105 protein-coding genes, 1 other RNA gene and 1 pseudogene (1 of these 107 cut by a window edge) are annotated in these 115,343 nt (G+C 52.1%); 43 read left to right on the forward strand and 64 right to left on the reverse strand.

Going from position 1 to position 115,343, the window contains the following annotated elements; translation table 11 throughout:
- The 9 genes from J1779_RS24410 to bolA form a co-directional block, all read right to left on the reverse strand.
- Positions 1-4, reverse strand: the beginning of a protein-coding gene (locus J1779_RS24410; RefSeq protein WP_217204993.1) for a YbgC/FadM family acyl-CoA thioesterase. 413 nt of this gene lie to the left of the window's left edge; the window shows 4 of its 417 coding nt (coding positions 1-4); its start codon is at positions 2-4; its stop codon lies off the left edge, out of view.
- 117 nt (positions 5-121) lie between these two features.
- A complete protein-coding gene (locus J1779_RS24415; RefSeq protein ID WP_183848806.1) occupies positions 122-505 on the reverse strand; it encodes a ComEA family DNA-binding protein in 384 nt (127 codons plus the stop codon).
- 138 nt (positions 506-643) lie between these two features.
- Entirely contained in the window at positions 644-2,524 is a 1,881-nt protein-coding gene (gene ppiD, locus J1779_RS24420; protein WP_122096010.1) for a peptidylprolyl isomerase, read from the reverse strand.
- Between the two features lie 166 nt (positions 2,525-2,690).
- Positions 2,691-2,966, reverse strand: a complete 276-nt coding sequence (gene hupB / locus J1779_RS24425) for a nucleoid-associated protein HU-beta (RefSeq protein ID WP_056771982.1) — start codon at positions 2,964-2,966, stop codon at positions 2,691-2,693.
- Positions 2,967-3,181: 215 nt separating this feature from the next.
- Positions 3,182-5,536, reverse strand: coding sequence for an endopeptidase La (gene lon / locus J1779_RS24430; protein ID WP_056771086.1), 2,355 nt, complete (start codon positions 5,534-5,536; stop codon positions 3,182-3,184).
- Positions 5,537-5,727: 191 nt separating this feature from the next.
- The gene (gene clpX, locus J1779_RS24435; protein WP_056771083.1) at positions 5,728-7,002 is read right to left on the reverse strand and encodes an ATP-dependent protease ATP-binding subunit ClpX; all 1,275 of its coding nucleotides are present in this window, start codon (positions 7,000-7,002) and stop codon (positions 5,728-5,730) included.
- A gap of 231 nt (positions 7,003-7,233) precedes the next feature.
- Positions 7,234-7,857 carry an ATP-dependent Clp endopeptidase proteolytic subunit ClpP gene (gene clpP, locus J1779_RS24440; protein ID WP_056771081.1) on the reverse strand — a complete coding sequence of 208 codons (624 nt, stop codon included), beginning with the start codon at positions 7,855-7,857 and terminating at the stop codon, positions 7,234-7,236.
- 416 nt (positions 7,858-8,273) lie between these two features.
- Complete coding sequence (gene tig / locus J1779_RS24445; protein WP_217204994.1) at positions 8,274-9,578, reverse strand: trigger factor; 1,305 nt, start codon at positions 9,576-9,578, stop codon at positions 8,274-8,276.
- Positions 9,579-10,014: 436 nt separating this feature from the next.
- Positions 10,015-10,329 (reverse strand): transcriptional regulator BolA, encoded by a 315-nt coding sequence (gene bolA / locus J1779_RS24450; RefSeq protein WP_056771073.1) that lies wholly within the window; start codon positions 10,327-10,329, stop codon positions 10,015-10,017.
- A gap of 342 nt (positions 10,330-10,671) precedes the next feature.
- Here bolA and J1779_RS24455 point away from each other — a divergent pair, with 342 nt between their 5' ends.
- The 9 genes from J1779_RS24455 to J1779_RS24495 all read left to right on the forward strand — a co-directional run bounded on the left by J1779_RS24455 (position 10,672) and on the right by J1779_RS24495 (position 21,112).
- The gene (locus tag J1779_RS24455; RefSeq protein WP_056771066.1) at positions 10,672-11,250 is read left to right on the forward strand and encodes a lipoprotein; all 579 of its coding nucleotides are present in this window, start codon (positions 10,672-10,674) and stop codon (positions 11,248-11,250) included.
- A 149-nt stretch (positions 11,251-11,399) separates the two neighbouring features.
- Positions 11,400-12,878 carry a muropeptide MFS transporter AmpG gene (gene ampG, locus J1779_RS24460; RefSeq protein WP_217204995.1) on the forward strand — a complete coding sequence of 493 codons (1,479 nt, stop codon included), beginning with the start codon at positions 11,400-11,402 and terminating at the stop codon, positions 12,876-12,878.
- 436 nt (positions 12,879-13,314) lie between these two features.
- Entirely contained in the window at positions 13,315-14,274 is a 960-nt protein-coding gene (gene cyoA / locus J1779_RS24465; RefSeq protein ID WP_056771061.1) for a cytochrome o ubiquinol oxidase subunit II, read from the forward strand.
- A gap of 3 nt (positions 14,275-14,277) precedes the next feature.
- A complete protein-coding gene (cyoB, locus tag J1779_RS24470) occupies positions 14,278-16,269 on the forward strand; it encodes a cytochrome o ubiquinol oxidase subunit I (RefSeq protein ID WP_056771058.1) in 1,992 nt (663 codons plus the stop codon).
- Positions 16,259-16,876, forward strand: a complete 618-nt coding sequence (locus J1779_RS24475; protein WP_056771054.1) for a cytochrome o ubiquinol oxidase subunit III — start codon at positions 16,259-16,261, stop codon at positions 16,874-16,876. Before cyoB ends, J1779_RS24475 begins: the two co-directional genes overlap by 11 nt.
- Entirely contained in the window at positions 16,873-17,205 is a 333-nt protein-coding gene (locus tag J1779_RS24480; protein WP_056771051.1) for a cytochrome o ubiquinol oxidase subunit IV, read from the forward strand. The genes J1779_RS24475 and J1779_RS24480 overlap by 4 nt, the downstream gene beginning before the upstream one ends.
- An 18-nt stretch (positions 17,206-17,223) precedes the next feature.
- Complete coding sequence (gene cyoE / locus J1779_RS24485; RefSeq protein WP_056771048.1) at positions 17,224-18,108, forward strand: heme o synthase; 885 nt, start codon at positions 17,224-17,226, stop codon at positions 18,106-18,108.
- A 187-nt stretch (positions 18,109-18,295) separates the two neighbouring features.
- Positions 18,296-19,660 (forward strand): MFS transporter, encoded by a 1,365-nt coding sequence (locus tag J1779_RS24490; protein WP_162997858.1) that lies wholly within the window; start codon positions 18,296-18,298, stop codon positions 19,658-19,660.
- Between the two features lie 153 nt (positions 19,661-19,813).
- A complete protein-coding gene (locus J1779_RS24495; RefSeq protein WP_217204996.1) occupies positions 19,814-21,112 on the forward strand; it encodes a Gfo/Idh/MocA family protein in 1,299 nt (432 codons plus the stop codon).
- Positions 21,113-21,176: 64 nt separating this feature from the next.
- On the opposite strand, the gene J1779_RS24500 is transcribed toward J1779_RS24495, so the two are convergent.
- On the reverse strand, positions 21,177-21,668 hold the full coding sequence (locus tag J1779_RS24500) for a YajQ family cyclic di-GMP-binding protein (protein ID WP_056771041.1): 492 nt from the start codon (positions 21,666-21,668) through the stop codon (positions 21,177-21,179).
- Between the two features lie 241 nt (positions 21,669-21,909).
- Here J1779_RS24500 and panE point away from each other — a divergent pair, with 241 nt between their 5' ends.
- Positions 21,910-22,821: a 2-dehydropantoate 2-reductase gene (gene panE / locus J1779_RS24505; protein ID WP_056771038.1), complete on the forward strand. Its 912-nt coding sequence runs from the start codon at positions 21,910-21,912 to the stop codon at positions 22,819-22,821.
- Positions 22,784-23,392, forward strand: a complete 609-nt coding sequence (gene yajL / locus J1779_RS24510) for a protein deglycase YajL (RefSeq protein ID WP_122096012.1) — start codon at positions 22,784-22,786, stop codon at positions 23,390-23,392. The genes panE and yajL overlap by 38 nt, the downstream gene beginning before the upstream one ends.
- Before the next feature lie 67 nt (positions 23,393-23,459).
- On the opposite strand, the gene thiI is transcribed toward yajL, so the two are convergent.
- Positions 23,460-24,908, reverse strand: coding sequence for a tRNA uracil 4-sulfurtransferase ThiI (gene thiI, locus J1779_RS24515; protein WP_056771033.1), 1,449 nt, complete (start codon positions 24,906-24,908; stop codon positions 23,460-23,462).
- A gap of 290 nt (positions 24,909-25,198) precedes the next feature.
- Between thiI and xseB the strand changes: the two genes are divergently transcribed.
- The 4 genes from xseB to J1779_RS24535 all read left to right on the forward strand — a co-directional run bounded on the left by xseB (position 25,199) and on the right by J1779_RS24535 (position 29,383).
- Positions 25,199-25,441: an exodeoxyribonuclease VII small subunit gene (gene xseB, locus J1779_RS24520; protein ID WP_056771029.1), complete on the forward strand. Its 243-nt coding sequence runs from the start codon at positions 25,199-25,201 to the stop codon at positions 25,439-25,441.
- Positions 25,442-25,447: 6 nt separating this feature from the next.
- Positions 25,448-26,377 carry a (2E,6E)-farnesyl diphosphate synthase gene (gene ispA, locus J1779_RS24525; protein WP_056771026.1) on the forward strand — a complete coding sequence of 310 codons (930 nt, stop codon included), beginning with the start codon at positions 25,448-25,450 and terminating at the stop codon, positions 26,375-26,377.
- 19 nt (positions 26,378-26,396) lie between these two features.
- Positions 26,397-28,259 (forward strand): 1-deoxy-D-xylulose-5-phosphate synthase, encoded by a 1,863-nt coding sequence (dxs, locus tag J1779_RS24530; RefSeq protein WP_217204997.1) that lies wholly within the window; start codon positions 26,397-26,399, stop codon positions 28,257-28,259.
- Between the two features lie 149 nt (positions 28,260-28,408).
- Complete coding sequence (locus tag J1779_RS24535) at positions 28,409-29,383, forward strand: aldo/keto reductase (protein ID WP_122096014.1); 975 nt, start codon at positions 28,409-28,411, stop codon at positions 29,381-29,383.
- Between the two features lie 96 nt (positions 29,384-29,479).
- Here the strand turns inward: J1779_RS24535 and thiL are convergent, their stop codons facing one another.
- The 5 genes from thiL to nrdR all read right to left on the reverse strand — a co-directional run bounded on the left by thiL (position 29,480) and on the right by nrdR (position 33,254).
- Positions 29,480-30,451, reverse strand: a complete 972-nt coding sequence (gene thiL / locus J1779_RS24540; protein ID WP_122096015.1) for a thiamine-phosphate kinase — start codon at positions 30,449-30,451, stop codon at positions 29,480-29,482.
- A 164-nt stretch (positions 30,452-30,615) separates the two neighbouring features.
- A complete protein-coding gene (gene nusB, locus J1779_RS24545; protein ID WP_013576663.1) occupies positions 30,616-31,029 on the reverse strand; it encodes a transcription antitermination factor NusB in 414 nt (137 codons plus the stop codon).
- A gap of 20 nt (positions 31,030-31,049) precedes the next feature.
- Positions 31,050-31,520 (reverse strand): 6,7-dimethyl-8-ribityllumazine synthase, encoded by a 471-nt coding sequence (ribH, locus tag J1779_RS24550; RefSeq protein WP_056771010.1) that lies wholly within the window; start codon positions 31,518-31,520, stop codon positions 31,050-31,052.
- 126 nt (positions 31,521-31,646) lie between these two features.
- Entirely contained in the window at positions 31,647-32,795 is a 1,149-nt protein-coding gene (gene ribD / locus J1779_RS24555) for a bifunctional diaminohydroxyphosphoribosylaminopyrimidine deaminase/5-amino-6-(5-phosphoribosylamino)uracil reductase RibD (RefSeq protein ID WP_217204998.1), read from the reverse strand.
- A 9-nt stretch (positions 32,796-32,804) separates the two neighbouring features.
- Positions 32,805-33,254, reverse strand: a complete 450-nt coding sequence (gene nrdR / locus J1779_RS24560; RefSeq protein ID WP_056771003.1) for a transcriptional regulator NrdR — start codon at positions 33,252-33,254, stop codon at positions 32,805-32,807.
- A gap of 158 nt (positions 33,255-33,412) precedes the next feature.
- On the opposite strand from nrdR, the gene J1779_RS24565 reads away from it, so the two are divergent.
- Positions 33,413-33,979, forward strand: coding sequence for a DUF3251 domain-containing protein (locus J1779_RS24565; protein WP_217204999.1), 567 nt, complete (start codon positions 33,413-33,415; stop codon positions 33,977-33,979).
- Between the two features lie 67 nt (positions 33,980-34,046).
- On the opposite strand, the gene secF is transcribed toward J1779_RS24565, so the two are convergent.
- The 5 genes from secF to queA form a co-directional block, all read right to left on the reverse strand.
- Entirely contained in the window at positions 34,047-35,018 is a 972-nt protein-coding gene (gene secF, locus J1779_RS24570) for a protein translocase subunit SecF (protein ID WP_056770996.1), read from the reverse strand.
- A gap of 10 nt (positions 35,019-35,028) precedes the next feature.
- Positions 35,029-36,876, reverse strand: a complete 1,848-nt coding sequence (gene secD, locus J1779_RS24575) for a protein translocase subunit SecD (RefSeq protein ID WP_072158037.1) — start codon at positions 36,874-36,876, stop codon at positions 35,029-35,031.
- 27 nt (positions 36,877-36,903) lie between these two features.
- Positions 36,904-37,236, reverse strand: coding sequence for a preprotein translocase subunit YajC (gene yajC, locus J1779_RS24580; protein ID WP_056770992.1), 333 nt, complete (start codon positions 37,234-37,236; stop codon positions 36,904-36,906).
- 166 nt (positions 37,237-37,402) lie between these two features.
- Positions 37,403-38,527 (reverse strand): tRNA guanosine(34) transglycosylase Tgt, encoded by a 1,125-nt coding sequence (tgt, locus tag J1779_RS24585; protein WP_056770989.1) that lies wholly within the window; start codon positions 38,525-38,527, stop codon positions 37,403-37,405.
- A 111-nt stretch (positions 38,528-38,638) separates the two neighbouring features.
- The gene (gene queA / locus J1779_RS24590; protein ID WP_056770988.1) at positions 38,639-39,709 is read right to left on the reverse strand and encodes a tRNA preQ1(34) S-adenosylmethionine ribosyltransferase-isomerase QueA; all 1,071 of its coding nucleotides are present in this window, start codon (positions 39,707-39,709) and stop codon (positions 38,639-38,641) included.
- Positions 39,710-39,841: 132 nt separating this feature from the next.
- Between queA and J1779_RS24595 the strand changes: the two genes are divergently transcribed.
- From J1779_RS24595 to ggt, 3 genes are all read left to right on the forward strand, one after another.
- Entirely contained in the window at positions 39,842-40,423 is a 582-nt protein-coding gene (locus J1779_RS24595) for an acyl carrier protein phosphodiesterase (RefSeq protein WP_056770986.1), read from the forward strand.
- Positions 40,424-40,646: 223 nt separating this feature from the next.
- A complete protein-coding gene (locus J1779_RS24600; RefSeq protein ID WP_013576674.1) occupies positions 40,647-41,249 on the forward strand; it encodes a peroxiredoxin C in 603 nt (200 codons plus the stop codon).
- A gap of 266 nt (positions 41,250-41,515) precedes the next feature.
- Positions 41,516-43,267: a gamma-glutamyltransferase gene (gene ggt, locus J1779_RS24605; RefSeq protein WP_056770983.1), complete on the forward strand. Its 1,752-nt coding sequence runs from the start codon at positions 41,516-41,518 to the stop codon at positions 43,265-43,267.
- 70 nt (positions 43,268-43,337) lie between these two features.
- On the opposite strand, the gene proY is transcribed toward ggt, so the two are convergent.
- The 5 genes from proY to phoB all read right to left on the reverse strand — a co-directional run bounded on the left by proY (position 43,338) and on the right by phoB (position 50,051).
- The gene (proY, locus tag J1779_RS24610; protein ID WP_136374656.1) at positions 43,338-44,756 is read right to left on the reverse strand and encodes a proline-specific permease ProY; all 1,419 of its coding nucleotides are present in this window, start codon (positions 44,754-44,756) and stop codon (positions 43,338-43,340) included.
- Between the two features lie 148 nt (positions 44,757-44,904).
- Positions 44,905-46,224, reverse strand: a complete 1,320-nt coding sequence (gene brnQ / locus J1779_RS24615) for a branched-chain amino acid transport system II carrier protein (RefSeq protein ID WP_056770977.1) — start codon at positions 46,222-46,224, stop codon at positions 44,905-44,907.
- 442 nt (positions 46,225-46,666) lie between these two features.
- Positions 46,667-47,770 (reverse strand): cobalamin-independent methionine synthase II family protein, encoded by a 1,104-nt coding sequence (locus J1779_RS24620; protein ID WP_136374655.1) that lies wholly within the window; start codon positions 47,768-47,770, stop codon positions 46,667-46,669.
- Positions 47,771-48,020: 250 nt separating this feature from the next.
- Complete coding sequence (gene phoR / locus J1779_RS24625; protein ID WP_183848784.1) at positions 48,021-49,340, reverse strand: phosphate regulon sensor histidine kinase PhoR; 1,320 nt, start codon at positions 49,338-49,340, stop codon at positions 48,021-48,023.
- A 21-nt stretch (positions 49,341-49,361) separates the two neighbouring features.
- Positions 49,362-50,051: a phosphate response regulator transcription factor PhoB gene (gene phoB, locus J1779_RS24630; RefSeq protein WP_056770970.1), complete on the reverse strand. Its 690-nt coding sequence runs from the start codon at positions 50,049-50,051 to the stop codon at positions 49,362-49,364.
- A 216-nt stretch (positions 50,052-50,267) separates the two neighbouring features.
- Between phoB and sbcD the strand changes: the two genes are divergently transcribed.
- The 5 genes from sbcD (at position 50,268) to J1779_RS24655 (ending at position 57,603) form a co-directional block, all read left to right on the forward strand.
- Complete coding sequence (gene sbcD / locus J1779_RS24635) at positions 50,268-51,506, forward strand: exonuclease subunit SbcD (protein WP_217205000.1); 1,239 nt, start codon at positions 50,268-50,270, stop codon at positions 51,504-51,506.
- The gene (gene sbcC / locus J1779_RS24640) at positions 51,503-54,751 is read left to right on the forward strand and encodes an exonuclease subunit SbcC (RefSeq protein ID WP_217205001.1); all 3,249 of its coding nucleotides are present in this window, start codon (positions 51,503-51,505) and stop codon (positions 54,749-54,751) included. Before sbcD ends, sbcC begins: the two co-directional genes overlap by 4 nt.
- Before the next feature lie 235 nt (positions 54,752-54,986).
- Positions 54,987-56,009, forward strand: a complete 1,023-nt coding sequence (locus J1779_RS24645) for an ABC transporter substrate-binding protein (protein ID WP_056770960.1) — start codon at positions 54,987-54,989, stop codon at positions 56,007-56,009.
- Positions 56,010-56,020: 11 nt separating this feature from the next.
- Positions 56,021-56,785: an ABC transporter permease gene (locus J1779_RS24650; RefSeq protein WP_056770957.1), complete on the forward strand. Its 765-nt coding sequence runs from the start codon at positions 56,021-56,023 to the stop codon at positions 56,783-56,785.
- A complete protein-coding gene (locus J1779_RS24655) occupies positions 56,782-57,603 on the forward strand; it encodes an ABC transporter ATP-binding protein (protein ID WP_056770953.1) in 822 nt (273 codons plus the stop codon). Before J1779_RS24650 ends, J1779_RS24655 begins: the two co-directional genes overlap by 4 nt.
- A 61-nt stretch (positions 57,604-57,664) precedes the next feature.
- Here J1779_RS24655 and mak read toward each other — a convergent pair whose 3' ends face one another.
- A complete protein-coding gene (gene mak / locus J1779_RS24660; RefSeq protein WP_056770951.1) occupies positions 57,665-58,585 on the reverse strand; it encodes a fructokinase in 921 nt (306 codons plus the stop codon).
- Between the two features lie 209 nt (positions 58,586-58,794).
- On the opposite strand from mak, the gene rdgC reads away from it, so the two are divergent.
- A complete protein-coding gene (gene rdgC, locus J1779_RS24665; RefSeq protein WP_056770946.1) occupies positions 58,795-59,709 on the forward strand; it encodes a recombination-associated protein RdgC in 915 nt (304 codons plus the stop codon).
- A 68-nt stretch (positions 59,710-59,777) separates the two neighbouring features.
- On the opposite strand, the gene ppnP is transcribed toward rdgC, so the two are convergent.
- The 6 genes from ppnP to J1779_RS24695 form a co-directional block, all read right to left on the reverse strand.
- Positions 59,778-60,068: a pyrimidine/purine nucleoside phosphorylase gene (ppnP, locus tag J1779_RS24670; RefSeq protein ID WP_056770943.1), complete on the reverse strand. Its 291-nt coding sequence runs from the start codon at positions 60,066-60,068 to the stop codon at positions 59,778-59,780.
- A gap of 191 nt (positions 60,069-60,259) precedes the next feature.
- Positions 60,260-60,937: an AroM family protein gene (locus tag J1779_RS24675; RefSeq protein ID WP_217205002.1), complete on the reverse strand. Its 678-nt coding sequence runs from the start codon at positions 60,935-60,937 to the stop codon at positions 60,260-60,262.
- A gap of 261 nt (positions 60,938-61,198) precedes the next feature.
- Positions 61,199-61,990 (reverse strand): IclR family transcriptional regulator, encoded by a 792-nt coding sequence (locus J1779_RS24680; protein ID WP_056770936.1) that lies wholly within the window; start codon positions 61,988-61,990, stop codon positions 61,199-61,201.
- Between the two features lie 536 nt (positions 61,991-62,526).
- Positions 62,527-63,051 carry a shikimate kinase AroL gene (gene aroL, locus J1779_RS24685; protein WP_056770933.1) on the reverse strand — a complete coding sequence of 175 codons (525 nt, stop codon included), beginning with the start codon at positions 63,049-63,051 and terminating at the stop codon, positions 62,527-62,529.
- 265 nt (positions 63,052-63,316) lie between these two features.
- Entirely contained in the window at positions 63,317-63,895 is a 579-nt protein-coding gene (locus J1779_RS24690) for a class I SAM-dependent methyltransferase (RefSeq protein WP_122096024.1), read from the reverse strand.
- A 213-nt stretch (positions 63,896-64,108) separates the two neighbouring features.
- A complete protein-coding gene (locus tag J1779_RS24695) occupies positions 64,109-64,384 on the reverse strand; it encodes a YdgH/BhsA/McbA family protein (protein ID WP_056770926.1) in 276 nt (91 codons plus the stop codon).
- A gap of 403 nt (positions 64,385-64,787) precedes the next feature.
- Between J1779_RS24695 and J1779_RS24700 the strand changes: the two genes are divergently transcribed.
- Positions 64,788-65,705 carry a DUF808 domain-containing protein gene (locus tag J1779_RS24700; protein ID WP_056770923.1) on the forward strand — a complete coding sequence of 306 codons (918 nt, stop codon included), beginning with the start codon at positions 64,788-64,790 and terminating at the stop codon, positions 65,703-65,705.
- Between the two features lie 104 nt (positions 65,706-65,809).
- Here the strand turns inward: J1779_RS24700 and J1779_RS24705 are convergent, their stop codons facing one another.
- On the reverse strand, positions 65,810-66,358 hold the full coding sequence (locus tag J1779_RS24705; RefSeq protein WP_056770918.1) for a DUF1190 domain-containing protein: 549 nt from the start codon (positions 66,356-66,358) through the stop codon (positions 65,810-65,812).
- A gap of 247 nt (positions 66,359-66,605) precedes the next feature.
- Complete coding sequence (locus J1779_RS24710; protein ID WP_217205003.1) at positions 66,606-67,376, reverse strand: class I SAM-dependent methyltransferase; 771 nt, start codon at positions 67,374-67,376, stop codon at positions 66,606-66,608.
- Positions 67,377-67,515: 139 nt separating this feature from the next.
- Between J1779_RS24710 and J1779_RS24715 the strand changes: the two genes are divergently transcribed.
- The 3 genes from J1779_RS24715 to sseA all read left to right on the forward strand — a co-directional run bounded on the left by J1779_RS24715 (position 67,516) and on the right by sseA (position 69,864).
- Positions 67,516-68,313, forward strand: a complete 798-nt coding sequence (locus J1779_RS24715) for a helix-turn-helix transcriptional regulator (RefSeq protein WP_217205004.1) — start codon at positions 67,516-67,518, stop codon at positions 68,311-68,313.
- A 124-nt stretch (positions 68,314-68,437) separates the two neighbouring features.
- A complete protein-coding gene (locus tag J1779_RS24720; RefSeq protein ID WP_056770909.1) occupies positions 68,438-68,986 on the forward strand; it encodes a GNAT family N-acetyltransferase in 549 nt (182 codons plus the stop codon).
- Positions 68,987-69,018: 32 nt separating this feature from the next.
- Positions 69,019-69,864, forward strand: a complete 846-nt coding sequence (gene sseA / locus J1779_RS24725; protein WP_056770905.1) for a 3-mercaptopyruvate sulfurtransferase — start codon at positions 69,019-69,021, stop codon at positions 69,862-69,864.
- Between the two features lie 48 nt (positions 69,865-69,912).
- Here sseA and J1779_RS24730 read toward each other — a convergent pair whose 3' ends face one another.
- The 6 genes from J1779_RS24730 to purL form a co-directional block, all read right to left on the reverse strand.
- Entirely contained in the window at positions 69,913-70,710 is a 798-nt protein-coding gene (locus J1779_RS24730; protein WP_183848773.1) for a phosphate/phosphite/phosphonate ABC transporter substrate-binding protein, read from the reverse strand.
- 15 nt (positions 70,711-70,725) lie between these two features.
- On the reverse strand, positions 70,726-71,733 hold the full coding sequence (locus J1779_RS24735) for a fatty acid desaturase (protein ID WP_217205005.1): 1,008 nt from the start codon (positions 71,731-71,733) through the stop codon (positions 70,726-70,728).
- A 100-nt stretch (positions 71,734-71,833) separates the two neighbouring features.
- Positions 71,834-73,135 (reverse strand): bifunctional glucose-1-phosphatase/inositol phosphatase, encoded by a 1,302-nt coding sequence (agp, locus tag J1779_RS24740; protein WP_217205006.1) that lies wholly within the window; start codon positions 73,133-73,135, stop codon positions 71,834-71,836.
- 172 nt (positions 73,136-73,307) lie between these two features.
- On the reverse strand, positions 73,308-73,919 hold the full coding sequence (pagP, locus tag J1779_RS24745; RefSeq protein WP_217205007.1) for a lipid IV(A) palmitoyltransferase PagP: 612 nt from the start codon (positions 73,917-73,919) through the stop codon (positions 73,308-73,310).
- A gap of 259 nt (positions 73,920-74,178) precedes the next feature.
- Complete coding sequence (gene pagP, locus J1779_RS24750) at positions 74,179-74,802, reverse strand: lipid IV(A) palmitoyltransferase PagP (RefSeq protein WP_056770890.1); 624 nt, start codon at positions 74,800-74,802, stop codon at positions 74,179-74,181.
- Positions 74,803-75,077: 275 nt separating this feature from the next.
- Entirely contained in the window at positions 75,078-78,968 is a 3,891-nt protein-coding gene (gene purL, locus J1779_RS24755; protein WP_217205008.1) for a phosphoribosylformylglycinamidine synthase, read from the reverse strand.
- A gap of 278 nt (positions 78,969-79,246) precedes the next feature.
- Between purL and mltF the strand changes: the two genes are divergently transcribed.
- On the forward strand, positions 79,247-80,707 hold the full coding sequence (gene mltF, locus J1779_RS24760; RefSeq protein ID WP_217205009.1) for a membrane-bound lytic murein transglycosylase MltF: 1,461 nt from the start codon (positions 79,247-79,249) through the stop codon (positions 80,705-80,707).
- A gap of 21 nt (positions 80,708-80,728) precedes the next feature.
- Here mltF and tadA read toward each other — a convergent pair whose 3' ends face one another.
- Positions 80,729-81,247: a tRNA adenosine(34) deaminase TadA gene (tadA, locus tag J1779_RS24765; RefSeq protein ID WP_217205010.1), complete on the reverse strand. Its 519-nt coding sequence runs from the start codon at positions 81,245-81,247 to the stop codon at positions 80,729-80,731.
- 332 nt (positions 81,248-81,579) lie between these two features.
- Here tadA and yiaY point away from each other — a divergent pair, with 332 nt between their 5' ends.
- Positions 81,580-82,731: an L-threonine dehydrogenase gene (gene yiaY / locus J1779_RS24770; protein ID WP_217205011.1), complete on the forward strand. Its 1,152-nt coding sequence runs from the start codon at positions 81,580-81,582 to the stop codon at positions 82,729-82,731.
- 107 nt (positions 82,732-82,838) lie between these two features.
- Here yiaY and yfhb read toward each other — a convergent pair whose 3' ends face one another.
- Genes yfhb through murQ form a run of 3 tightly spaced genes read right to left on the reverse strand, consistent with a single transcriptional unit; the run spans position 82,839 to position 85,771 of the window.
- The gene (gene yfhb / locus J1779_RS24775) at positions 82,839-83,477 is read right to left on the reverse strand and encodes a phosphatidylglycerophosphatase C (RefSeq protein WP_056770871.1); all 639 of its coding nucleotides are present in this window, start codon (positions 83,475-83,477) and stop codon (positions 82,839-82,841) included.
- A gap of 4 nt (positions 83,478-83,481) precedes the next feature.
- Positions 83,482-84,849, reverse strand: a complete 1,368-nt coding sequence (locus J1779_RS24780; protein WP_122096127.1) for a PTS transporter subunit EIIC — start codon at positions 84,847-84,849, stop codon at positions 83,482-83,484.
- A gap of 28 nt (positions 84,850-84,877) precedes the next feature.
- The gene (gene murQ / locus J1779_RS24785) at positions 84,878-85,771 is read right to left on the reverse strand and encodes an N-acetylmuramic acid 6-phosphate etherase (protein WP_217205063.1); all 894 of its coding nucleotides are present in this window, start codon (positions 85,769-85,771) and stop codon (positions 84,878-84,880) included.
- Positions 85,772-85,925: 154 nt separating this feature from the next.
- On the opposite strand from murQ, the gene J1779_RS24790 reads away from it, so the two are divergent.
- Entirely contained in the window at positions 85,926-86,774 is an 849-nt protein-coding gene (locus J1779_RS24790; protein WP_217205012.1) for a MurR/RpiR family transcriptional regulator, read from the forward strand.
- A 99-nt stretch (positions 86,775-86,873) separates the two neighbouring features.
- Positions 86,874-87,128 carry a YfhL family 4Fe-4S dicluster ferredoxin gene (locus J1779_RS24795; protein WP_056770866.1) on the forward strand — a complete coding sequence of 85 codons (255 nt, stop codon included), beginning with the start codon at positions 86,874-86,876 and terminating at the stop codon, positions 87,126-87,128.
- 1 nt (position 87,129) lies between these two features.
- Here J1779_RS24795 and acpS read toward each other — a convergent pair whose 3' ends face one another.
- From acpS to lepA, 7 genes are all read right to left on the reverse strand, one after another.
- Positions 87,130-87,510 (reverse strand): holo-ACP synthase, encoded by a 381-nt coding sequence (acpS, locus tag J1779_RS24800; RefSeq protein WP_056770863.1) that lies wholly within the window; start codon positions 87,508-87,510, stop codon positions 87,130-87,132.
- Positions 87,510-88,241: a pyridoxine 5'-phosphate synthase gene (gene pdxJ / locus J1779_RS24805; RefSeq protein WP_056770860.1), complete on the reverse strand. Its 732-nt coding sequence runs from the start codon at positions 88,239-88,241 to the stop codon at positions 87,510-87,512. Before pdxJ ends, acpS begins: the two co-directional genes overlap by 1 nt.
- 102 nt (positions 88,242-88,343) lie before the next feature.
- Entirely contained in the window at positions 88,344-89,081 is a 738-nt protein-coding gene (gene recO / locus J1779_RS24810; protein WP_056770858.1) for a DNA repair protein RecO, read from the reverse strand.
- Positions 89,082-89,095: 14 nt separating this feature from the next.
- Complete coding sequence (gene era / locus J1779_RS24815) at positions 89,096-90,001, reverse strand: GTPase Era (protein ID WP_056770854.1); 906 nt, start codon at positions 89,999-90,001, stop codon at positions 89,096-89,098.
- On the reverse strand, positions 89,998-90,678 hold the full coding sequence (gene rnc / locus J1779_RS24820; protein WP_056770851.1) for a ribonuclease III: 681 nt from the start codon (positions 90,676-90,678) through the stop codon (positions 89,998-90,000). The genes era and rnc overlap by 4 nt, the downstream gene beginning before the upstream one ends.
- A 268-nt stretch (positions 90,679-90,946) precedes the next feature.
- Positions 90,947-91,924 (reverse strand): signal peptidase I, encoded by a 978-nt coding sequence (gene lepB, locus J1779_RS24825; protein ID WP_122096038.1) that lies wholly within the window; start codon positions 91,922-91,924, stop codon positions 90,947-90,949.
- 28 nt (positions 91,925-91,952) lie between these two features.
- Positions 91,953-93,755, reverse strand: a complete 1,803-nt coding sequence (lepA, locus tag J1779_RS24830; RefSeq protein WP_056770843.1) for a translation elongation factor 4 — start codon at positions 93,753-93,755, stop codon at positions 91,953-91,955.
- A 421-nt stretch (positions 93,756-94,176) separates the two neighbouring features.
- Here lepA and J1779_RS24835 point away from each other — a divergent pair, with 421 nt between their 5' ends.
- Positions 94,177-94,995, forward strand: a complete 819-nt coding sequence (locus J1779_RS24835; protein ID WP_056770839.1) for a hypothetical protein — start codon at positions 94,177-94,179, stop codon at positions 94,993-94,995.
- A 47-nt stretch (positions 94,996-95,042) separates the two neighbouring features.
- On the opposite strand, the gene rseC is transcribed toward J1779_RS24835, so the two are convergent.
- From rseC to rpoE, 4 genes are read right to left on the reverse strand one after another with little or no spacing between them, the layout of a single operon-like run.
- Positions 95,043-95,525 carry a SoxR-reducing system protein RseC gene (gene rseC, locus J1779_RS24840; protein WP_122096040.1) on the reverse strand — a complete coding sequence of 161 codons (483 nt, stop codon included), beginning with the start codon at positions 95,523-95,525 and terminating at the stop codon, positions 95,043-95,045.
- Positions 95,526-95,557: 32 nt separating this feature from the next.
- Positions 95,558-96,511, reverse strand: a complete 954-nt coding sequence (rseB, locus tag J1779_RS24845; RefSeq protein ID WP_056770832.1) for a sigma-E factor regulatory protein RseB — start codon at positions 96,509-96,511, stop codon at positions 95,558-95,560.
- Positions 96,511-97,158 (reverse strand): anti-sigma-E factor RseA, encoded by a 648-nt coding sequence (gene rseA, locus J1779_RS24850; protein ID WP_056770831.1) that lies wholly within the window; start codon positions 97,156-97,158, stop codon positions 96,511-96,513. Before rseA ends, rseB begins: the two co-directional genes overlap by 1 nt.
- 30 nt (positions 97,159-97,188) lie before the next feature.
- Positions 97,189-97,764, reverse strand: coding sequence for an RNA polymerase sigma factor RpoE (gene rpoE, locus J1779_RS24855; RefSeq protein WP_056771962.1), 576 nt, complete (start codon positions 97,762-97,764; stop codon positions 97,189-97,191).
- 214 nt (positions 97,765-97,978) lie between these two features.
- Here rpoE and nadB point away from each other — a divergent pair, with 214 nt between their 5' ends.
- Positions 97,979-99,580 carry an L-aspartate oxidase gene (gene nadB / locus J1779_RS24860; RefSeq protein ID WP_183848757.1) on the forward strand — a complete coding sequence of 534 codons (1,602 nt, stop codon included), beginning with the start codon at positions 97,979-97,981 and terminating at the stop codon, positions 99,578-99,580.
- Between the two features lie 57 nt (positions 99,581-99,637).
- On the opposite strand, the gene trmN is transcribed toward nadB, so the two are convergent.
- Positions 99,638-100,411, reverse strand: a complete 774-nt coding sequence (gene trmN, locus J1779_RS24865; RefSeq protein WP_217205013.1) for a tRNA(1)(Val) (adenine(37)-N(6))-methyltransferase TrmN — start codon at positions 100,409-100,411, stop codon at positions 99,638-99,640.
- 129 nt (positions 100,412-100,540) lie between these two features.
- Between trmN and srmB the strand changes: the two genes are divergently transcribed.
- On the forward strand, positions 100,541-101,869 hold the full coding sequence (gene srmB, locus J1779_RS24870; protein WP_056770826.1) for an ATP-dependent RNA helicase SrmB: 1,329 nt from the start codon (positions 100,541-100,543) through the stop codon (positions 101,867-101,869).
- Positions 101,870-101,956: 87 nt separating this feature from the next.
- Here the strand turns inward: srmB and grcA are convergent, their stop codons facing one another.
- Complete coding sequence (gene grcA, locus J1779_RS24875) at positions 101,957-102,340, reverse strand: autonomous glycyl radical cofactor GrcA (RefSeq protein WP_056770823.1); 384 nt, start codon at positions 102,338-102,340, stop codon at positions 101,957-101,959.
- A gap of 340 nt (positions 102,341-102,680) precedes the next feature.
- Here grcA and ung point away from each other — a divergent pair, with 340 nt between their 5' ends.
- Complete coding sequence (ung, locus tag J1779_RS24880; protein WP_217205014.1) at positions 102,681-103,367, forward strand: uracil-DNA glycosylase; 687 nt, start codon at positions 102,681-102,683, stop codon at positions 103,365-103,367.
- 56 nt (positions 103,368-103,423) lie between these two features.
- Here the strand turns inward: ung and grpE are convergent, their stop codons facing one another.
- Positions 103,424-104,011, reverse strand: a complete 588-nt coding sequence (grpE, locus tag J1779_RS24885; RefSeq protein WP_056770817.1) for a nucleotide exchange factor GrpE — start codon at positions 104,009-104,011, stop codon at positions 103,424-103,426.
- A gap of 137 nt (positions 104,012-104,148) precedes the next feature.
- Between grpE and nadK the strand changes: the two genes are divergently transcribed.
- From nadK to bamE, 3 genes are all read left to right on the forward strand, one after another.
- Positions 104,149-105,027: an NAD(+) kinase gene (gene nadK, locus J1779_RS24890; protein ID WP_056770813.1), complete on the forward strand. Its 879-nt coding sequence runs from the start codon at positions 104,149-104,151 to the stop codon at positions 105,025-105,027.
- Positions 105,028-105,123: 96 nt separating this feature from the next.
- Positions 105,124-106,785, forward strand: a complete 1,662-nt coding sequence (gene recN / locus J1779_RS24895; RefSeq protein WP_162997860.1) for a DNA repair protein RecN — start codon at positions 105,124-105,126, stop codon at positions 106,783-106,785.
- 112 nt (positions 106,786-106,897) lie between these two features.
- The gene (gene bamE / locus J1779_RS24900) at positions 106,898-107,242 is read left to right on the forward strand and encodes an outer membrane protein assembly factor BamE (protein ID WP_056770807.1); all 345 of its coding nucleotides are present in this window, start codon (positions 106,898-106,900) and stop codon (positions 107,240-107,242) included.
- Between the two features lie 75 nt (positions 107,243-107,317).
- Here the strand turns inward: bamE and J1779_RS24905 are convergent, their stop codons facing one another.
- Both J1779_RS24905 and J1779_RS24910 read right to left on the reverse strand, forming a co-directional pair.
- On the reverse strand, positions 107,318-107,602 hold the full coding sequence (locus J1779_RS24905; protein ID WP_136374701.1) for an RnfH family protein: 285 nt from the start codon (positions 107,600-107,602) through the stop codon (positions 107,318-107,320).
- On the reverse strand, positions 107,595-108,029 hold the full coding sequence (locus J1779_RS24910; RefSeq protein WP_056770801.1) for a type II toxin-antitoxin system RatA family toxin: 435 nt from the start codon (positions 108,027-108,029) through the stop codon (positions 107,595-107,597). Before J1779_RS24910 ends, J1779_RS24905 begins: the two co-directional genes overlap by 8 nt.
- A 154-nt stretch (positions 108,030-108,183) precedes the next feature.
- Here J1779_RS24910 and smpB point away from each other — a divergent pair, with 154 nt between their 5' ends.
- The 3 genes and pseudogenes from smpB (at position 108,184) to J1779_RS24925 (ending at position 110,515) form a co-directional block, all read left to right on the forward strand.
- Positions 108,184-108,666, forward strand: a complete 483-nt coding sequence (gene smpB / locus J1779_RS24915) for an SsrA-binding protein SmpB (protein ID WP_015698410.1) — start codon at positions 108,184-108,186, stop codon at positions 108,664-108,666.
- 49 nt (positions 108,667-108,715) lie between these two features.
- Positions 108,716-109,079: a transfer-messenger RNA gene (gene ssrA, locus J1779_RS24920) on the forward strand.
- Positions 109,080-109,270: 191 nt separating this feature from the next.
- Positions 109,271-110,515, forward strand: a pseudogene (locus J1779_RS24925) (integrase).
- Between the two features lie 435 nt (positions 110,516-110,950).
- Here J1779_RS24925 and J1779_RS24930 read toward each other — a convergent pair.
- The 3 genes from J1779_RS24930 to J1779_RS24940 are packed head-to-tail and all read right to left on the reverse strand — an operon-like array spanning position 110,951 to position 115,276.
- Positions 110,951-112,054, reverse strand: coding sequence for a PDDEXK family nuclease (locus tag J1779_RS24930; RefSeq protein ID WP_217205015.1), 1,104 nt, complete (start codon positions 112,052-112,054; stop codon positions 110,951-110,953).
- A gap of 10 nt (positions 112,055-112,064) precedes the next feature.
- Entirely contained in the window at positions 112,065-113,807 is a 1,743-nt protein-coding gene (locus J1779_RS24935) for a restriction endonuclease subunit S (RefSeq protein ID WP_217205016.1), read from the reverse strand.
- A complete protein-coding gene (locus J1779_RS24940) occupies positions 113,807-115,276 on the reverse strand; it encodes an N-6 DNA methylase (protein WP_217205017.1) in 1,470 nt (489 codons plus the stop codon). Before J1779_RS24940 ends, J1779_RS24935 begins: the two co-directional genes overlap by 1 nt.
- Positions 115,277-115,343 lie beyond the last annotated feature (67 nt).

The raw sequence follows: 115,343 nt of genomic DNA on the forward strand, positions 1-115,343 counted from the left end.
GCATAGTGATTAAAAAACTCCTGCGTCTCGCCTGAGGTACAAACCAAACTGGTCAGATGTCTTAAGAGATTAGCAGAAGAAAACGGCGGCAACCGTTAAGGGTTCGCCGCCGCGACATCCGTCACAATTTCAGACGGTCCTTGTTACGTTCAAACAGTGCAGCGCCAATACCCGGCACTTCGCGAAGCTGTTCAATATCAGTGAATTGCCCGAGCTCTTCACGGTAGCTGATAATGGCCTGCGCCTTCTTCATCCCTACACCGTTCATCGCCCTGGCAAATTCTTCCGCTGTGGCCGTGTTTATGCTGACGGTGGTGTCGTCAGCCACTGCGGCCTGCTCTTTTTTCACCTGCGGACCCGCCACTTTCCCCGCCGTTGTTGCCGGTGCCACAGATGTCGTGGCTACAGTACCGGATGCATTGGGTGCGGCCTGTAGCATCACAGGCAACGTTGAAAGCCCAAGAGCCAGAGCGAGAGAGAGTGATGTAATGCCTAGTTTTTTCATGCTGTATCCTCCATGTGTTTGACAGCACGGAGAGAGTGCATCAGGAATAAAAACCGGACAATGGGCAACTTTCAGATGTGGAAAAGGCCGCGAAAGCGGCCTTTGTTTGTTGCAACGCGTTGCAAAACTTTGCGGCGTTTACTGGTTTTGTGCAGCAGAACCGAACTTGATTTTTGCTTCCTGACGCAGGTTTGTCAGCAGCGCATCAAAGGTCACGTTTGAGGAGGTTTGTTGCATTTCCTGCGCAAAACGTGCGGCATCCGCTTCCGGCACAGCACCCGGGGTAACGGCAGTGAGTTTAATCAACACGCTGTTCCCTTTTGGATCCTGAGACAAGCCGTAAACGGCCTGGTCTTTCTGTGGATGCGGCAATGCGAAGACATTTTCTTCGAAAGCAGAAGGCTGCTGGCTGCGCTGTACTTTCTGCACATCACCAAAGCTCAGACCTGCGGCTTTCATTGCGTCATCGCCTTTACCCTCTTTCAGGGCTGTCAGCAGTTTCTCGCCTTCCATGCGTGCCTGATCTTGTGCTTTCTGGCGTTTAACCAAAGTAGTCACCTGATCTTTCACTTCAGCAAAAGGCTTAACGCCTTCGGCTTTGTGCGCATCGACGCGAATGACAAACGCACGATCGCCATCAACAGTAATGATGTCAGAGTTACTGCCAGGAGCACCGTCCTGACCAATCAGGCCACCTTCAAAAATCGCCTGCACAACAGGTTTGAAATTGATGCCTGCCGGGATTTGATTCTGAGTGAACCAGTCAGTGTGTACCGCTTTCACACCGGCAACTTCTTCAGCCGAAGCCAGAGACTCGTTGTCGTTTGTCGCGGCTTCACTGACTTTCTGCTGCAGCGCATAGTAAGCATCCAGTGATTTCTCTTGTTTGAGCTTATCAGTGATGCTGGCGCGCACTTCAGTCAGAGGCTTAACCTGTTCAGGTTTGATGTCTTCAAGACGCAGGATGAAGAAACCATTGTCGGATTTAATTACACCGGAAACCTGACCTTTGGTGGTCAGATTGGCGCTTTTGAATTCTGGCAATGTGGTTTCAGGTTCCATCCAGCCTAAATCCCCACCCTGCTTCGCACTCAGTGCATCGGTAGATTTAGTTTTCGCCAGTTCTGCGAAATCAGAACCGCTTTTCAGTTGGGTAGCGACCGCATCAGCGTCAGCCTGAGTTTTCAGGACGATTACGCTGTAACGACGACGTTCAGGCTGGCCAAACTCGTTCTTATGCTGGTCGTAGTACGCGCTGATGTCGGCATCAGTCACGTCGGCTTTACCCTGCATGGCCGCGGCATCCATTTCGATGTAGCTGACTTTCACCTGCTCAGGGGACAAGAAGTTATTCTTGTTTTGGTCGTAGAACGCCTGCACTTCTGCATCAGTAACTTGTTGCTTAGCGGCCAGCGTGTCTGTGTCCAGCGTTGCCGTATGCACATCACGGGTTTGCAGGATCAACGCGCCAAGCGTTGTGCTTTCAACAGGCAGAATAAAGTCGGTCTGACCGTAGGCTTGTTCGAGCTGCTGGCTGATCAATTGCTGTTTCATTAACTGAGCAAAATTATCTGCGCTGTAACCCATGCTCTGGATGCTTTGCAGGTATTTGGCGTTGTCGAAACGGCCATTAGTCTGGAATTGTGGGGTCGCAAAAATCGCGTCTTTGATCTGCTGATCGCTGACGGCAATGCCGAGCTTTTTGGAATACTGATCCAGCAAAGTGACGTCAATCAGGTTGTTCAGGGATTCCTGGCGCAACTGCTGCATATAACCATCGCTGCCCGCCAGCGCAGAGAATTGATCTCCAAGCTGTTGCTGCAGTCGGCTACGCTGGTTTTGCACTGCTTGTTCCAGCTGTGCACGACCGATTTCCTGACCATTCACTTTCGCTGCATAGTCGCCTGAACCGCCGACCAGGTAGTTGCCCACCCCTGTCAAAATAAAGGACAGAATAATCAGGGCCAGAATGATTTTGAGCACGACGTTATTGGACGCCGCGCGTAAATTGTCCATCATAGTGAGGCAACACTCCGCTGTAATAAAAAAAGCGCACCGTTTTCGATGCGCCTTGTATCTTACCTTACCAGCCCGGTGACGTCAGGTTATTGTTTAACAACCAGACCTGAGTAAACAGGCATCAGTGATGCGCTTCACACAGATTTGACGTCAGCCCTTCGGGTAATTAGCCGTTAACGGCATCTTTTAGCGCTTTACCTGCACGGAAGCCAGGTACTTTAGCTGCTGCAATGCTGATTTCTTTACCGGTCTGTGGGTTACGGCCGGTACGCGCTGAACGTTCACGCACTGAAAACGTACCAAAACCTACCAGAGCGACTTCTTCCCCAGCTTTCAGGGTATCCGTCACAGATGCAAGAACAGCATCCAAAACACGTCCCGCTGCGGCTTTAGAAATATCAGCACCGGCAGCAATTTTGTCGATCAATTGTGACTTATTCACTCTTTTCATCCCCTCTTAAAATTCTCTCATCACGCCGAATTTCCCTTCGGACGTGACCGCGCTGCTGTTATATCAATCTTGTCAGGGCTATGCAAGCGACTGAAAGCAGCCTGAAACCTTCTGACCGTTGACTAACTTAACGGCACAAAAAAAAGCTGGCAAGTGAGATTTCACCTGCCAGCCTGAGTTTTATTCAACTGTGTAAGTCGACGTCACTATTTTGCCGCTACCGGTAATGCACCGTAAGCTGGATTTTGCAGTGCAAAGTTCAGAACATCATCAATGCGCTTAACCGGATGGATCTCGAGGTCTGCCAATACGTTCGCTGGAATTTCTTCCAGATCGCGTTTGTTATCGTCAGGGATCAGCACCACTTTGATACCACCACGGTGTGCAGCCAGCAGTTTCTCTTTCAGCCCACCGATTGGCAGAACCAGACCGCGCAAGGTGATCTCGCCCGTCATCGCCACGTCGGCGCGAACCGGGTTACCCGTCAGACAAGACACCAGTGCGGTACACATTGCAATACCGGCACTCGGACCGTCTTTCGGCGTCGCCCCTTCAGGTACGTGAACGTGAATATCACGTTTTTCGTAGAAGTCAGGGTTGATGCCCAGTTTGTCAGCGCGTGCACGCACAACCGTCAGCGCGGCCTGAATGGATTCCTGCATCACTTCACCGAGAGAACCGGTATACGTCAGCTTACCTTTGCCCGGTACGCAGGCCGTTTCGATAGTCAGCAGCTCGCCGCCCACTTCGGTCCACGCCAGACCCGTCACCTGGCCTACACGGTTTTCGGTATCAGCACGGCCATAATCGACCTTCTGCACGCCGAGGAAATCTTTCAGATTATCGCCGTTAATTTCAATGTGCTTGATGGCTTTATCCATCAGCAATTGTTTAACCGCTTTACGGCAGAGTTTAGACAACTCACGTTCTAAACTACGCACGCCCGCTTCACGGGTATAGAAACGAATGATGCCGATAATCGCACTGTCATCTACCGTCAGTTCGTTCTTTTTAAGCGCATTACGTTCGATCTGTTTCGGCAACAAATGCTGTTTAGCGATGTTCAGTTTTTCATCTTCGGTATAACCGGAAAGACGGATCACTTCCATACGGTCAAGCAGCGGTGCCGGGATGTTCATTGAGTTCGACGTTGCGACAAACATCACGTCTGACAGGTCATAATCGACTTCCAGATAGTGATCGTTGAACGCGACGTTTTGCTCAGGATCGAGCACTTCAAGCAGGGCTGAAGCCGGATCGCCACGCATGTCAGAAGACATTTTGTCGATTTCATCGAGCAGGAACAGCGGGTTTTTCACCCCAACTTTCGCCATTTTCTGGATCAGTTTGCCCGGCATGGAACCAATGTAAGTACGGCGATGACCGCGGATTTCCGCTTCATCACGCACCCCACCCAGCGCCATACGGACATATTCACGCCCTGTAGCACGCGCGATGGACTGACCCAGTGACGTTTTACCGACACCCGGAGGCCCTACCAGACACAGGATCGGCCCTTTGATTTTGCTGACGCGCGTCTGCACTGCAAGATACTCAAGGATGCGATCTTTAACACGCTCGAGGCCAAAGTGATCGGTATCCAGAACTTCCTGCGCTTTACGCAGATCTTTTTTCACTTTACTGCGGGCATTCCATGGCACCTGAAGCATCCAGTCGATATAACCACGAACAACGGTGGCTTCGGCGGACATCGGCGACATCATTTTCAGCTTTTGCAGTTCAGCTTCTGTTTTTTCACGCGCTTCTTTCGGCATTTTAGCCGCTTCGATTTTGCGTTTCAGCGCCTCATGCTCATCAGGCGTGTCGTCCATTTCGCCAAGTTCTTTCTGAATCGCTTTCATTTGCTCATTCAGATAGTACTCGCGCTGGCTCTTTTCCATCTGCTTTTTGACACGGTTACGGATGCGTTTCTCAACCTGTAACAGATCGATTTCCGATTCCATCATCGCCATCAAATACTCAAGACGCTCGGTGATATCAAACATTTCCAGTACGGACTGTTTGTCAGCGAGTTTCAGGGGCATATGTGCAGCAATGGTGTCAGCCAGACGTGCAGCATCTTCAATGCTGTTGAGTGAAGTCAGCACCTCTGGCGGGATTTTTTTGTTCAGCTTGATGTAGCCTTCAAACTGATTAATCGCTGTGCGTACCAAGACTTCCTGCTCGCGTTCATCCACGGCAGGAGATTCAAGGTATTCTGCCTGGGCAGCAAAATGCTCACCACTGTCAGAAAGCGTGGTAATGCGTGCGCGTTGTAACCCTTCCACCAGCACTTTTACAGTGCCATCCGGCAGCTTCAGCATTTGTAATATTGAGGCAACCGTACCTACGGAGAAGAGATCGTTAACGCCCGGCTCATCGGTAGACGCTTCTTTCTGCGCAACCAGCATGATTTTTTTGTCGTGATCCATCGCGGCTTCAAGGCACCGAATCGATTTTTCCCTGCCAACAAACAACGGGATCACCATGTGCGGATAAACCACCACATCGCGCAGAGGCAATACGGGGATTTCTATGCGTTCAGAACGCTCAGGGTTCATAGAGCTCTCTCTTAGTTTAGCTTCCGCCAGGTTAAGGAAATCTCGTGAAACACGAGTCAGACGGGTTTCAGCAAGTCGTTAACTGAGTATATGGGGATGAATGTCCGACATTCAACGATAAGAATGTGCGAAAAAAAAATGGGGGACTAAATCCCCCATTTTGTGGCTAACTCTCTGGATAGTTTGGCTAATTATTCACCAGACGCTTGCTGCGCCTCGGGTTTGCCATAAATCATCAGAGGTTCTGACTGGCCCGCAATGACGGATTCATCAATCACCACTTTTTCCACATCGTCGAGCGACGGCAGATCATACATAGTATCCAGCAATGCGGCTTCAACGATTGAGCGCAGGCCACGGGCACCGGTTTTACGGTTCATGGCTTTTTTAGCAATCGCAATCAGCGCTTCATCGCGGAATTCCAGTTCAACGCCTTCCAGATTGAATAACGCCTGATATTGCTTAGTCAGGGCATTTTTCGGCTCTTTCAGAATTTGAATCAGTGCTTCTTCATTCAGTTCGCTCAGGGTTGCCACCACAGGCAGACGGCCAATGAACTCAGGGATCAGACCAAATTTGATCAAATCTTCCGGTTCAGCCTGTGCCAGCAACTGACCTTCAGTGGCTTTTTGCTCTTTGCCTTTAACTTCAGCACCAAAACCAATACCGGTACTGGTGTTGATACGTTGACCAATCACTTTATCCAGGCCTGCAAACGCACCACCACAGATAAAGAGGATTTTCGACGTATCAACTTGCAGGAATTCCTGCTGCGGGTGCTTGCGTCCGCCCTGCGGCGGCACAGCGGCAACCGTACCTTCAATCAGTTTCAGCAACGCTTGCTGAACACCTTCACCGGACACGTCACGTGTAATCGATGGGTTGTCAGACTTGCGGGAAATCTTGTCGATTTCGTCAATGTAAACAATACCGCGTTGCGCTTTCTGAACGTCGTAATCACATTTCTGCAGCAGCTTCTGAATGATGTTTTCAACATCTTCCCCCACGTAACCGGCTTCGGTCAGCGTGGTGGCATCGGCCATAGTGAATGGCACATCCAGGAAACGCGCCAGGGTTTCAGCCAGCAGCGTTTTACCGCTACCGGTAGGCCCGATCAGCAGAATGTTACTTTTGCCCAATTCGATACCATTGCTGGTGTCACCATTGCGCAAACGTTTGTAGTGGTTATACACCGCCACGGCCAACACTTTCTTCGCAGGTTCCTGACCGATAACGTAATCGTCAAGGTGCTGACGGATTTCGTGCGGCGTCGGTAAAGCACTGCGTTCGCGGTGTGGCGCGACTTCTTTAATCTCTTCGCGAATAATGTCATTACACAAATCGACACATTCATCGCAGATATACACTGACGGCCCGGCAATCAGCTTACGCACTTCATGCTGGCTTTTGCCGCAAAAAGAGCAGTACAGCAGCTTTCCTGAACCGTCTTTGCGCTTATCTGTCATCAGTAAACCTCTTCTCTAGTATCAGTCCCGCAGCGTTACAATAACACTGCGACACGACCATATTACACAACAGCCGCATGATGGCTGATGTCTGTTCATTCATGTTATGACTCACATCGGGCGGAAAAGTGTCATCAGTGATGTACTCTTTTTCCTTCACGGGAAAATATCCGCCCGGATAACCTCCGTATGAGTATAACTATAGACCATCAGCCCGGCACAATTGAGCCGTCAGGCGCGATGGGTAAATACGGAATCCACTAAACCGTACTGTACAGCCTCATCAGCAGACAGGAAACGGTCACGCTCTGTATCGCGCTCAATTTCTTCCAGTGTCTTGCCGGTATGTTTCGCCATCAGCTCATTCATACGGGATTTCACTTTCAGGATTTCTTTCGCATGGATCTCGATATCCGTCGCCTGCCCCTGGAAACCGCCCAGTGGCTGGTGGATCATCACGCGTGAGTTTGGCAGGCAGAAACGCTTACCTTCCGCACCCGCAGTCAACAGGAACGCACCCATTGAACAAGCCTGACCCATACAAATTGTGCTGACGTCCGGCTTGATGAACTGCATGGTGTCATAAATCGACATCCCGGCAGTGATCACGCCACCCGGCGAGTTGATGTAAAGGTAGATGTCTTTTTCCGGGCTTTCTGCTTCCAGAAACAGCATCTGGGCAACAATCAGGTTAGCCATATGGTCTTCGACCTGGCCGGTCAGGAAGATGATGCGTTCCTTAAGCAGACGGGAGAAGATGTCGTATGAACGCTCGCCCCGTGAAGTTTGCTCAACCACCATGGGTACCAACGCCATGTTTGGTGCAAATTGCTCTCTTTCACCACTGTATGACATAACCGTCTCCTAATAGATTCTGTTTGGCGCTATTTAAAACCGATTCTACTTGAGATAGACACACATGACTATGCTCAAGCGGCCAAGTCGCCATTTACACGCCTGACGGTCGTTATCAGTCAGATTCTGACTACAAATTTACCTAAGTTCGTGTTTATCAATTGGGGGATTTAGGCCCCTTTTTCAAGCCTGCCGTGATAATTCTTTTCTTTCTCCCCCAAATTGCACCGTTCACATCACTGTTGCTGATGACTATCGAACGTTTCTACGTAGGTTGTGCCTTATAGAGCTAAATATAGTGCAAAAACAACAGTCAAAACAAAAATACCTGATTTTTGGCAAATAAAAAGCCCGCAGTGAAAACTGCGGGCTTCAGGAGGTGAATCTGCGGACAGATTCAGCAACGTGCAATAAAATTATGCAGGTTGAGTCTGGTTCATCAGCTCGGTAAAGGTAGTGGCTTTTTCAGTCACTTTCGCTTTAGACAACAGAGTTTCGACCGCTTGTTCTTCCAGCGCGACGTTACGCATGTTGTTCATCAGCTCTTTGTTTTTGCTGTAGAACTCAACAACTTCCTGTGGATCTTCGTACGCAGAAGCCATTTCTTCGATCAGCGCTTTAACGCGATCTTCGTCAGCTTTCAGTTCGTGCTGGCTGATCACTTCGCCCAGCAGCAGACCGACAACAACGCGACGTTTGGCTTGCTCTTCGAACAACTCGCGTGGCAATTCCAGCGCTTGTTTTTCGTTGCCACCAAAACGCTGTGCAGCCTGGCGACGCAGAACGTCAACTTCGCCGTCGATCAGTGCCGCTGGCACGTCGATTTCGTTAGCGCTGACCAGACCGTCGATTGCCTGAGTTTTGATGCGGTTACGAACAGCACCTTTCAGCTCACGTTCCATATTTTTACGCACTTCAGCACGCAGACCGTCAACAGAACCATCAGCCACGCCGAAACGTTTGATGAATTCTGGGGTCAGTTCTGGCAGCTCACGCTCTTCAACTTTCTTCAGGGTAATAAAGAACTTAGCCGCTTTACCTTTCAGATTTTCAGCGTGGTAATCTTCCGGGAAGTTCACGTCAATCGTGAATTCTTCACCGGCTTTATGACCAACCAGACCTTCTTCGAAGCCTGGGATCATGCGGCCCTGGCCCATAGCCAGTACGAAATCAGAGGCTTTGCCGCCTTCGAAATCTTCGCCGTCGATAGAACCGGAGAAATCTACAGTAACGCGGTCTTCTGCGGTGACTGCTGCATCCGTTTCTTTCCAGTCAGCTTGTTGCTTACGCAGAGTTTCCAGCATGGTATCAACATCAGCGTCGTTAACTTCAACAACAGGTTTTTCAACTTCGATGTTTTCCAGATCTTTCAGCTCAACTTCCGGGTACACTTCGAATTCTACGGAGAAGTTGAAGTCTTCACCCTGCTTGTACTCACCCGGGATGTAGTTAGGTGCGCCAGCTGGATTGATTTTTTCTTTGATGATTGCATCAACAAAGTTGCGTTGCATCAGATCACCCAGTACGTCCTGACGTACTGACGCGCCATAACGCTGTTCGATGATGTGGCTTGGTACTTTGCCTTTACGGAAGCCGTCAATACGTACTTTTTTAGAGACGTTGATCAGTTCACTGCTCACTGCTTTTTCAATGCTTTCAGCAGGAACAGTAATCGTTACGCGGCGCCCAAGGCCTTGAGTGGTTTCAACAGAAACTTGCATCTTGTTACCTCAAAAAAAAATCACAGTGCTCGGTCAACTCCAGAAGTCGTTCTCAAGATGAGCGCAAACTTACCTTGAAAACGACTTCTAAGAACCGGGACAGTTCTGTATCAGAACGTAGCCCTGTATTCGAGAGCGTCCGAAACCATTCCGGAAAAATTAGACGCGACATTATAGCGACGCAGACGCATTGAGTCGAGGACGGTGTCTGTTGCACGGGAGGGAAACTCACACGGGAACTCGATCCTTCGAAAAATGCGGTCGATGCAGAGGCGAAAACTGCCCTTATCGTCTGCCGGTCGTAAGAAAAACAAAAACGGCCCGCGGGCCGTTTCATGAAATTCGCATCTACTAATACCGCATCTGACAAGGAAAGTTCCAGTGATACTGCGTCAAACGACGATATTTATGCCTTTTGTGAATCAGATCGCGACGATCAGGCCATTGTTCCGGCACCACGACACGGCGGCGATGCCGGTACCGTGTCCTGTAACCCTTCCCATTCTTTACGGGTGTAGGTGTGTAATGCCAGCGCATGGACGCTGCCTGCGAGTTCTTCGGTTAAGTGACCGTAAATAGCCCGGTGCCGCGCCAGAAAACGCTCTCCCAGGAATTTATCGGACACCATAACGACTTTAAAATGGCTTTCTGAGCCTGCCGGTACATTATGACGATAGCTTTCGTCAGTCACTTCCAGAAACGAGGGCTCGAATGCCTCAGCCAATTTTGCTTCTATTTGCTCACGAATCATCGCTATCTCCTTACACCGCATCAGCAGAGAACTGCGCCCGTCGGGTTCCCTTCAGTAACATTCCTTCACTTTCATTCCCTACCCTTAAAGAATAGGCTGTTTTCCGACGTCCACGTTAATCACATTAAAAAATTTATAAGAATGATTGATAAAAACGGCGCTCAGTCTGTCAAAGAAATCGCGGCTTCGCCACGCATGAAGTTCGTAATCCGCTTTCCTGATGAAAAAAAACGCTAAAAAATCGCTTTTCCAGATTGTTGGGACTTCCACCCGCAAATGGCAATGTTATGATGTCGGCATATTTTTGAGCACTATTCCCTTATAAATATTGAGAAAACACACATGTTAAAGAAAATCATTTTTCCCGTTCTGGCGATGCTGATGCTGGCAGGTTGCGCCACCAGCACCAACACGCTGGACGTGTCGCCGAAAATTGTTCTGCCTTCGCAGGATCCAACGCTTCAGGGCATCACCATCAGCATCAACGGCGCTGACCAGCGTCAGGATCAGGCACTGGCGAAAGTGAACCGTGACGGCCAGCTGATTTCCCTGACACCTTCCCGCGATCTGCGTTTCCTGTTGCAGGAATCTCTGGAAAAACAAATGACTGCCCGTGGTTACATGATCGGTGCTGATGGCGCAGTCGATCTGCAAATCGTGGTGAACAACCTGTATGCAGACGTGCAGGAAGGCAACCTGCGTTACAACATCACCACGAAAGCAGACATCTCCATCATTGCTACCGCGAAAAACGGCAGCAAGCAGGTGAAGAACTACCGCTCGACGTACAATGTTCAGGGAGCACTGTCAGCCACCAACGCGAAGATCACCAACGCGGTGAATACCACGCTGGGCGATGTCATCAGCGACATGGCGTCAGACACCAGCATCAGCGATTTCATCAAAGCTAACGCACGCTAAGCTTCGGTTGATCTCTGTGCAATCCATTCTGCCCGGCGAGTCCGGGCAGAATGCTTTATAAAGTCAGTGAATTTTCTCCCCGATAATCATCCCTTCCTTTATTATGCCCATGCGCCACTCTTTCACCGGTCCGCAGGAACATACTTTTCATGATCAGTCAGTACTTTAAGATTTTCACACAGCGAAATACCCTCATTTTACTTCTGCTGGGCTTTGCCTCCGGTTTGCCGCTGGCGCTGACCTCTGGCACCTTGCAGGCGTGGATGACGGTCGAGAATGTCGACCTGAAAACAATCGGTGTTTTTTCGCTGGTCGGTCAGGCGTACGTGTTCAAATTCCTGTGGTCGCCGATGATGGATCGCTACACGCCCTCTTTTCTCGGGCGTCGGCGCGGCTGGCTGGTACTGACGCAACTGCTGCTGGTGGTGGCCATTTTTGCGATGGGCTTTATGGATCCTTCAAAAGATCTCTTCTGGCTGGCGGCCCTGGCGGTTTTGATTGCTTTTGCCTCGGCATCCCAGGACATCGTCTTCGATGCCTATAAGACGGATTTATTGCCTGCGCAAGAGCGCGGAAACGGTGCGGCGGTGTCGGTGCTGGGCTACAGGCTGGCGATGCTGGTGTCCGGCGGGCTGGCATTATGGCTGGCCGATCGTTATCTCGGCTGGCAGCACATGTACTGGTTGATGGCCGCCCTGATGCTGTGCGGCGTATTGGCTACGCTGATGGCGCCGGAGCCTGAAAATTCACAGCCCGCACCGCGCACCATGGAAATGGCCGTGGTGGCGCCGTTAAAAGACTTTTTTGGCCGTAACAATGCCTGGCTTATTTTACTGCTGATCGTGATGTACAAAATGGGCGATGCGTTTGCAGGCAGCCTGAGTACCACATTTTTGATCCGCGGCGTGGGATTTAACGCCGGAGAGGTCGGGCTTATTAACAAGTCGCTGGGGCTTCTGGCGACAATCATCGGTGCCCTGTTAGGCGGAATGCTGATGCAGCGTCTGAGCCTGTTCCGCGCGCTGATGCTTTTTGGGATTTTACAGGCCGTCTCGAATGCGGGTTACTGGATCCTCGCTGTCACCGATAAGCATCTGTATTCAATGGGCGCGGCGATTTTCTTCGAAAATCTGTGCGGCGGCATGGGCACTGCGGCATTCGTCGCGTTACTGATGACGTTGTGCAACCGCTCCTTCTCCGCCACGCAGTTTGCGCTACTTTCCGCTCTTTCTGCCGTGGGCCGTGTTTATGTCGGTCCGATTGCCGGCTGGTTTGTTGAAGCCTACGGCTGGCCGTGGTTTTACCTGTTCTCTATCGTGGCTGCCGTACCCGGCTTGCTGCTGCTGGCAGTCTGCCGCAACACGCTGGAATACACGCAGAAAACCGACAGTTTCCTGCCGCGGATCCATTTTGGCACGCCGTATCGCTGGGCGTTGCGTTGCATGATTGTTGGCAGTTCGATGTTGGGTTTTTGGCTGATAACGCTGATAATCAACAGCCTGGGCTGGGCATCGTGGCCATCGCTGACGATACGGCTTCTGGAAACCGGCGCGCTGATCTGTCTGGTGGGGATTGTTCTTGGTAGCCTGCTCGATTTCCTCTCCCTGCGCCGCACTGACCGGGCATGATTTTCCCGCCATTCATTTTCAAAATGAATGGCGGATTTGATTTAACAATCCATCTATAAATATTGCTCAACAATTTACCGCCAAAAAAAATAATATTCTCAGTTCTATTTTTTCCGTCACGCATTTCATGCTTTTTATTTCACCTGAAATCTACATTAATTTAACATTAATTAAACCTTACGGCCGGATAATCAGTGAGAATAATATTTACAAATTCCGTCACCCCTTGTTTTTCATCACTATAGAAAAAAATCTATACGCAACATATTGTTGCCCACTGTGAATTGTCACGATCCGTGACATGTGTGACTGCGTTAACATAAAGTGTCAACAGCGCTTTGACACTTGTTTAAGCGTGTTTACAGTCCTGCAACCTTCCCGTAAAATGCCCGCACACCTGAAGCGACAATAGAGCCCTAGTTATTGAGGTCGTTAGATGAGACTTAAGAAATACAATAAAAGTATTGGGATGTTGTCCTTATTTGCCTCCGCGTTAATGTTAAGCGGTTGCAATACGGCATTGATGGATCCCAAGGGAGCAATTGGACTTGAACAGAGAACGCTGATTTTGACGGCGATCGGTTTAATGCTGATCGTTGTTATTCCAGTTATTATCATGGCGTTTGCGTTTGCCTGGAAGTACCGTGCTTCCAATACAAAAGCAACCTACAGTCCTAACTGGTCACACTCCAACAAAATTGAAGCCGTCGTCTGGACTGTTCCAATTATTATCATTGCCATTCTGGCAACGATTACCTGGAAGACCACCCATGCGCTTGATCCGTTCAAGCCAATCGTATCTGACCAAAAACCGATGACGGTAGAAGTCGTTTCTCTGGACTGGAAATGGTTGTTCATTTATCCGGAACAGGGCATCGCCACTGTTAACGAACTGGTTATCCCGAAAGACGTGCCTGTTCAATTCAAAGTCACTTCAGACTCTGTCATGAACTCGTTCTTTATTCCTCAGTTAGGCGGACAGATTTACGCGATGGCCGGTATGCAGACTCAGTTGCATTTGATTGCAAATGAAGCCGGTACCTACAAAGGCATCTCGTCAAACTTCAGTGGCCGTGGTTTCTCTGGCATGAAGTTCAACACAATTGCGACCCCAACCCGTGGCGATTTCGACACCTGGGTAGCGAAAGTGAAAAGTGCACCGAACCAACTGGCAACCACTGATGACTTCAACAAACTGGCAGCACAGAGCATCGACAACCCGGTCGAATACTTCTCTGTAGCAAAACCGGGTCTGTTCAAAGAAATCATTGGCAAATACTCCATGCATGACATGAAGGCAGCGCCAGAAGGTCATACCATGCCAATGCCAGCCGGCAGTGACATGAAAGGCATGGATATGGGTGGACAGTCTCACGCAGCCGGAGCCGAGGAATAAACGATGTTCGGAAAATTAACGCTTGATTCGGTTCCGTATCATGAACCGATTATCATGGTCACCGTTGCCGCAATCATTTTGGGCGGTCTGGCAGTCGTTGCCGCGCTGACCTATTTCGGCAAGTGGAAGTACCTGTGGACCGAGTGGATCACCTCCGTCGACCACAAAAAATTAGGTATCATGTATATCATTCTGGCCTTCGTCATGCTGTTGCGTGGCTTTGCCGATGCCATCATGATGCGTAGCCAGCAGGTGCTCGCGTCTGCGGGAGAACCTGGCTTCCTGCCTCCTCACCACTACGACCAAATCTTTACCGCGCACGGCGTGATCATGATTTTCTTCATGGCGATGCCTTTCGTTATCGGTTTGATGAACGTAGTCGTTCCTTTACAGATCGGTGCGCGCGACGTTGCGTTCCCGTTCCTGAACAACGTCAGCTTCTGGTTCACCGCTGCCGCTGTGGTATTGATCAACATCTCTCTGGGTGTCGGTGAGTTCGCACAGACCGGTTGGTTGGCCTATCCGCCGTTGTCTGGTAAGGAATACAGTCCGGGAGTGGGGGTCGATTATTGGATATGGAGTCTACAGATATCCGGTATTGGTACCTTGCTGACCGGTGTTAACTTCTTTGCGACCATCCTGAAGATGCGCGCACCGGGTATGCCGCTGATGAAAATGCCGGTATTTACCTGGGCCGCACTGTGCACCAACGTGTTGATTATCGTGTCTTTCCCGATTCTGACCGTGACTGTTGCACTGCTGACGCTGGACCGTTATCTGGGCACCCATTTCTTCACGAATGATATGGGCGGCAACATGATGATGTACATCAACCTGATTTGGGCCTGGGGCCATCCGGAAGTGTACATTTTGGTTCTGCCAGTATTTGGTGTGTTCTCTGAAGTCACGGCAACATTCTCCAAAAAACGTCTGTTCGGTTACACCTCACTGGTATGGGCAACCATCGCCATCACCGTGTTGTCGTTCGTCGTTTGGTTGCACCACTTCTTCACCATGGGTTCAGGCGCTAACGTCAATGCCTTCTTCGGCATCATGACGATGATCATTTCCATCCCTACCGGGGTGAAAATCTTCAACTGGCTGTTCACCATGTACCAGGGTCGTATCACGCTGAATGCGGCGATGCTGTGGACCGTTGGCTTTATCGTCACCTTCTCTGTGGGCGGTATGACCGGCGTTCTGTTGGCGGTTCCGGGTGCTGACTTCGTGTTGCACAACAGCCTGTTCCTGATTGCTCACTTCCACAACGTTATCATCGGTGGTGTGGTCTTCGGTTGCTTCGCAGGTCTGACTTACTGGTTCCCTAAATCCTTCGGCTTCACGCTGAATGAGAAATGGGGCGTGCGTTCATTCTGGTTCTGGATCATCGGTTTCTTCGTTGCATTCATGCCGCTGTACGTTCTGGGCTTCATGGGTATGACCCGTCGCGTCAGCCAGAATATCGATCCTGAGTTCCACACGCTGCTGGTTATTGCGGCATGCGGTGCGGCGCTGATTGCTATCGGTATCCTGTGCCAGCTGATCATGATCTTCGTTTCCGTTCGCGACCGCGACCAGAACCGTGATCTGACCGGTGACCCGTGGGATGCACGTACTCTGGAATGGTCAACCTCTTCTCCTCCTCCGTTCTATAACTTCGCTATCGTGCCGCAAATTCACGACCGCGATGAGTTCTGGGACATGAAAGAGAAAGGCAACGCGTACAAGCAACCTGCAAAATATGAACAAATTCATATGCCACGTAACAGCGGCGCAGGCTTCATCATCGCTATGTTGAGTCTGGTTTGCGGTTTCGCATTAATCTGGGATATCTGGTGGCTGGCAGCATTAAGCTTCCTGGCTCTGGTGGTTTCCTGGATTGTGAAAAGCTTCGACGAAGATGTTGATTACTACGTATCAGCTGAAGAAGTCGAACGTATTGAGAATCTACATCATGAACAAATCCGTAAAGCAGGTGTGAAACATGGCAACTGATACCCTGACTAACCACGACGCAGCCCATGCAGAGCATGGGCACCACGACGCGGGCGAGACCAAAGTCTTTGGCTTCTGGATCTACCTGATGAGTGACTGCGTACTGTTTGCGAGCTTGTTCGCAACTTACGCGGTACTGGTGCACGGGACTGCGGGTGGACCGACTGGTAAAGATATTTTTGAACTGCCGTTCGTTCTGGTAGAAACCTTCTTCCTGCTGTTCAGTAGTATTACTTACGGCATGGCGATGTTGGGCATGAACAAGGGCAGCGTCAAAGCGGTCAATGGTTGGTTGTTCCTGACCTTCCTGTTCGGTCTTGGCTTCATCTGCATGGAAGTTTACGAATTCCATCACCTGATCAAAGAAGGTTATGGCCCGGATCGCAGTGGTTTCCTGTCAGCCTTCTTTGCGCTGGTCGCCACCCACGGGATCCACGTAACCTGCGGTCTTATCTGGATCATCGTGATGATGGTACAGGTGAGCCGTCGTGGTCTGAACGCCGTTAACCAAACCCGTCTGATGTGTCTGAGCCTGTTCTGGCACTTCCTGGACGTTGTCTGGATCTGTGTATTCACCGTTGTTTATCTGATGGGGGTATTAGCATGAGTCATTCTGCCACTTCCCACGGCGGCGCAAGCCACGGCAGCGTGAAGTCATACCTGATTGGCTTCATCCTGTCAGTGATCCTGACGGTTATCCCGTTTGCTATGGTCATGAGCGATACTGCTTCGCATTCACTGATCATTGGCACCGTGGTTGCATCCGCGGTCATCCAGATCGTTGTCCATCTGGTGTTCTTCCTGCACTTAAGCACTGCATCGGAAGCGCGCTGGAATCTGGTGGCATTTCTGTTCACCGCTGTGATTATCTTTATCGTCGTTGTGGGCTCATTGTGGATTATGTATAACCTCAACCTCAATATGATGGTCAGTTAAAGAGCCGAGCTGCACGTGATGATTAAGCAATACCTGCAAGTAACGAAACCAGGAATTATTTTCGGCAACTTAATTTCTGTCATCGGGGGATTTCTCCTTGCTGCCAAAGGCAACATCGACTTCCCACTCTTTCTCGCCACTTTGGTGGGCGTTTCGCTGGTCGTCGCATCGGGTTGTGTATTTAACAACTTCATCGACCGCGACATCGACCGGATCATGGAAAGAACGAAGAACAGGGCCCTGGTAAAAGGACTTATTCCGCCGAAAACAACCCTGGTTTACGCCACTATTCTGGGTATTGTGGGCTTTGCGTTGTTGTATATCGGTGCCAACCCGCTGGCCATGTGGCTGGCGGTGATGGGCTTTGTGATTTATGTCGGCGTTTACAGCCTGTACATGAAACGCAATTCGGTCTACGGCACGTTGATTGGCAGCTTGTCTGGCGCGGCGCCACCGGTCATTGGTTACTGTGCCGTTTCCGGCCAGTTCGATACCGGTGCGTTGATCCTGCTTCTGATTTTCAGCCTGTGGCAGATGCCGCACTCGTACGCGATTGCCATCTTCCGCTTTAAAGATTATCAGGCTGCAGGCATCCCGGTTCTGCCGGTTGTGAAAGGCATTTCCGTCGCCAAGCATCATATTACCGTCTACATTCTGGCGTTTATGATTGCCACGCTGATGCTGACCCTGAGCGGCTACGCAGGGTATAAATACCTGATCGTCGCCGGTGCGGTGAGCGTCTGGTGGCTGGGCATGGCATTAAAAGGTTACAAAGCGGAGAACGATGTGGTCTGGGCGAGAAAGCTGTTTGGCTTCTCTATCATCACCATCATGTCGCTGAGTTTCATGATGTCTGTGGATTTCAGTTCAACACCGACGTCGATGTTAACCTACGTTTGGTAACATGAGCTGTTAGCCTGACGCGCTGTCATTCATTCCGATAATCAGCACACTGAAAGGCCAGTAGCGATACTGGCCTTTTCTTTTATTCTGACGGAAAGCAAACCCGTAATATCTGCTAAAGATCCATCGTTTTACCCTAACTCGCCAAAAGCACTACAATGCACGATTGTTATTTTGAGGTAGTAATGTGAACGATAACCAGATGACCCCGCAGGAAAGTCGGGCAACATGGGGACTAGGGACAGTTTTTTCTTTACGCATGCTTGGCATGTTCATGGTGTTACCCGTCCTGACCACCTACGGTATGGCGTTATCCGGTGCCAGCGAAACGCTGATCGGCATCGCAATCGGTATTTATGGTCTGGCACAAGCCGTATTCCAGATCCCGTTTGGGTTGATGTCTGACCGCGTTGGCCGTAAACCACTGATCGTCTTTGGTTTGATCATCTTCTGTATCGGCAGCATCGTGGCTGCTTCCACCGATTCTATCTGGGGCGTGATCATCGGTCGTGCCCTGCAAGGTTCCGGCGCCATCGCCGCCGCCGTGATGGCGTTATTGTCAGATCTGACCCGCGAGCAGAACCGCACCAAAGCGATGGCGTTTATCGGCATCAGCTTCGGTGTGACCTTTGCGATTGCCATGGTTCTCGGGCCTGTCATCACTCACGCCTGGGGCTTACACGCGTTATTCTGGGCGATCGCCGGTCTGACGCTGGTCGCCATCCTCATCACTGTCGCCGTAGTCCCCTCCCCTGCCACCCATATTCTGAACCGGGAATCGAGTATGGTGAAAGGCAGCTTCAGCAAAGTGCTCAACAACCCGAAACTGCTGAAACTGAATTTCGGCATTTTGTGTTTGCACATCCTGCTGATGTCGAGCTTCGTGGTATTACCGCAAGTGATGGAGCACGCTGGTTTCCCGCCGGCTGAACATTGGCGTGTGTATCTGGTCACCATGCTGACGTCGTTTGTTGCGGTGATCCCGGTGATTATTTATGCCGAGAAAAAGCGCCATATGAAGCAAGTCTTTATGGGCTGTGTGGCCGTATTGTTACTGGCTGAGCTGGTACTGTGGTCGGCGGGCCTGCATTTATGGGTCGTCATCGCGGGTATCCAGCTGTTCTTCCTGGCGTTTAATGTCATGGAAGCCATTCTGCCCTCGCTTATCAGTAAAGAATCTCCGGCCGGGTACAAAGGTACGGCGATGGGGCTGTATTCCACCAGCCAGTTTATCGGCGTGGCGATTGGCGGGAGTTTAGGCGGATATGTTTATGGTAACGCCGGTGCCGACGCGGTCTTTCTGCTGTGTGCGGCTATTGCCGTGGTCTGGCTGCTGGTCAGCGCAACCATGACCGAGCCGCCGTATGTCAGCAGCCTGCGTATCACGCTTTCTGAGCTGGCCGTAAAAGACTCCGCCCTGCAGGCGCGCATTCTGGCCCAGCCAGGCGTGGCCGAGGCCGTTGTGGTCCCGGAAGAATTCAGCGCCTACGTGAAAGTCGATACCAAACAGACCAACCGTAAAGCGCTCGAACAACTGGTCAGCGCCGCCTGAGATCAAACGCTGTGCTAAAAAATGGCACAGCGTTTCATTTTCCTCCCCCCTTGTGACTTTCCTCACTTAAAAATTTTCCTCAATCATTATCCTCAAGAATTCCTTAACAAAATTTTGTCAGTGATGACGGCTTTCGGGCCTTTTGAGGATCTCATGAAAACCTATGCTTTAGTTGGCACCGGCGGACGCTCGGGTTTATACATTGAAGCGATCACCGGTAAATACCGCCACAACGCAAAGTTTGTGGCCTTCTTTGACACCAATCAGACCCGCATGGACTATGCCAATCAGCAACTGGTGCAGAATGACATCGCGCCGGTTCCGACCTGGAAAGCCGCGGATTTTGGCGACATGCTCACGGAAACCAAACCCGACATCGTGATTGTCACCAGTATGGATCGCACCCATGATGATTATATTGTCCGCGCCCTGCATGCCGGTTGTGATGTGATCACCGAAAAGCCGATGACCATTGATGAAAATCGTGCGCTGCGCATTCTCGATGCCGTCGATGCCACCGGTTATCAGGTGCGGGTGGCCTTTAACTACCGCTACGCGCCGCATCACAGCAAAATCCGCGAACTGCTGATGCAGGACACCATCGGCGACGTGCTGTCTGTGCATTTCGAATGGCTGCTCAACACCGAACACGGCGCTGATTACTTCCGCCGCTGGCACCGTGACAAACGCAATTCCGGGGGCCTGCTGGTGCACAAATCTACGCATCACTTTGATCTGATGAATTTCTGGCTCAACAGTACGCCGGAGAAAGTCTATGCCCAGGGTGACTTGCGTTTTTACGGCAAAGAGAACGCCGAGAAGCGCGGCGTGACAGAATTTTATCCCCGCGCTCACGGCTATCCGCAGGCACAGAACGATCCCTTTGCGCTGCACATGGAAAACAACGCCCAGCTCAAAGCGCTGTATCTGGATGCTGAACATGAAGATCACTATTTCCGCGATCAGAGCGTGTTCAGTGACGGTATCAACATTGAAGATACATTGTCGGTGCTGGTGAAATATCAGAACAAAGTCCAGCTCACGTATGCGCTGAACGCGTATCTGCCATGGGAAGGGTTGAACGTGGTGTTTAACGGCACTCAGGGGCGCATCGAAATGAAAATCGTTGAGATGTCCTATGTCAATGCGGGCGGTAAACGCGAAAACGAAGGCAGTATCGAGAAGGCCGAAATCACTGTTTATCCGCTATTTGCTGAGCCGTGGAAGGCACAATTCCAGCTGGGAGAAGGCGGCCATGGCGGCGGCGATAATGCCATGCTGGAAGATCTGTTCGGCGAACGCAGAGAGGATCCGCTAAAGCGCGCTGCCGATCACCGTGCTGGCGCGATGTCGATCCTGACCGGGATAGCCGGAAACTTGTCGATGCAATATGACAAACCGATTTACTTCAAAGATTTCGAACTGGTGAAAAGACTGCGCGATCGCAAGTAACGGATCATAAAAAAGGGACGCTTAACTCAAGCGTCCCTTTTCATTTGCCCCTACAAAAAGGCCATTAATCTCTGAAGTTTTTAAACTGGAACGGTTGTCCGAGATCACCGTTACGCACCAGCGCCATGACGGCCTGCAAGTCATCACGCGCTTTACCGGTGACACGCACTTCATCACCCTGAACCTGCGCCTGCACTTTAATCTTGCTGTCTTTAATCAGTTTGACGAGTTTCTTCGCCAGGGCGGATTCAATTCCGGAATGCAGTTTCGCTTCAACGCTGTACGTTTTACCGCTGTGCTCCATTTGCTCAGGAATTTCCAGCGCCCCGCCTTCAATGCCACGTTTGGCTAACTTCTCACGCAGAATATCGACCAGCTGGTTTACCTGAAAATCTGATTCGCTGGCGACTTTGATGCTCTCGTTTTTTTCATTGAGATCAAAGCTGGCAGGAATGTTGCGGAAATCCCAGCGGGTTTGCAGCTCACGGCTGGCATTTTCCACGGCGTTGCGCACTTCCTGCATGTCGATTTCGGAAACAATGTCAAAAGACGGCATAATCGCTTCTCCCTGTAGTTTTTTGTATTGCACGTTATATGGCGTGCATAATACCGCCTTCAACCGTCGATGCCAAACGACAGCACAGCACCGAACATAAAATGCCCCGATGGTCAAAAAGTGCAGGTGAAAATGTGATCTACAGCACGAATGTCTATACTAATAAGATAACCGGACAGCAGAATATTCTTTCAACAACCGATTACCACGGCGTATTTCGCCGCATCACCCAGGAGGCACAATGAAAATAACAGTATTAGGTTGCGGTGCACTGGGACAACTTTGGCTATCAGCGCTTTATCAGCAAGGTCACGACGTTCAGGGGTGGATCCGCATTCCTCAACCTTTCTGCGCAGTAAACGTCATTTCTCCTGATGGCACGGCGTTTAACCGCAACATGCCAACCAACGATCCGCAGCATCTGGCACAAAGCGAACTGCTGCTGGTAACGCTGAAAGCCTGGCAGGTTTCCGGCGCGGTCAGTGCGCTGATGCCGATGCTCAATGATAATTGTACCCTGCTGTTGTTGCATAACGGCATGGGGACAGTGGATGAATTGCCCGCCAATCGTTTTGCTATTTTACAGGGCGCCACCACGCACGCTGCCCGACACGAAGGCAATGCGATTATGCACGTTGCTGCGGGAACGACACACATCGGCCCGGTGACGCCGCGCGGTGCAGCGCTGAGTTCACTGGCAGATACGTTACATGACGCCCTGCCGGACGTCGCCTGGCACGATAATATCAGGCCATCACTGTGGAATAAGCTGGCAGTCAACTGCGTGATCAATCCGCTGACGGCGCTGCATGAATGCACCAACGGCGATTTGATCGGTTATCCTCAACAGATCGAGCAAATCTGTCAGGAAGTGGCGCAGGTCATGGCGATCGAAGGTTATGAGATCCACAGTGAGTCGTTACTGAGTTTTGTTTATCAGGTGATCGACACCACGGCGGCCAATCACTCTTCGATGTTGCAGGATATACAGCATCAGCGTCACACCGAAATTGATTACATTACCGGTTACGTGCTGCGCCGTGGTCGCAAACATGGGCTGAGCCTGCCTGTAAACACCCGGATATTTGAACACATTAAAAGAAAGGAAAACGACTATGAGCGCATCAGTTCTGGTCTGCCTGGCACCTGGTAGCGAAGAGATTGAAGCGGTAACCACCATTGATTTGCTGGTTCGTGCGGGAATTAACGTGACGACCGCCAGCGTGGCGGGCGACGGCAGTCTGGAAATTCGCTGCTCGCGCGGGGTAAGAATTTTGGCCGACGTTGCGCTGGTAGACGTCGCAGACGACGATTTTGACGCGATCGTTCTGCCGGGTGGCCTCGGTGGTGCGACCTGTTTCAGCGAAAGCCCGCTGCTGGTGGAGAAAGTTCGTCAGATGCACATCAGCGGAAACATTGTGGCAGCGATCTGCGCGGCGCCCGCGCTGGTTCTGGAATATCACGATCTGTTCCCGGTCGGCAACATGACCGGTTTCCCCGGTCTGCGGGATAAAATTGATCCGATAAAATGGTCAGATCGCCGGGTGATTTTCGATCCACGTGTCAATCTGCTGACCAGCCAGGGGCCAGGCACATCGATGGAATTCGCCCTGAAGATTATCGATCTGCTGCTGGGGAAAACCAAAGCAGCTGAAATCGCCGCGCAGCTGGTGCTGTCACCGGGAATGTATAATTACACCGACGAAGGCGCCCGGGAATCCTGATCGGATAGCGGCAAACAAAAAGGGGCTCAGCCATGCTGAACCCCTTTTTTACATCGGGAATGCTGAACTAGGGACGATACACTTTCACATTATTAAAGCCCTGTTCTTTCAGATACAGCGCCTGTAAACGGCTCATCACGCCGCGATCGCAATACAGCAAATAGGTTTTGCTCTGATCCAAATCGCCAAACTGCGTCGCCAGTTTATAGAACGCCAGCGCCTTCACTTCGACATTTTCCAGCGCCAGCGGATCCGCATCCACTTCATCCGGTGCGCGAACGTCCAGCACGATATCCGTGGAAACAAACTCAGCGACGGTTTCCACTTCCGGCACTTCCTGAGCAGCCTGCTCAGCAATTTCACGGATGTCACAGTTACGCGCTTCACTGACCACTTTATCGAGGATGGCAAAATTGAACATCGCCTCTTCCGCTTCGATTTTGGCTTTCACCGCTTTCACCGTCGGGCTTTTCGAAATCACACCGCAATATTCCGGCATGGTTTTGGCGAAATCTTCAGTACCAATTTCACGGGCAATCTTGATGATGTGTTCTTTATCGTGCGAAATCAGCGGACGCAGGATCAGGGTATCAGAAACGTTGTCGATCAAACGCAGGTTGGTCAGCGTCTGGCTGGAAACCTGTCCCAGTGCTTCACCGGTCACCAGCGCCTGAACGCCATAACGCTCCGCGATAGAAGACGCTGCACGCACCATCATTCGTTTCAGCACGACGCCCATCTGGCCGTCTTCGATTTTTTCGAGGATCTCACCGACCACCGGCTCAAAATCAATAGCGATAAAACGCACGCGGTGCGAGCTGCCAAAACGATTCCACAGGTAATGAGCCACCTGTTTCACGCCGATTTCATGCGCCGCGCCGCCAAGGTTAAAGAAGCAATAATGCACACGACAGCCACGACGCATCAGCATATAACTGGATACGCCGGAGTCGAAACCGCCAGAAATGAGTGACATCACGTCTTCCTGCGTACCGATAGGATAACCGCCCTGACCTTCGAGACGGTTCTTCACCAGCACCAGTTTATCGTCGTTGATTTCCAGTTTCACCGTCACTTCCGGCGAGGTCAGGTTGACACGCGCAGACTCAATGTGTTGGTTCAGGCCGCCGCCCACGTAACGTTCTACGTCGCCGGAGCTGAAATCATGCTTGCCGCGACGTTTAACACGTACGCAGAAAGTTTTGCCTTCGACTTCAGAACGATAGGCTTCGAGTGCCTGTTCGAAAATATTGTGAACGTCTGTGTAAGGGCGGTCTTCCACTTCTTCGACATAGCGGATGCCCGGAATGCGGCAAAGCAATTCCTGGATAAGATCGTGTTTACTTTCGTCTTTGCTGCGAACTTCGATATGATCCCAGTGGCGAACGACTGCCAGTGTCTCATCATGCGGTCGCACAATGTTGCGAATGCTGCTTGAGAGGATCTTAATGAAGCGCAAACGCACAGATTGGCTCTTGATGGTGATTTCAGGGAACAATTTAATGATAAACTTCATGGCAGTCTTTTGTTAGCAGGTTAAAAAACGGGGTAGTAAGTCGCTGAATAAGGATCTAGGATCCTATTATTGCTAAGCCTTATGCTTGTTTGTGAAACATAAGTTTTGTGCCACATTGGGCTTAGCAATAAACTCAGCGGCGCAGAGTATATCACTTTTAATGGATATTCTGCGCGCAAAACCAAACAGCAGTGCCATGCTTAACGGGAATGTCTCCCGGAGCTGAGAGCCGACCCTGCCGTCTCAGCACTCTGGTCATCGATTCTGATCAACGATATTGAAAGAGAATTATGCCGAAAAAATCTGCACCACCCGCCAATTTCGAAACTGCTCTGGCCGACCTGGAACAGATCGTTTCACGCCTCGAATCAGGCGAATTGCCTTTAGAAGAGGCGCTGAATGAATTCGAGCAAGGCGTCCAGCTGGCGCGTCAGGGACAGCAAAAGCTGCAACAGGCCGAACAGCGTGTACAAATTCTGCTCGACAGCGATGAAGATGCACCGCTGACACCTTTCACACCGGAAGCAGAGTAACGGTTTATGTCTGAAGCGATTTCTCTTTCTCCGGCTGGCGAGTTTTCACGTGAACTTCGCGCGATGCAACAACGCGTGGATGGCGTACTGACCGCTTACATTGACGCCCTGCCGCTGGCTGATTTACCGCTGGTTGAAGCCATGCGCTACGGTGCACTGCTCGGCGGCAAACGGATGCGACCTTATCTGGTGTATGCCACCGGTCAGCTATTCGGGCTGGATTTGAAAAATCTTGATGCGCCCGCTGCTGCGGTCGAATGCATCCACGCCTATTCGCTGATCCATGACGATCTGCCCGCAATGGATGACGACGATCTGCGTCGCGGCCAGCCAACCTGCCACATCAAGTTTGGCGAAGCGAATGCCATTCTGGCAGGCGATGCCCTGCAAACGCTGGCGTTCTCTGTCTTAACCGACGGGGAAATGGCGGACGTGGCGGTCAAAGATCGTTTGTCGATGGTATCCGAGCTCGCAGGCGCCAGCGGTGCCAGCGGCATGTGTGGCGGACAAGCACTGGATCTGGCCGCAGAAGGCCAACAGATAAGCCTCGACGCTCTGGAAAAAATACACCGTCATAAAACCGGTGCGCTGATCCGCGCTGCGGTGCGCATGGGTGCTCTGGCCGCCGGTGACACCGGACGCGCCGTATTGCCTATACTGGATACCTATGCACAGGCGATTGGCCTGGCGTTTCAGGTTCAGGACGACATCCTTGATGTCATCGGAGATACCGCCACGCTGGGTAAGCGCCAGGGTGCAGATCAACAACTCGGTAAAAGCACTTACCCTGCCCTGCTGGGGCTCGACGGCGCAAAGGCCAAGGCCATGGACCTGTATCAGGAAGCCGTTTCCGCACTGGACCAGCTCGCTGCGCTTTCTTACAACACAGCGCCACTTCTCGCGTTAGCCAGCTTCGTTATTGAGCGCGATAATTAATACTTACTATGAGCAACTGATGAGTCTTGAATTAGCCAAATACCCGACACTGGCGCTGGCGGAGAATCCTGAAGATCTCCGTTCACTTCCTAAAGAGAGCCTGCCCAGGCTCTGCGACGAACTGCGCCAGTATTTACTGGCCAGCGTCAGCCAGTCCAGCGGGCACTTCGCGTCCGGTCTGGGAACGGTTGAACTGACCGTCGCCATGCATTATGTCTACAACACGCCGTTTGACCACGTCGTCTGGGATGTAGGCCATCAGGCCTATCCTCACAAAATTCTTACCGGACGCCGTGACCGGATTTCCACCATCCGTCAGAAAGGCGGTCTGCACCCGTTCCCGTGGCGCGGTGAAAGCGAATACGACACGCTTTCCGTCGGACATTCCTCGACCTCCATCAGCGCCGGTTTGGGCATGGCCGTTGCCGCCGAACGCGAAGGTAAAAACCGTCGCACCGTCTGCGTGATTGGTGACGGCGCAATCACCGCCGGTATGGCATTCGAAGCCATGAACCACGCCGGTGATATTAAGCCCGATATGCTGGTGATCCTTAACGACAATGAAATGTCGATTTCAGAAAACGTCGGCGCGCTGAATAATCATCTCGCGCAATTGTTGTCGGGTAAGTTGTATTCCCATCTGCGCGAAGGCGGCAAGAAAGTCCTTTCCGGCATCCCGCCGATCAAAGAACTGGTGCGCCGTACCGAAGAACATCTGAAAGGTATGATGGTGCCGGGCACGCTGTTTGAAGAGCTGGGCTTTAACTATATCGGACCGGTGGACGGTCACGACGTGGTGGCGCTGGTGCAAACGCTGAAAAACATGCGCGATCTGAAAGGTCCGCAGTTGCTGCACATCATGACGAAAAAAGGCAAAGGCTACGCGCCGGCCGAGAAAGATCCGATCGGCTGGCACGCGGTGCCAAAATTCGATCCGGCTTCCGGCATTTTGCCTAAAGGCAAAGAAGGCCTGCCAACGTATTCGAAAATCTTTGGCGACTGGCTGTGTGAGACTGCCGCCAAAGACAGCAAACTGATGGCCGTGACGCCTGCGATGCGCGAAGGCTCCGGCATGGTGCGCTTCTCCCGCGAGTATCCGCAGCAGTATTTCGACGTTGCCATCGCCGAACAGCATGCCGTGACGTTTGCCGCCGGGCTTGCGATTGGCGGCTACAAACCGATCGTCGCGATCTACTCGACTTTCCTGCAACGGGCGTACGATCAGGTGATCCACGATGTGGCGATCCAAAATCTTCCGGTGCTGTTTGCTATCGATCGCGGCGGTATCGTCGGTGCCGACGGCCAGACCCATCAGGGTGCATTTGACCTGTCATTCCTGCGCTGCATTCCGAATATGATCATCATGACGCCAAGCGATGAAAACGAATGCCGCCAGATGTTGCATACCGGCTATCATCACAACAGCGGCCCGGTGGCCGTGCGTTATCCGCGCGGCAGCGGCACTGGTGCAACCTGCGAACCGCTGGCATCCCTGCCGTTGGGCAAAGGTGTTGTGCGTCGCGAAGGTGAAAAAGTGGCGATCCTGAACTTTGGTACGTTGCTGCCGGATGCGCTGGAAGCGGCTGAGAAACGTAATGCCACCGTCGTGGATATGCGCTTTGTTAAACCGCTCGACGAAGTACTGATTCTCGAACTGGCGGCAAGCCATGAAGTGCTGGTGACGCTGGAAGAAAACGCCATCATGGGTGGCGCAGGCAGCGGTGTGAATGAGCTGCTGATGGCAAAACGCATGTTAGTGCCGGTATTGAATATCGGTCTGGCGGACCACTTTGTGCCACAGGGCACACAAGACGAAATCCGTCATGATGTCGGGCTTGATGCCGAAGGTATTGACCGTCAAATCACCGACTGGCTGGCCTGATCATTTCCCCTCTTTCGCCTGAAAGAGGGGTTTCTTTCCCCACATCCTCCTGTCTTCCCCAATCCCGCCATTCTGTGAGCTACAGTTAAGCATGCTAATTATTTTTTAACGCCTGCCGGTTATCACGCAGGCTTTTACGGAGAGATGCAATGCAATACACCACGTTGGGAAAAACCGGTCTGAAAATATCGCAACTGTGTCTGGGTTGTATGACGTATGGCGAACCGGATCGCGGCAGACATGCCTGGACTTTACCGGAAGAAAGCAGCCGGCCAATCATTAAACAGGCGCTGGATGCAGGCATTAACTTTTTTGATACCGCCAATAGCTATTCCGATGGCAGCAGCGAAGAAATCGTCGGGCGTGCGCTGAAAGACTTCGCGAAACGCGACCAGATCGTCGTCGCCACCAAAGTGTTTTATCCGATTACCGGCCTGGAAGGCGGATTGTCCCGCGCGTCGATTATGCAATCTATCGACGACAGTCTGCGCCGCCTCGGCATGGAGTATGTCGATCTGCTACAAATCCACCGCTGGGATTACAACACGCCAATTGAAGAAACGCTCGAAGCACTCAATGACGTGGTGAAAGCCGGTAAGGCGCGTTTTATCGGCGCTTCTTCCATGCATGCCCATCAGTTTAAGCAGGCGCTGGATGTTTCACAGCAAAATGGCTGGGCGCGCTTCGTCTCGATGCAGGATCAGTACAACCTGATCCAGCGTGAAGAAGAGAAGGAAATGTACCCGTTGTGTCTGGAAGAAAACATCGCGGTTCTGCCGTGGAGTCCGCTGGCGCGCGGTAAGCTTACGCGCCCATGGGGAGAAACTACCGCCCGTTCGGTGTCTGACAGTTTTGCCAACACGCTGTACGATGCCACGGATGAAGCCGACGGTAAAATAGCCGAGCGTGTGGGTAAAATCGCGGAAGATCATGGTGTTCCGCGCGCGCAAATCGCGCTGGCGTGGATCCTCAGCAAACATGTGATCACCGCCCCTATCATCGGCGCTTCCCGCCCTGCCCATCTCGACGATGCGATTGCTGCGCTGAACATCAAACTGTCGATTGAAGAAATCGCCGAACTTGAAATGGCTTATGTGCCGCATCAGGCTGTCGGATTTGAGTAAAACGGGCGAAACCCTCTCAGGTTAAAAACAGAAAAGGCGCTGTAGAATCAACATGCAGCGCCTTTTTGACTTCTTACACACCGTCAGAACATCGGCTCATGCAAAATGGTCGAAACCCTGCCATTCCAGTTGCACCGGTGAACCGGCCCGCATCAGTTTGAGGCCTTCGGAAAGGGGAGCAATCTGGCCGATGCAGGTAAAATCAACGCCAAGATGACTCAGCGCCGCGTCCACCGCCCCGCGATTGATTTCCGGCACGGTGAAGCACAGTTCGTAATCTTCGCCGCCGGTCAGTGCCCATTTCAGTGCCTGTTCCGGATCGCCGAGTGACTTCATGGCATCAGAGAACGGAATGGCATCCAGATCCAGGCGCGCGCCGCAATCACTGGCTTTCAGAATGTGCTTCAAATCGGAAATCAGCCCGTCGGAGAGATCGATCGCCGACGTCGCTAAATCACGCAACGCCTGGCCTTGCAGAACGCGCGGCGAAGGCCGCAGATGGCGTTTGAGCAGGAACTCACGCGTTTTATCATCAGTGATGTTCAGCTGCTCGAGCACAACGGCCAGACCCGCGGCACTGTCGCCCAGCGTACCTGTCACGAAAATCCAGTCGCCCACACCGGCACCAGAACGCGTCAATGCGCGACCGACCGGCACCAGCCCCTGAATGGTTAACGTCATGCTCAACGGACCGCGGGTGGTATCACCGCCAATCAGTTGCATACCGTAGTAATTGAGTTGTTCGAACAAGCTGTCACTGAAAGACTGTAGCCAGTCAGCATTGACCTCGGGCAGCGTCAGCGCGAGAGAAACCCAGGCAGGATCCGCGCCCATTGCCGCTAAATCACTGAGATTCACCGCCAGCGCTTTGTAGCCAAGATCGGCCGGAGAAATGGTTTTCAGGAAATGGATGCCTTCGACCAGCGTATCAGTGCTGACGGCGAGGAGTTGTTTTTCGCCAACCGTCAGTAAGGCACAATCATCACCAATGCCTAACTGAACATCCTGTCTGGCGGTTCTGAACCGGTTAAAGTAGCGATTGATTACGTCAAATTCGCCGGATGCCATAATACAATTCCAAATCGTTAGAATGACTTAAGGCCGGAAAACCGGCCTTAAGAAGGGTGTCACACAAAGGATAAGCGAGGTGACATCACCAGAGTATCAACGAAGACAGCAATCGGGTGAAAATGAGTGTGATCATTTATCCGTCGGGCTGACCCTTGCTGACATTATTTCTTGCGAATATGCGGGCCCGCTTTGTCCAGCACACCGTTCACAAATTTGTGACTGTCTTCAGCGCCGAAGGTTTTCGCCAGTTCGATCGCTTCATTGATGGCCACTTTATAAGGGACATCCTGGCGCTTGCTCAGCTCAAACAGAGCCAGACGCAAGATCGCTCTTTCCACCTGGCCTAATTCATCCAGCTGACGTGACAGGTATGGCGCCATCAATGCATCGAGTTTCTCTGCACTGTTTGCTACACCAGCCAGCAGTTCGCGGAAATAGGCAATGTCTACATCTTTGACATCCTGCTCGGTCAGGAATTCTAATTCAACATCGGCGATGTCATTTTTCGACAACTGCCAGGAGTAAAGCGCCTGAACGGCACATTCACGGGCGCGGCGACGAGCAGCAGGTTTCACGGATTTCCCCTTAACTAGATTCAGGCCTTAATAGCCTTGATAACATTAATCATTTCAAGCGCGGTCAGTGCAGCTTCTGCACCCTTGTTACCGGCTTTTGTCCCTGCGCGTTCAATGGCTTGTTCGATGCTTTCTGTCGTCAGCACACCAAAGGCAACCGGGATTTCGCTGTTCATGGCAACGCTGGACAGGCCAGAGCTGCATTCGCCCGCGACGAATTCAAAGTGGGCTGTGCCCCCGCGGATCACTGTACCGAGCGCAACAACGGCGTCGTACTTTCCGCTTTCAGCCAGAGCACGGGTTGCCAGAGGCAATTCGTATGCGCCCGGGACCCAGACTACGGTGATGTTGTCATCGCTGACCTGACCAATACGTTTCAACGCATCAATAGCACCGGAAAGCAGGCTGTCGTTGATGAAATTGTTAAAACGAGCAATCGCGATCGCTACGCGCGCGTTAGGCGTGGCTACAACACCTTCAATAACGTTCATAGTTTTCCTTAAAGTGGGTTCAGGAGTTTCTCAACCCCAGCCGCAGGGGGGCGGATTCTATCATAAAATTACCCTGTCTGGACACGGGCTTTTCAAACCCGTGCAAACAGAGGAGGAGTAAAATGCTCAGTACACCGGCTTCAGACGTAAACGCAGGTCCGGGCCAATCTGCCGGACATCACTGAAAACGAATTCCGGCGCATCTTTCAGATGCTGCAATCCGGGCAGTTCGCACAGTGCGCGGCCATTATCACCCAATAACTTAGGTGCCATATAAACGATTAATTCATCAATCAGACCCGCTTGTAATAAGGCTCCGGCAAGTTGAGCGCCGGCTTCCACCCAGATGGAATTTACCTGACGTTTCGCCAGTTGCATCATAAGCAGAATCAGATCGATGCGATTCTCGCGTCCCGGAACACACCATTGTTCAACGGAATCAGGCCAGGCCAGCTGATCTTTTTCAAGACGGGCCAGCAGAACGTCGCCGGGTAAATTCACCAGCTGATGCTGTGGCGTCACGCGGTTCTGGCTGTCGAGGATAATTCTCAGCGGCTGGCGAAGGTTCTGCTCAGGGTAAACGGCCTGCACATCACTGCCCAGTTCGCGCCAGCGCACATTCAGCGAGGGATTATCGGCCAGCACCGTGGCGCTGGTGCTCAGCACCGCTGAGCTTTCTGCGCGAAAACGCTGCACGTCAGCGCGCGCCGCCGCCGAGGTGATCCACTGACTTTCGCCGGAGGCCATCGCCGTTCGGCCATCCAGCGATGCGCCCATTTTCAGTTGTACGTAAGGGAAACCGGTGCGCATGCGTTTCAGAAAGCCAAGATTGACGGCTTCCGCCTGCGAATGCATCAGCCCATGGCTGACATCCACGCCATTTTGCTTCAGACGGTATAACCCTCGCCCGGCAACTTCCGGATTAGGATCCTGCATCGCTGCCACAACCCGGGTGATGCCTGCCGCCAGTAAAGCATCGGCACAAGGCGGCGTGCGGCCATGATGGCTGCACGGTTCGAGTGTCACATAGGCCGTCGCGCCTCTGGCTTTTTCACCGGCCATGCGCAGCGCATGGACTTCGGCATGAGGCTCACCGGCACGCAAATGGTAGCCTTCACCGACGATTTCACCCCCGGAGACAATGACACAACCGACGTTGGGATTCGGTGTGGTGGTGAAACGCCCGCGACGCGCCAGCTCGAAAGCGCGCGCCATAAAGCGTTCATCGAAGGGTAATTCAGCAGATTGGGGTGCAGCAGGCTGTTCGGGGAACATCAGTTTTCCTTAATCCTGAAGACGGGCGATCTCTTCACCAAATTCACGAATATCTTCAAAGCTGCGATAGACTGATGCGAAACGAATGTAGGCCACTTTATCCAGCCCTTTCAGGGCATCCATCACCAGATTGCCGATCATCTTCGCGGGAATTTCACGCTCGCCGGTGGCGCGCAGCTGCGACTTAATGTGGCTGATGGCGGTTTCAACATCGTCAGAACTGACCGGCCGTTTTTCCAGCGCTTTCAGTAAGCCGCCGCGTAATTTATCTTCGTTAAAGGGTTCGCGGACTTCATTGCTTTTAATGACACGCGGCATCACCAGTTCCGCCACTTCAAAAGTGGTGAAACGTTCATGGCACACCAGGCACTGACGGCGACGACGGACCTGCGATCCGTCACCCACCAGGCGGGAATCAATCACTTTAGTATCAACAGCAGCACAAAATGGGCAATGCATAGCACTTCCTGATCGCGAACTCAATTGGACATCAGTTTAACCCGAAGTGTGCAGACAACAAAGGCTGTCGCTACTTTCATCGACATCGGGTTAAACTTAGGCTCTCTATTAGTGCCCGGACGGTTGTTGCATCGGGCAGAAGAAAGGAAATCTCTGATATGACGAAACACCCTCGCCTTTGGCTTATCGGCGCCGCGTTGCTGAGCCTGCAGGGCTGCGCGCAGCAAAATCCACAGCTGCCGGAATTGAAATCAGAAGTGGGTCAACTGAATCAGAAACTGCAACGGCTGACCGATTTGGCGGTCGCACTTGAACAGCAAACCACGCTGAACCGGCAGTCCAGCAATGGCGTCTATTTGCTGCCTGCGGCTAAGAGCCCTGCCCTGCTGAAAAGTGATCTGGGTGAGCTGACTGTGACGTTGCTGCGCGTGGCACCGGATGCCAGCGGGTTACAAGCGGTGTTAGAAGTGAAAAACGATGCCGGCAATCCGCTGCCGCCATTTACCGCGTCACTGAGCTGGGGCCAGCTGGATCCGGTCACCGGCAAACCGCTGACCGTCGATATGCAAACCCAAAACATCAACGTGGAACCGGATTTGCTGCCCGGACCGGTGAAAACCTTCGAGGTGAAATTCAGTCAGGTCACGATGGAAACGCTGGGCTTTGTCCATCTGCACAATATTGTCGCCACGGTACCGCCTTCTGCCGCCACAGTTCAGCCATAACATCCCGAATTTCAGGCAAAAAAAACCCCGCAGCGCGGGGTTTTTTGATCACTGAACCATCAGCAGATTAAGGCAGAATCGAAGGCTGATCTGCACCTTCTTTTTCCACTTTTTGCTGCAACATGTGTTCACGCTTCATACCCAGTTTCAGGGCCAGCGCCGAAGCAACATATATCGATGAAGCCGTACCGATTGAAACACCAATCAACATGGTCAGTGAGAAACCACGCAGCAATGCACCACCAAACAAATACAGCATCAGGATCACGACTAACGTGGTACCGGATGTGATCAATGTTCTGTGCAACGTCTGGGTCAACGACACGTTAAAGATTTCGTAAGATGTCCCGCGACGGATCTTGCGGAAGTTCTCACGAATACGGTCCGATACGACGATGCTGTCGTTAAGCGAGTAACCGATAACCGACATCAGTGAAGCAACGATGGTCAGGTCAACCTCGATATGGAACAACGAGAGCACACCCATGGTGATCACAACGTCGTGAGCAAGCGCGATAACAACACCTGCTGCCAGACGCCACTCGAAGCGGAAACCGACGTAAACCAGGATAGCGATCAATGCCACTAACAGCGCCATCGCACCATTTTGCGCCAAATCAGCCCCTACGCTTGGGCCGACGAACTCGATACGTTTCACCTGGGCATTCTGGCTGGTCGTTTCGTTAATCACGCTAAGAACCTTAGCACCCAGTTCCTGGCCGCCTGTTTCACCCTTAGTCGGTGGCATACGAACCATGATGTCGCGGCTGCTACCAAAATTCTGTACCAGCGGTTCTGCAAAGCCTGATTTCTCAAGCGAAGCGCGCATCATGTCCAAATCCGCAGGTTTTTCCAGCGAGATTTCAATAACCGTACCGCCGGTGAAATCCAGACCCCAGTTAAAACCTTTCACACCGATAATGGCGATAGAAAGGATCAACAGGAAACCAGAGATACCGAAAGCCCAGTAATCCCAGCGCATAAAGTCATAGACTCTACGGCCGTGGTTTAATTGTTCAACAGTATATTCCTGTGCCACAACGCACTCCTCAGATAGACAGCTTTTTGATGCGCTTGCCGCCGTACAACAGATTTACGAGGGCACGAGTACCGACGATTGCGGTAAACATTGACGTCGCTACACCAATACCGGTTGTAATCGCAAAGCCTTTAATTGCCCCGGTGCCGACGGCATACAGGATGATGACCTTGATTAGCGTCGTGACGTTGGCATCAAAGATGGAGCTGAACGCGCCTTTGTAACCTTCATCAATGGCCTGCTGCACTGAACGTCCGTTACTAAGTTCTTCCTTAATACGTTCGTTGATCAGTACGTTGGCATCCACCGCTACGGCAAGGGTTAATACGATACCCGCAATACCCGGCATCGTAAGTGTTGCCCCAGGTATCAGAGACATGATCCCAACAATAAGCACCAGGTTAGCAATCAGCGCAGAGGTCGCAATCAGACCAAACTTCTTATAGAAGAACAGCATGAAGATAATTGAGACCACAAGTCCTGCCAGACAGGCTTCCAGACCTTGCTTGATATTTTCCATCCCTAAGGTCGGGCCGATGGTACGTTCTTCAACAATCTGGATTGGCGCGATCAACGCACCGGCGCGCAGCAGCAGAGACAGCTGACGGGCTTCATTCGGATCGTTTACCCCGGTGATACGGAAGCTGTTACCCAGACGTGACTGAATCGTCGCCACGTTAATAACTTCTTCTTGTTTCGCCAGAATTGAACGGCCATTGGCATCTTTCTTACCGCTGTCTTTGTACTCCACAAACAGGGTAGCCATCGGTTTACCGATGTTATCCTTAGTGAAGTTAGACATGGCGTTACCGCCAGCGCTGTCGAGAGAGATGTTAACCTGTGGCTGATTGTACTCATCCATGCTGGAGGTGGAGTCAGTGATATGGTCACCGGTCAGGATCACGCGTTTGTACAAGACAACCGGGCGGCCTTCACGGGTATTTTTCACTTCGCTGTCACCCGGCACGCGGCCAGACGCTGCAGCAGTGGCATCCACATTGGTATTCACCAGACGGAATTCCAGTGTCGCCGTGGCGCCCAGAATTTCTTTCGCACGCGCCGTATCCTGAATACCCGGCAGCTCAACGACGATACGGTCAGAACCCTGACGTTGTACCAGCGGCTCTGCCACACCCAGTTGGTTTACACGGTTACGCAGGATGGTGATGTTTTGCTGAACGGCATACTCGCGGGCTTCATTCATGCGAGCATCAGTCATCACCACGCGAATGGCGTTATCGCCGCTGTTGGTGATCACTAAATCGCGGTGACGTGGGCTCAGGTAGCTGACCGCAGAATCGCGGGTGGCAGCATCACGAAAACGCACTTCAACGCCATAGTTGTCGAGCTTACGCACCGTGGCATAAGGAATATTCTTGTCGCGCAGGTCGCTGCGCATGTTGTCCATCGTCTGCTCTTGCAGCTTACTCAGCGCAGTATCCATATCCACTTCCATCAGGAAGTGCACACCACCACGTAAGTCGAGGCCCAGCTTCATCGGCTCGGCGCCCAGCATGCTCAACCAGCGCGGCGTTGCCGGTGCCAGGTTAAGTGCAATAACAAACTTGTCGCCCAGCGCTTCAGTCAGCGCTTCACGTGCACGAAGCTGTACATCCGTGTCTTTGAAACGGGCAAGAATAGCGCCATTCTCCAGAGCAACTGATTTGATCTGGATTTTGCTTTGATCTAATACGTTACGGACTTGGTCCAGCGTTGCTTCACTGGCGTCGGAACCCCGAGCACCAGTGATTTGAACAGCCGGATCCTCACCATAAAGGTTGGGAAGTGCATAAAGCAGCCCGACGATGACCACAACGATCAGCATCAGATACTTCCACGCAGGATAACGGTTTAACACGGCAGTTCCCTTCGGGAAAATCGAAAATTAGATAGACTTCATCGTGCCTTTTGGCAGGACAGCTGCCACGAAGTCACGCTTGATCATCACTTCGTTAGTGTCGTTCAGTGCGATGACGACATAGCCAGTTTCAGCCACTTTCGTTACGCGACCGATCAGGCCACCGGTGGTCATCACTTCGTCACCTTTACCGATGGAATCCATCAGTTTTTTGTGTTCTTTAGAACGTTTCTGCTGCGGGCGCAGGATCATGAAATAGAAAATCAGACCAAAAACCACCAGCATAATAACCAGAGAGTAAGGACTTCCCTGTGACGGTGCGCCGGAAGCTGCGACAGCATCGGAAATGAAAAGACTCATTTAAATTCCCTCATTGTTGTTGTGAAGCAAAATAGTTGTTGTAAAAAAAACCGTATTTCCAAAATGGAGTCTGGCGATGAAACGTCTCGCACAATACCCCATTATGACGGCTCAACAAATGATAAAATCGGCACCGCCTTTCGGAGATGCCGACACGACTAAGAAATCAGAAGTTTAAAGGCGGAACCGGTTTGCCTTTACGCTCGTAGAAGTCTGTCACAAAGAGCTCTAATTTACCCTCTTCAATAGCCTGGCGTAAACCGGCCATCAAACGCTGGTAATAGCGCAAATTGTGGATGGTATTCAAACGGGCACCCAGAATTTCGTTGCAACGGTCGAGATGATGCAAGTAGGCGCGGCTATAATTGCGACATGTGTAGCAATCACAGTGTTCATCCAGCGTTGTCGTATCAGATTTATACTTGGCATTTCGGATTTTGACGATGCCATCGGTGACAAATAAGTGACCGTTACGCGCGTTACGCGTTGGCATAACACAGTCAAACATATCCACACCGCGACGCACGCCTTCCACCAAATCTTCCGGTTTGCCGACGCCCATCAGATAACGAGGTTTGTCTTCCGGGATTTGCGGGCAAACGTGCTCAAGGATACGGTGCATGTCCTCTTTCGGCTCGCCTACCGCCAAACCGCCCACAGCGTAACCATCAAAGCCGATATCTACCAGCCCTTTTAATGATACATCTCGTAAATCTTCGTAAACGCTGCCCTGAATAATCCCGAACAAAGCATTCTTATTATTCAATTCGTTGAAGCGATCGCGGCTGCGTTTTGCCCAGCGCAAAGACATCTCCATGGAGCGTTTTGCGTAATCCCAGTCAGCAGGATACGGCGTACATTCGTCGAAGATCATCACGATGTCAGAACCGAGATCGTATTGGATCTCCATGGATTTTTCCGGGCTTAGAAAGACCGGATCGCCGTTGATCGGATTGCGGAAATGCACACCCTCTTCTTTGATTTTACGCATCGCCCCCAGGCTGAACACCTGAAAGCCGCCGGAATCGGTGAGGATCGGGCCGTGCCAGTTCATGAAATCGTGCAGATCGCCATGCAGTTTCATGATTTCCTGACCAGGGCGCAGCCACAGGTGGAAAGTGTTGCCCAGCAGGATTTGCGCGCCGGTATCTTTAACTTCTTCCGGGGTCATGCCTTTTACGGTGCCGTAAGTGCCCACGGGCATAAATGCCGGGGTTTCGACCACGCCACGTTCAAAGACCAGACGTCCGCGACGTGCGCGGCCATCGGTAGTGCTTAATTCGTACTTCACATTGCCTCCAGCATCAGAGAAACAGTCTGATGAGGTTAAGTCCGTGGCATGACGCCCGGAAAAGAAAGCCCGGATACACCGAGTGCGTCCGGGCGGGTAGTTACAAAAACGTTACTGGCCGACCACTTCCTGCGGCGCCAGCGGGTTACGGTTGATGAACATTGCATCACCATAACTGAAGAAACGGTACTGCTCTGCGACGGCCTGATGGTAGGCATTCATCGTATTTTTATAACCGGCAAACGCCGACACCAGCATGATCAACGTCGATTCAGGCAGATGGAAGTTAGTGATCAGGGAATCAATCACCTGATAGTGATAACCCGGATAGATGAAGATCTTTGTATCGCCGAAGAATGGCGCAATCAGCGCATCTTCGCTGGCTTTCGCGGCACTTTCCAGCGAACGCACAGAGGTGGTGCCCACGGCCACGACTTTATTACCGCGCGCTTTACACGCCAGCACGGCATCGACCACGTCCTGCGGCACTTCGGCATACTCAGCGTGCATAATGTGGTCTTCGATAGTGTCCACGCGCACCGGCTGGAAGGTGCCCGCGCCTACGTGCAGCGTCACAAAAGCGAACTCCACGCCTTTGGCTTTCAGCGCATCCATCAGCGGTTCATCGAAATGCAAACCGGCGGTCGGCGCGGCGACGGCACCCGGACGTTCGCTGTAGACGGTCTGATAGAGCTCGCGGTCGGCATCTTCATCAGGGCGGTCGATATACGGCGGCAGCGGCATATGGCCGATTTCGTTGAGCAGAGTAAAGACATCACGATCTTCATTAAATTCCAGCTCAAACAGCGTATCGTGACGGGCCACCATGGTGGCTTTAATGTCTTCTTTATCACCGAGCAGCAATTCTGCCCCCGGTTTAGGGGATTTGGACGCGCGAACGTGCGCCAGAACGCGGTGCGAATCGAGCACCCGCTCGACCAGCACTTCAATCTTGCCGCCACTGACCTTACGGCCAAACACGCGGGCCGGGATCACACGGGTATTGTTAAATACCAGCAAATCGCCAGGCAGGATTTTATCGAGAATATCGGTGAACACGCCGTGCGTTAACTCACCGCCCGGCCCGTCCAGAGACAACAAACGACAGCCGCTGCGCTGGGTTTGCGGATAGCGGGCAATCAGGGATTCAGGGAGTTCAAAAGAAAAATCGGCAACACGCATGGTTTTTCACTTCACTTTAACGACAAAAACAGGCGGCTTAGTCTAGTGGGACGAGGCATCCCCTGCAAGCTTCTGCGCGAATAAAGGCGGCCACCCTGTCAGGGATCACATTTACTGCGTTATACTCGGCCAATGAATTTTTTAGCTCACCTCCATCTGGCCTCTCTGGCCGACAGCTCCCTGTTAGGCAATCTGCTGGCGGACTTCGTTCGCGGCAACCCTGAGGGGCAATATTCCGATGACATCGTCAGCGGGATCCGCATGCACCGCCGCGTCGATACCCTCACCGATTCCCTGCCGGAAGTCAGAATTGCGCGCAGCTATTTTCGTGATGATTTTCGCCGCGTATCACCCATTACTCTGGACGTCGTGTGGGACCATTTTCTCTCCCGCCACTGGGCCAGCATTCATCCGCAGCAATCCCTGGAAGATTTTCTTGACGACTGTCAGCAGGAAATTGAACCGCAGCTGCCTGAAATGCCTGAGCGTTTCCGGAATCTGAATGCCTATTTATGGCCGGAACGCTGGATGGAACGTTATGCCGCGCTGCCTTTTATAGGCGACGTATTACGCGGCATGGCCAGCCGTCGGCCAAAGCTCAGTGCACTGACCGGCTCATTCCATGATATCGAACTGAATTATGACGCCCTCGAACAGCTTTTTTGGCAGTTTTATCCGGTCATGATGCAACAGGCGAAAGACCGGCAAATCTGACAAACCGCGTTGAATTTGTGAGAATGAACACAATATTTTGCAATTAAGTGTCTGTTGTTAAATAACGATGGGACATACTTCAAAAACTGATAGCCGGATGCTATCTGATTGATTGGCGCGATGGGGTTTATTCACTTCGGGCTTGCCCCTATACTGACAGTCGTTTTGTTCACCCTTTCCTCTCACCTACGACGCCCTTTTGGGTTTCATAAGGAGTAATATTATGGTTCTGGTAACTCGCCCAGCCCCTGACTTCACCGCAGCAGCAGTACTTGGTAGCGGCGAAGTAGTTGAAAACTTCAACTTCAAAAAACACACTGCAGGCAAACCAACTGTTATCTTCTTCTGGCCAATGGACTTCACTTTCGTCTGCCCTTCTGAACTGATCGCGTTTGATCACCGTTACGAAGAATTCCAGAATCGTGGCGTAGAAGTGGTAGGCGTGTCCTTCGACTCCGAGTTCGTTCACAACGCATGGCGTAACACCCCTGTTGAGAAAGGCGGCATCGGTCCTGTTAAGTACGCGATGGTTGCTGACATCAAACGCGAAATTCAGAAAGCTTACGGTATCGAACATCCGGACGCTGGCGTTGCACTGCGCGGTTCCTTCCTGATCGACAAAGAAGGCGTTGTACGTCACCAGGTAGTGAACGATCTGCCACTGGGTCGTAACATCGACGAAATGCTGCGTATGGTTGACGCGCTGCAATTCCACGAAGAGCACGGCGAAGTGTGCCCGGCTCAGTGGGAAAAAGGCAAAAAAGGCATGGGCGCATCTCCGGATGGCGTGGCTAAATACCTGTCTGAAAACGCGTCAAACCTGTAATCCCTTCACGGATTTCACGTTCAATAACGGTCAGCTTTGCTGGCCGTTTTTTTATGCCTGCCGTCCGGCGGGATCACATTTTTTCCCCTTCCTTTCCTTACGCTCCTCTTTTACGTCTACGCTGAAAACGACATGTTTCGTTCACAATGGCGTGCGCTTTGCATCATTTCCTCAGGCGAACGGAACACAGTCGTCATAAAAAAAGTGATATCACACAATAACCTGAAGGTTATGACTTAAAAGACAGGGTTAAAACAGGAGCCTATATGTTACGGAAATCACTCATCGCGCTCACCATGCTGACCAGCCTGCCGCTCTACGCCGCGTCCAGTCCTGCGGTAGAAGCCAAAAACGGCATGGTCGTCACCTCGCAATATCTGGCCTCACAGGTCGGCGTCGATATTTTGAAAATGGGCGGTAACGCCATTGATGCCGCCGTGGCTGTCGGTTACGCGCAAGCCGTCGTCAACCCATGTTGTGGCAACATTGGCGGCGGTGGCTTCATGACGGTGCATCTGGCCGACGGAAAAGACACTTTTATTAACTTCCGGGAAATGGCACCTGCAGCAGCCAGCGCCAATATGTACCTGGATGCCGACGGGAATGTGAAAAAAGGCGCAAGCCTTTACGGCTATCTGGCGGCTGGCGTGCCGGGCACGGTATTGGGCATGGATACCGTCCAGAAAGAATACGGGACGCTGACACGTCAGCAGGTCATGGCACCGGCCATTAAACTCGCACGTCAGGGTTTCGAACTGACCCGCGCCGATACCGATATCCTCGACACCAAGGTCGATCGCTTCAAAGAGGATCCTGAAGCAGCGCGCATCTTCCTGCGCAAAGATGGCAGCGCGTTGCAGCCCGGCGATAAACTGGTGCAAACCGACTTAGCCGACACGCTGGAAGCCATCTCGAAAAACGGCCCGGACGCTTTCTATAAAGGAAAAATTCCGCAGGCGGTCGAAGCTGCCTCTAAAAAAGGCGGCGGCATCCTGACGGCGGCAGATTTCGCAAATTATAAAGTCACCGAAGACACGCCGGTTTCATGCAGCTACCGTGGCTATAAATTCGTGTCTGCGCCACCGCCAAGCTCCGGCGGCGTCACGATGTGCGAAATCCTCAACATTGTGGAAGGCTATGATCTGAAAAGCATGGGGTTCAATTCAGCGGCGTCGATTCACGTCATGACCGAAGCCATGCGTCATGCTTACATGGATCGTAATACTTACCTCGGCGATCCGGCGTTTGTGAAAAATCCTGTCGATCGTCTGATCAGCAAAAGTTACGCCGAAGAAATCCGTAAGAAGATAGAAGCGGATAAAGCCACCCCATCGACTGCCGTTCAGCCGGGCATGGAACCACACGAAAAACCGGAAACGACGCACTATTCCATCGTCGATAAAATGGGTAACGCCGTCTCCACCACCTACACCATCAACGGTCTGTTTGGTTCTGTGGTGATCGCGCCCGGCACCGGTTTTTTCCTCAACGACGAAATGGATGATTTCACGGTAAAAGTCGGTGAGAAGAACCTCTTCGGTCTGGTCCAGGGCGTTAAAAATTCCATCGCCCCCGGTAAGCGCCCACTATCGTCGATGAGCCCGAGTCTGGTGACTAAAGACGGTAAAATCTTTATGGTTCTGGGATCGCCGGGCGGTTCACGCATCATCACCATTACGTTGCAGTCCGCGCTGAATGTCATCGACCACGGCATGGCACCGCAGGAAGCCGTGAACGCACCACGTATTCACCACCAATGGCTGCCGGACGAAGTGTATTACGAGCAGCGCGGCGTTTCTCCGGACAGCCTGAACATCCTGCAAAAGATGGGCTATAAAATGGTGGAACAGACGCCGTGGGGCGCGACGGAATTGATTATGGTGGGTTTACCGGGCGCGGCAGGTGTCACCTCTGCTACTTCCGGTAATGACTCGGCGGTATCAGGCAAGGTTCGCGAAGGTTATCTCTATGGCGCGAATGATGTGCGGCGGCCAGCAGGCGCGGCCATCGGCTATTAACTGACAACAAAAAGCCCCCGATACCTTGAAGATATCGGGGGCTTTTTTTAACCGAAAGGTAAGTGCTTGCTTACTTGCTCAGTGCCACTGCCTGCTTCTTGCGGTCATTACGCAGCTTGAAGGCGTACCCTATCAGCAGGGCGGCAACCCACACCATACCGACGTAAAGCGACACGCGGGTGTCCGGGAAGTAACCAATCAGGCCGATGATAAACACCAGGAAGATAATCCCGAATACCGAGGTATACACGCCGCCACGCAGCGGGAACTCGAGTTCTTTAACCTGCTGCTTGCTCAGCTTGCGACGAAAACCAATCTGGGAGAACAGGATCATTATCCATACCCAGACGGTCGCGAAGGTCGCCAGAGACGCGATCACCAAAAACACATTCGAAGGCATGATGTAGTTGAGGTAAACCGCAATCAGCAACGCGGCCATCATCACCAGCACCGTGACCCACGGTGTGCCCAGACGCGACACTTTGCTGAACATTTTAGGCGCCTGCCCCTGCTTTGCCATTCCGTGCAACATACGGCCCACGCCAAACACATCGCTGTTGATCGCCGAAAGCGACGCAGTGATCACCACGAAGTTCAGAATACCCGCAGCGGCAGTGATCCCCATATGCTGGAATGTCAGTACAAACGGACTCCCCTGCGTACCGATCTGATTCCACGGGAAAATCGACATGATGACAAACAGAGTACCCACGTAAAACACCAGAATACGCAGCGGAACCGAGTTAATGGCTTTCGGAATCGACTTCTTCGGATCTTCCGCTTCACCGGCCGTAATACCAATGATTTCAATGCCGCCATAAGCGAACATCACCAGCTGTAACGACAGGATAGTCCCCATGATGCCCTGGCTGAAGAATCCGCCGTGGCTCCACAAATTATGGATACCTGTTGCCTGGCCGCCATTGCCGATGCCCCAGAAGATAATGCCAAAACCCGCCACGATCATGATGATAATCGTCAGCACTTTGAAGAAGGAGAACCAGAACTCCAGCTCGCCGAACACCTTCACACTGACTAAATTGATCGCGCCGATGATCAGCACGACGCTGAGCACCCACGTCCATTGCGGCACATCCGGGAACCAGACGCCCATATATATGCCGAACGCGGTAACGTCGGCGATCGCCACAATGAGGATTTCGAAACAGTAGGTCCAGCCGGTGATATAGCCCGCCATTGGCCCGAGGTAGTCCTGGGCATAACGTGAGAACGAACCGCTTTGCGGGTTATGCACCGACATTTCGCCGAGTGCGCGCATGATGATAAAGGCGATGATGCCGCCGACCAGATATGCCAGCAATACGCTGGGCCCTGCCAGTTTGATGGCATCCGCCGATCCATAAAACAGCCCGGTTCCGATGGCTGATCCCAATGCCATAAAGCGAATATGACGCGTTGTCAGACCGCGTTTTAGCTTCGTGCCCGGCGCTTCTGGCTGCCCGGTTGGTTGTTCAGCTGATTCTTGCATGTACCTTAACCCGTCTCTGTATTTTAAAAATCACAATGCCAATTCAAAAAAACACCTGCACCCTGCCAATGAAAAAGCCACGGAAAAGGTTTCCGTGGCCTGATTGGCGAACAATTCACTCAACTACTGTGGAACTTTCACCCGATAATTATTGATGCGCCGTGACGCTGCGCGGGCCACTGATTTTGTCATAGATCCCCACCAGCACCAGCATTAATACTGACGGCGGTAACCAGGCAAGACCTTGTGCAGCCAGTGGCAGGTTTGCAGTCCAGGCAGGCATGATATCAGCAAAGGCCGAGGTTTTGATGCCATCAACAATACCGAATACCAGACTGACCAGCATGACCGGCGCCACGATGCGCGTCGTATTATTCCACCAGCGCAGGGTGAAGCTCAAGACCACCAGCGCGATACATGGCGGGTAAATGGCGGTCAGCACCGGAATTGAAATCTGAATCAGATGGCTCAGGCCGAGGTTAGACACCAGCATGGAGAACAGACCCAGAATGAACACCAGTGTTTTGTAAGACAGCGGCAGGTACTGAGCAAAGAACTCCGCACAGGCGCAGGTCAGGCCAACCGCCGTCACCATACAGGCGATGAAAATCAGCGCGCCGAGGAAGAAGCTGCCGACGCCACCAAAGGTATGCGCCACATAAGCATGCAGGATCACCGCGCCGTTAGTCGCGCCAGGCACCAGTGATGCACTGTTTTCGCCAAGTTTGAACAGGCTGAGATAGACCAGCACCAGACCTAAACCGGCGATCAACCCTGCCAGAATTGTGTAACGGGTCAGCAACTTAGCATCAGACACACCGCGTGAACGAGCGGCATTAACGATCACAATCCCGAACACCAGCGCTCCCAGCGTATCCATCGTCAGATACCCGTTTACGAAGCCACTTGAGAAGGGAACCGTTTGATAAGCATCGACCGCAGGCATTGTCTGCCCGGCTGGCCACAGCAGTGCGGCAACGCCCAGCGCAGCCAGTGCAACCATTTTCAACGGCGCAAGGAAATGCCCGACGGTATCGAGCAGACGGCCCGGATACAGGGAAATGCCGATCACCAGCGCAAAATAAATCACGCTATAAATCAGCAGAGGCAGCGGGCCGTCACCGGTCATCGGCGCGATCCCCACTTCAAAGGAGACGGTCGCGGTGCGTGGCGTAGCAAACAGCGGGCCCACGGCCAGATAGCAGACGGTGGCCAGCAAAATACCGGCACCACGGCCAATCGGAGAGCTCAGGGCGTCAACACCGCCCCCGACACGCGCCAGGGCAATGACGGTCATCACCGGGAGGCCGACGGCTGTGATCATAAACCCGGCAGCAGCCCACCAGACTTCAGGACCGGCCTGCAGGCCAACCATTGGCGGGAAAATAATGTTTCCGGCCCCGACGAATAAAGCGAAGGTCATGAAACCTAACGCCAGAATATCTTTATTTGTTAAACGAGTACTCATGATTGGTGTCGTGTTGCCTGTTCAAATGAATAAAGTGTCCGTTGCTGTCGTCGTGCTGCTCGGTCAGAAGGATGAATGGCGAACAAAGCCAGAGAGCACCAAAATGAAGCCGGAAGGAGCCTAAAACGCCTGATGATATGCAGATGATTACGTTGTTATGCAGGGAGTATCGAGCGACAGCGGGGGCTAAGGTAAACGTTTATAGCGCAGAAAGGCAAGCCGAGATCCAAAAAGCAGAGTCTTCAACCAGATTAATGCTTGAGAGCAGCGATTATCACTAAATACAGCCGCAAACACGCAATATGATATGTATGATTTTTGAACGAAGTAAGCACAAGATATGCCCCGAAAAGGCAAAAAGTGCGTGAAATCACCACGAACGGGCAATTTCACGCACGATATCCAGCAGATTTATGAGGTCAATAAATAACCGGCGACGCCTTTACCAGACGCGTGCAGCGATATCCACGACCAGTTTTAATTTTTCCCACTGCTGCGCTTCGGTCAGGCTGTTGCCCTCTTCTGTCGAGGCGAAACCACACTGCGGGCTGAGGCAAATCTGGTTGATATCCAGATACTCAGCCGCTTCTGCAAGACGCGCTTCCACCGTTTTCGCCAGCTCCAGTTCGCCGGATTTTGTGGTGATTAATCCCAGAACCGCCTGCTGATGGCCTTTTTTGATAAAGCGCAGCGGCTCGAAACCACCGGAACGCTCGTTGTCATATTCAAGGAAGAAAGCATCGATGTTCACGCCGCCAAACAGGATCTCCGCGACCGGCTCGTAACCGCCTTCTGAAATCCAGGTGGAGCGGAAGTTGCCGCGACAAACATGCAGACCAATCACCAGATCGTCGGGTTTCCCGGCGATGGCTTTATTCAGCACGTCTGCGTAAGTGCGTGCTAACTCTTCCGGAGAATCCCCTCGTTCGCGGATTTGCTTCTTCTGATCTTCTGAACACAGGTACGCCCAGACCGTGTCGTCGAGTTGCAGATAACGGCAACCGGCATCGTAAAACGCCCTGATGGCGTCACGGTAAACCTGTGCCAGATCGTCAAAATACTCCTTCAGGTCGGGGTAAACCTCTTTGCTGATGGCGTCACGGCCACCGCGGAAATGCATCACACTCGGACTTGGAATGGTCATTTTTGGCACCGCGCTGCCACTGATGCTTTTCAGGAAGCGGAAATCTTCCAGCATCGGGTGTGCGCCAAAACCGAGTTTACTCACCACTTTAATGCTGCGTGCTTTCGTTTGTACGCCGTTGAACTGGATCCCCTGCACCGCGTCGTAACCTTCCACGCCGTCCAGCCCTTCGAAGAAATCGAAGTGCCACCACGCCCGGCGGAATTCGCCGTCAGTGACCACTTGCAGACCGGCTTCACGCTGCAAATCCACTACGCGACGAATTTCAGTGTCTTCCACAGCGCGCAGCTGAGCGGCATCAATCTCACCGGCCTGAAACTGTTTACGCGCTTCTTTAATCGCCAGCGGGCGCAGGAAACTGCCGACAACGTCGGCGCGGAATGGTGGGGTTGTACGTTGCATGCATGACTCCTTTTAGGCACCCCGCGGCGTATGGCGGAATACCAATGATTTACAAAGTAAATAATTGCGTTGCGTTATATATAGACATCTGGATGTCTAAACGTCTTTGATTGGATAGTGTCATGCAGCACGTTGATCAGCAACAGAGGAATCTTCATGGGACATGAATAAAATTCACGTTAGTGGGAAGAATGTTCATTTGGAAGAGAGTAAGAAAGCCTGAAATCCGCAGATAACAGGCTTGAGAGGGTTAAGGCTTAATGGAAGCTTGCGCACCGGCGTCTTGCGGAACAATCAACCGCGGCGCCAGCGTAAACATAAAGCGGGTGCCGACACCCACTTCGCTCATGACTTCCAGCCTGGCGTTGTGATGGCTCAGGGCATGTTTGACGATCGCCAGGCCCAGCCCGCTGCCACCGGTCTGGCGGGAGCGCGCTTTGTCTACGCGATAGAAACGTTCGGTCAGGCGCGGAAGGTGCTGAGGCGCAATACCCGGCCCGTTGTCGCTTATCTGGAACTGCGCGCCGTGCGGCGTTTGCTGCCAGCTGACTTCAATGCGGGTGCCCGCCGGGGTGTGATTGACCGCGTTGTACACCAGATTGGAAACCGCGCTGCGCAGTTGATCTTCGTTGCCAAAGACCTTCAGCTTGTCGTTTATACGGAATACAACCTCATGCTGACCGCCGCTCAGCGTCTGCACTTCGCGCTCCAGCATGCCGAGCATCACCGGAATATCGACTTTCTCGTGCAAATCCATATTGGCAGAGGCTTCTATTTTCGACAGCGTCAGCAGTTGTTTTACCAGGCCGTCCATGCGTCGCGTCTGCTCCTGCATGGTATCCAGCGCTTTGGAACGAAACGGCTCTTCCAGCTTGGCGTCTTCCATCATTTCCAGATAGCCCTGCAAAACGGTCAGCGGCGTACGCAGCTCATGGCTGACGTTAGCGAAGAAGTTGCGTCGCGCGCCCTCGAGCTGACGCATCTGCGTGACATCCCGCGCCACCATCAGTAATTGCCCTTCAGAATAAGGCATCACGCGAAACTCCACGTAATGCTCATTATTCAGCTGAAGATTCAGTGCACGGCTGAAATCACGTGCCTGGATCCAGGCGCGAAACTCCGGGTAGCGCAAAAGATTAAAGATGTGCTGCCCGTTGTCTTCCGGCCAGCGAAAGCCGAGCAGTTCCTGCGCCAGACCGTTACACCAGAAAATATTGCCCTCTTCGGTGGTCAGCACCACCGCATCAGGTAACGATTCTGCACCGCTGCGAAAACGTTTAATTAATTGCCCTAATTCGCGACGACGACGACGGTTACGCATCTGCATCTGGTTCAGCCCGTAGAACAGCGGCTCCCAGCTCCAGCGCCCGTTTGGCGGGGTGATGCTGCGGTCAAGCCACAGCCAATGTGAGAGTTTAAGCTGGTTGTAATAGTTCCAGCCCAGCGCCGCCAGCAGCGACGCAAAGAGAAGCCAGCCAAAATGGCCGACAAAAATGCCGAGAATGATCGCTGGCAGGCAAAAGAGGAAAAATTCGCCGGCCAGCCGTTTCCATGACAAACGTTCTAACACACAGATTCTCCGCTGTGGGGATTAATAACGCGTTGAGAAACGGTATCCCGTGCCACGGACAGTCTGAATCATTCTGTCATGTCCACTGGTTTCCAGCGCTTTACGTAAACGACGAATATGCACGTCCACGGTGCGATCTTCCACATAAACGTTAGTGCCCCAGACGTTATTCAGCAACTGTTCGCGGCTGTAAACACGTTCTGAGTGGGTCATAAAGAAGTGTAATAATTTGAATTCGGTCGGCCCCATGTCGAGCGCCTGCTCGTTGGCCATCACCCGGTGAGAGGAAGGATCCAGGCTCAGCCCCTGCATGTCGATCACCTCTTCCACCGCCATCGGAGAAATGCGGCGCATTACCGCTTTGATGCGGGCAACCAGTTCTTTCGGAGAAAACGGTTTGGTGATGTAATCATCGGCACCCACTTCGAGGCCGCGCACCCGATCTTCTTCTTCACCGCGTGCGGTCAGCATCATCACCGGGATTTCGCGGGTCAGGGCTTCACGTTTAAGGTGCTTAATAAACTGAATACCGGAACCGCCCGGTAACATCCAGTCGAGCAGGATAAGCTCAGGATAAGGCTCGACCAGCTGGGCCACTGCGGAATCAAAATCTTCAGCTTCAACAGCCTGATAGCCATTTTGTTCCAGTACAAAACACACCATTTCACGAATAGGAGCTTCGTCTTCAACCACTAATATACGTCTAGCCATCGTAGGTCCTGCCAATAGGTTAGCGATCTTTTATTTGATTGCGGGCGCCATTATGCGTCAGTTTTGTGACAGATTTATGAATAGAAAGGATGGTTCATTACCCGGCAATTTAACAGCCATCTTGCTGAAATGCGTCCGATTTTCTCAGGACATCGTCCCCCGTCGGCGTTTATACTTTGCGCCATTGTTACCGCACCGCGAACCACAGGGAGTTTCATGCGCCTGATCCACACCTCAGACTGGCATCTTGGCCAGTATTTCTTTACCAAAAGCCGCGCCGCCGAGCACCAGGCCTTTCTGCGCTGGCTGACGGAACAGGTGGAAAATCATCAGGTTGATGCCGTGATCGTGGCAGGTGACATTTTCGATACCGGCTCACCGCCGAGCTATGCCCGCGAACTGTATAACCGCTTCGTGGTGGAATTACAACGCACCGGCTGTCAGCTGATTGTGCTGGCCGGTAATCATGATTCCGTCGCCACGTTAAATGAGTCCCGCGAGCTGCTTTCCTGTCTCAATACCAAGGTGATCGCCACCGTCGGCGAAGATCTGTCTGAGCAAGTGCTGGTGTTAAATCAGCGCAATGGTACGCCGGGAGCCGTACTGTGCGCGATCCCCTTTTTACGCCCGCGTGATTTAATCGCCAGTCAGGCAGGGCAATCCGGCAGCGACAAACAGCTGGCCTTACAGGAAGCCATTGCCGCGCATTATGATGCGCTGTGGCACGCTGCGCAGGCCAAACGCGACCAACTGGGTCTGCCGCTGCCGATCATCGCCACCGGCCATCTGACCACCGTTGGCGTCAGCACCTCTGATTCCGTGCGCGACATCTATATAGGGACTCTTGATGCCTTTCCGGCGCAGGCGTTCCCGCCGGTGGACTACGTGGCGCTCGGCCATATCCACCGCGCGCAGTGCGTGGCGAAAACGGAGCATATCCGTTACAGCGGTTCCCCTATTCCGCTCAGTTTTGATGAGCTGAGCAAAGTCAAAAGCGTCTATCTGCTGGATTTCGACGGTGCCACGCTCAACGCCATCGACACGCTGGAGATCCCCGTTTTCCAGCCGATGCAAATCATCAAAGGCTCGCTGGCGGAGATTGAACAGCAGCTGGCGCACTTCACCGGAGGCGATGCCGCAAAACCGGTCTGGCTGGATATTGAAGTGGCGACGCAGGATTATCTCAGCGATATTCAGCGCCGCATTCAGGCGCTGACCGCCGAACTGCCGGTGGAGGTCGTGTTACTGCGCCGCAGTAAAGAACAACGGATTCACAGCATCGAACAGCAGGAAAAAGAAACCCTCAGCGAGCTGAGCGTCAGCGACGTTTTTGAACGCAGATTGTCGCTGGAAGCGGATACGGATGAACCGCGCCAGACGCGGATGCGCACGCTGTTCGCCCAGGTTGTCGAACAGGTCACCAGCGGTCAGAGCACAGAGGACAGCGCACGATGAAAATTCTCAGCCTGCGTTTAAAAAACCTGAACTCGCTGGCAGGCGAATGGAAAATTGATTTCACCGCCGAGCCGTTCGCCAGCAACGGTTTATTCGCCATCACCGGCCCGACCGGCGCGGGGAAAACCACCCTGCTCGACGCCATCTGTCTGGCGCTGTATCACCAGACGCCACGCCTGAACGTCACGCCAAGTCAGAATGAACTGATGACCCGCCATACCGCCGAGTCACTGGCCGAAGTGGAGTTTGAAGTAAAAGGCATCGGCTATCGCGCATTCTGGAGTCAGCGCCGCGCGAAAAACTCACCGGACGGCAATTTACAGGCGCCAAAAGTCGAGCTGGCCTTGCTGGCCGACGGCAAAATTCTGGCAGATAAAGTGCGCGATAAACTTGACGCTATCGCCGAACTGACCGGACTGGATTTTGGCCGTTTCACCAAATCGATGATGTTGTCGCAGGGCCAGTTCGCGGCGTTTCTGAATGCCGACGCCAACGACCGCGCCGAACTGCTGGAAGAACTCACCGGTACCGAAATCTACGGTCTGCTGTCCGAACGCGTGTTTGAACAACATAAAGAGGCACGCGTCACCCTGGACGGTTTGCATCAACGCATGGCCGGTATCGAACTGCTTAGCGAAGAACAGCGCCAGGCGCTGGAAACAGAACTGACTGAGCTGAACGCACAGGAAATCAGCCTCAGCCGGCAGGCGCAGCAGCGCCAGCAGGATCTTAACTGGCTGCAACAGTGGCAGCAGGTACAGCAAAAACTTCAGCAGTCTCAGCAGCAACTGAGCGCCGCCGAGCAGGAAAATTTGGCTGCCGCGCCGCAATTGCAGCAACTGGCACGCAGCGAACCGGCAGAAAAACTGCGTCCGTTACTCAATGATCGCCAGCGTTGTCAGGATGAATCGCAACGACTTGTGCAGCAACTGGCGCAGCTCACGCAGCAACAGGAACAGCAAATTGCGCAGATGACGCCGCTGACTCTGGCGGTGGAACAGGCGCAAACCGCACGCCTGAAACAGGCGGAAGAACAGCGTCAGACGCAGACGCTGATTGAAGAAAAAATCCTGCCGCTGGATGGCGAAATTATCCAGTGGCGTAAATCACTGGCCGACACGCAGCAGTCGGTCAGTGACGTGCAGAAACTGGTCAGTGAGCATAACGCGACGCGGGTGCAAATGACCGCCGAACGTCAGAAACTGGACGAAGAAAGCCGCCAGCATCAGACCCGCCAGACCGCGCTGACCGAGGCGCTGAACGCCGCACAACAGCGTCAGGCTGAGCTGGAAAAACAGCATCCGCTGGCAGCATGGCAGAAACGGCAAACAGAGCTGGCGCAGCTGCGCCCGGTGCGGCAACAGCTGTATTCACTCGCGCAGATTTTCCCGCAGCTCAACCAGCGCGTGCAGCAACAGCAAAAAGATTTGGTGCAATATCAGACACAGCTGGCCGAAGAGGAACTGCGTCTGGGCGCGATCCGCCAGCAATGTCAGAAACAGCTCGAACATCTGAACGACGTTAAAGCGCTGCATAAACAGGAAATGCTGATCGTCAGCCTCGAAGCTGAACGAGCCAATCTGCAAAGCGGCAAAGCCTGCCCGCTGTGCGGTTCCACATCCCATCCGGCCATTGAACACTATCAGGAGGTTAAACCTTCTGAAACGGCGCAACGCGTCGATAAAATGCAGACCGAATTCGATGCAGCAAAAGCCAGCGGCATTGAGCTGGCAGCGAAAATCAAAAGTCTGAAAGAACAGCAAACACGCGTGCAAACCCAGCTGGAGCAGGAAAGCCAGCAACTGAATACGCATACCGAAAACTGGCAGCGACTCAGCGCGCCGCTGAATCTGACATTCGGATTGCAGGATACCCAGGCCATTCAGCAGTGGCTGGCGGAACGCGACGAAGAAGAACAGCAGTCACAGGATCTGATTAACCAGCACGAACAACTGGCGCGGGCGTTGCAGCAGGCGAAAGATGCCCTGAATGACGCCCTGAACGCGCAGCAGAAAGTGCAGCAGCAAAGCGTATTGCTGACCGAACGCATTACCCGACTGGAAGAGACGCAGGCTAAAACTCAGCAGGACTTTGCGCGGCTGCAAAAGCTGTTCACGGAAGGTGAGAAATCTCTTTCAGAACTGAATGCCAAACGCCTCGAACTGTTCGGTGACCGCCAGGTGGCGCAGGTTCGCGAGCACTTACATCAGCAACAACAGGCGGCGGAAAAAGCGGTCAGTGACGCACAGGGCGCGCTGCAAAAAGCGCAGGAACTGCGCGATCAGCTGGCCGGTCAGCTGGCGAGTACGCAGCAGCAACAATTGCAGGCTACGGAACAATTGAAGCGGGCAGAACAGGTGTGGCAACAAGCGCTGAGCGCCAGCGGATTTGCCGATGAAGCCGCGGTGACACTGGCCCTGCTCGACGACGCACTGCGTCAGCAACTTCAGCAGCGTAAAGAACATCTGCAACAACAACTGGCGCAGGCGAACGCATTGCTGAGCGATGCCAAAGCACAGCTGGAAAAACATCGTCTTGCCCGCCCTGCCCATCTGAGTGAAACAGAAAACGATCTCGAAGCCCTGACGGCGCAGCAGGCGGAACTGGCGCAACAACTGAAAGCCTTACAGCAACGTCTGGGCGAAATAACCAATAAACTCAACGACGATAAAGCGCGAAGCGGCAACCAACAGGCGCTGATTGCTCAGATTGCGCAGGCACAGCTGACGTGTGACGACTGGGGCTATCTGAATCAGATGATTGGCTCAAGCGACGGCGCGAAATTCCGTAAATTCGCGCAAGGTCTGACGCTCGATCACCTGGTGTATCTGGCGAACCGTCAGCTGGAAAAACTGCATGGCCGTTATCTGTTGCAGCGCAAAACCAGCGATGCGCTGGAGTTGCAGGTGGTCGATACCTGGCAGGCCGATGCGGTGCGCGATACCCGCACGCTCTCCGGAGGCGAAAGTTTCCTGGTCAGTCTGGCGCTGGCGCTGGCGCTTTCTGATCTGGTGAGCGATAAAACCCGTATAGATTCGCTGTTCCTCGACGAAGGTTTCGGCACGCTCGATGCTGACACGCTGGACACTGCGCTCGACGCCCTCGACAGCCTGAATGCCTCAGGTAAAACCATCGGTGTGATAAGCCATGTGGAAGCCATGAAAGATCGCATTCCGGTGCAAATCAAAGTCACCAAAGTGAACGGGCTGGGTGTCAGCCGCCTGAGCAGCGAATTTAAAGTCTGAACGTCAACCCGCAGGCCATCCCGCTAGCAATCTTGCTACCGGTTGCCCTGCGGTGGATCCCCTCTCTGCACATCCGCACAATAATCGCACCGTCACGGTGCGTCACAGCCTGTCAACCTGCTGAATTATCGGTTATTTCCTTCGGGTGACGATCTGGCACGCCCTGTGCTTACTGTTATGTATACAAGTTGCAGTACAAGCTGCACTGCCTGCAAAACAGCCAAGGGGAACGCCGATGAAAAACGACAAACCTGCAAACCTTCCGGTCAATACACAACGCCGCCAGATGATGAAATGGCTGGCGATTACCGGCGGTGTCATGACACTCGGCGGGATGATCCCGACCACCGTTTTCGCCGCCGATGATGATGAAATTCGCATCGGCTACTGGCCTATCGTCGGCGGTTTGCCTCTCTATGTCGCTCTCGAACAAGGGTTCTTCAAAGAGGCCGGGCTGAACGTGAAAGGCGTTAAATTTGCCAGCGCGCAGCAAATTGTTGAAGGGATGATCACCGGCAGGATCCACGGCTGCGCCAACGGTACGGCCACCGGCGCACTTGGGCTGGGGGCCATTACTTCCCCGGATCTTTTCAAAATCATCTGCTCGAACCCGTCCAATCATCAGCTGGTGCTGGATGAATTTCTGGTGCCGCTGAATAGCACCGCGAAAGCAATCAGCGATCTGAAAGGCAAAAAGATCGCCTGCGGTCCGGGGATCCAGAACGTCACCATGGCGAAGATCATTCTGGAGAAAAATGGATTCACCAATCCTTCCGTGATTGAACTGCCGGTCGGACAACACGCGCCTGCGCTGGCCGCCGGACAAATCGACGGTGTGTATACGCTCGAACCCACCGGCACCGTCGGACGCATGAAAAACCTCTCCCGCACGCTGGAAACCGGCGTGATTTCGAAATACGTGCTCGGCAATGCGGACGCCCCGTGGTTTGGCGGCGCGGCGGCGCTGAACTCCAGCTTTATCGCCAGCAAACCTGAAGAGACGAAAAAGTTTATTGCCGCTTATCAGAAAGCGGTGGAATTCATTGCGGCGCATCCTGATAAAGCCCGTGAAAACGTCGCCGGTTACACCAGCATTGAACCCGCGCTGGTGAAAGAAGTGCCACTGCCAGGCTTCGTGATGTATCCGGGGTTAAAAGGCGAGAATCTGCAATGGTTCCAAAAATTTTATGACGTCTTTACCGAAAGAAAAATCTTCAGCAAACCGGTGGATGTCGCTTCGCTGATCTATCAGGGATAAGGGGAAAGATGATGACATCACCATGGTCTTCAAGATTGTTGCCACTGATCGGCCCTGTCCTGCTGTTTCTGTTCTGGCAACTGGCAGTGAGCGCCAAATGGCTGAATCCGGTACTGCTGCCTTCTCCCGTCGACACGCTGGGCTTTATGTTTCAGTCGTTTTCGGATGTCTCCATGCGCACCGACATCGGCGCGACGTTATACCGCACGCTGGTGGCGTTCGGCTTCGCCGCAGTCATTGGCGTCCCGCTCGGCGTGATTTTGGGCAGCAACGAAAAGGTCTATCGCAGCCTGGAATTTCTGATCGACTTCTTTCGCTCCACGCCCTCATCCGCGCTGATCCCGCTGTTCATGCTGATTTTCGGCATCACGGATGCCAACAAAATTGCCATCGCCGCCTTTGCCGCCGTGCTGGTCATTCTGTTTAACAGCGCCTACGGCGTGATGAACGCCAAGAAAACCCGCCTGATGGCGGCCAGGGTGATGGGAATTTCCCGCTGGCATATTTTCAAAGACATTTTGCTGATGGAAAGCCTGGCCCAGACGTTCGTGGGTCTGCGTACCGGTGTGTCGATTGCGCTGGTGATCGTGATTGTCGCCGAAATGTTTATCGGATCAGAAACCGGCCTCGGCCATCGGATCATTGATGCCCAGCAGGTCTTCAACATCAAAGACATGTACGCCTCGATCCTGATTACCGGTGCGCTGGGCTATTTACTGAATCTGGCCTTTTTGCTGATCGAGAAAAAAACTGTCCACTGGAGTAGCAAAGCATGACGCAACCTCTCTCGCTGAACCCCGGTTACAAAGGCCCGCAACTGCCGCAATACGCCACGCGACCGGATACCCATGTGACCATTCGCGGCCTGACCAAAGCCTTTGCCGGACAGCCGCTGTATACCGATCTCAATCTGGACTTGCCGCGCGGAAAAATCGTCTCGATCTTCGGCCCGAACGGCTGCGGTAAATCAACGTTAATGAACATGATTGCCGGGCTGATTCCGGTAGATAAAGGCGACATCCTGTTTGACGGCAAGACGCTGGCGCAGACCACCATTGGCTATGTGTTTCAGAACTACCGCGACGCGCTGTTTCCGTGGATGAGCGCGCGTGCCAACATCGCCTATCCGCTGGTGCGTCACGGCATGAGTAAGGCTGAAGTGAACGCGCGGGTTGAAGAACTGACGCAGATGTTCGATATCCGTTTTGATCTGAAACGCTATCCGTACGAGCTTTCCGGCGGCCAGCAGCAAACCGTGTGCATCATGCGCGCGCTGGCGACACGCCCGGAAGTGATGTTCCTCGACGAGCCTTTCTCGGCGCTGGATTTCGAAATGACGCTGTTTATCCGCGATAAATTGCAGGAAGTGCAGCTGGCAACCGGCGTTACCATGCTGATTGTTTCTCACGATCTGGAAGATGCGGTATTTCTGGCGGATGAAATCTTACTGCTGACGCGACGGCCAACGCAGATTGCGGAAATCGTACCCTTCGATCTTCCCCGCCCGCGCGGTTCAGAAATCATGAGCCACCCGGAGTTTATCCGTGTGAAAGCGCATACGCTGGACGTCTTTAAACGGGAGATGGCGCTTTGACTGGGGAGTGATGAATGAAATCAGGGGCGCAAATTCTGCGCCCCTGAAAGCTGATGATGGCTTACAACGCAAAACGAGACTGCGGCCACAACCAGGCGGCACCGCGCACGCCGCTGGAATCGCCGTGAACGGCTTTGAGGATAGGGGTTTCGCATTCTCCCCCGAAGACCCACTGCTTCACCAGCAGAGGAACGGTCTGATACAAACGATCGACGTTACTCATGCCGCCGCCGAACACAATCACATCCGGGTCGAGAATATTCACCACGTTCGCCAGCGCTTTTGCCAGACGACGTTCGTAGCGGCCAAGTGCCAGTTCAGCGGTTTCGTCGCCCTGCTCCACCAGCGCAATAATCTCTGCACCTTTGAGACGCTGGCCTGAGAGACGGAAGTAGTCCTCGGCAAAACCGGTACCGGAAACAAACGTCTCGACGCAGCCGGATTTCCCGCAGTAACACGGCACTTCGCGGGCGAACTGGATTTCTTCTTCATCCTGCCACGGCAGCGGATTGTGCCCCCATTCGCCTGCATTACCGTTACCGCCTGCGTGCGCCACGCCGTGCAGCGCCACGCCCGAACCGCAGCCGGTGCCGATGATCACGGCAAACACGGTCTGACGGCCCGCACCTGCGCCGTCGGTGGCTTCGGACACCGCCAGGCAATTGGCGTCGTTGGCAATATGCACCTCACGGTTGAGCAGCAGCGCCAGATCTTCATCCAGCTGTTGTCCGTTCAGCCACACGGAGTTTGAGTTCTTCACTTTCCCGGTAAACGGAGAAAGCGTGCCGGGAATGCCAAGCCCCACGCTGCCGCGCTGACCGGTGGCTTTCTCGGCGTCCAGCACCAGCCCTTCGATCGCTTTCAGCGTGCGTTCGTAGTCATTTCTCGGCGTATCGACCCGTTTGCGAAACAGCTCTTTACCTTCATCAGATAACGCAATGACTTCTATTTTTGTGCCGCCTAAATCAATGCCAATTCGCACGTGTTGTTCTCCTTTTACACTTTGCAGGGTCAGTTTTTTTGTGTTTATTCAGTTTAGAAGCCAGAGGCGTCTGTCACCAGAATAAGCTGTTATGCAATGTTACAGGGCGCGGTGATTTCTTAACGACGACGGACTCTCAATTGGTTATCATGCCGCCCTGCATTCATTTATTCAGCGTACCACGAGTGCGCCGGAACAGGGATAACGCCATGTTATGGTTTAAGAATTTGTTGGTTTACCGTTTGAGCCGTGAAGTTTCGTTATCTGCTGACGAAATGGAAAAACAGCTCAGCGCTTTCACCTTTACCCCGTGCGGCAGCCAGGACATGGCAAAAACCGGCTGGGTTTCGCCGATGGGTTCTCACGGTGGCGACGCGCTGACTCACGTCAACGGCGGCCAGATCCTGATCTGCGCCCGTAAAGAAGAAAAAATCCTGCCTTCTCCGGTGATCAAACAGGAGTTACAGGCCAAGATCGACCAGCTCGAAGGTGAACAACACCGTAAGCTGAAGAAAACCGAAAAAGATTCCCTGAAAGATGAAGTGCTGCACAGCCTGATGCCACGCGCATTCAGCCGCTACAGCCAGACGTTCATGTGGATCGATACCGTGAACGGCCTGATCATGGTCGATGCCGCCAGCGCCAAAAAAGCCGAAGACATGCTGGCGCTGCTGCGCAAAAGCCTCGGTTCACTGCCGGTCGTGCCATTAACGATGGAAAGCCCGATCGAACTGACGCTGACGGAATGGGTGCGTTCCGGCGACACGCCGGCCGGTTTTACTTTGCAGGACGAAGCCGAGCTGAAAGCGATTCTGGAAGAAGGCGGCGTGATCCGCTGCAAGAAACAGGCGCTGGTCAGCGACGAAATCGCCACCCACATTGAGAACGGCAAACTGGTGACCAAGCTGGCGGTAGACTGGCAGGAACGCATTGCCGTGGTACTGGCCGATGACGGCAGCATCAAGCGTCTGAAATTCAGTGACGTGATCCGTGATCAAAACGAAGATATCGACCGCGAAGATTTCGCAGGCCGCTTTGATGCTGATTTCGTGCTGATGACCGGAGAACTGGCGGCGCTGATTCAGAATCTGATTGAAGCGCTGGGCGGCGAAGCGCAACGCTAACACCGCCTGCCAAACGCAGAAAAGGCGCTCATTGGGCGCCTTTTTTACATTTATTGTGTCTGAAGGAATTACTTGGTCAGGTATTTACACAGGTATGAGGTGGTTTCACCCACCTGCAAGTTGAATTCACTTTTGCCCGGAATGTAGAAGGTTTCGCCTGGCTTAAACACCTGCCAGTCCGGAGAGCCAGGGATCAGCACTTTCAGCGAGCCACTGATGACCGTCATTTCTTCCGGTTTTGCTGTGCCAAATGTGTATTCACCGACGGCCATCACGCCAACGCTGGCGGCACCCGTACTTTCGCTGTCAAAACCAATCGATTTTACTTTCCCGTCAAAATACTCATTATTTTTCAACATTGATTGGCCCTTTGCGATAAATTTAAGAGCTTCCATATTAGGGGCAAAAACCCGCTGCTGTCACTGATTATTACAGGTTTATCCGCACCAGACGACACCGCCCGCAAAGCGTCATCACTGATTTGATTTTACGCCTGCACAGTGCCATTGTGGGGAGTCACCTTCCTGCAATCACCGCAGCCCGTCACCGCTTACGCCACCAGTTCTGCCGCCAGTTGCACCATCAGCACATTCGCCAGCAGCACCGGCACATCGAGATGTTGCTCCAGCACTTTAACGTGATGATGGTTGTAGCCGATACAATCGAGCACCACCACTTCCGCACCCTGCTCAGCAAAGCGTTTGGCCGCTTCCTTCAGTGCCTGATCGTCCGTTAAATACGGGCTGGCTACCGCAAAGCACGGTGGTTTTTCCAGTTTTCGCCATTTGTTGGCCTGCCAGCCAATCTGCGATTCCACCGGCACCACGATTCCTGCGCGATGCGTCCCCACCATCGCACCGATCAACGGAGGGATCATGCGTTCAGGCTCGATCAGCAATGCACTGCTTGCGTGTAACTGACCAAACTCGCCACCGCACAGCAGCAAAATCGTGGTACATCCCTGCGCTTCCAGCTGATCGATTTTTTCCTGCAATCCGCGTTCGGCGTTGGCCGCAGACAGTAAAATCTGCGAACCATCCAGCAAAACGGCGACCAGCACGGCATCGCCCTCTTGCGGCGCATAACGCTGCTCTATTTGCTCCCTGCTTAGGCCGTCCAGTAACCCGAAATGTGTCACGGGTTCGTCCGGCAGATGCGCCGTCAGCAGCGGCATAATATCGCTGCGCGGTGCCTGTCCAATGGTCAGGGTCGCAAAAGAAGTCATCATAAGCGTGATTTCCCATCTTTCAGGCCATACAGCCCGGAAAGACGCAGTGAACGGAGAAACTCAGATATCGTCAATGTGTTGGCTAAACTCATCACAAAATCCTCTTAAAACACGTAACCGGCGCAAACGCGCACGAGCTAAAACGGTTACGAACGCTGTTCATCATTGGAACAGTCATTGTGTCGTACTGGCTAAAAATAAGCCCTGGTGTCGGTCTGGTACTCGCTTTACTTTTAACGTCAGCAGTTAGGCCTGACGTATTTACTGCAAATCGGACAACTTCAGATTATTTCCCCAGTCATCATCACCGAGTTTCTCAGCAATTTTTCGGGTAACGGCAATCAAACCGTCTTTTATTCCGTCCGGTATGCCCTTTCCTTCAGAAGGTGAAGAGAACGACAAACCTAATCCTACAATTTCATTGCGGTGTTTATTAAAAATGCTGGTGGCTAAAGAACTGATGCCCTGCAACGTTTCGTTGTTGGCAAAAGACAAACCGGTCTGCCGGATTTCAGCCAGGCGCACTAATAATAAATCGATGCTTTTCGGCGAATTCGCCGAGTTCACGTGATAAATACCCTTGTAACGCTCGCGCACTTCTTCGTCGCTGTAGCGGGCCAGGATCGCCCGGCCAATGGCCGTTTCATGCGCAGGCAGCAGGCTGCCCGCCGGTGTCATCACCTGCAGATACGTCCTGCCGGGAAACATGCGCATGACCATAATGTCGCGCCCTTCCAGTATCGACACGTATCCGGTGCACTGGGTCAGCTGGCTCAGCTGCGTCATATAAGGTGATGTCGCATCCACCAGCGGCGTCGAAAGATAATGGCTGGATACCGCCAGTAATAATTTTCCTATGCGATATAAACGGCTGTCCGGATCACGCTCTAACAGCCCTTGCGTTTCCATCGTCATTAATAACCGGGAAACCGTACTTTTTGGCAATTGTAAACTGCTCACCACATCACTGAATGACAAACCCGGATGCCCCTGACTGACACCCTGCCGGGAAAATAACTTCAGCACTGACGTCGCATTCTCTAATGTGCTCATAAAGAGAGAAGTTCCGATATGTGGAACAAGGTTCCTGTTAAGTTGTTTGAAAAATAGTGCTGATACGTGTCAGCGTCAAGGCGTTTATTTTTGCGCAAATGAAATTGCGGTTAAGGAATATGCTTAAAGATAATCCTAAGACCATTTAATAAAGAGAAGGAGGGGGAATAATGCCGAGTATTTATGAGGTGACGGATGTAAAACCCAGCAGAATGTAGCGATTAAAGATTACGCAAAATATACAGCGCAATAGAGGCTTCAACGAGGATAATCGTGATCGACCAGATAGCGGGCATCGCTTTGCTATGCTGGTGAAAGAATGACATCAGGGGTTTCATCATGGGGTCCGTTGTGGAAGTGTAAAGTAATCACCTGAGTTATTACTTTACGCCTATGCATTCACCAGGGCAATATCGCTCAGTCGTGACGCACCGCACATCTGATGGCCCGTTTTGTTTACGCCTGCCAAAATCCTGCCCGTGCGGACATAAAAAAACGAGCCATCAGAGCTCGTTTTTTATGTCCACGCCAGGCGTTCAGCGCACCATCTGTAATGCCAGGGCATCCATGATGGCATTGACGACCTGTGCGGGATCCTGCGTGCCGTCCACGACATGATGAGCGGCCTGCTGATACAACGCTTCACGCTCATTCAGCACCTGCATCATTTCCTCAGTAATCGGCTTGCCCGTCAGCGTCGGACGCTGGTCTTCCATCGGCGCATCTTCCAGACGGTTGGCAAGCGTAGAGGCCGGTGAACGCAGATAAATCACGGTGCCGGCCTGACGCATAAACTCACGATTTTCGGCAGAGAGCACCACGCCTCCGCCGGTCGCCACCACGGTGAGCGGTGAGCTGATCGTTTTCAGCGTCTCGGTTTCACGGCGGCGGAAACCCTGCCAGCCTTCACGGTCAACGATATCAGCCACACTGAGGCCGGAGGTGCGCAGCAAATGCAGATCGGTGTCGGAAAATTTATAGCCCAGCGCATTGGCCAGAGCACTTCCAACCGTCGTTTTGCCCGCGCCACGCGCGCCTACCATGAAAATGGGTTGTGTCATTAACGCTGTCCTTAATTCCCTGGGAGCCTCGTTGCTCATCTGATGAAAATCCATCATTGACCTGAAGGATAAATGTCAAAAATCGTACGTTGAAATGCCGACGCGGTGTACTCGCGAAATAGTACAACAAAAAAGCCTCACTGGCAGGTTTTTGTCACCTGCCGGTGAAGCTTCTGTAGCGTTTTATTTACGCCACCCCTGGCATGATACTGATAAATCCTTGCAGCGCAATATTCTCAGCAGGGTCAGGCGGTAAAGTGCTGTATCAGTGTGGTTTACAAATATAGACCAGAGCCGGGGGGAAATTCTTCACCACACGAATTTTTTTCCAGGTGAAGTAGCGTGAGAGCATTTTTTCAGAAAGATGACTGTACTGAAACAGCACCAGCACCCCGTCCTTCTCCTTCAGTTGCTGCTGTGTTCTTTGCAAAATTCTCATGCTGATCCGCGTGGGTATTGAGAGCAGAGGCAGGCAGGAAAACACGGCGTCGTAGCCGCCCGTGAGATGTTCCGCAGAATGCGCCATGACCTGCAGTCGCGGGTCGTCGATCAGATTCAGTTTACGGATAAACGCAGGCTGGATCTCAAAGGCATCAAGCCGGGCATCAGCACGCATACGGTTCAAAATACGTCGGGTCAGTACGCCATCAGCAGCCCCTAACTCCGCGATATGTAAGGATGTTGTCCAGTCGATCTGGTTGAGCATGGCATGGCACAACCAGGGAGACGACGGCATCAGCGTTCCCATGGTCCGTGGTGAACTAATAAAATTCTGCAAATAAAAAAATTGATTCTGGATCGAAAGACCGGTGTTCTTAATCGTCATTCTCGCGGCATTCAACATATTAACCACCTCCTGAAAACATAGACCCTTATATAACAGAAAAATTCTTAAGAAATGATTATTAAGGGGAATAAACGTCAGGAGGAACAATTAAAAACAAATCACATGAGATAACTCCCAAAAAAGGAGGTGTGTGCAGGTCCGGGCACAAATAAAAAGGCCAATGTCAGGTGACATTGGCCTTCTCACACACTCTCTGAAGTCAGTCAGATGTTATTTATACAACTCAACATTTGCACGGTTCAGGCTGGAGTCACCCGGCGTACCGGCACCGACAACGCGGTAATGTGTTGCGCCTTTATCGCTGGCGATCTGGTTCAGCGCATCCGTCATGCTGCCTGGGACGGTGCTGGGGGCGCTGACAGAAACCATACCCAGTGACTGATAAGTCCCACTTTCAGCCTGCTGTGCAGTGATTGGGGAAGCGGCCAGCGCAGAGAATGAAGCAACCGTAATGGCAACAGCAGTAATTGCAGGTAAGAGTTTCATATTACGCACCTTTCTTTCGTTAGTTTCGTTAATTAATGGAGCGGAAGCAATCCGTTGAAATAATTATCGCTTAACGAATGAAAGCAGGCGTAATGCAACGTAAAGAAGTTTAACCTTTGTGGTAAAAATAAGGAGGGAATGAAAGGAAATATGTAGACACTGATAAGCTGAGGAGAATTAAAGATATTTTATGGAGAAATGATGAAGAGTTTTCAAAGTTATTTAGGACCGGCACAACATTCGCACGAATCGACGGCGGAGTGCAATCACTGATATGATTATTTTTTATGAATTTTCTGCTTCCTTGATCACCTGCACAGTCAGGAACGCAGATTCGGGTTTCCGCGCGGGCGGAACTCATTTTAACAAGAAACGTAAAACGCTTTTATGGAGAGCATAAATTATGGCAGGTGGTAGCCTTCTGGCTTTGATCGATGACATTGCATCAATTCTTGATGACGTAGCGGCGATGAGTAAAGTCGCGGCCAAGAAAACGGCCAGCGTACTGGGAGACGACTTAGCGCTCAATGCGCAGCAGGTCACAGGGGTTAAGGCTGACCGGGAGCTGCCCATCGTCTGGGCGGTGGCTAAAGGGTCCATGCTGAATAAGGCCATTCTGGTGCCGCTGGCTTTACTTATCAGCGCCTTTATTCCCTGGGCAATTACGCCGTTGCTGATGATTGGGGGCGCGTACCTGTGTTACGAAGGGTTCGAAAAAATCGCGCATAAACTGATGCCCGGCAAGCATCATGAAGAAGAAAAACCGGCGGCTGAGCAGGTAAAAAATGAAGCCGACGCTAAAAAGCTCGAAAAAGAGAAAGTAAAAGGCGCCGTCCGGACTGACTTCATTTTGTCAGCCGAAATCATTGTGATCTCTCTCGGTATCGTCTCCGCCGCACCGTTCATCAATCAGGTCACTGTCATGGTGCTGATCGCCGTCGCGATGACCATTGGCGTGTACGGTTTGGTGGGGGCGATTGTGAAAATCGACGATGCCGGTTTATACCTGAGCAAACTGTCCGGCGAAAGCAGCATCATGAACGGCGTACGCGCATTTGGGCGTGGCATCGTGAATCTCGCCCCGTGGCTGATGAAAACGCTGTCAGTGGTGGGGACTGTCGCCATGTTCCTGGTCGGTGGCAGCATTATCAGCCACGGGCTGCCGTTTATGCACAGCCTGATTGAGCCTCTGACGCACGGCCACGAAAGCTGGGTCAATACGCTGATTACCGGTGCAACGGATTTAGTTGTCGGTCTGATTGTCGGCGCGGCCGTACTGGCGCTGGTAATGATTGGGCAGAAAATGTTTGGTAAGAAATAAAACCGCCATATTTCGATAATACCTCTGCAGCGAAGATTAACACTCTGCTGCAGAGGCTATTGTCAGCTCAGTAAAACCCACGGCAATTAAAACATCTGCCATGACTAATAGAAAAGGTGAAACAATCCGCGATGGCGCCTCGGAAAATGGCTTTCCTCAAGGATCTTGAAACGCTCATCTGAATCAGGTGTGCGGTAGAAATGAAGTCTCTCTGATTTATAATAGCCTCGAATATAGTAGGCCTGATATTCGCCACTTTTACTTTGCCCCCATGAATGATCATTGGGTGCCGGTGGCTTGTCTGTGACTGAAAAGCCCGCCATCTCAGGTTGATATTGAGGATAATTCCAGCTTTGCATATTATTAGTGCATCCGCCGTTATGATAGGCCGCCTGACATTCCTCAAGGGTACTGAATTTCTTCATTTTTCCCTTCATGTAGTGTCTGGCAGCATACTCGGAGAACTGACAAAGGGCCATTGGGCTGCCGGATGTATGGCATTGTTCAGCATTTTTAAAAATCATCGGATCATTACGGGAAGGAAAAATAAAAAAACCGGCTATCACCAAAGCGATAAAAAACATGGCGATATTCTGACGTGTAAACCTATTAATAATACGATCATACAGTTCGTTAAAGTAATTAAAAACCATGGAAATATCCTTATAAACACATGAGGTATAAAAAGACCCATGGAGTTTATAAGTTTTCGGGGAAGAGTTCACTGCCAATTTATTCACTGGCCGTGTTATTTATTAAACCATAATTTATTTATATAGTAATTACCCCACAAGCCGTTATATATATTCCTCATGAATATTTTACAATAACAATATCAAAACCTGCTTAAACTCATTGCCCCTGCCGGTCGGGAAAGACAATGAGCAAGCGTCACTGATTTCAGTTCTTCGAGGCCACCAGCATCATAATATCGCTGGTGAAGGTGCCGTCGGGCTGTATCTCGTAATGTTTTACCACGTCATCTGACATCACTTTTTGCAGCTCACGGATAGCCACAGCGAAGTGTTCCGGGGTGCGCATCCTTGCGATCCAGCTGGTGTACTCCAGCGGCAGACGGTCGGTTGTGACCTCGCCGGCGATCAGACCGGCTTCAGACGCCATCTTCAGCCATTCACCCGGCGAATAATTGCGAACATGCGAAGTGTCGCGCAGCACCTCGACGGTTTGCAGGTAAATATCCAGCAGCGGATGCCCCGGCGACACGACGTCCATCATGATGAATTTTCCGCCCGGTTTCAGCACACGCGCCACTTCACGCAGCGCCTGTCCGACATCATGCCAGTGGTGTGCAGAATAACGGCTGATTATCACATTCGCGCTGTGGTCGTCGAACGGCAGCGATTCCGCCACGCCCTGCCTTACCGTGATGTTATTCAGCTGTTTGTCGCTGGCCGCCTGCGCGACCACATCCAGCATTTGCGCGGATAAATCATAGGCGATCACATTTTTCACCGCACCTGCGGCAATAAAACTGGCATGGCCTGCACCGCAGCCTAAATCGATCACCTGCGCCTCTTTATAAGGCGCCAGCAGCGTCGCCAGACGTTGCAAATCTTTGCCCTGCGAGTGAACCGCGCTGGTCAGATAATCCTGCGCCTGTGAACCAAATTGCTTATCAACCGCCTGACTGTGGGTATTTTTCATGTTCATCATTGCTCCTGTCTGTCTTGTTTTTTGTCACAGGAATTCGGGTTTCACGTGACCTCAAAATCACTATAGGCATTGTTCTATACGGGTACAATATGAGCGTTTATACTGGTATGAGTTGATTCCTGTCTGAGACAAAACAATGATGGATAATACAGAGTCGCTCAGTGGCCCGAAGGCGCTGGGTTTATTTTTGCGCACGCACCGCGAACGCACCACGCCCGAAATGGTCGGCCTGCCGGGGTCCTCGCGCCGCCGGACCAGCGGACTGCGCCGCGAAGAGCTGGCACAAATCAGCGGCATCAGCGCCACCTGGTACACCTGGATTGAACAGGGGCGCGATGTGTCAATTTCTGCCACTACGCTCGACAGTCTCGCCAAAGCGTTACGGATGGAACCGGCCGCCCGTGACTATCTGTTCAGTTTAGCCTCGATGAAAGACCCGCAGGCAGTGCCCTCGCCCACGGCACCCGGCGTTGGCCTGAAAAACTGCGTCAATCAGCTGGCCTGCCCTGCCTACCTGCTCGACAGCAGCTGGAACGTGCTGGCGTGGAATCCGCCAGCCGGAGCCCTGTTCAGCGGCTGGCTGGATGTGGATCCTCAGCCTAATCTGCTGGACTTCATGTTTCTCAATCCCTTAGCGCGTCAGCTGGTCACCGACTGGGCGGAGCGCGCCAAGCGGGTGGTCGCTGAATTTCGCGCCGAAACCAGCCATTACGCGCATTCAGATGCGGTGCGTCAGACCGTTATCAGCCTGCGTGAACGCAGCGCCGGGTTTGATCAGTGGTGGACGCAGCAGGAGGTGCTGGCGCGCGAAGGCGGCGAGCGGCATTTTAATCATCCACGTGAAGGGGGAAAAAGTTACCGCCAGCAGACCTTTTTTCCGGCGGGATATGCCGAATGTAAGCTGGTTATGCTGGTGCCTGAAGGGGAGAACTGACGGGCTGACAGCCCTGTTTTACCTCACTAAATCGGCGTTCCCGGCAATTGACATATCATTGCCGTATGTGTGAGGCTGATTCGATTGATTCCCCGTATTATTTCTACACTGACGGATAATGATCATGATGACACGCCAGATTTATCAGGATGACGACATCGAGATTCGTGTGGCGACCGAACTTGAGGCCGTGCTGCACGTTGCGGCGATTCAGGATTCGGTCAATGAAATTGGCGCCTGGGAAACCTGGTGCACCGAAAGCTACACGGCGGATGACAGCCGCAAATATCTCGCAGACAGTGAACTGAAACGCCATCGCGGCGCTGAGTTCAATTTCTGTTTGTTTGAGCGCGCCAGCGGTAATCTGATTGGCAGCGTGAGCCTGAACCGCATCGTTCATGAATATAAGTTCGCCAATCTCGGCTATTGGATCCGCACCGGTTACACCGGGCGCGGTCTGGCAACGCTGGCGGTCAGAGCCGCGGCACGTTTCGCCTTTACCGAACTCGAACTGACGCGACTGGAAATTGTGGCGATGGAAGGCAATGCCCGCAGCCGCCGCGTGGCGGAAAAAGCAGGCGCCACTTCCGAAGGCCTGCACCGCAACCGGCTTTATTATCATGGTCAGCCGCGCGACGCCTGGGTCTATTCCCTGATCCCAGGCGATCTCTGAGCTGGCTTCACAAAAAAGATAAGGCACTGAACATGACTTTTTCTACCCATACCGTATCTACCGACTGGCTGGCGAAGAATCTGAATTCACCGGACGTCGTCATTATCGATTGTCGTAAATCCAAGCCCGGCATTACGCCGCCGATTGATTTCCATGGAAAATATCTCGAAGCGCACATTCCCAACGCCATTTACGTGGAAGTGGACGCCATCTCCGATTGCTCAACCGGCCTGCCGCATATGATGCCGACGGCGGAGGCGTTCTCCGCGTCGATGAGCCGTTTAGGCGTGGCCGATACGCAAACTATCGTGCTTTATGATGAAGGCGATTTGTTCTCCGCACCGCGCGTCTGGTGGATGCTGACCAGCTTCGGCGCGAAAAGTGTACGCGTGCTGGACGGGGGGCTGAATGCCTGGATTGCCGAAGGCAAACCGACACAAAGCGGCGAACACACCCGTGTGCCATCAACGTTTAACGCAAAACTGGTACGTCCGGTGGTGGTCGACGCGCAGCAGGTCAAGGCGTCACTCGGCAAGGTGCAAATCATCGACGCCCGTTCGCTGGCGCGCTTTAAAGCTGAAGCGCCGGAACCGCGTCCGGGTCTGCACGGCGGCCATATCCCCGGCAGTATCAGCGTGCCTTTTACTGAGCTGACGCAGGACGGGCACCTGAAAGCGCCGGATGCGCTGAAAGCAACCTTTGAACGTCTGGGCGTGGATCTGCATAAACCGGTGATCACCAGTTGCGGATCGGGCGTGACTGCCGCCGCACTGGCATTCGGGCTGGATGCGCTGGGTGTGAAAGAAGTGTCGTTGTACGACGGTTCCTGGGCGGAATGGGGCGACGTAAACGAAGATTACCCTATTGAAACGCACTGAAACAGATGAAGCGCGTATACCCTCGCCGGGCTGAGAAGCCCGGTTTTTTTACGCCGTTTTTTGCAGGGTGAGCTCGCTCACGCCAAACGACTGAGCAATCTCTTTCATCAGGGTGATCACCCCGTAAGCCCGCCTCGGGACTTCCGTAAATGCCTCGATCAGCAGCGGCTGGCTGACCGGTTCCTGCGCGATTTCACGCAGCGCCTGCCGCAACAGGAGCAGATGTCCGGGGGAGGTGTGTGACGAAGTGATAAGCGGCAGGCCGGGAACGGCCGCCGTTTGTCCGACCACAATCAGGCCGCGAAGCGCGTCCGGTTCTGAGCGCTGCAGCAACGCCATGGTGACGCAATCCACCGCCGCGATATCCGCTTTATTCTGCTGAACAACGTGCAGCGACTCCCGGTGGCTGCCGGTGGCGCTGGCGGCAGAAAAGAATTGCCCGGCGTGTGCCAGCGGCGCAACCAATGCACGCAGGCTGTTGTAGCCAGACTGAGAATCGGTGCTGTTAAAGGCCAGACGCCGGTGGCGGAAATCGGCCAGATGGCGCCCCTGATCGTCCTCGCGCGCGACTAAAAAACTTCGATAACGAAAACCATCACAGCCCGGCGCGAGATAGCTGAATGTGCCGACCAGTTGCACCTCAGGCAGGCTTTCTACCAGCGGAAATCCGCAGGTCTGGCTCAGCAGTAAATCAGGCATTTGCCAGTGAGCCAGTAAATCCTGCGGCCAGCTCAGGGTATCGGGGGTATCAGACAGGCCAAGCCGCCGGAGTTTATCGCGCAAAACGCTGGCGAAGGCCTCCACGTCGGCAGGTGAAATGGCGTACATCGGTAAGGACATCAGCATTATCCGGCGACTCCGTCAGAGGGTTTCCTGCTGATAATCATAGTCGCTGCGCTGCAGTTGCGCCGCTATTGCATCCGGCGCAAAAGGATGGCTTTCCACTTTTACCGGCGAACGCGTGTGGTCGCGAAACCACTGCCGGTAACCTTTCACCACAAACCCCTCGCTGCGCGCTTTGTAGGCTTCGCGGTCGGAAAAATAGACCTGACGCAGCGCAAACCACGGCACCCCCGGCAAATCGTGATGCACCAGGTGATAGTTCAGATTGAGAAACAGCAGACGCCACACAAAACCCGCTTCATTCAGTGTCGATCTCGCTTGCGGTGCATGTTCTGCACGGTGCTCGAAGAAGGACCGGACTTTGGTCAGGCTCAATGCCGGATAACTTACGGCCAGAACAAAATACAGCGGCGACAGCCCGCGCTGCGCCATCCAGCCAAGTAACACCGCCAGCATCGCGCCATGCGCCAGCCACATAGTCACCGGGCGCCACTCTCCGCGCAGTACGGCCAGCAGCGCCCCGGTCAGCGTACTCACGATATCTGACAGCGGGCCGAGCAGCATCCTACCCGGCAAGGTATTGCGCAGGCGGACGACCGCTTTCATGGCGGGCGACAGATTTTCCCAGCTGGCGCGGCTGAAGTAATAGCCCTCCGGGTCATCGCCGGGCAGCGTGAGATGTTCATTGCGGTGATGTTGTAAATGCGTATCGCGATACAGGCCGTAGGGATACCAGACCGCCAGCGGCAAGGTGCCGAACAGCTGGTTCAGCCAGGGTTTGCGGGTCGGATGCCCATGGATGAGTTCATGTTGCAGCGACATATACCAGGTGGTGAACCAGACAAGCAGCGGCGTGCCCAACCATGGCCCGAGTTGATGCCAGTAAAACACCGTTGCAAACCAGCCGCCGTAGACCGAGACAATCAGCAGCCAGGTGGGAATTTCCCATCGCCACCAGACATGGCGGGAGCGGGAGGTGATGTCGGCCCGCTGACGGGCGCTGAGGTAAAACGAAGAGGACGCCATAATGTGCCAGAGTAAAAGGACCTGACACATTATCGGGCAGCCGGAAGACGCCGCTAACTAACTTAAAACACTATCTATTGCCAGCCAGCGGCTAAAGCACTCAGCCCTGTATATCTTTTTGCAATGCCTGAGTAAATTCTTCCATCGGGCAGAAACCTTGTTTATCGACAGTACAGCCGTCGATTTGCAACGTCACACGCTGAGGCGGATTTTTAAGGCTCAGTGCCACATTGTTACGGATCTGCTTCGCCGTCGGATAAACGTATTCGATTTTCATCAAATCTTTATTGGCCTGCTTGTCATGCCAGCGCTGGAAGACCACGGTGCCGCTGATCGGCGTACGTTCGTACTGGCCCGGCAGCTGGTAATCCTGCGTTTTCAGTGCGGCGAGCAGAGAAGCGATATTGGAATCATGCCCGACCAGCACCGCCAGTTTTGCCTGCTGAGCCGCTTTCTCATCGGCGGTATTGGCGTGTTGTGGATCCAGCGCACCGGCAATAAAGGTCAGCAGCGGTTTAGCCGCGTTCGCAGCAATGGCCGGAGAGCCGAACAGCGTCTCGTGATACAGATTTTTGATATTTTCCAGCTGTGTCCATTGCTCAGGCGTACTGATTTTTCCCCAGGCGATATCCTTCATCGGGAAACCTTCGTAATACTGCAACATGAACGCATCGGTCGCGCCGGTCGCCATTCGCAGAGGCCCGGTAATTCCCGGCTCTTTGCCCTGCGTCAGCACCACATCCGATGGCTGAGAAGCCAGATCGCACTGCTGCTTCTCTTTACAGATCTTGCTGTTTTTGTAATCGAGGATACTTTCCAGCAACTGGTAGTTTGGCTTGAGGCGCTGATTCAACCCCGTCAGACCGCCCTCACCTGCGTGTTGGTTAATGGAATTCAGTGCGCCGGTTTTAAAGGTATCGTTCACTTCTGCGGTAATGATCGGGTTAAACACCGGATCCATTTTGCCGACTTCAACGCGGTTAAGCACCGTGACATCACAGCCAGGGAAAGCCCCGGTGGTGAAATGCTTCGCGGTATCAATGGTGCGCGGCAGGCTGTTGGCGTAGGTAAAGACCTGCGCATTTTCCGGGCATCCGGTGGCGGGCAGGAGTTTGTCCTTTGCCAGCCAAGCGCGGAAATAATGCCCCATGTGTTCAGAAATCTGGCCGCCTTTTGGCGTCAGTAATCCGCCTTCGGTTTTCCACACCGGCCAGGTGTGCGTGGTGGATTCGGCAAGCACATCACCATAATTCACCAGCGGCGCGCGAATGCCGTGGCGGCTGAGCACCAGCACTTGTTGCAGTTCGAGATTATCAGACTGTGCAGCCTGAGCGGCCGGTAAGATGAGCGGTAAAACGCAGGCAAAGGCTGACAACGCAAGATAACGGGATGCTTTTTTCACGAGTGATCCTCTTAATGAATAGTTTTACAGATTCCCTGAAAACAAAAACACCGCAGAAACCAACGGATTGATTCCTGCGGTGAATTTTTAGCATAGTGGAATATTCATCAGAAGTGGGGGATCAGGTTCACAACCTGCGCCCTGTGTATTGTTCAGTCACAAAGAAACCGGATCAGAACTGATATCGCAGCCAGGCAAAGAAAACATTGCCGTTATTGTAGGTGCCCGGAATATAGGTCGCCTGAAAGGTCAGTTTGTTATAGCCGACGGAGGCCAGCGGCAACACGATGGGAATGGGGATATATTCGTAATCATCCCGCGCCGTCACCGCCGCGGTATAGCCCAGACCTACACGAAAATTTTTATCTTCTGCAGGCGTCCATATTTTTTCCCAACCGTAACCGCCAATCGGTTCCCATTTATTATGCGAGTCTTTAAACGCCATGAAATAAATGCCGTGCCAGTTCCCTTTATCATCATACCGGGAAATACCATAACCGCCGCCCCATGGACGCTCGTTATATTTGTCGGTTTTTTCTTTATCGTAGGTAAGACGGTTATGCCAGGTAATCACCGGCAGATAAACGTCCTGCGCCTCAGGCGCGTTCCAGGTTTCGGCCACGTTTTCTTTGAACGTATCCCACATGCCTGGAAAAATAGATTCCTTTCCGTCCCAATTGGGTGTGTTCGTCGGATTAACACCGCTGTTGGTTGCCCAAACCGGTGAACTCAATCCCAGCGATAATACAACACCCACATAACAGATTAATTTGTTGATAGACATATTCACAATAACTCCCTGTTTAGGGGTGCATCATAAACAAATCATGGCTCAATAAATTAAACGAAGGTATAACAAAAACATCTGCACATTTTCAATTCGATGAATTTACAGCATTTAAGATTTCTATTATCAGATTTATCCGTAATTTATTTAGGCCTCGTTTAGATAAACGTCTTATGTCCGCTGATTCAGCAAAACTGGAATCATAAAACACATCAGGAATAATCTTAATGTACTGTATAGTTAATTGAAGAAAGTTTTAGAACTGAAAGCGGAACCAGCCAAACAATACGTTCCCCTTACTGTTGCCGCCGGGCACATAAGTGGCCTGGAAGGTCAGCCTTGAGTAGCCTGCTGACACCAAAGGCAGCACCATCGGGAAAGGAACGTAATCATAATTATCACGCGCCGATACAGCGGCAACATACCCGGCACCTAAACGAAACTCTTTATCACTCAGGGGTTGCCATATTTTTTCATAACCGTAACCGGCGACGGGCTCCCATTTATTAAAAGAATCTTTAAATGCCATGGCATAAAGCGCATGCCAGTTTCCTTTTTCGTCATAACGTGACACCCCGTAACCGCCGCCCCAGGGATGCTCATTATAACCATCAATTTGTTTTTTACTGTGCGTATGCCGGTTGTGGCGGGTTAATACCGGAAGAAACAGATCTTGCTGCTGGGGTGCATTCCAGGTTTCAGCAATATTATTTTTAAATGTTGACCACAATCCGTCGTTATTTTCCTGCCCGGAGACTGCCTGAGCGGGCGGAATAATATGACTTTCACCGGCCTGAACATAACCGGCACCTAATAAGGAAAGGGTGAAAAAAGAATATGAAACTACTGCGCGAATATTCACGAAATGATTATTTTTCATTGGCGTTATTGCCCTGTTGAGTTGACCAGGACATTATATGACGTCAAATAAATATGAATACTGAATGATATATTAAGAAAACATAAATCGAATAAATAGATCTTTTATGCCGTTAAAAAACAGCACCTTAGAACGATGATGAACGGCGGAACGCGGAAAAATGAGTTCCGTCTGGCGGCGCTGACGGATGACTGCTTTCTTTCAGAGATGCCCTGACATAAAAAAATCCGCAGGCTTTCGCACTGCGGATTTTTATTACTGACGCCGGTTAAGCATCAACCGAGCTGTTTACGCGCATTGCGGAACATGCGCATCCACGGGCTGTCTTCGCCCCACTCTTCCGGATGCCAGGAGTTGCTGACAGTACGGAATACGCGCTCAGGGTGCGGCATCATAACGGTGACGCGGCCTGACAGGTTGGTCACCGCCGTAATCCCATTCGGAGAGCCGTTCGGGTTCGCCGGATAGGCTTCCGTCGCCTGACCGTTGTTATCCACAAAACGCAGCGCCACCAGGTTGCTGTGCTCGATTTGTGCCAGATGCGCCGCATCACGCACTTCCACGTGACCTTCACCGTGGGAAACGGCGATAGGCATACGTGAACCGGCCATGCCCTGCATGAACATCGACGAGCTGGCGGTCACTTCTACCAGGCTGAAGCGTGCTTCAAAGCGATCAGACAGGTTACGCACAAAGCGCGGCCAGTGTTCAGCCCCCGGGATCAGCTCTTTCAGGTTCGACATCATCTGGCAGCCGTTACATACGCCCAGCGCCAGCGTTTGCGGACGGTGGAAGAACTCTTCGAACTCTTCACGCACGCGGTCGTTGAACAGGACTGATTTCGCCCAGCCTTCACCCGCGCCCAGCACGTCACCGTAAGAGAACCCGCCGCACGCCACCAGCGTGTGGAAGTCCTGCAAATCACGGCGACCGGCCAGCAAATCACTCATGTGCACATCTACCGCATCAAAACCTGCACGGTGGAAAGCGGCAGCCATCTCAACGTGGGAGTTAACGCCCTGCTCGCGCAGTACCGCCACTTTCGGACGCGCGCCCTTCGCGATGTACGGCGCAGCCACGTCTTCGTCAGGAGCAAATGTCAGTTTGACGTTCAGACCCGGATCGAGATCCTGAGTTTTGGCCTGATGTTCCTGATCGGCACATTCCGGGTTATCGCGCAGACGCTGCATCTGCCAGGTGGTTTCTGCCCACCAGGTACGCAGCGTGGTACGGCTTTCGCTGTACACCGGCTTGCTGCCGGAAGAAATGATGAAGCGATCGCCGGTTTCTGCGGTGCCGAGATAATGTGTGCAATCCGCCAGACCAAAATCAGCCAGCGTTTTCTCAACCGCTTCACGGTCTGATGCACGCACCTGGATCACCGCGCCCAGTTCTTCGTTGAACAAGGCTGCCAGCGAATCGTTACCCAGCGCCGCGATATCGGCAGTCAGGCCGCAATGCCCGGCGAAGGCCATTTCAGCCAGCGTCACCAGCAGACCACCGTCGGAACGGTCATGGTAAGCCAGTAATTTTTGCTCAGACACCAGCGCCTGCATGGCGTTGAAGAAGCCACCCAGTTGCTCTGCGCTGCGCACATCAGCAGGCGTATTGCCGAGCTGACGGTAAACCTGCGCCAGCGCCGTCGCACCCAGTGCGTTATGGCCGGCACCCAGATCCACCAGCAGCAGCGCGGTGTCACCTTTATCCGTGCGCAGTTGCGGCGTCACGGTGTGGCGCACGTCTTCAACGCGGGCAAATGCCGTAATCACCAGAGAAAGAGGTGAGGTCATTTCGCGTTGTTCGTTGCCTTCCTGCCAGCGGGTTTTCATCGACATAGAGTCTTTGCCCACCGGAATGGTAATGCCCAGCGCCGGACAAAGCTCTTCACCCACCGCTTTCACCGCGGCATATAACCCGGCATCTTCGCCAGGGTGACCGGCGGCAGACATCCAGTTCGCTGAAAGCTTAACGCGTTTCAGGCTGCCGATTTCGACAGCGGCGATGTTGGTCAGCGCTTCGCCCACGGCCATACGACCCGAGGCGGCGAAGTCCAGTAAGGCGATTGGCGCACGTTCGCCCAGTGACATCGCTTCACCGTGGTAGCTGTCGAGGCTGGCGGTCGTGACCGCGCAGTCAGCAACCGGGATTTGCCACGGCCCCACCATCTGGTCGCGCGCCACCATACCGGTGACGGTACGGTCGCCGATGGTGATCAGGAAGGTTTTCTCGGCAACCGCCGGCAGATGCAGAACGCGGTTTACCGCTTCAGCAATCTGAATATTTTCCGCATTCAGGTCGTCGCCGTTGGCTTTCAGCGTGGTGACGTCGCGGGTCATTTTTGGCGTTTTACCCAGCAGAACGTCGAGCGGCATATCAATCGGCTGATTGTCGAAATGGCTGTCTTCCAGAGTCAGATGCATTTCTTCAGTGGCTTCACCGATCACCGCGTAAGGTGCGCGCTCACGTTTACAGATGGCATCAAACTGCGCCAGCTGTGCCGGTGCGACGGCCATGACATAACGTTCCTGAGATTCGTTACACCAGACTTCCAGCGGGCTCATGCCCGGTTCGTCGTTGAGGATGTCGCGCAGCTGGAAACGACCGCCACGGTTGCCATCGCTCACCAGTTCCGGCATGGCGTTGGACAAACCACCGGCACCGACGTCATGGATAAACAGAATCGGGTTGTCTTCGCCGAGCTGCCAGCAGCGGTCGATCACTTCCTGGCAACGACGTTCCATTTCCGGGTTATCGCGCTGTACGGAAGCAAAATCCAGATCCGCATCCGACTGACCTGAGGCCATCGAAGAAGCCGCACCGCCGCCCAGACCGATATTCATCGCCGGGCCGCCGAGCACAATCAGTTTCGCGCCAACGGTGATTTCACCTTTCTGCACGTGATCGGCACGGATGTTGCCGATACCCCCGGCCAGCATGATCGGCTTGTGATAACCGCGCAGTTCAGGGCCGTTGTGGCTGTTGACGTTTTCTTCATAAGTACGGAAGTAGCCCAGCAGTGCCGGACGACCGAATTCGTTGTTGAACGCAGCGCCGCCCAGCGGGCCGTCGGTCATGATATCCAGCGCGGTCACGATACGATCCGGCTTACCGAAATCTTCTTCCCACGGCTGTTCAAAGCCCGGAATACGCAGGTTGGAAACGGAGAAACCGACCAGACCGGCTTTCGGTTTTGCACCGCGACCGGTTGCGCCTTCATCACGGATTTCACCGCCGGAGCCGGTTGCCGCACCCGGCCAGGGAGAAATCGCCGTCGGGTGGTTATGCGTTTCGACCTTCATCAGAATATGCGCCTGCTCCTGATGGAAATCGTACAGACCGTCTTTCGCATCGGCGTAAAAACGACCGACCTGCGAACCCTCCATCACGGCGGCGTTGTCTTTATACGCGGACAGCACGTGATCGGGCGTCTGCTCGAAGGTGTTCTTGATCATCTTGAACAAGGATTTCGGCTGCGTTTCGCCGTCAATAATCCAGTCAGCGTTGAAGATTTTATGACGGCAGTGTTCGGAGTTAGCCTGCGCGAACATATACAGCTCGATGTCAGTCGGGTTGCGCCCCAACGACGTGAAGGCTTCCATCAGGTAATCAATTTCGTCCTGCGCCAGCGCCAGACCCAGTTTGATGTTGGCCGTTTCCAGCGCGCTGCGGCCTTCGCCGAGAATATCAACGTGCTGCACCGGCGCAGGCTGATGCTGTGCAAACAGCGCACTGGCGTCTTCCAGATTGCCGAAGAGTGTTTCCATCATCCGGTCATGCAATAAAGCGCCCAGCTGTGCCCACTGCGCTTCGGTCAGCTGCGGTGCCTGCACGTAGAAGGCCAGACCGCGCTCCAGACGCAGAACCTGCGACAAACCGCAGTTGTGTGCAATGTCAGTGGCTTTGGAAGACCAAGGAGAAATGGTGCCAGGGCGTGGCGTGACCAGCAGTAAACGACCGGTTGGAGCGTGTTCAGCGAGAGAAGGACCGTATTTCAGGAGGCGTTGTAACTTGGTTTGTTCGTCCGAACTCAGCGGCGCGCTGACATCGGCAAAGTGTACATATTCGGCGTAGATATCGCTGACCGGAAGGCGGGCATCCTGACAGCGGGACAACAATTTATTAATGCGAAAAGCCGACAAAGCGGGCGAACCACGCAGTATTTCCATAATCACAGATCTCTCGTCTTCGAAGACACTGACCACAGTGCTTCATTGGGCGCAACAGGGGGAAAACGCGGCCTATTATAAAGAAAGCCTTCGCCCGACGAAACCGTTTGCGCAGTGAATATTGATATTCATTTATAGGCAGGCATTTCGTGCGGGTATTATGAATAAAGTTGCAGACTGTCGTTTTGTTGAGCAAAATGCGTCAGCACTGGGGATATAACCATACAAACTGCACAGCATATCGTAAAAAAACAAGAGCGCCGCAGCGAGATAACTATTTGAAGCGACTAAAATTTAATTATTTCCTCATGGGAATTGCCGCCCTGTTGCTGGCGCTGGCCTTATGGCCTGCCGTGCCGTGGCATCGGGGTGAAGGTGACCAGCTGGATCAAATAAAATCCCGTGGAGAATTGCGCGTCAGCACGCTCAATTCTCCACTGACTTTTATGGACTCACCGGAAGGTAATCTCGGCTTCGATTACGAACTGGCAAAACGCTTCGCAGATTATCTGGGGGTGAAGCTCGTCGTCTCTCAGCACACCACCGTCGACGCGATGTTCAACGAACTCGATCACGATAAAGCCGACATGCTGGCGTCCGGTCTGGTCTACAACAATGAACGGCTGAAAAACTACCGCGCCGGGCCGGAATACTATTCCATCTCCCAGCAACTGGTTTACCGGCAGGGCTCCGCCCGGCCAAAAAGTTTTGCCGACATTAAAGGCACTCTGGTGGTTTCCGCCGGAACCGCGCACATCCCGACACTGGAAGCCGCAGGCAAAAAATTCCCCAACCTGACGTGGAGCACCACAGACAAGATGTCGCCACGCGACCTTCTGCAGCAGGTGGAAAATGGCAAACTGGATTACACGCTGGGCGATTCAGTGACTATCGCGCTGATGCAGCGTGTCTATCCACGCCTAGCCGTCGCGTTTGACGTTACCGAAGATGAACCCGTCACCTGGTATTACCGCAAGCAGCCTGACGACGACAGCCTGTCCGCCGCTATGCTCGACTTTTTCAGCCAGATTGCCGACGACGGCACTCTGCAAAAGCTCGAGGAGAAATACCTCGGCCACGTCGGCGATTTCGATTACGTCGATACACGCACTTTCCTGAACGCCATCGACAAAACGCTGCCTGACTTGCAGCCATTGTTCGAAAAATACGCGCAGGATATCGACTGGCGCTTACTCGCCGCCATCGCGTATCAGGAATCACACTGGGATCCGCAGGCCAAATCACCCACCGGCGTGCGCGGTGTGATGATGCTAACCCGTGCCACCGCCTCGGGGCTGGACGTGGATGACCGGACCGATGCCGAGCAAAGTATCCGTGGCGGCGCGCTCTATCTGTCGCGACTGATGGAGAAAATGCCGGACAGCATTCCGCAGGACGAGAAAATCTGGTTTGCCCTTGCGGCCTATAACATGGGTTACGGCCACATGCTGGATGCCCGCAAACTGACGGCGCAGCAGAAAGGCAACCCCGACAGCTGGGCGGATGTGAAGCAGCGTCTGCCTATGCTCAATCAGAAACGCTTCGCGGGCCGCACCACCTACGGGTATGCGCGCGGGACGCAGGCTTATAATTACGTGGAAAATATCCGCCGCTATCAGCTCAGTCTGGTGGGATATCTGACGGAAAAAGAGAAACAGCTGGCGCAGCAGGCGGCATTGCAGGCCCAGTTAGGCCAGGGCTATCCGGCGGTGGAAGCGAAGGAAGCGCTGGCAGAGTAAGACAGAGTAAGGCAGGCGGGGTTATTCCGGCTCTGCGCCTTGTTCAGCAGCGCGTTTCGCCAGTCTGAGGGCTTTTTTCTGACTGCGACGATAACGGAAAAAAGCGCTCAGCTGTTCCGAACACGCCTGCGCCAGAACGCCGGAGGTAATCTCTATCTGATGATTCATGCCCGGATGGCGCAGCACGTCGAGCAGTGATCCGGCGGCACCGGTTTTAGCATCTGCCGCGCCATACACCACACGGCGGATCCGGCTGTGAATCATCGCGCCGGCACACATCACGCAAGGCTCCAGAGTGACATACAGCGTGGCATCAATCAGGCGGTAGTTTTGCACCGCGCAGCCGCCCTGGCGCAACGCCATAATTTCGGCATGTGCAGTCGGATCGTGATGCCCGATGGAACGGTTCCAGCCTTCACCAATGACCCGGTTATCCAAAACCAATACAGCGCCCACCGGCACTTCGCCTTCATCCTGCGCTTTCAGAGCCAGAGTCATGGCATATTGCATCCATTCTTCATCACCCTTTGTCTCGTTCATCACTGTTTCTGTCACTTCAACCTCAGCCAATATTTCCTGCGGTCATTATACCTTTGTTCAGCCGCCCCGCCCACGGCAGCCAGGTGTATTCAGCCAAACAAATTGATCTGATGAATGAGTAATATCTCTGATGGAGTTTACCTGATGCCGCATCACGGACTCCCTTTGAAAAACACTGAGCGAAACAGATAATAACCTTAATATTCATGAGGATTAGCACTGGCTTTTTGCGATAAAAAACAGCAAATATTGCGTCAGATCAAATCGTGTTACCGGTAACAATCATAAGATTTCCTTGTACCCACTAAGAATTAACAATAAGGAAATACATTATGGCTACTGCAACTTTCTTTATCCCTTCTGTCAATGTCATCGGTTCCGGCGCACTCAGCGAGGCCGCCGCCGCCATCTCCCAACACGGTTTTCATCATGCATTGATCGTTACCGATAAAGTGTTATTCGATATCGGCGTCGTTAAACAGGTTCAGGAATTACTGGCGCAAAGCGATGTGCAAAGCAGCGTCTACCACGGCACGCACCCTAACCCAACCACCCGCAATGTGCGCGAAGGCCTGGACGTTCTGCAACGCGATGGCTGTGACTGCGTAATTTCGCTCGGCGGCGGCTCTCCGCATGACTGTGCTAAAGGCATTGCGCTGCTCGCCACCAATGGCGGTGACATTAAAGATTATGAGGGCGTAGACCGCTCGGCAAAACCTCAGTTGCCGCTGATATCCATTAACACCACAGCCGGTACTGCGTCAGAAATGACCCGTTTTTGCATCATCACTGATGAAGAACGCCACATCAAAATGGCTATCGTCGATAAAAACGTCACACCGCTGATGTCCGTCAACGATCCTCATCTGATGGTCGGAATGCCTAAAGGGCTGACGGCTGCCACCGGGATGGATGCCCTGACTCATGCCATTGAAGCTTACGTCTCCAGCGCGGCGAACCCGATAACGGATGCCTGCGCTCTGAAAGCCGTCACTATGATTGCAGAGTCATTGCGTACCGCCGTGGAAGACGGCGCCAATATGCAGGCCCGTGAGAACATGGCATACGCGCAGTTCCTCGCCGGAATGGCCTTTAACAATGCGTCACTCGGCTACGTGCATGCCATGGCGCATCAGCTTGGCGGTTTCTATAACCTGCCACACGGTGTTTGTAACGCAGTGCTGCTGCCGTTCGTGCAGGAATACAATGCCCGCGTCGCCAGCCCGCGCCTGAAAGAAGTGGCCGCGGCGATGCATATCGATGTGGCGGACATGAGTGATGAGCAAGGTGCGAAAGCCTGTATCGATGCCATCCGCCAGCTGGCGCGCGACGTGGGGATCCCTGCGGGGTTGCGCGATTTGAAGGTCAAAGAGGAAGATTTTACTACGCTGGCGACCAATGCCCTCAACGATGCCTGTGCGCTGACTAACCCGATTCAGGGGACACATCAGGACATTGTCGGTATTTTTAAAGCGGCAATGTGATTCACTGAAAGAATTTCTCGAACTTGACGGGGGCGTTGAGGAAAAGAAAGTACAGAAAAGGCCGGATAACCGGCCTTTTCTTTTTGCGCGAAACAGAACGTCACGCTTTATTCCAGCTGTTGTAATTCCCCCTGCTTGCTGACACGAAAGCGGTGTTCACAAAAGAACAGCAACGGATTGTCCTGTTTGCTGTCGCTGTAGCCGCTGTAGAGTTTCAGCGGCGAACCGATCCGGCTTTCCAGTTGCACGACCTTCTCTTCTCCCAGACAACGTAACGGCAACACCCATCCCCCTTTCGCACGGGCGATCCGGCTGCCTACCAGTTTTACCTGCGGCAGAAACAGCGACGTGTCATAAACCTGCCGCACCAGATTTTCCGGCGAGCCGGTGATAAGCCAAACCTCAGTGTCATCACTCTCGAGATATTCGCGCAGGCGCCGCTGCACAACCGGGAACTCCACCACCTTCTGGCGAAATGCGTTAACAAACTGTAACTCCAGCGCCTTTAAACGCGCCTCGCTGTGCCCGAAAGTGATTGCCCACAGCAGCAGGCTCATTGGCCAGCGCGCGGCGCGCCCCTGAAAAAATAGCCCCAGCCCAATCAGCGGCAATAAAGGCACCACCAGAATCAGATTTTGCGGCATGCGCCAAAGCAGGAAGCGCAGAAAGGAACCAAACATATCCTGCTGATGCAATGTGCCATCAAGATCAAAAAAAACTACCCGTTGGTCAGGCTTCGTAGTCAATCCGTTACTCCTCGGGATCGTTGAACCCCATCATCCAGGTAAATATAAAACCAGCTAATACCGTAATGACTAAACCTGCCAGATACAACATCACTTTTCCAGAAACGATCGTCAGTGCCAGCGGCAATCCTGAAATCCCGAAGGTGATCACCGTGGCGACTTTCCAGTAACAGATGAGTGCGCCGCCGACGGCACCGCCCAGACAGGCGCCGATAAAAGGCCGCCCGAGAGGCAGCGTGACACCGAAAATCAACGGTTCGCCAATCCCCAGGATCCCGACCGGTAACGCACCTTTAATCACTTTTTTCAGACGGGCATTACGGGTTTTCATATAAACGGCGATCGCCGCGCCCACCTGCCCGACACCCGCCATTGCCAGAATCGGCAGCAAAGGATTGGAACCGTGAGCCTGAATCAGTTCTACGTGGATCGGCACTAATCCCTGATGCAAACCTGACAGTACCAGCGGCAAAAATGCCCCGGCCAGAATGGCGCCGACCAGTAAACCGCCTTTATCGATGGCAATATTGACACCGTGCGCAATGCCGTCCGAGATGTACCCCCCGAGCGGTTGCAGGATAATAATCGCCAGTGTCGCGGTGATAAGCGTGGTGATAAGCGGGTTGAGGATAAGCTCCACGGACTCCGGTAACCCCTCACGCAGACGTTTTTCCAGCCAGCACATCAGCGCCACCACCAGCAGTACGGCAATCACCCCGCCGCGACCGGGCTGCAACGTTTCGCCGAATAAGGTGATCTGCGCCAGCGCAGGGCTGGAGAGAATACCGGCCATCACGCCGCCCATCGCCTGCGAACCTCCGAACACCCGCGCCGCATTGACGCCGACCAGAATGTTCATGATGGCAAAAACGGCCCCGCCGAACACGGCCAGTAATCCAAGAATATTCGGATAATCGGTGGCAATCGATCCGGCGATGTCGGGGCGCTTGAGCAGGTTGATGATGCCCATGATCAGACCGGAAGCAATGAATGCGGGGATAAGCGGAATAAAGACGTCGGCAAGCTTTCGCAGCGCCCCGCTCATCGGCGCGGAGTATTTGGCTTTTGCATTCGCCTTGTTACGGGCAATGTCCGTTTCACCACCGCCGTTTTGGCGGGCAGGCGTAAGCTGTAAGCGCATGGCGTCGACGACTTTTGCCGCCGCACCCGGCCCGACAATAAACTGGTGCTGATCGCCCTGCTTAAGATAGCCCTTTATGCCGTCGAGCGTTTTCAGGCTGGTCAGATCTAAAAGCTGCTCATCCAGCACTTCCACACGCACGCGCGTCATGCAGTTTTCCAGCTTACTGATGTTTGCTTCGCCGCCCACACCCTGCAAAATTCTGGAAGCCAGCAGGTGAGTTTTATTCATCTCCGTCGCCATACTTATCCCCTTATGCTTAATCGGCCAGAGCCAGACGCAGGAATCCGTTATGTCTGGTCAGGCGTGCTTGCGCCTGTTGCGCATCAATGCCCGCCAGCAGCATCAGAATCGCCGGTTTTACTTCAAAATCAGTTTGCGCGAGCGCCTGTTCTGCAGCAGTTCGTTCCGCGCCGGTGGCCTCCACCACAATCCGGCAGGCACGATCCACCAGTTTGACGTTGGTCGCTTTCACATCCACCATCAGGTTCTGATAAACCTTGCCCGTTTTCACCATGGCACCGGTTGAAATCATATTGAGTACCAGTTTCTGTGCGGTACCGGATTTCAGACGTGTGGAGCCGGTCAGCGCCTCCGGGCCTACCACCGGGGAAATGGCGATATTGGCTTCGCGGGCAATCGGTGAGTCCGGGTTACAGGAAATCGCCACCGTCGCACATCCCAGCGTCGTGGCATAACGCAGCGCGCCAATCACATACGGCGTGCGTCCGCTGGCCGCCAGTCCGACAACCGTATCTTTCGCCGTCAGGTTTAGATTTTTTAAATCTTCAATGCCCAGATTTTCATCGTCTTCAGCACCTTCTACGGCTTTGAGCATGGCGCCGGGCCCACCGGCTATCAGCCCGACAACCACGCCATGCGGTACGCCAAACGTCGGCGGACACTCTGACGCATCCAGCACGCCCAGACGACCGCTGGTGCCTGCACCGAGATAAATCAGGCGCCCCCCGGCAGTCAAAGAGGCAGCGGCGTGGTCAACGGCCTGAGCAATCGCTGGCAGAACGAGGCTTATCGCCTCGGGCACTTTGCGATCCTGGTGATTAAAGCAGGTCACCAGCTCCAGCGTGGACATCTCATCCAGATTCATTGTTTCCGGATTACGGCTTTCTGAGATAAGGGAACCTAAGTTCATGGCATTGCTCATTGCACACTCCTGAATTTTTAATTCAAAATAATCATCCAATACTTGAATATTTTATTCATCAATGCGAGGAATATTTGCTACTTTAGATAACATAATCAGTAAAACGTGATGTTGGTATTTTGAGGCACGGGGATAACCCACCATGAGTTGTATGATTCGGATCCGCCAGCTATACCCATCGCTGGCACAAAATGATCGCAAGCTGGCTGATTTTTTACTGGATCAGCCGGAAGAAGCGCGCCATCTGAGTTCACAGAAGCTGGCTGAGATGGCAGGCGTCAGCCAGTCAGGCGTGGTGAAATTCGCGCAGAAATTGGGATATAAAGGTTTTCCGGCGCTGAAGCTGGCGATGAGCGAATCCCTGGCATCGCCTAAAAACAGCCCGCCGGTCACGGTACATAATCAGATCCTGAGCACCGACAGTCTGCAGGTGGTCGGAGAGAAACTGCTGGCGGAAAAACAGGCGGCATTGCGCGCCACGCTGGATATCAACGGCGAGGCACGGTTGCAAATCGGGTTGTCGATGCTGAGCGAGGCCAGAAAAATCGTGCTGACGGGGATCGGCGCATCAGGTCTGGTGGCGAAAGATCTGGCCTATAAACTGCTGAAAATTGGCGTAACGGCCATCGCCGAATCAGACACCCATGTGCTTATCGCGACGGTTCAGGCGCTGTCTAAAAAAGATTTACTGCTGGCGATTTCCTCCAGCGGCGAGCGCAGCGAGATTAATCTGGCGGCGCGGGTGGCCAGAGAAAGTGGGGCTAAAGTGCTGGCGATCACCGGTTTTACGCCGAATACGCTGCAACAACAGGCCGATCACTGCCTGTACACCGTTGCCGAATTGCCGGCGACCCGTGGTGCCGCGCTCTCTGCCACGACGGCGCAATATTCCCTGACCGATTTGCTGTTTGTCGCGCTGGTTCAGCAGGATACCGAGCATGCGCCGGAGCGTATCCGCCACAGCGAAGAGTTGGTAAAGAAGCTGATTTGATCAGGATCAGTTCAGACAAGGATAGGCGCTGGCGTGGAACCTACGCCAGCGCAATTCTGATATACTGCGCGCCCTGATTATTGAGAGATGAGACACATTATGGCCCTGCTGATCACACACAAATGCATTAATTGCGACATGTGCGAACCGGAGTGTCCGAATCAGGCGATCTCGATGGGCAACGAGATTTACGAAATTGACAGCGATCGCTGTACAGAATGTGTCGGCCATTACGATAAGCCGACCTGCCAGAGTGTCTGCCCGATCGATAATACGATTATTATCAATCCGCAACACACCGAATCCAACGAACAGCTGTGGGATAAATTTGTGGTGCTGCATCACGCCGTGTAAATCAGTTTTCGATAATCACGGTAGCACAGGCATAACGGCGTTCATCGGCCAGCGTCACGTGTACGGCTTTTACCCCGAGCTCCGCCGCCATTTCCGCCGCGCGGGCGTGAAAAATCAGCCCCGGTTTTCCCAGCACGTCGTTTACCACTTCGAACTGCTCAAACGCCAGACCGTTACGGATCCCCGTTCCCAGCGCTTTGGCGGCGGCTTCCTTGACGGCAAAACGTTTTGCCAGAAAGCGAACCGGCTGCTGATGCTGCTGATAAACAGCCCATTCGCTGGCGCATAAAATACGTTTTGCCAGCCGGTCGCCACTGCGTTCAATCACTGCTTCGATACGGGTTATCTCAACGATATCCGTACCTAAACCTAAAATAGTCATTAACGACGTGCTTCCCGCATCAGATTTTTCATCTCGCGCACTGCACCTGACAAACCATCAATCACGGCCTGACCAATAATCGCATGACCAATGTTCAGTTCGTGCATTTCCGGCATCGCGGCGATCGGCTGTACGTTGTGATATGTCAGCCCGTGGCCGGCATTCACTTTCAGCCCTTTACCTGCGGCGTACGCAGCACCTTGTTTAATGCGATGAAGTTCTGCCTCACGCTCAAGATCCGTCTTCGCTTCTGCGTATGCGCCGGTATGAATTTCGATATAAGGAGCACCGACGGCAACTGCGGCATCGATCTGACGTAAATCCGCATCAATAAACAGAGAAACCAGAATACCGGCCTCACTCAGTCGCGACACGGCGACGGTCATTTTATCGATCTGCCCTGCAACGTCCAGACCGCCTTCCGTGGTCACTTCTTCACGCTTTTCCGGCACAAGACAGCAGAAGTGCGGAAGGATTTCACAGGCAATGCCAACCATCTCATCCGTCACTGCCATTTCGAGATTCATGCGGGTCTGAATAGTCTGACGCAGCAGGCGCACATCGCGATCGGTGATGTGGCGGCGGTCCTCGCGCAGGTGAACGGTGATGCCATCAGCACCCGCTTGTTCTGCAATAAACGCAGCCTGAACGGGATCAGGGTAAGCCGTACCGCGTGCATTACGCAGTGTCGCGACATGATCAATGTTAACGCCCAACAGCAACTCGGCCATAACAACTCCAGATTTTAGAATGGATTAATTTACGGGTGGATCAAAAAACCATTCCCGCAGTTTACACCCTTGAACGCTACGGCGTGTAGTGCGGGGGGTAAATTAGCTGGCAGAATTGTCAGAAGGTGCAACGGGTTTTTTAACCTGAAACTGGCGAAACAGCTCACGGCTTTTCAGTGGCTTACCACCGAGATACGGCTTCAATGCGATGCGCGTAAAACGTTTGGCGGCTCGCAAGGTTGCGACGTCGGGGAAATCACGGCTTGCAAGCGCCTTCAGGTCTTTGCCGGTGAAACTGGTATTGTCGATAACCAGACTGGCGATAAACCCTTTCTCTTCGCGATAACGGTAGGTCATGGTGTCAGTGACTTCTTCGCCGCTGCCTGCACAATGCAGGAAATCGACGCCATAGCCAAGATGGTGCAATAGCGCTAGTTCAAACTGCCGCAAGGCATATTCAGGAGAGCCCGTGGCGCCCGCAAGATTTTGCAAACAATTGAGATAATCGAAGAATAACGAGGAGTAGTTAGCTTCCTGCTCAAGAACGCGGGAAACAAGCTCATTGACATAGAGGCCGCTGTAAAGCATCAAACCAGACAGAGGAAGTGCGAGAGACACCGGCTCGGCGTTACGCAGGGTTTTCACTTCTCCCCGCCCGCTCCAGCGAACCAGTAATGGCGTAAAAGGCTGCAGGCAGCCTTTCAGATTGGACCGGCGGCCACGCGCACCTTTAGCCAGTATGCGCACCCGCCCTTGTCCCTCAGTGAATAAATCCAGCATGAGACTGGTTTCACTGTAAGGTCGCCCATGCAAAACAAATGCGCGTTGCCAGCCTTCCATAGGCGCGGACCTTATTATAAGTCGTCTACATAACCCAGGCTACGCAGCGCACGTTCATCATCTGCCCAGCCGGATTTGACCTTAACCCACAATTCAAGATGAACCTTCGCTTCAAACATGTTTTCCATGTCCTGGCGTGACTCGATACCGATCGTCTTGATTTTTGAGCCTTTATTACCAATAACCATTTTTTTCTGGCCTTCACGTTCTACCAGAATCAGGCCATTGATATCGTAACCGCCGCGCTCGTTACTCACGAAACGTTCAATTTCAACGGTCACTGAATAAGGCAGCTCTTCGCCGAGGAAACGCATCAGTTTTTCACGGATGATTTCAGAAGCCATAAAGCGCTGTGAACGGTCAGTAATGTAATCTTCAGGGAAGTGATGAATCGCTTCCGGCAGACGCTTACGAACAATGCTGGCGATTGTATCCACGTTGATACGTTTTTCCGCCGACATTGGGACGATATCGATGAAGTTCATCTGCTCGCTGAGGAACTGCAGGTGCGGCAACAGCTTCGATTTGTCAGTGACATTATCGATTTTGTTGATCGCCAGCAGCACCGGCGCTTTGATATCGCGCAGTTTGTTCACGACCATTTCGTCGTCAGGCGTCCAATGGGTGCCTTCAACAACAAAAATAACCAGCTCAACATCACCGATGGAACTGCTTGCAGCACGGTTCATCAGGCGGTTAATCGCCCGCTTTTCTTCCATGTGCAGCCCCGGGGTATCAACATAGATGGCCTGATATGGGCCTTCAGTATGGATCCCCATGATACGGTGACGGGTGGTTTGCGGTTTACGCGAAGTAATGGAGATTTTCTGCCCCAGTAATTCGTTCAGCAAGGTTGATTTGCCGACGTTTGGTCGGCCAACAATGGCTATAAAACCACAGTAATTCTTTTCTTCGCTCATTCAAGCTCCAGCTGTATCAGCGCTTGTTCCGCTGCCGCCTGCTCGGCTTTTCTGCGACTTGAGCCGGTTCCTACAACCGGTTGGCTCAAGCCACTGACCTGGCAGTGGATGGTAAACTCTTGGTCGTGCGCTTCACCGCGAACCTGCACAACCAGATAAGAAGGCAACGGCAGATGACGACCTTGCAAAAACTCCTGTAACCGGGTTTTTGGGTCTTTCTGCTTATCACCGGGACTGATTTCGTCTAAACGACTACGGTACCAATCGAGAATCAGCTTTTCGACGTTCTGGATATCACTGTCCAGGAACACGCCGCCAATGAGTGCCTCCACCGTATCCGCAAGAATTGACTCACGGCGGAAACCACCACTTTTTAATTCGCCCGGCCCTAAACGCAAGCATTCACCGAGATCGAATTCACGTGCCATTTCAGCTAACGTATTTCCACGAACCAGCGTGGCTCGCATACGACTCATATCGCCCTCGTCAACACGAGGAAAACGTTGGTACAACGCGTTAGCAATCACATAACTAAGAATGGAATCACCCAGGAACTCTAAACGCTCATTGTGTTTACTGCTTGCGCTGCGGTGAGTCAGTGCCTGCAATAAAAGTTCCTGCTGTTGAAAAGTGTAGCCCAGCTTCCGCTGAAGCCTGTTTATTACGATGGGATTCATGAGTTACCAATAGATCAAGAATGCGTCAAAAACTTCAGCATACGGAACAGGCCTGCTTCGCCCTAAGCCAATCCAAAGCTGTTTCGTTTGCAGTGGCTCTCAGTGCTTTTTAATAAAAAATTAAAATCAGGAGAGCCAACTTTTATCGCCCGAAGGGTTATTCTACAACGTGTGGACATTTAATGCTGCGCTAATGTGCCCGCGATCACTGAAGTTGCAGGGGTATTATCCTCCTGCAACTCGAATAACTCAGGGGCAGCAACAGGCGTTAATGAATTCCACCGATACGGCTTAAACGAACGCCGGTAGGCCATTCACCTTCCTGTTTTTTAAAGCTCATCCAAATAGCAGACGCTTTACCCACTAAATTCTTTTCTGGCACAAAGCCCCAATAACGGCTGTCTGCGCTGTTATCACGGTTATCGCCCATCATGAAATAATGGCCGGCTGGGACAACCCAGGTGCCCATTGGCTGCCCTGGTTGGCGGTAATAAGCACCCAACTGGTCACGTGCGCCAGGCACAGTCAGAATATGGTGCGTCACATTTCCCAATGTTTCATTGAACTGCACCAAACGGACGCCGTCCTGAGGAACATTCGCCGTTGGCGGTGTTTCAAAGAAGCCACTGCTCGCTTCGCCACCCGAAGACTGACCAAATGTCTGAACGAAATCACTGGCAACGCCGGTGTCGTAAGTCACGGCCAGCGCGGTATTACAATTACTGCCGCTCTGACAGGCTGGCTGAATAGTCACTTGCTTACTGAAAGGATCGTAAGTCACACGATCACCCGGCAAGCCCACCAGACGTTTAATATAGTCCACCTTGGTATTCAGCGGATATTTGAACACCACCACATCGCCGCGTTTCGGCTCGCCCGTTTCGATAAGTTTAGTCTGAGTAATAGGATCTTTCAGACCGTAGGCATATTTTTCTACCACGATGAAATCGCCGATCAACAGCGTAGGCATCATGGAGCCTGACGGGATCTGGAAGGGTTCATAAATGAATGAACGCACCACAAACACGACGAGCAAAACCGGGAATACTGAAGCACAGGTTTCTACCCAACCTGGCTGCTTCGCCACCTTGTTCAGCGTTGTATCGTCAACAGCACCGCCGGTTTCAGCCTTAATTTTCGCAATTTTAGCCCGACGAGCGGGTGCCAGTTTAAAACGATCAAGGCACCAAATAATCCCTGACACCAGCGTTGCAATCGCCAGAATCAGGGCAAACATGTTAGCCATGCATACTCCCTACAACTCAATTAAGGATTTATTTATTGCCGTCTTTGCCCACATGGAGAATGGCCAGGAACGCTTCCTGAGGCAACTCGACGTTACCCACTTGCTTCATGCGTTTCTTACCATCTTTCTGTTTCTGCAACAGTTTTTTCTTACGACTTACGTCACCGCCGTAGCACTTAGCCAAAACGTTTTTACGTAACTGTTTAACCGTTGAGCGGGCGATGATATGTGCACCAATCGCCGCCTGGATAGCAATATCAAACTGCTGACGCGGGATGAGTTCCTGCATTTTCTCAACCAACTGGCGACCGCGACCTTGTGAGTTACCACGGTGAGTAATCAGCGCCAGGGCATCCACACGTTCGCCGTTGATTAGAACATCAACACGTACCATGTCAGAAGCCTGAAAACGTTTGAAATTGTAATCAAGTGAAGCATAACCGCGGGACGTTGATTTCAGACGGTCAAAGAAATCAAGAACCACTTCCGCCATAGGGATCTCGTAGGTCAGCGCAACCTGGTTGCCGTGGTAAACCATGTTGGTCTGAACACCACGTTTCTCAATGCACAGCGTAATGACGCTACCCAGATATTCCTGAGGCATCAGCATGTGGCATTCAGCAATAGGTTCACGCAGTTCCTGAATATTATTCAGCGCAGGAAGTTTAGACGGGCTGTCCACGTAAATGGTTTCGTTACTTGTGGTCACCACTTCGTAAACTACCGTCGGAGCCGTGGTGATCAGGTCTAAATCGTATTCACGTTCGAGACGTTCCTGAATGATTTCCATGTGCAGAAGACCCAGGAAACCAATACGGAAGCCGAAGCCTAACGCTGTAGAACTTTCTGGTTCATAGAACAGAGAAGCATCGTTCAGGCTGAGTTTGCCCAGCGCGTCACGGAAGTTTTCATAATCGTCGGAGCTGACCGGGAACAGACCGGCATAAACCTGTGGCTTCACTTTCTTAAAACCAGGCAGGACTTTATCCGCAGGATTACGTTGCAGTGTCAGAGTATCGCCCACCGGTGCGCCGAGGATGTCTTTAATCGCACAGACCAGCCAGCCCACTTCACCACAATTAAGAATATCTTTATCGACACGTTTTGGCGTGAAAATACCCAGACGGTCGGCGTTATAAACCTGTCCGGTACTCATCACTTTAATCTTGTCGCCTTTTTTCATGGTGCCGTTTTTGATACGCACCAGAGAGACGACACCAAGATAGTTATCGAACCAGGAGTCGATGATCAGAGCCTGTAAAGGCGCGTCAGGGTCGCCCTCTGGCGGGGGAACATCACGCACCAGACGTTCAAGCACTTCAGGGACACCGACACCGGTTTTTGCGGAACAACGCACCGCATCCGTCGCATCGATACCAACGATATCTTCGATTTCCTGAGCAGCGCGATCGGGATCGGCGGCTGGCAGGTCGATTTTGTTCAGAACAGGAACGACTTCCAGATCCATTTCCATCGCGGTGTAGCAGTTAGCCAGGGTCTGAGCCTCTACGCCCTGCCCTGCATCCACGACCAGCAACGCGCCTTCACACGCCGCCAGTGAACGGGAAACTTCATAAGAGAAGTCAACGTGGCCCGGCGTGTCGATAAAGTTCAGGTGATAGACCTGACCATCTTTCGCTTTGTAATCGAGGGTCACGCTTTGGGCTTTGATGGTGATGCCACGCTCACGCTCCAGATCCATCGAGTCGAGGACCTGCGATTCCATTTCACGGTCGGACAACCCACCGCAAATTTGAATAATACGGTCGGACAGCGTCGACTTACCGTGGTCAATGTGGGCAATAATGGAGAAATTTCGTATATGCTTCATTATAAAAGTTTTTCTGCCTTGGTATTTCTGGATCATTCGCCATGAACATACAGCGACGGTTTGTAGGTTGGCTGTCTTTCGCCTGAGTCGCAGCATTCTACATGCCAGCACTGTGAAAACCTAGTCTCGACATCCCCTAAGTCCAGATTATGCAAGCTTTGCCAACGGGCTGAACTCACATTGACAGCGGATCCCTCCTGCCAGCTTCCCCGAAAGGGACCTCACGATTTTACTGCGAACCTCTGCGCATCACGCTAAGACAACATACGCTTTAGGAAAATACCCATATACAAAATGCATTATTAAAACCTAATATATTGTTATAAAAAGAAAATATTATTTCAAAAATATCATTCAACTGCCCCATTCTTCCTTAAGCATCTTTTATTTTTTAACTCAATCCGGTCACAAGGTTATCATCATGATCAATGAAGGGCGGCTGCTCAGTCAGCATGGCTTTGCCAAAGCCAACTCGTGGATCACTCTGGTCCTGTCAATTCTCTTACTGGTCGCCGGAGCAGTGCAACTTGCCTTACTGCTGACCGTTGATCACTCAACTAACAGTCTCTACAGCGTTTTCTTTACTGCACTGCTGAGTATTGCGCTGGGCGTTGTGCTGATCTTTTTACGACGCCTGATCCGGCCTCAGCAAATATATCAGCTGCATGAAAATGGCATTTTGGTTATAAGTCAGGAAGATAAGAAAAACAGGTTCATCCCTTTTGAAAGGATTATGGATATATATCGTTTCAGGACGGGAAAATATACGCGACGGATTTTAAATACCATGCTGTTTCGCGAAGAAAATAGCAGAATCTGGCACCGTATCACCCCAAATATTGCGAACTCAGAACGGTTAATCGAGATCATTAAAACCGAACAACTGATTTTTCGGGGCCCGTGGGCATTAAATACTCTGGCTCAGGGCGGGGATATCCATTTCACCAGCATGACCCATTCACACTGCGGCTTAAAACGGTTTTTCAGTAATAAGCTTATGATGATGAATGAGAAAAAAATCAGACTTAGCGCGCTGGCACTCAATGCAGATGGCGGTAAAACAGTACCGATAGAGGATATTCAGTTTATCAGTGGTGGCAGCAACAGTCCGCTGGTCAGACTGCTCGATAAACATGGCAGAATTTTATTCTCCGTGCCCTACACATCATTGTCCAGCGCCGATCTTTTTATCGCACTGATCGAACATATGATTCAGAACCGGATCCCGGTCAGGCATTAGAGTGAGAATATTAAGGCCGTTATATCACCCGATATAACGGCCTTAAATCAGGAAGGAAGTTGCTGATCGTGATCTGTGGCATAACGGAATGCATTGGGGGGAAGACCCACCTGCAAAATAACGGGCTGATAACCTGACTTGCCATCGACTTTAGCTGCCAGGGTTTTAGCAATCAAAAAACCAAGCCCGCCGCCAAGTACCGCCCCAACCACTGCGTAAACATCCGCTTTCATCAGTGACTGCAGCACACCGCCACCCAGTATCACACCAAACAGCGGCGTCATATACACCAGAAAAGCAGAACGCAGCAGGCTTCCTTCAGGAATACCCAGTTCGACTTTTTGCCCTGGCTCAAGGCGTTCGGAGATGTTGACCTGCAAATTATGTTCGGTTTGCGGCCCTAATTCGTTGAGCACACGGGCACCACAGCCTGACCGTGAATGGCAACTACTGCACCCCGCCTGCGTTTCGCAACGCAGTGTAGCAATGCCGTCTTGCCACGAAACCACCGTGGCCCATTCTTTCATCATGTGATCACCCGAAAATTCTTTAGTAGAAAGCGTTATTTTGCCGCGAAGACTATGCTGTCAGCAACACGTTTGGCCGTTGAAGGCGGTAATTCGCCCACAACCGTAATTTCATTTCCATTACGTATTTCCGTTTGCACTGTTCTTCGCCCCTGCCTGATCAACTGCTCAGAAGGGCCATTGGTGGTTGCACTGACGTTAACAGAGAAACTGAAAAGCCCATCAGTATACAAACGAGACTCTATCGTCACCGGCATATTTGGCAAGGTTCTGCGACTGCTCGCCACTTCGGTGACACCCGCCGGAAGCCATTTAACCTGCCATGCAAATTTCACCTGCTCGGAAGCAGGTAATGAAAGCACAGGAGGCAGATTTGCTTTCTCGAGATCGCCCAAGGAGCTGATGACTTGTTTATCAGCGTCGCTGAAACTGATGACCCGGAACTGTTCGAGCGTTTCGCCATCGCGATCCAACAGATCAACGCGCATCGGCAATTTCGTTTCTTCATCCACCCAAATCACATAGCTAAAACGAGTTCCATCGCGAGAAACGACGCGGATAACCTGACTCAAACGGTCAGCGGCACGCGCACGTCCTACGGCGATAAAATCGTAATATTTTGAGAGCAGGGAGAAATCACTGAAAACAATTGAAGGCAGCGAATCAACGATATGATCGCCATCCAGGGTGAAGGGTTGTAACCCAGTTTCAAAGTAGCTGATGTCTTTTCCACGCTGGACAATTTCACGGCGCGGACCATCCATCAACACTAACTGAGCCAGAGAGCTTCGGTTAGATATAGCATGACGATAGCGATAGGAATCAATTCCTTGCTTCGTGATGTTGATGAAACCCATTTCATAATTCAGCGACTGGCTGGCCTTGCCCATCTCTTGTAATAAAGCCTCGGTAGGGGATTCAGCCGAGGCGATACCAGAAGAAAGCAGGCCGCCTGTCACTAAACAAACGGCAAACCAAATTTGCTTCATTACTGCGTTTGCGTTCCTAAAGACTGATTACCAGGGACCTGAACAGCGGCTTGCTGTGGAGTAACAGGCTCAAGTTGTAGCTGCTCAGAGTGCAAGCGGCGCTGCAATTCGTAGTCCTGCAACATAGCGTTGATACGCTTGCGTTGTTCCTGCACGTTCTGTTGCCCACTGGCCGAGTTACCTTCGCTTGGTACACCGAAGCTAACAGGGGAAGCTTTGCCCATCATAGGCAGGGTATTGAACGCCGGGGTTTCTGGCGAAGCGCCGGTAGCGTCAGGCTGATTGTAGTGCTGGACACCGACAATCACCGCCAGCGACACACAGGCTGCGACACCGACCTGAGTCAGCTGGCTTGCCCAAGGGCGAACCTTCTGCCAGAACGGCATTTTTTGCCAGGTATGAGGTTGAGGTTGCGATTCGGTTGCAGAGCCAGGCACCAGTTTAACCGGCTCGTTTGCCAGCGCAGCGGCCACACGATCTGCGATATCCAGATGCACCACATTCCCAATATCACCACGCAAGGTATCGCGTATCAAATGATAACTCTGCCAGTTTTGTTGAAGCGCACGGTCTGTTGATAACGAACTTAACAGTTCGGAATCAATGGCTTCACCATCCATCAGAGCGGAAAGCTTTTCTTTCTGCATGCCTAAGTACCCTTCCTGTGTCCGTCATCTCTAACGCTGGATGAGCGGTTGAACTTTGTTATCAATTGCTTCCCGGGCACGGAATATTCGGGATCGTACCGTACCCACCGGACAGTCCATGATGGTCGCTATCTCTTCGTAGCTTAATCCATCCAGCTCCCTCAGAGTAATCGCCATGCGAAGATCTTCCGGGAGTGCTTCAATAGTACGGAAAACTATTTGCCGTAACTCTTCTGACAACATCAAGTTCTCAGGGTTCGATATTTCTTTCAGGGCGCCGCCACTTTCGAAATTTTCGGCTTCGTTTGCATCCACATCACTCGATGGTGGACGCCGTCCCTGAGCGACTAAATAATTTTTCGCTGTATTGACTGCAATTCGATACAGCCAGGTATAAAAAGCACTGTCGCCACGGAAAGATTCCAGCGCACGATAGGCTTTAATGAAAGATTCCTGAACCACATCAGGCACATCGCCCTGTGGCACGTAGCGGGATACCAGGCTCGCTACCTTATGCTGGTAACGGATAACCAGTAAATTGAACGATTTTTGATCACCCTTCTGGACCCGCTCAACCAGAACTTGATCGGCTAACTGCTCGCTCATCCGAGGTAAAATCTCCCCAAAACTATCTCCGCGCATAAAGTCGTACTGCCAGCTTTCATCATTATATTCCTGAGCAAGTACTGCTTGGAGTTCACATGGAACCTTAAGTTCCACATCGCCATTGTTTTTTCTATTGAAGTCTCATGCCCGTGGCTTTTGCACGGAGGTTTAGGCTAACATGAATTTCCCTCTTCTTCTGCAAACATCATACGTTATGCAACCTTCATCTGAATTTGTTAGCGATGTATTGATAATCGGAAGTGGTGCTGCGGGCCTTTCTTTGGCTTTGCGACTTGCAGACCACTGTCACGTTACTGTTCTCAGTAAAGGCCCCCTCAACGAAGGTTCCACATTTTACGCTCAGGGTGGTATCGCCGCCGTTTTCGATGAAGCAGACAGCATTGCCTCACACGTCGAAGACACATTAATTGCTGGCGCAGGTTTATGCGATAAAGAAGCTGTTGAATTTATCGCCAGCAATGCTCGCCATTGTGTTCAATGGTTAATCGACCAGGGAGTCCTGTTTGATACCGAAACGAACGCCAGCTCAGAAGAGCGTTATCACCTGACCCGTGAAGGTGGTCACAGCCACCGCAGGATCCTGCATGCTGCTGATGCAACAGGTAAAGAAGTAGAAACTACGCTGGTAAGTAAAGCAAGAGCGCACCCCAATATTTGTGTTAAGGAACGCTATAATGCGGTGGATTTAATTACCTCCAGCAAAGTTGGATTAGCCGGTACTCAGCGGGTGGTGGGCGCGTACGTCTGGAACCGTGATAAAGAACATGTCGAGACGCTGCGAGCCAAAGCCGTCGTTCTGGCAACGGGCGGTGCAGCAAAAGTGTATCAGTACACCACCAATCCGGATATTTCCTCCGGCGATGGCGTTGCCATGGCCTGGCGCGCGGGCTGTCGTGTTGCTAATCTCGAATTCAACCAGTTTCATCCGACCTGCCTCTATCATCCTCAGGCACGCAATTTCCTTCTGACTGAAGCCCTGCGCGGCGAAGGTGCCGTGCTAAAACGCCCCGACGGCTCACGCTTTATGCCGGACTTTGATGCACGTGGCGAACTGGCTCCGCGCGATGTGGTCGCCAGAGCTATCGACCATGAAATGAAGCGTCTCGGTGCAGATTGTATGTATCTGGATATCAGCCACCGCCCACCGGAATTCATCAAACATCACTTTCCGATGATTGATGAAAAACTGAGCTCACTGGGCATTGATTTGACCAAAGAAGCGATTCCGATTGTTCCTGCCGCGCACTACACCTGTGGCGGCGTAATGGTTGATCAGCATGGGCGAACCGATCTTGACGGCCTCTACGCTATCGGTGAAGTCAGTTACACCGGTTTGCATGGCGCAAACCGTCTGGCCTCGAACTCATTACTGGAATGCGTGGTTTACGGCTGGTCAGCGGCTGAAGATATCATCAAGCGCCTGCCTCACGTCAAACTGGCGAAAAACCTGCCGCAATGGGACGAAAGCCGTGTGGACAACTCCGATGAACAGGTCGTGATCCAGCATAACTGGCATGAGTTGCGATTGTTTATGTGGGATTATGTCGGGATCGTGCGTACCACGAAACGCCTCGAACGCGCGCTGCGTCGCATCATGACCCTGCAACAGGAGATTGATGAGTATTATGCAAACTTCCGCATTTCAAATAACCTGCTCGAGTTGCGCAATCTGGTGTTAGTCGCCGAACTGATTGTGCGTAGCGCCATGGAACGTAAGGAAAGCCGCGGGCTGCACTACACGCTGGATTATCCTGATTTACAGGAAAATCCACAGCCAACGATCCTCCAGCCCTGATGGCGCGAAGTGCGAAGGAACGCACTTTTCTCATTTTTGCCTTTAATTGCACTCTTCTCAGTAATTCAGATAAAAATCCGTGATCAATGCGCAAAATTCTTCGCTGTAGATCCCTTCAGATTTTCGCAGTGCCAGTTCTTGATCCCGCAATTCTGCGGGTTGCTTTGAGAGCGTGAGCAGCAGCCGGTTTAAAGGTTTACCCGGACGATCCCGTACGGCCATCCGCCAGTGGCTGAACCAGCCTTTCTGATGCGCCATGGTTTCAAATGCCATACCAATTTCATAAGGCAGCACAACGCTGAACACACCGTCAGGCGTGATGAGCTTTGCGGCGCACTCAAGCAGAGCATCGTGGGTCAGCGTTTCGGTATAGCGCGCCGCATTACGGGCCTCATCGCGGCAGGCCACTGCCGACTCAAAATACGGCGGATTGCTGACGATCAGGTCATAGGTTGCGGGGTGTGCTTCTGCAAAGAGATTGATATCCTGCTCAAACACAGCCAGCCTTTTCGCCCAGCAAGACTCATGGAAATTCTCAGCGGCCTGTCCGGCGGCGGCGGATTCCAGTTCAACCGCATCAATTTGCGTTTGCGGGCCGCTGCGCTGTGCCAGCATCAACGCAATAAGACCGCTGCCGCAGCCGATATCCAGGATACGTCGTGCCTGCGTCACGGGGGCTGTAGCGCCCAGCAGGACACTGTCTGTACCGACTTTCATCGCACAACGGTCATGGGCGACAAAGAACTGTTTAAAGGTAAATCCATTACGCCGTAAAGGCTGTGTGGAACTGGCTTCTTTTGTCACTAATTTCACCGTAATTGCGCCTGCCATCAGGCCTGTGAACGAAAACTGACGTAGCATAGGGCAAAGAGATGCAGAGGAAAAGGCACACAAACCGCTTAAATAGGTGAAGATCGCGTCTAACACGTCTATAATCGGCGCCCCAAGTAGAGGTAGACCATGACTGTAACGAATTTTTCCGAACTCGAACTCGATGAACGCCTGTTAGACGCCTTAGGCGAAAAAGGCTATACCCGCCCGACTGTCATTCAGGCAGAGGCAATTCCGCCTGCAATGGACGGACGCGATGTGTTGGGTTCGGCTCCTACCGGCACCGGCAAAACAGCGGCATTCCTGTTGCCTGCATTGCAGCATTTGCTGGATTTCCCGCGTAAGAAATCTGGTCCGCCACGTATTCTGATCCTCACGCCAACGCGTGAACTGGCCATGCAGGTTGCCGATCAGGCCCGCGAACTGGCAAAGCATACCGATCTGGATATCGCAACGATCACCGGCGGTGTGGCTTATATGAACCACGCTGAAGTCTTCAGTGAAAACCAGGACATCGTCGTTGCGACGACAGGCCGTTTGCTGCAATACATCAAAGAAGAAAACTTCGATTGCCGCGCCATTGAAACGCTGATCCTTGATGAAGCCGATCGCATGCTGGACATGGGTTTTGCTCAGGATATCGAAACGATTTCAGCCGAAGCACGCTGGCGTAAACAGACGTTGCTGTTCTCCGCAACGCTGGAAGGGGAAGCCATCCGTGAATTCGCCGAACGCATCCTGACCGAGCCGGTCGAGATCGAAGCCGATCCGTCACGTCGCGAGCGCAAGAAGATCCTGCAATGGTATTACCGCGTCGATGATGTGCCACACAAAACACAGATGTTGATCCACCTGCTCAAACAGGAAGATGTCACTAAATCAGTGATCTTCGTGCGTAAGCGTGAACGGGTACACGAACTGGTTGCATGGCTGCGTGAAGCAGGGATCAACTCCTGCTATCTGGAAGGCGAGATGGTTCAGGTCAAGCGTACTGAAGCCGTTAAGCGCATGGTTGAAGACCGCGTGAACGTGCTCGTTGCCACTGATATCGCCGCGCGCGGTTTGGATATCAATGACATCAGCCACGTCTTTAACTTCGACCTGCCACTGACTGCGGATATCTATCTGCACCGTATTGGCCGTACCGGTCGTGCGGGCCGTAAAGGCACAGCCATTTCATTCGTTGAAGCGCATGACCATCTGCTGCTGGGCAAAATTGGGCGTTATTTGAACGAGCCATTGAAAGCCCGCGTGATTGATGAACTTCGCCCGAAAACGAAAGCGCCAAGCGAGAAGACTACCGGTAAGCCATCGAAGAAAGTGTTGGCGAAGCGCAAAGAGAAGCAGAAAGCGTCGCAGGAAAAATCGAAAGTGAAAGTCAAAGTTCGCCATCGCGACAGTAAAAATGTCGGCAAACGCCGCGTAAAACCTGATGCTGCGAAAGACACGTCAAAATAAGTATCCGTTAGTTATCTGATACAGATGAAAAAAAACCGCCTTTTCAGGCGGTTTTTTTATGGGCATCACACCCGGAAAACCCTTTAATTACAGGCTTTCTGTGAAGGTACGGGTGATAACGTCACGCTGCTGTTCTGCAGTCAGTGAGTTGAAGCGCACCGCATAGCCGGAAACGCGGATAGTCAGCTGTGGGTATTTTTCAGGATGCTTCACAGCATCTTCCAGAGTCTCGCGACGCAGTACGTTTACGTTCAGGTGTTGACCCCCTTCCACGCGTACAGTCGGTTGAATTTCCATTGGCACTTCACGGTATTCAAACTGGCCCAGTTCGCTTACAGCCACGATCTGGTCTTCCGCATAACCTGCTTTCGCACATACGCAGCGAGCTTCCGCTTTTTCATCATCCAGCAACCAGAAAGAGTTTTTCAGTGCTTCGTTGTTGGTTTTGGTAATTTGGATCCCGGTGATCATATATTGCCTCCATAATTGGCTACGATACTGTTAATTGGTGGGTATCAGATTCTTACAGCAATCTGTTGTTCCTGCTCTCAGATATAACAGCACTACACCCCGCAATCTTTGACTAATATCAATCTTTTCAGTGTGGTCATTTCATCATCACGGCATATTTATGTTTTACATCAATTTTTCCAAGCCTCTCGCTTAAATTATTTTTGTAAATTATCAATAAAATTTGCATACAAATCCTCAAACCGCAGATAACTATGGGTAAAGGGAGGTGCGGGTTTCACTGTGATGAACGAGCAGGTAAGCTACGCCCATCAAAATAACCTTAAAAAGGAGAGCGTCAATGTCCACCACTCTCACCTGGCATGACGTGATTGGTCAGGAAAAAGAAAAACCTTACTTCATTGATACATTGAAGTTTGTCGCAGCGGAACGGGCTGCAGGCAAGACCATTTATCCACCGCAGCAGGATGTGTTTAATGCATTCCGTTCAGCGGAACTGGCGGATGTGAAAGTCGTCATTCTCGGGCAGGATCCTTACCACGGTCCGAATCAGGCTCATGGACTTTCATTTTCAGTGCGTCCCGGCATTCCTGCTCCTCCTTCGCTGGTGAATATGTATAAAGAGCTGGTGACCGATATTCCGGGGTTTGAGCGCCCAGGCCACGGCTACTTACAGAGCTGGGCCGATCAGGGCGTGTTGCTGCTCAACACGGTATTAACCGTGGAAGGCGGACAGGCACATTCACATGCCAAACTGGGTTGGGAAACGTTCACCGATCGGGTCATTGCGGCGCTGAATGAAAATCGCGAAGGGATTGTCTTTTTACTCTGGGGTTCTCACGCGCAGAAGAAGGGCAATATTATCGACCGAAACCGTCATCATGTGTTGAAAGCGCCACACCCTTCCCCACTTTCTGCACACCGGGGGTTTCTGGGATGTAAGCATTTTTCACAGGCAAATGCTTTACTGGAACAACAAGGCCTCACGCCGATTAACTGGACGCCGGTATTACCCGATCAGGCATAAAAAAGAGGCACCCGCAAAGGTGCCTCTCTCATTAAATCAGTCTGTTGAAAACAGAATCAGGCTTTGGCTTTAGACACCGCAACCATCGCAGGACGTAACAGACGGCCATTCAGCGTATAACCCTTCTGCATCACCATGATAACGTGATTAGGTTCCAGCTCTTCGGATTCCATCATCGTCATCGCCTGGTGCAGTTCAGGGTTGAATGGCACGTGAATATCACCCACCACTTCCATACCGAACTTACGAACCGCATCCAGCATTGATTTCAGGGTCAGTTCTACCCCCTCAATCAGACCTGTCAGCTCAGGGTTAGATTTATCAGCCAAATCGATCGCACGTTCCAGGTTATCAATCACTGGCAGCAATTCGCCGGAGAATTTTTCCAGGGCGAATTTATGTGCTTTCTCAATATCCAGCTCGGTGCGGCGACGGACGTTTTCCACTTCCGCTTTAGCACGCAGCAGGCTGTCACGCTCACGCTGCTGGACTTCTTTCAGCTGTGCTTCTAATTCAGCAATGCGTTCATCGCGCGGGTCAACGACATCTGCCGCCTGAGTTTCCGCTTCCGCATGCAGCTCTTGTTCCTGATTCAGTTCTTCAGAGACTTGCTCGTCAGGTGTCTTATGTTCTTTACTACTCATGAATATCTCCGCGTTTTAGCATTAATCTTGCTAGTTGGCTTATTATGGGGATCAAAACCGGGGTTTCAAGGTTTGGTTTTGAATGAAACCGGTCATAATGCAGGAGTCATCACACCCTGCTGAGGATAACCACAGCGATGAATAAAAAATTTAAGTGCATTGGGATCGTCGGACACCCTCGCCATCCTTCCGCACTTGCCACCCACGAAATGCTCTATCACTGGCTAATTTCAAAAAATTATCAGGTGATTGTCGAGCGGCAGGTGGCGCAAGATTTAGCTCTTGAAGGCGCACAAACCGGTAGTCTGGCAGAAATCGGGAAATTAGCAGATCTGGCCGTGGTGGTGGGAGGCGACGGCAATATGCTGGGCGCAGCCCGCGTGCTGGCGCGTTACGACATCAAAGTTATCGGCATTAACCGCGGCAATCTGGGATTTTTGACTGATCTGGATCCCGATAACGCGTTACAGCAACTGGATGACGTTCTGCAGGGCGAATATATCAGCGAGCAACGCTTCCTGCTCGAAGCAATGGTGCGCTGCAAAGATCAGCAATGTCGTGTGAGCACGGCCATCAACGAAGTGGTTCTGCACCCCGGAAAAGTCGCGCACATGATTGAATTTGAAGTCTATATCGACGACAAATTCGCGTTTTCACAACGTTCGGACGGGCTGATTATTTCAACACCGACCGGTTCGACCGCGTATTCGCTGTCAGGCGGCGGGCCAATCCTGACCCCGACTCTCGAAGCGATAGCGCTGGTGCCCATGTTCCCGCATACGCTGTCAGCCCGACCGCTGGTGATCAACAGTAACAGCACGATTTGCCTGCGCTTCTCGCACATGAGCACCGACCTGGAAATCAGCTGTGACAGCCAAATCGCGTTGCCAATTCAACCAGGCGAAGAAGTGGTGATCCGCCGCAGTGAGTTCCATTTAAACCTGATTCATCCGAAAGATTACAGCTATTTCAATACATTGAGCACTAAACTCGGATGGTCGAAAAAATTGTTCTGATCCCTAAAAAATAATTCGCCAGCCCCTTTACTGTATATAAAACCAGTTTATACTGTATGTAATTACAGGTCTGTTGTTATGTACAGGAAGGTGATCATGCTGGCGCAATTAACTATCAGTAACTTTGCTATTGTCCGTGAGTTAGAAATCGATTTTCATGCAGGGATGACGGCAATCACCGGGGAAACCGGTGCTGGTAAGTCCATTGCTATTGACGCGCTCGGACTCTGTCTCGGGAATCGCGCCGACGGCAGTATGGTACGCCTTGGCGCAAGCCGCGCAGATATCTGCGCGCGCTTCACCCTTGCCGACACCCCTTCCGCTAAAGTCTGGCTGGCGGAAAATCAGCTTGATGAAGGGCATGATTGCCTGCTGCGCCGTACAATCAGTAATGACGGACGCTCGCGTGGCTTTATCAATGGTACACCGGTGCCCCTGTCACAGTTGCGTGAGCTGGGCCAGCACCTGATTCAAATCCATGGTCAGCATGCTCATCAGCTTCTGCTCAAACCCGAGCATCAAAAGCATCTGCTTGACGCCTACGCCGATCAACCTTTGCTCTTGGCTGAAATGCGTCAGGCATATCACAACTGGCATCAGAGTTGCCGCCAGCTGGCGCTGTATCAGCAACAAATCAACGAACGTGAATCCCGCCGTCAGTTATTACAATATCAGCTGAAAGAGCTCAATGAGTTCTCACCACAAGCGGGTGAATACGAGCAAATCGATGAAGAGTACAAACGCCTGGCAAACAGTGGGCAGCTTCTCTCACTCAGTCAGAGTGCGCTGTACTTACTGGCGGATGGCGAAGACCAGAATATTGTCAGCCTGCTTTACACCGCTCGTCATCAACTCGCCGAACTGGCCGAGCTCGACAGCAAAATGAATGAGCTGATCGTCATGCTGGATGATGCCTCGATTCAAATCAGCGAGGCCAGCGACGAGCTTCGCCACTACAGTGAACGTCTGGATATGGATCCAAACCGCTTGTTTGAACTTGAACAGCGCTTATCCCGCCAGATGAATTTAGCGCGCAAACATCATGTCCGCCCAGAGGAGTTACCGGAGCATCACCGCCAGTTACTCGAAGAACAGCAGGCGCTTGATGATCAGGAAACCAATCAGGCAGAACTGAGTGAGGCTGTCCAACATCATTATCAGCAGGCCATCGCGATTGCCGGGCAGTTGCACGAAAAACGTCAGTATTTTGCTGATGAGTTAACGCACCTGATCACACAAAGCATGCAGGCACTGTCCATGCCGCACGGTAAATTTAAAATTCAGGTCCAGTTCGAGCCTGAGCATTTAAATATGGAAGGCGCTGATCGCCTTGAGTTCCAGGTCACTACCAATCCGGGTCAGCCATTGCAGGCTTTAGCCAAAGTGGCATCCGGCGGCGAGCTTTCACGTATCGCGCTGGCTATTCAGGTGATCACCGCGCAGAAAATGGAAACGCCGGCATTGATCTTTGATGAAGTGGATGTGGGTATCAGTGGTCCTACGGCTGCCATTGTAGGTCGCTTACTGCGTCAGTTAGGTGAATCAACACAGGTGATGTGCGTGACGCACTTACCGCAGGTTGCAGGTTGTGGTCATCAGCATTATTTTGTTAGCAAAGAAACCGACGGCGAAGTGACAGAAACGCAAATGAATCGCCTGGATAAAAAGGCGCGTTTGCAGGAACTGGCGCGTCTTCTGGGCGGAAGTGAAGTCACCCGAAACACCCTGGCTAATGCAAAAGAGTTGCTCGCAGCGTAAAAAGCTCAACTTTTTTACAGTTCAGCGGTCATACAGGTGCCCCGCAAAGGTTTCAAACTGATGAAAGGTCTATTATCATCGGCATCTTATGCCCTAAAGGAATGTAATGACTATGCGCTGTAAAACGCTAACTGCCGCCGCTGTAGCTCTTGTAATGCTTACTGCGGGCTGTTCCACTCTGGAAAAGGTGGTTTATCGGCCTGACATTAACCAGGGGAATTACCTGTCTCCTGCTGATGTTCAAAAAATTCACACCGGTATGACTAAGCAGCAGGTGGCTTATGTTCTTGGCACACCGATGCTGCACGACCCGTTTGGCAGCGATGTCTGGTTCTACGTGTTCCGTCAGGAACCGGGCCATGAAGGCGTCACTCAGCAAACCCTGACTCTGACCTTTAATGCATCAGGCACGCTGACTAATATCGATAACAAACCGACATTGTCCGACCAAAAATAATCGCCCGGTGTGATGGTCGTTGGTAATCACCAAACATCATCTTTCAGGGTAAAAAAATAAGGCGCCTGAGGCGCCTTATTTTTTGGAGCGTTCTGCGCGAATGCGCCGTAACTCTTTCGGGTCAGCAATCAGCGGCCTGTAAATTTCGATACGGTCGCCATCATTGACGATATCCGTCAGTTTAACCGGACGACTGTAGATACCGAATTTGTTCTTTTTCAGGTCTATATCTTTGCGTAATTCAAGTAAGCCCGAGGCCTGCAGCGCATGTTCAACATTACACCCCTCTTCCAGCTTAACGGTTCGCAGATACTGACGCTCCGGTAACGCGTACACCACTTCAACACGGATCTCAGACACTGTAGACCTCTTTTGCCCTCAGGGTGAATGCCTGAACCATACTGCCAGCAAGTTCCTTAAAGATTTTACCGAATGCTAATTCGATCAGTTTATTCGTAAACTCAAAATCAAGGCTGAGCTGCACTTTACAGGCTTCCGGGCTAAGCTCGATAAAATCCCAGCCCCCGGTAAGCTTACGAAATGGACCATCAACCAGTTGCATATCAATTCGCTTATTACTGATTAACGTATTCTTCGTCGTAAAGGTTTTGCTGATACCCGCCTTCGAGACGTCAACAGCGGCGGTCATCGACGTATCACTGTTATCCAAAATACGGCTACCAGTGCAACCCGGCAGAAACTGCGGGTAAGCATCAACATCATTCACTAACGTGTACATCTGCTCCACGCTAAACGGCACAAGCGCAGAACGACTTATCTGTGGCATATCATTTTCCAGGTGTCATAAAACGTACAGATAATACCATTTATCCGCCCGGTAATAAAAACTACGAAGCACAGGGAGCCAAAACAGGAAAAACCACAGTCTCAGACGCGTGGGGATTTCATTCGGCAACGCTTACAGTATAATAAGTATCACTATGACAAAGAAAAAAGCACATAAACCCGGTTCCGCGACTATCGCGATGAACAAACGCGCTCGCCATGAATATATCATCGAAGATGAATTCGAGGCGGGGCTTGCTTTGCAGGGATGGGAAGTCAAATCGATGCGCGCTGGCAAGGCAAACATCACTGACAGCTACGTCACATTCCGCGACGGTGAAGCCTTTTTGTTTGGCGCAACCATTCAACCTCTTAATGTGGCGTCGAGTCATATCGTCTGCGACCCTACACGTACAAGAAAATTACTGCTGAACAAACGAGAACTTGAAACGCTGTTCGGTAAAGTCAGTCGCGATGGCTACACCGTCGTCGCACTTTCTATGTACTGGAAAAATGCCTGGTCGAAAGTAAAAATCGGTCTTGCTAAAGGTAAGAAAGAGCACGACAAGCGCGATGACATTAAAGATCGTGAGTGGAAAGTAGACAAAGCACGTATCATGAAGCACGCAAATCGCTAAGTCTCTGGCTTAGCTTGGTGTTTTGCTGGTATACTGCGAAATAGTACTTGGGGCTGATTCTGGATTCGACAGGATTTGCGAAGCCCAAGGAGCATGCCGAGGGGCGGTTGGCCTCGTAAAAAGCCGCAAAAAAATAGTCGCAAACGACGAAAACTACGCCCTAGCAGCTTAATACCCTGCTTAGAGCCCTCTCTCCCTAGCCTCCGCTCTTAGGACGGGGATCAAGAGAGGTCAAACCCAAAAGAGATCGCGTGGACACCTTGCCTGGGGTGAAAGCGTTAAACCCAATCAGGATAGTTTGTTAGTGGCGTGTCCATCCGCAGCTAACCGGCGAATGTAAAGATTGGACTAAGCATGTAGTGCCGACGGTGTAGTAATTCTGGACGGGGGTTCAAATCCCCCCAGCTCCACCAAATTCTTGGTTGATGGTTACCAGAGCCATCCAACGAAGTCCTAGAAGCCCGCATGGCGTAAGCCCTGCGGGCTTTTTTGTATCCTCTCGAGTCTGAAGTCACCTAATTAAATCCAATCCTTTTGGGCCCATTGATAGGCCCAATGAAAACTAATATGGTTTTCGTTGGGCCTACAAGAGCGGAGACTGATCATGGCAAGACAAACCAAGCCGTTGACCGATACGGAAATCAAAGCAGCAAAATCTAAAGATGCAGATTATCTTCTGTATGACGGAGATGGCCTGTCACTGCTAATCAAATCGAGCGGCAGTAAACTCTGGCAATTTCGCTACTATCGCCCTTTCACGAAACAACGCACTAAGCAGAGTTTTGGAGCCTACCCTTCGGTCACACTTTCTGAAGCACGCAAGCTGAGAGCAGAATCGCGTGCGTTACTTGCAAAGCAGATCGATCCTCTTGAGCATCAGAAAGAGCAACTCCGGTCTTCACAAGAAGCCAAAACCAACACTTTCAAATTGATTGCCGAACGTTGGTGGAATGTGAAGAAAACTAGCGTAACTGAAAATTATGCTGAAGATATCTAGCGTTCTTTGGAGAGAGACGTTTTTCCTGTTATTGGTGAAATCTGCATTACCGACATCAAAGCCCATACATTGGTCAAAGCCATACAACCAGTTCAAGCCAGAGGGGCCCTGGAAACGGTCAGGCGCTTATGCCAGCGCATTAATGAAGTGATGGTATACGCTCAAAATACCGGGCTCATTGACGCCGTTCCGAGCGTTAATATCGGTAAAGCCTTTGAAAAGCCTCAAAAGAAGAATATGCCCAGTATTCGTCCAGACCAATTGCCCCAGCTAATGCAGACAATGCGCACGGCTAACATTGGACTTTCAACACGCTGCCTGTTCATGTGGCAGTTACTCACCATAACGCGTCCTGCCGAGGCCTCAGAAGCCCGCTGGGATGAAATTAACCTCGACACCAAAGAATGGAAAATCCCTGCTGCAAGAATGAAGATGAACAGGGAACATATCGTCCCCTTATCAGATGAGGCTTTAGCCATTCTGGAGATGATGAAGCCTCTGAACGGTGCTAGGGAGTATGTATTCCCAAGTCGCATCAAACCAACTCAGTCAATGAACAGCCAAACGGTGAATGCGGCGCTTAAACGTGCCGGATTAGGCGGGGTACTCGTCTCGCATGGTCTGCGGTCTATTGCCAGCACAGCACTTAATGAACAAGGTTTTTCACCGGATGTCATAGAGGCCGCGCTAGCTCATGTGGACAAAAATGAGGTACGCCGCGCCTATAACCGCAGTGACTACCTGGAGCAACGGCGTCCCATGATGCAATGGTGGGCTGATTTTATAAGTGCGGCTGATAGCGGAAGTATAATTGAAGGTGGTATTAAAGGATTGCGGCTCGTTGGAACTTAATAATTACCACCTTCACTCATATTTTTATCAAAGGTGTGAAGGTGGTAATTTGAACGCGGCTAAAAATAAAATTATTGAGGCAAAAACGTTGCGGCGTGACTCTAGCTAACTTTTTCGTAGGGTAAATTTAACATTGGAATCGTTTTTTCTAATGCCTGTTCAGCAGTTCTGATATCATTTTCAGGGTTGATCTGATAGGCACTTTCTAGTTTTACAAGCGTTGTACATTTAGGCATCTGGTCATGAATAAGCGCCCGTTCATGAGTCAGCTCTTCATTGAGCAAACCCCGTGTTTTATGTTCAAGCCTCACCGCTACCACTGTGAATGACTGTAACCGACTGGCGCGATAATCCCTTGCGCGTCTCGATACAATTCATTCAGTAATCATAAATATGCTAAAAGGCCATGCCAGGCCTTTTAGCTATAACGGGATATTACAGTTCCGCATCCCAGCTTTTGAAATGACGCATCAATTTTTCGACCGTATGTCGCCATTTTGGCGTAGTGGGTTTGCAGACGGTGTTTTGGTTACCGAAGAATCCAACCTCATTCACAGCTTCATGTTCGCTGCGGGTTTCAAGCCATTTCACCGGCACAAAATACTCTGATTTATCGGGATCATCCGCGTTCTGGCGATACAGTTCGCCATGCTTCAGCACGTCCATCGCGAGTTTTTCGCCGTCTTCAGTGTTGAGCGTAAAACTGCTGGCAGGCTCAACGGCGCTCTGCACAATGCCGACGCCGACATAACCCGTTGCCGGGATTTTTACCCAAACACGATCGCCGGGCTGAAGCTGTTTTAAGGTCTGGCTGTACCAGCTTCCGCCACCTGCACTAATGAAACCATAGCGGCGGGCCTCTTCCCAGTTACGGCTGTTTGGGTCGCCAAACGAGACATAGAACTCCCCGTTCCAGGGTTCCTTCGCTTTGGCACTGGCCCCAGCAGTGGCTTGTGCTGCGTTGGTTTGCGTTTCGCTTGGATCAATAAGCCAGGCACGGCTTAGGAACTGTTCTTCGCCGTGCTGGAACACCTTAAAGAACAGAACGTTTATAGAGATACCCTTCTTACTCAGATAGTCCACGATGCGCTCAGTCGACGGATCCAGCTCCGCTGCCACAATGATGACTTGGTGCGACTGGTTGATGGACTCTTCTTCCAGCTCGGTATTGAAACGTTGCTTAAACGCGTCGCCCAGATTACCGCCACCGGAAAATTTCTCATAAATCTGTGACAGACGGTCTGCGGTTAAATCATCCACCCACGAAGCGTAATCCAGCGCCTGAGCCACCACTTCGCGCGGTGTGCGGTCACGTTTAAGCTCAATCAGAATCAGCGAAGCATCCGGCGCAATCGCCAGCAGGTCGATGCGCCCTTTATCGAGCGTATTTTCCTGATGACCAATAATCATCCACTGGTCAGAGAGGATGGTAGGATCATTTAAGATCATCCTCTCAAGCAACTGCTCACTGACAAGCTTACTGATGGTCAGTGGCTGTGGGTTATCTCCCACCCGCCAGATAGCATGATGAACCGGCATCGTCTGTTCCCTAGTTTAATGCTGCGTCAGTGAGCGCATCCGCCAAGTGGAGCTGGGTTTGCTGGGCGGATTGCAGACGGGATTTGAGGCCTAGGAATAAGACATCCAAGGTTTGTAATTTCTCCATGATCCTCGCAATCTCGTTAGCGGGAGGCAAAGGAATACACATTATCCTTAATCCGGTTAACGGGACTGTTTTTTGTGCAATCCCAGTAGCTATATTTGTTGCAAGATCATATGCGTAAGGTGTTAGAAATACATGTTTTAAATATAAATTAGGCGTATTCAAACAAGATTTGAATATTGCAACATGTCGCTGCACACAAAATTTGTGATTCTCTTTAACAATAATTGGAATACCGTATGAACCAGTCACTGTATAAAGCATGTCATTCTTAGTTGGCTTCTTACTCCAATCTAAATTATCAAAATACTCTTTAGGAACAAACTTGGAGTTTTCTAATGAAACCTCACCTTTATTTAAATTTCCGATTACCAAAAATGGTACTCCATTACTCGCTTTTGGTGGTGCTTGATGATCACCATCAGTTATAATAGAGAACAGAGAACCAAGTCGACACCACTCCCATCCCATTGGTAATTCAAATGGTTTTTTCTCATCATTTACTGGTGGCAACGGTTTTTGCTTTTTAATTTTACCTTCTTTCACCAGTTGCGCTTTTTCCTGCTCAATACGTTTAAGCAGTTCAGAGGCGGGTTCGTCGTTAGGATCCTGTGGCACCAGTTTGCCCATCACCGCCAGTTGCAGAATGGTTTGTTTAAGTGCGTCGATACTGGCTTCGGTGGTAAACAGCGTGTCGAAATACTGGCTGATCCGTGCCCAGTTTTCGGCGAGTTCATCGGCATTTTGGCTGTCGGTAAGCGTTGCCAGCAGCGTTTCAACCAACTGATAATGCGCATCCAGACTGGTCAGGGATTGCTGTTCAAGTTGATCGCAGAGGGACATGAGTTCGTGAACTTTGCAGATAATTCGGTTTTGTTCAGCTTTAGGCGGAAGTGCAAACACTGTGGCAATAAGTTTTTCTCTTGAGATATTCGGTTGAGCTCCACCAGCGCCCATGCCTATAAAAATCCGCTTGTAAGCTTTTAAAAGAGTTAATAAATAGACATTCGAAATTCCACTATATGGGGTACAAGCACATACTGCCTGATTAGTAGTACCGCGAACATTTAGGATCGATGTCTTACCAATTGTAGCTCCATACATCGCAATTAATACATCACCGATATTATTATCTCGGAGTGAACATTCTTGCAAAGCCAATTCTGTAACTGTCTCCTCTGAATCCGAAATGAAATCTGAGGAAAGCTCGCCTGATTTAAACCACGGAATATTACCATTATAATATTCTGAATTAGAGCGGCTTGGCGTAGAACCAGCCCCCCAATTACCTATGTCATTTAAATAACACCATTCCCAACCATCTGGTAATTCAAAGGGTATTTTGGAGTTTGTAATTTTTTCAAGTGTTTTAGGCTTTCTAATCACTTTACTCTTAACTAGTTCATCTCTTTCTTTTGCAATACGTTTCAGCAATTCAGACGCCGGTTCATCATTCGGATCCTGCGGCACCAGCTTGCCGCGCACGGCCAGTTCGAGGATCAGTTCACGCAGCTTTTTGATGCCGTAAAGATCAATTTTTCCAGAGATTCCTCGTCCGGCGGTGGAACGGGTGCGCAGAGCGGACGTCCAGGTATCGATATGTTGGGTGATCAGTTGTTCGACAGCCATCAGTTCGCTCCTTTACCGGCCAGCGCAGCACCGAGGATGTCGCGCAGCTGATTGCGCAGTTCGCTGATTTCTGTTTGCTGCTGCTGATACTGACTTAACAGTTCATCCGGATCATGGCTGATGGTTTCGCCCTGATACGGGTTTTTAATGTCGAGGTTGAAGTTGCGGGTAATGATCTCGTCGATGCCCACTTTCCAGGCCTGATGGCTCTCTTCGCGGCTGGCAAAGCCGTCGGCTTCATCGCCCCACCAGTCGATTTCTGTCTGAAATTCTTCAAACTTCATCGGGCGGGTTTTGTTGTAGTTCTTCACGCCTGCCGGGTACGGATGCTCATAGAACCAGATGTCTTTGGTCGGCTGGCCTTTGGTGAAGAACAGAATGTTGGTTTTAATGCCGGTGTACGGGTTAAACACGCCGTTCGGCAGGCGCACGATGGTGTGCAGGTTGCACTCTTCAGTCAGCATCTTTTTGATTTTGGTTTTTACGCCTTCACCAAATAAGGTACCGTCCGGCAGAACGACGGCTGCGCGGCCTTTATCGGCCAGCACTTCGACGATCAGTTGCAGGAATAGATCGGCGGTTTCGCGGGTCTGCATTTCGGCCGGGAAATTCTTCTCGATGCCATCTTCTTCGGTGCCACCAAACGGCGGGTTGGTGACAATCACGTCAAGCTGCTCATCCCATGAGGAGAGCGGTTTGTTCAGCGTGTTGTCGTGGCGGATTTGTACCGGCACTTCAATGCCGTGCAGCAACATGTTGGTGGTACACAACAAATGTGGAAGCTGCTTTTTCTCGACGCCGAAAATCTGCTTTTGCAGTATCTGATGGTCTTCGGTGGTGTTGACGTAATGTTCTTTGACGTGGTCAAAGGCACAGGCCAGAAAACCGCCTGTACCACAGGCCGGGTCCATAATCGATTCGCCCAGTTTCGGGTCGATGCGATTCACCATAAAACGCGTTACGGCGCGCGGAGTATAGAACTCACCGGCGTTACCGGCGCTTTGTAAATCACGCAGGATCTGTTCGTAGATATCACCAAACAGGTGGCGTTCATTGCTGTTGCTGAAATCAATTTCGTTCAGCTTGTTGATCACCTGACGCAGCAAAGTACCGTTTTTCATGTAGTTGTAGGCATCGCTGAAAGCCTGCTTCACGACAAAACCGCGTGGATTGGTATCAAGCGGCGCAGTCAGATTTTTCAGTGCCGGGAACAGGTCGTCGTTAACAAACTCCATCAACGCATCGCCGGTGATCCCTTCATTATTGGCTGCCCAGGTGCGCCACAGATAACGCTGCGGGATCGGCAGACGATAATCATCCTGCTCAAGTTCCAGCTCTTCTTCCTGTGTATCGAAAATCTTCAGGAACAGCAGCCATGAAAGCTGACCAAGACGTTGGGCATCACCATCGACACCGGCGTCTTTACGCATGATGTCCTGAAGGGATTTAATGACGGAGCTTATAGACATAGTGGTTTCCATACTTCAAAAAATGATGCCACCGGAAGCCAAAGCCACCGGTGGCAGAAAAGTGTCG

This window comes from Rahnella rivi (assembly GCF_019049655.1).
In the GTDB taxonomy this organism is placed as follows: domain Bacteria; phylum Pseudomonadota; class Gammaproteobacteria; order Enterobacterales; family Enterobacteriaceae; genus Rahnella; species Rahnella rivi.

Coding starts and splice junctions, on each gene's coding strand:
- J1779_RS24415 (WP_183848806.1), bottom strand. CDS start 505: ATGAAAAAACTAGGCATTACATCACTCTCTCTCGCTCTGGCTCTTGGG.
- ppiD (WP_122096010.1), bottom strand. CDS start 2,524: ATGATGGACAATTTACGCGCGGCGTCCAATAACGTCGTGCTCAAAATC.
- lon (WP_056771086.1), bottom strand. CDS start 5,536: ATGAACCCTGAGCGTTCTGAACGCATAGAAATCCCCGTATTGCCTCTG.
- clpX (WP_056771083.1), bottom strand. CDS start 7,002: ATGACAGATAAGCGCAAAGACGGTTCAGGAAAGCTGCTGTACTGCTCT.
- clpP (WP_056771081.1), bottom strand. CDS start 7,857: ATGTCATACAGTGGTGAAAGAGAGCAATTTGCACCAAACATGGCGTTG.
- tig (WP_217204994.1), bottom strand. CDS start 9,578: ATGCAAGTTTCTGTTGAAACCACTCAAGGCCTTGGGCGCCGCGTAACG.
- bolA (WP_056771073.1), bottom strand. CDS start 10,329: ATGATTCGTGAGCAAATAGAAGCAAAATTGGCTGAGGCATTCGAGCCC.
- J1779_RS24455 (WP_056771066.1), top strand. CDS start 10,672: ATGTTAAAGAAAATCATTTTTCCCGTTCTGGCGATGCTGATGCTGGCA.
- ampG (WP_217204995.1), top strand. CDS start 11,400: ATGATCAGTCAGTACTTTAAGATTTTCACACAGCGAAATACCCTCATT.
- cyoA (WP_056771061.1), top strand. CDS start 13,315: ATGAGACTTAAGAAATACAATAAAAGTATTGGGATGTTGTCCTTATTT.
- cyoB (WP_056771058.1), top strand. CDS start 14,278: ATGTTCGGAAAATTAACGCTTGATTCGGTTCCGTATCATGAACCGATT.
- J1779_RS24475 (WP_056771054.1), top strand. CDS start 16,259: ATGGCAACTGATACCCTGACTAACCACGACGCAGCCCATGCAGAGCAT.
- J1779_RS24480 (WP_056771051.1), top strand. CDS start 16,873: ATGAGTCATTCTGCCACTTCCCACGGCGGCGCAAGCCACGGCAGCGTG.
- cyoE (WP_056771048.1), top strand. CDS start 17,224: ATGATTAAGCAATACCTGCAAGTAACGAAACCAGGAATTATTTTCGGC.
- J1779_RS24495 (WP_217204996.1), top strand. CDS start 19,814: ATGAAAACCTATGCTTTAGTTGGCACCGGCGGACGCTCGGGTTTATAC.
- J1779_RS24500 (WP_056771041.1), bottom strand. CDS start 21,668: ATGCCGTCTTTTGACATTGTTTCCGAAATCGACATGCAGGAAGTGCGC.
- panE (WP_056771038.1), top strand. CDS start 21,910: ATGAAAATAACAGTATTAGGTTGCGGTGCACTGGGACAACTTTGGCTA.
- yajL (WP_122096012.1), top strand. CDS start 22,784: ATGAGCGCATCAGTTCTGGTCTGCCTGGCACCTGGTAGCGAAGAGATT.
- thiI (WP_056771033.1), bottom strand. CDS start 24,908: ATGAAGTTTATCATTAAATTGTTCCCTGAAATCACCATCAAGAGCCAA.
- xseB (WP_056771029.1), top strand. CDS start 25,199: ATGCCGAAAAAATCTGCACCACCCGCCAATTTCGAAACTGCTCTGGCC.
- ispA (WP_056771026.1), top strand. CDS start 25,448: ATGTCTGAAGCGATTTCTCTTTCTCCGGCTGGCGAGTTTTCACGTGAA.
- dxs (WP_217204997.1), top strand. CDS start 26,397: ATGAGTCTTGAATTAGCCAAATACCCGACACTGGCGCTGGCGGAGAAT.
- J1779_RS24535 (WP_122096014.1), top strand. CDS start 28,409: ATGCAATACACCACGTTGGGAAAAACCGGTCTGAAAATATCGCAACTG.
- thiL (WP_122096015.1), bottom strand. CDS start 30,451: ATGGCATCCGGCGAATTTGACGTAATCAATCGCTACTTTAACCGGTTC.
- ribH (WP_056771010.1), bottom strand. CDS start 31,520: ATGAACGTTATTGAAGGTGTTGTAGCCACGCCTAACGCGCGCGTAGCG.
- ribD (WP_217204998.1), bottom strand. CDS start 32,795: ATGTTCCCCGAACAGCCTGCTGCACCCCAATCTGCTGAATTACCCTTC.
- nrdR (WP_056771003.1), bottom strand. CDS start 33,254: ATGCATTGCCCATTTTGTGCTGCTGTTGATACTAAAGTGATTGATTCC.
- J1779_RS24565 (WP_217204999.1), top strand. CDS start 33,413: ATGACGAAACACCCTCGCCTTTGGCTTATCGGCGCCGCGTTGCTGAGC.
- yajC (WP_056770992.1), bottom strand. CDS start 37,236: ATGAGTCTTTTCATTTCCGATGCTGTCGCAGCTTCCGGCGCACCGTCA.
- queA (WP_056770988.1), bottom strand. CDS start 39,709: ATGCGTGTTGCCGATTTTTCTTTTGAACTCCCTGAATCCCTGATTGCC.
- J1779_RS24595 (WP_056770986.1), top strand. CDS start 39,842: ATGAATTTTTTAGCTCACCTCCATCTGGCCTCTCTGGCCGACAGCTCC.
- J1779_RS24600 (WP_013576674.1), top strand. CDS start 40,647: ATGGTTCTGGTAACTCGCCCAGCCCCTGACTTCACCGCAGCAGCAGTA.
- ggt (WP_056770983.1), top strand. CDS start 41,516: ATGTTACGGAAATCACTCATCGCGCTCACCATGCTGACCAGCCTGCCG.
- proY (WP_136374656.1), bottom strand. CDS start 44,756: ATGCAAGAATCAGCTGAACAACCAACCGGGCAGCCAGAAGCGCCGGGC.
- brnQ (WP_056770977.1), bottom strand. CDS start 46,224: ATGAGTACTCGTTTAACAAATAAAGATATTCTGGCGTTAGGTTTCATG.
- J1779_RS24620 (WP_136374655.1), bottom strand. CDS start 47,770: ATGCAACGTACAACCCCACCATTCCGCGCCGACGTTGTCGGCAGTTTC.
- phoB (WP_056770970.1), bottom strand. CDS start 50,051: ATGGCTAGACGTATATTAGTGGTTGAAGACGAAGCTCCTATTCGTGAA.
- sbcD (WP_217205000.1), top strand. CDS start 50,268: ATGCGCCTGATCCACACCTCAGACTGGCATCTTGGCCAGTATTTCTTT.
- sbcC (WP_217205001.1), top strand. CDS start 51,503: ATGAAAATTCTCAGCCTGCGTTTAAAAAACCTGAACTCGCTGGCAGGC.
- J1779_RS24645 (WP_056770960.1), top strand. CDS start 54,987: ATGAAAAACGACAAACCTGCAAACCTTCCGGTCAATACACAACGCCGC.
- J1779_RS24650 (WP_056770957.1), top strand. CDS start 56,021: ATGACATCACCATGGTCTTCAAGATTGTTGCCACTGATCGGCCCTGTC.
- J1779_RS24655 (WP_056770953.1), top strand. CDS start 56,782: ATGACGCAACCTCTCTCGCTGAACCCCGGTTACAAAGGCCCGCAACTG.
- rdgC (WP_056770946.1), top strand. CDS start 58,795: ATGTTATGGTTTAAGAATTTGTTGGTTTACCGTTTGAGCCGTGAAGTT.
- ppnP (WP_056770943.1), bottom strand. CDS start 60,068: ATGTTGAAAAATAATGAGTATTTTGACGGGAAAGTAAAATCGATTGGT.
- J1779_RS24675 (WP_217205002.1), bottom strand. CDS start 60,937: ATGATGACTTCTTTTGCGACCCTGACCATTGGACAGGCACCGCGCAGC.
- J1779_RS24680 (WP_056770936.1), bottom strand. CDS start 61,990: ATGAGCACATTAGAGAATGCGACGTCAGTGCTGAAGTTATTTTCCCGG.
- aroL (WP_056770933.1), bottom strand. CDS start 63,051: ATGACACAACCCATTTTCATGGTAGGCGCGCGTGGCGCGGGCAAAACG.
- J1779_RS24690 (WP_122096024.1), bottom strand. CDS start 63,895: ATGTTGAATGCCGCGAGAATGACGATTAAGAACACCGGTCTTTCGATC.
- J1779_RS24695 (WP_056770926.1), bottom strand. CDS start 64,384: ATGAAACTCTTACCTGCAATTACTGCTGTTGCCATTACGGTTGCTTCA.
- J1779_RS24700 (WP_056770923.1), top strand. CDS start 64,788: ATGGCAGGTGGTAGCCTTCTGGCTTTGATCGATGACATTGCATCAATT.
- J1779_RS24705 (WP_056770918.1), bottom strand. CDS start 66,358: ATGGTTTTTAATTACTTTAACGAACTGTATGATCGTATTATTAATAGG.
- J1779_RS24710 (WP_217205003.1), bottom strand. CDS start 67,376: ATGAACATGAAAAATACCCACAGTCAGGCGGTTGATAAGCAATTTGGT.
- J1779_RS24715 (WP_217205004.1), top strand. CDS start 67,516: ATGATGGATAATACAGAGTCGCTCAGTGGCCCGAAGGCGCTGGGTTTA.
- J1779_RS24720 (WP_056770909.1), top strand. CDS start 68,438: ATGATGACACGCCAGATTTATCAGGATGACGACATCGAGATTCGTGTG.
- sseA (WP_056770905.1), top strand. CDS start 69,019: ATGACTTTTTCTACCCATACCGTATCTACCGACTGGCTGGCGAAGAAT.
- J1779_RS24730 (WP_183848773.1), bottom strand. CDS start 70,710: ATGCTGATGTCCTTACCGATGTACGCCATTTCACCTGCCGACGTGGAG.
- J1779_RS24735 (WP_217205005.1), bottom strand. CDS start 71,733: ATGGCGTCCTCTTCGTTTTACCTCAGCGCCCGTCAGCGGGCCGACATC.
- pagP (WP_217205007.1), bottom strand. CDS start 73,919: ATGTCTATCAACAAATTAATCTGTTATGTGGGTGTTGTATTATCGCTG.
- pagP (WP_056770890.1), bottom strand. CDS start 74,802: ATGAAAAATAATCATTTCGTGAATATTCGCGCAGTAGTTTCATATTCT.
- purL (WP_217205008.1), bottom strand. CDS start 78,968: ATGGAAATACTGCGTGGTTCGCCCGCTTTGTCGGCTTTTCGCATTAAT.
- tadA (WP_217205010.1), bottom strand. CDS start 81,247: ATGAACGAGACAAAGGGTGATGAAGAATGGATGCAATATGCCATGACT.
- yiaY (WP_217205011.1), top strand. CDS start 81,580: ATGGCTACTGCAACTTTCTTTATCCCTTCTGTCAATGTCATCGGTTCC.
- J1779_RS24780 (WP_122096127.1), bottom strand. CDS start 84,849: ATGAATAAAACTCACCTGCTGGCTTCCAGAATTTTGCAGGGTGTGGGC.
- murQ (WP_217205063.1), bottom strand. CDS start 85,771: ATGAACTTAGGTTCCCTTATCTCAGAAAGCCGTAATCCGGAAACAATG.
- J1779_RS24790 (WP_217205012.1), top strand. CDS start 85,926: ATGAGTTGTATGATTCGGATCCGCCAGCTATACCCATCGCTGGCACAA.
- J1779_RS24795 (WP_056770866.1), top strand. CDS start 86,874: ATGGCCCTGCTGATCACACACAAATGCATTAATTGCGACATGTGCGAA.
- acpS (WP_056770863.1), bottom strand. CDS start 87,510: ATGACTATTTTAGGTTTAGGTACGGATATCGTTGAGATAACCCGTATC.
- pdxJ (WP_056770860.1), bottom strand. CDS start 88,241: ATGGCCGAGTTGCTGTTGGGCGTTAACATTGATCATGTCGCGACACTG.
- recO (WP_056770858.1), bottom strand. CDS start 89,081: ATGGAAGGCTGGCAACGCGCATTTGTTTTGCATGGGCGACCTTACAGT.
- era (WP_056770854.1), bottom strand. CDS start 90,001: ATGAGCGAAGAAAAGAATTACTGTGGTTTTATAGCCATTGTTGGCCGA.
- rnc (WP_056770851.1), bottom strand. CDS start 90,678: ATGAATCCCATCGTAATAAACAGGCTTCAGCGGAAGCTGGGCTACACT.
- lepB (WP_122096038.1), bottom strand. CDS start 91,924: ATGGCTAACATGTTTGCCCTGATTCTGGCGATTGCAACGCTGGTGTCA.
- lepA (WP_056770843.1), bottom strand. CDS start 93,755: ATGAAGCATATACGAAATTTCTCCATTATTGCCCACATTGACCACGGT.
- J1779_RS24835 (WP_056770839.1), top strand. CDS start 94,177: ATGATCAATGAAGGGCGGCTGCTCAGTCAGCATGGCTTTGCCAAAGCC.
- rseC (WP_122096040.1), bottom strand. CDS start 95,525: ATGATGAAAGAATGGGCCACGGTGGTTTCGTGGCAAGACGGCATTGCT.
- rseB (WP_056770832.1), bottom strand. CDS start 96,511: ATGAAGCAAATTTGGTTTGCCGTTTGTTTAGTGACAGGCGGCCTGCTT.
- rseA (WP_056770831.1), bottom strand. CDS start 97,158: ATGCAGAAAGAAAAGCTTTCCGCTCTGATGGATGGTGAAGCCATTGAT.
- rpoE (WP_056771962.1), bottom strand. CDS start 97,764: ATGAGCGAGCAGTTAGCCGATCAAGTTCTGGTTGAGCGGGTCCAGAAG.
- nadB (WP_183848757.1), top strand. CDS start 97,979: ATGCAACCTTCATCTGAATTTGTTAGCGATGTATTGATAATCGGAAGT.
- trmN (WP_217205013.1), bottom strand. CDS start 100,411: ATGGCAGGCGCAATTACGGTGAAATTAGTGACAAAAGAAGCCAGTTCC.
- srmB (WP_056770826.1), top strand. CDS start 100,541: ATGACTGTAACGAATTTTTCCGAACTCGAACTCGATGAACGCCTGTTA.
- grcA (WP_056770823.1), bottom strand. CDS start 102,340: ATGATCACCGGGATCCAAATTACCAAAACCAACAACGAAGCACTGAAA.
- ung (WP_217205014.1), top strand. CDS start 102,681: ATGTCCACCACTCTCACCTGGCATGACGTGATTGGTCAGGAAAAAGAA.
- grpE (WP_056770817.1), bottom strand. CDS start 104,011: ATGAGTAGTAAAGAACATAAGACACCTGACGAGCAAGTCTCTGAAGAA.
- nadK (WP_056770813.1), top strand. CDS start 104,149: ATGAATAAAAAATTTAAGTGCATTGGGATCGTCGGACACCCTCGCCAT.
- recN (WP_162997860.1), top strand. CDS start 105,124: ATGCTGGCGCAATTAACTATCAGTAACTTTGCTATTGTCCGTGAGTTA.
- bamE (WP_056770807.1), top strand. CDS start 106,898: ATGCGCTGTAAAACGCTAACTGCCGCCGCTGTAGCTCTTGTAATGCTT.
- J1779_RS24910 (WP_056770801.1), bottom strand. CDS start 108,029: ATGCCACAGATAAGTCGTTCTGCGCTTGTGCCGTTTAGCGTGGAGCAG.
- smpB (WP_015698410.1), top strand. CDS start 108,184: ATGACAAAGAAAAAAGCACATAAACCCGGTTCCGCGACTATCGCGATG.
- J1779_RS24930 (WP_217205015.1), bottom strand. CDS start 112,054: ATGCCGGTTCATCATGCTATCTGGCGGGTGGGAGATAACCCACAGCCA.
- J1779_RS24935 (WP_217205016.1), bottom strand. CDS start 113,807: ATGGCTGTCGAACAACTGATCACCCAACATATCGATACCTGGACGTCC.
- J1779_RS24940 (WP_217205017.1), bottom strand. CDS start 115,276: ATGTCTATAAGCTCCGTCATTAAATCCCTTCAGGACATCATGCGTAAA.